This window comes from Sorangium sp. So ce1014 (assembly GCF_051521505.1).
Lineage (GTDB): Bacteria > Myxococcota_A > Polyangia > Polyangiales > Polyangiaceae > Sorangium.
Genome location: NZ_CP150356.1, coordinates 10,398,357 through 10,513,699, shown reverse-complemented (window position 1 = coordinate 10,513,699; position 115,343 = coordinate 10,398,357). Strand labels below are relative to the sequence as shown.

Below are 115,343 nucleotides of genomic sequence, written 5' to 3'. Positions count from 1 at the left end.
CGACCGTCAGGACGCTGGCGGCCACGGCGAGCAGCGTCCGCGACGACGAGGAGCGGCGGTCCACCTGCGGGGGCAGGGCGCCTCCCACGGCCTCCAGCGTGCCGCCCGCCGTCAGCGTGCCGCCCGGGCCTGGCACGCCGCCCGGGACCCGCATGCGGTCCGCGACCACCGTCCCTCCTCCCGCCACCACCGTGCCGCCGGGGACCACCGCGTCATCGAGGGCCACCGTGCCGCCCGAGCCCGGCGCGCCGCCCGAGCCCGGCGCGCCGCCGTGAGCCGGCGCGCCACCGTGAGCCGGCGCGCCGCCGGAGCCCGGCGCGCTGCCGTGAGCCGGTACGCTGCCATGAGCCGGCACGCTGCCATGAGCCGGCAGGCCACCCTGAGCCAGCAGGCCGCCCTGTGCCAGCGCCTCGGCGGAATCCAGCGCGTCGCGCGCTTCCGGGACCGCCGTGCGCTGCACGGCCGAGGCGAACGCACGGGCGAGCTCGTTCGCGTTCTGGAAGCGCTCTGCGGGCTCGCGCTTGAGCGCGCGCTCCAGGAAACGATCCAGCTCGGGCCAGAGCTCGGGCGCGAGCTGCGAGGCGACAGGGATGTCGCCCGTGCAGATCTCCACGAGCACGTCGCCGAGCTCCTCGCCGGGGAAGGGCAGCTGGCCCGTCAGGCATTGAAAGATAATCACGCCGAGCGACCAGAGATCGCTGCGAAAGTCGATCGTCTTGCTCCGGCGCACCTGCTCCGGGCTCATGTAATGCGGCGAGCCGATGAGCGTGCCAGTCTTCGTCGCGTCGGCGGCCACCCCGGTGCCGATCGCCTTGGCGACCCCGAAATCGAGGATCTTGACGATCTCCTCGCCCTGGCGCGCGAGGAAGATGTTCGCCGGCTTGAGATCGCGGTGGATGAGCCCCACCTCGTGCGCGCGGCGGAGGGCCTTGCACACCTGGCTCAGGATGCCGAGCGTCTCGGCCGGCGTGAGGCGCCCGCGGCGCCCGAGGTGCGCCGCGAGGTCCTCGCCCTCGAGGAGCTCCATCGCGAGATAGGGCGTGTCGCCCTCGAGCCCATAATCGTAGACGTGGACCACGTGGGGCGTCCGGAGCTGGGCAGACGCCTTCGCCTCACGCTCGAACCGCGCGCGCGCGACAGGGGAGTCGGCGTGCTGCGGCATCATGAACTTGATCGCGACCTCGACCTCGAGCTGGAGGTGCCGCGCCACCCAGAGCAGGCCCATGGCGCCGCCCGCCAGCGGCCGCTCCAGGCGATACTTCCCACCGACGACGCTCCCCGCTTCAAGCGACAGCATGCGTACGAGCCTTCCGCGTCCGAGTGTCCATGCGTCCGGGCCCCCGGGGTCTAGCAGAGGCGGGGCCGAGTGTCGCGATTCTTACAACGGCTGGCATCTCGCCCCATCATGCCACGGGCGCGGTGACGCGACGAAGACCGAGCGCGAGCGGTCCGCTGTCGCATGTTCTCCTCGGGGGCGCGCAAGCTCTCTCCGCCGCGCGCTCTCCGCCGGCGCGCACTCCCGGCCGGCGCGAGCTCTCCGCCGGTGTGCACGCTCCGCCGCCGCGCGCTCTCCGGCACCGCCGCCCACGGCAGAGCCCGTCCATCCGAAAGGCCGCCGCGCGCGCCCCCTCGCCGCCGCAGGGGAATCTTTGCGGCGTCCGGTACTAAGCTGCGCGTGGCATGGTGGACGCTTCCCCGATCACCGCGGTCCTCGGCCCGACCAACACCGGCAAGACCCACCGCGCCATCGAGCGCATGCTCGCGCACGACTCGGGCATGATCGGCCTGCCGCTGCGGCTGCTCGCGCGCGAGGTCTACGATCGGGTGACCACCCGGGTCGGCGAGGCCCGCGTCGCGCTCGTGACCGGCGAGGAGAAGCGCGTGCCGAGGCGGCCGGATTACTGGGTGTGCACCGTCGAGGCGATGCCGACGGATCTGGAGGTCGACTTCCTCGCCATCGACGAGATCCAGCTCGCCGCGCACGACCAGCGCGGCCACGTGTTCACCGAGCGGCTGCTCCTCTCGCGCGGCCGGCGCGAGACGTGGTTCCTCGGCGCCGACACGATGCGGCCCCTCATGACCGAGCTCGTGCCCACCGCCAGGGTCGTCCAGCACCCGCGGCTCTCGCGGCTCGCGAGCGCCGGCGCCGGCAAGCTCTCGCGGCTGCCGCCGCGCAGCGCCGTCGTCGCGTTCTCGACCGCCCAGGTCTACGAGATCGCCGAGCGGCTGCGCGCGCAGCGAGGCGGCGCCGCGATCGTGCTCGGCGCGCTCTCGCCGCGCACGCGCAACGCGCAGGTCGCGCTGTTCCAGTCGGGCGAGGTCGACTACCTCGTCGCGACCGACGCGATCGGCATGGGGCTCAACCTCGACGTGCGCCACGTGGCGTTCGCGGCGCTGCGCAAGTTCGACGGGCGCGACGTGCGCGACCTCGACCCCGCCGAGCTCGCGCAGATCGCCGGCCGCGCGGGCAGGCACCTCGCGGACGGGACCTTCGGCACGGTCGCGCCGCTGTCGCTCCCCGACGGCGTCGCGGCCGCCATCGAGGCGCACCGCTTCCCGCCGCTGCGGCGGCTGCTCTGGCGCAGCAGCGAGCTCGATCCGAGCTCGATCGACGCGCTCCTCGCGTCGCTCCGGCAGCGGCCGCGCGCCCGCAGCCTGAAGCTCGTCGACGACGCCGAGGACACGGCCGCCCTGACGCGGCTCGCCGGGGACCCGGCGGTTCGAGCCCGCGCGCGCGGCAGCGAGGCGGTGGGGCTGCTCTGGGAGGTCTGCCGCATCCCCGATTTCCGCAAGCTCCTGTTCGAGTCGCACGTCGCGCTCCTCGCCGAGATCTACGGGCAGCTCTCGGGCCCGAGCGCGGCGCTCGACACCGACTGGATGGCGGCGCGGGTGGCCGAGATCGACGACGCGGGCGGCGACATCGACACGCTGATCACGCGGATCGCGTCGATCAGGACGTGGACCTACATCTCGAACCACGGCCGCTGGGTCCGCGACGCGGCGGCGTGGCAGGAGCGCACGCGGGCGATCGAGGACCGCCTGAGCGACGCGCTCCACGAGCGGCTCGTGCAGCGGTTCGTCGAGCGGGGCGGCGGCGCGGCGCGGGGCGCGCGGGCGCGGGCGCCCTCGGGCGCGCGCCGGGCCGAGGCGGAGCCGCCGCCGGCGGTGGAGGCGGGGCACCCGTTCGCGCGGATCGCGGCGCTGCGGGCGCTGCTCGCGCCGGGGCCGGCGGCGACGGCGCCCGAGGACGACCGGGCGCGCTGGGTCGAGGCGATCGTGGGGGCGCCGCACGAGCGCTTCTCCGTGGACGCGGGCGGGCGGATCGCCGACGGCGAGCAGCCGCTCGGGCAGCTCGCGCGCGGCCCGACGCTGCTCCTGCCCGACGTGCGGCTCGCGGAGCTCGAGGACCTCGGCGCGGGGGCGCGATCGCGCGTGCTCCGGCGGCTCGTGGCGTTCGCGCGCGATCTCGTCGAGGAGCTCCTCGGGCCGCTGCGATCGCCCGAGGTGCGCGCGCTCCCCGGCGCGGCGCGCGGGATCGTCTACCAGCTGGAGCAGGGGCTCGGGACGGCGGCGGCGCGCGACGCGGAGGAGCAGATCGCGGAGCTCGCGCCGGAGGACCTCGCGCTGCTGAAGGCGCGCGGCATCGAGGTGGGCGAGCGCGTGATCTACGTGCAGCAACTGCTCCGGCGCGGCGCGCTGGAGCGCCGCCTCGCGCTGTGCGCGGCCTGGTTCGGCCGGGGCTGCGTGCCCGCGTGCCCGGCCCCCGGCGCCGTGTCGGTGCCCGTCGCGCGGGGCGTGGATCCCAGGGCGTACGCGGCGATCGGCTACCCGGTGTTCGGGACGCGGGCGCTCCGCGCGGACGTGGCCGAGCGGGTGCACCGCGCGCTCGCGAGCGGCGAGCCGGCGGAGCGGCTCTCGGGCTGGATGGGGTGCCGGGCGCGGGAGGCGGTGGGGGTCGCGGCGTCGCTGCTGGGGTAGGAGAGGGGGCCGCGCTCACTCCACAGCCTGCGGGAGGCACGAGGATCGCCGTGCAGACGTCCCCTTTTCGGCATCACTGGCGCTCGGATCGAGGAACCTCTCGACGTCGCGAGGGGAGACGCGACGCGCGCGTTCGTCTAGAATCCCTTCTTCCGGAGGACGAACTGTCCGCCATCGGTCGGCGGAGCGTAGCTCTTTCCTGAAAAATCGAAGGCCGTTTCCCAGGCCCCGCTGACCCAGACGCCGCCTTTCGTATCGACCGCGACGTGCGTCAGACCGTTCGGGTTACCGGTCGCGAGCTCGACGCTCTCACCCTTCGTTCCGTCTGCCGCAAAGCGCGTGAGGCGCCCTCCTTTTGCATCTTCCTCCGTGCCGAGCCAGCCGAAGCGACCGGCCACGTAGCTTTGACCATCGCCGCCGAGGGCCAGCGCGTTGCCGAAATAGTCTGGTCCGCCGAGCCGGCTCGCCCAGTGCACAGTCTCACTGTCCTCGAAATCATAGAGGACAGACTCCGACCTTTCCTCGTCGAAGGTGTCCGTATGATCGAGGAAGGTCGATGTCGACGTCTGTGAGGCGAGGAGGAGGAGGCGTCCAGAGGCGGTCGACTTCAGGTCCTTCACATAGTCGAAGGTCGCCCCGCCAAAGCGGAGCGCGCGCAGAGGATCGCCGCTCTCCGGGTCGAGCCAGGCGAGCCAGCCGTTGTAGACAGCTGGGTCGTCCTGCCCTCCAGCCTTTTCGAGCTCTGTCTCTCCGATCGTGAGTATTCCAGTAAACGCGCCACCAGCCAGGATCTCACCGCCACGATTGAACGTGAGGGCAATCGTGTATCCCTGGCTGATGTCGTGCTCGAACGTCGTGCGCCAGATCTCTCCGAGGGTCGACCCAGAGAATTTCATGATCCGAGGTTTTTGTACGGATGCGTCGTCGTTGTACACGCCGAGGCCAACGACGACGTCGCCATTCGCGTCAACCGCCATCGTGCTCAGAGGAGAGCTGCCTTCGAGAGTGACTCTGGCCGCAAGGGCGATCGAGAAGTCGGGGTTCACCTTGACCAGATAAAACCCTTCCTCGACGGTCGTGAGAGTGAACTCGCCGAAGGTCATGTCCATGTAGAGCTGACCGGCGAGGAAGATCGAGCCCTGACGCCGTTTCACCTGCGCCCGCGCCTCCGGTGGACGCATCTCCGCCGGACGCGTTCTCCGCATTCGCCGCCGATCCGCCCGCTCGCCTCCAGCAGGTGGATCTCGCTTTCCCTTGCGTCCCTTGCGCTCTTGCGGTGTCCTCTCCAGGGATCACGTCGTTTGTGGCGGGGGATCGCATCGGAGGACGAGCATGGAGAGCTTCTCGCGGTGGACGATGGGGGTGTCTGGGCTCGGGCTGATCGTGGCCCTGACGGGAGCCGCCGGCTGCCTCGGCACGGTTGAGGGGGAGGACGCAGCGCTGGCCGAGCCGATCGCGGCGGGGGCGCAAGCGCTGACCGGGTGGCAGTGCGCGGCGTGCGTCAGCGGTGAATACACGCACTCGGTGTCGCTGAGCCAGGGCAGCGCGCTCGGCTGCGCGAACGGCGAGGCCTACCGCTGCGAGCTCATCCCCTGGGCCACGCGGGCGTCCTTCGCGCATTGCGGCGCCCCCGTCGCCTGTCCGCCCGGCTGGTACGTGAGCGGCTCGCAGAGCGGGCCGAGCTACTGCGCCGGGATCTACGATCGGATCTCGTGTGGTGCGGTGCCGTACCCGAGCGGGGCTTACGCGACGTGCGACCCGATCTGCTATCCTGGCTTTGCCGAGACGGTGGTGAATGCCGGCGTGCCGAGCTGTGATTACCAGGACAAGCGCACCTGCGTGAAGTGAGCGGCGCGAGGCGCGTGCGTCGCGTCTACGGTCGGTCCGCGGGGCTCGCCGCCCGCGTCGGTCCTGCGGCGAGCGTGAGGTAGCCGAGGAGCGCGTCGGAGATCGCCCGCCGGAGAGCGCCGTCCTCGACGCCCGGGGGCGGATCGAGGGCCGCCGCGTGGACGAGCTCCTCGAACATGCGCAGGACCACGTAGGTGGCGAGATCGAGATCCGGCTGGACGATCTCCGCGCTGTGGCGCGCCAGCAGCTGCCGGGTGCGGTCGAGGACCGCCCGGCTGGCCTCGCTCAGCGCGCGTTGTTGCTCCAGCGTCGGGAGATCGGCGTGGAGGAGCCGCTGCAGGCGCGGCTCTGTCCGGTGGACCTCGAGGCTCCTCGCGACGAGCCTCTCCGTCGCCTCCCGCAGCGAGAGGGCGCCGGCCGCCGCGCCGACCTGGTCGAGGATTCGCACCATGTGGCGCACGTGGCGCTCGTGGAGCGCGGTGACGAGGGCGTCCTTGTTCGGGAAGTACTGGTAAACCGACCCGACGCTCACCCCCGCGACCCTGGCGACCTCGTTCGTGTTCGCCCCGTCGTAGCCGTGCGCGTCGAAAACGCGAGCTGCGGCCTCGACGATGGTCTCGACGAGGAAGCGTGAGCGCGCCTGGCGAGGCTCTTTGCGCGGCTTCTGCGGGCTCTTCATCGTCGCTCTTCCCAACGCGAGTCACCGCGATCCTGCGGATCGCTAGACTGGCCGTTCATGATCACCTCGAACGCATTCCCGCGCAATCTGCTCCCGCCGGTCCTCCTCCTCGTCGTGGTGGCGGTCATGTGGCTGACGCACGCCCTCCTGCCGCGCGCGTCGGTGCTCCCGGCGCCGGTTCGACTGTCGGGCCTCCTGCCGCTCGCGGCCGGCGTCGCCGTGGCGATCGCGGCGCGCGCGCAGTTCGCGCGGGCCGCGACGGAGATCAACACCTTTGCCGAGCCGACGCGGCTCGTGACCGATGGGCTCTTCCGGTGGTCCAGGAATCCGATGTACCTCGGGATGGGCCTCGCCGCCGTGGGCATGTCGATGCTGAGCGGCGCGGCGACGTCTTTCCTGCTCGCGGCCGTCTTCGTCGCGGTCGTCGACCGCTGGTACATCGCGTTCGAGGAGCGGCGAATGCGCGCCCGGTTCGGCGTTGCGTACGAGACCTACGCTCGGTCGACGCGGCGCTGGGTCTGACGGGGCGCGCCGCCCGAGGGGCCGTCCCTCGCAGCGCGCGTGGATGCGGGCCCGGATTTGGGTGCAGCGGCCGAGCGAAAGGAAGTAGAAGAGGCTGCAGGGCGTAAGGGGTGAGAGAGGGAAGAGAGGGGCGCTGGATGACAGGCATGCTTCGCGAGGTGCTGCGGCTCGGTTGCGCGGCGACCGTGGTGTTCATGGCGGCGCAGGCGGCCGCCATGCAGCCGGCGCCCGGCGCCCCGCCGCCGGCCGACGTCTCGCCGCCCGGACCTCCCCCGCCGCCCCCGGCGTGGTCGAGGAGCCCGGCCCCCTACCCGTGGCAGCCCGGGAGCGCTCCCGCGCTCGAGCAGCCCAGGTCGGAGCGCGTCTGGTACGGCTGGCAGCACCTCATCGTGCTCGGCGGGACCCTCGCGCTCTTGCCCATCGCCGTCGCCACGGAGAGCGAGCCGCTCGCGTGGCTGACCGCCGGCTCCTTCGTGCTCGGCGGTCCGGTCATCCACTGGGCCAACGGCCACCTCGGCAAGGGCTTCGCCAGCCTCGGCCTCAGCGCCGGCGGCACGGTCGGCGGTGGCATGGTCGGCCTGCTCATCGGCAGCACTTCGGACTCCCGCGGCGGGTGGGACGCGTTCTTTGGCCTGCTCATCGGCAGCAGCCTCGGGCTGCTCACGGCCAACATCGTCGACATCGCCGTCCTCCAGTACGAGGAGCCCACGACGACCGAGAGCTACGATTACATCCGCCTCCGCTCGCCGCGACTCCGGCTCGCGCCGCACGTCGGCCTCGCGCCGGACCGTGCCACCTTCGGCCTCGGCGGCGCCTTCTGAGGGGGCAGCGGCGCCGGGCGTGCGCCGCCGGCGCGGCGCCGTGAGCGCCTGCGGGGGGAGGCGCGTGGGCCCCGGAGCGGCGCTTCGACCTGGCTCGGCCGCGGCGGCGGTGTAGCATCCGCGCGTGTTCATTCCGAGATCAGGTGCACGACGGCTCGCGCTCGCCGCGCTCGTCGCGCTCGTCGCGTGCGGCGGCGCGGAGCGGCAGGATCCCCAGTTCGCGGACGCTTCCTCGGTCCCGCTCCCCGGCCCGCCCGGCGCCGCCCCGCTCGACGGTCCCGGCGGCGAGCCGGGTGAGCTGCCCGGCGTGAACACGACCGAGCTCGTCCGCCGCGAGCGTCACACGTGGTGGCAGCTCGTCTCGCAGCTCTACGCGCCTTGCTCCGATCAGGCGGTGTCGCTCGCGCAGTGCGTCCGCGAGTCGCGCCCCTGCGCGGCCTGCGTGCCGGCCGCGCAGCTCGTCGCCGACAAGATCCGCGGCGGGGCGAGCGCCGCCGAGGCGCAGGCCGCGTACGGTGTGCGGTTCGGTCCGAACGTGAAGAAGATCGACCTCGCCGACTCACCGTCCCGGGGGCCGGAGCGCGCGCCGGTCCAGATCGTTGTGTGGTCGGACTTCGAGTGCCCCTCCTGCGGCCGCGCGGTCCCGCTCCTCGACGAGGTGCTCGAGCGCCACGCGCCGAACGTCCGGCTTGTCCACAAGGTGTACCCGCTGCGGTCGCACGCGCACGCCGAGCCCGCGGCGCGCGCCGCCATCGCGGCGCACGCGCAGGGCCGCTACTGGCAGATGGAGCGCCTCCTGTTCGAGAACCAGCAGCGGCTCGAGGAGAAGGACCTGCTCGGCTATGCGCAGAAGGTCGGCCTCGACATGGCCCGCTTCCGCGCCGACATGGCCGGCGAGGCCGCCGCCCGGGTGATCGCGCGCGACAAGGCCGAGGCCGACCGCGCCGGGCTCTCGGGGACGCCGTTCATCGTCGTCAATGGGCGGGAGTTCGATCTGGCGCTGTTCAGCCTGCAGGGAGAGCTCGATCGGTGGATCGAGACGGAGCTCGCGATCCTCCGCGGGGGCGGCGCTCCGTGAGCTCCGCCGGCCCCGCCGCCGGCGTCACCTCCTCGATCCCCTTTGCCCGGCACACAGGCCCGTTCAGCTGGGCCGATTCGCCTTCTCGGGCGCCGTCTGGCCGCCGCCCGCGCTCGTCGCCTGTCCGCCGGCCATCTGCGCCGTGGACCCGCCGCCGGTCTTGATCTCCACCGTGCGGCCGCGCTGCTGCTGTTGCGGCAGCTTGAGGCAGACCTCGAGGACGCCGTTCTCGAACCTGGCGTCCACGTCGTCGGGCTGCACGCCCTCGGGCAGCGGGATGGAGCGCATGAACGAGCCATAGCTGCGCTCGCTGTAGCTCACGCCCTCGCGCTGCTCCTGCTGCTCCTGCCGGCGCTCCCCCTGGATGATCAGGGCGTCGTCCTGGAGCTCCACCCGGATGTCCTCCTTCGTCACGCCCGGGAGATCGGCCTTCACGAGGAGCTGCCCGCCGCGCTCGCCCACCTCGATGCGCGGCGCCCAGAGTCCGCCACCGAAGGACGAGAGACCCCGCTCGCCGCCCTGCTCGATCGCACGGGACTGCCTGAACGGCGACAGAATCCCACCGATGCCGAAGTCCTCGAACATGCGATCCATGTCCTCCATCACCCGGCGCATCATCGTGAACGGGCTGAAGACCCCGCCCGCCGTGCCGTACTGTCCCAGCTGACCACCCCCTTGCTGGCGCTGCAGCCCGGTGGACTGACCACCGGCCCCCTGAGACGATGTCTGGCTCGTCGCCTGGCTGCCAGCCTTGCCCTGCTGCGACCTGGCCACAGGAACGTCTTGACCCGCCTGCTGACGCTGCTGTTCCGCCATGGGAACCTCCTTTCAATCAGGAACCATCCAGTATCCAGTAACCATCACAAATGTAATGCCGCCATCACCCTCGCGAAAGGGCACGATGTTCAGATCCGGCCACCGCCGCGCCCGGGAGCCCGGCTATCGCCACCGCAGGACGATCTCGACGAAACGGTTGAGGCTGTACGGCTTCTGCAGCACCGGACGGCCGAGATCGGACTCGCGCAGCCCCGCCTTCCCGTACCCGGTCATGAAGACGTACGGGATGCCTCGCTCCCTCAGGATGTCGGCCACGGCATAGACCTTCTCGCCGGCGATGTTGATGTCCAGGCTCGCCCCATCCATCTCCGCCTCGCGGGCCAGGCGGAGCGCGTCCCGCATGGTCAACGCCGGGCCGATCACCACGCAGCCGAGATCGGTCAAGACATCTTCCAGCGATGAGGCGATCATGGGCTCGTCCTCGACGATGAGGATACGCAGCCCCTGCAGCTCGTTCGGGCTCTCCGGATCCGGGGTCATCCTGCGATCACGCGCTCCAGCGGCAGGTACATCACGCAGCGCACGCCCTCGGGCAGGAAGTCGAGGTGCACTTCCGTGGCGAGCTGGCGCTGCAGGTCCCGTTCGATCAGGCGCGAGCCGAAGCCCCTGCGGCGCGGCGGCCGGACAGGCGGTCCGTTCGTCTCCTGCCATTCCAGGCGGAGCAGCGGCTCGTGCCCCTGTGCGCTCACGTTCCATGTGACCGCCACGCAGCCGGACGGCTGCGACAGCGCCCCGTACTTGGCCGCGTTGGTCGCCAGCTCGTGGAAGGCCATGCCGAGCGTCACCGCCGCCTCCGGCCGGAGGCGCAGGTCCTCGCCGGCCACGCGAACGCGATCGGCCTCGCAACAGGCGTGCGGCGCCAGCTCCGCGCACACGATGTCGCGGAGGCCGGCGCCCTGCCAGGAGGTCTCATTCAGCACGTTGTGGGTCTGGGACAGGGCCAGGAGCCGGGCCAGGAACGCGTCCGTGAACGCCCCGGGCGAGTCCGCCATGCGGAGCGTCTGCACGGCGATCGCCTGCACGATCGCCAGCGTGTTCTTCACCCGATGGTTCAGCTCGTTCAGCAGGAGCCTCTGGCGCTCCTCCGCCTGCTTGCGCTCGCTGACGTCGAGGATGAACGCCACCCCCTGGGCTTCCGACCCCTCGAATCGCGCCCCGCCGAGCAGCACCGGGACGCGGCTGCCGTCCTTCCGGAAGAACTCCTTCTCGAAAGGCTGGAACTGACCCGTCGAGCGGATCTCGTCGAGCGCCCGCTGGGTTACCGCATGAAACTCCGGTGGCGTGCTCGCTGACCACTGGATCGTCTCCGAGACCAGCTCCTGCCGGCCGTAGCCGAGCATGGCCAGAAACGCGTCGTTCGCGTCGGTGATCCTGCCGTCGAGGTCCCAGAAGGCGATCCCGATGATGTTGGAGTCCACAAGGCGCCGGATCCGCGCTTCCCTCTCTCGCAGCGCCTGCTCCGCCCGCTTTCGCTCGCTGTTCTCTCGCTGGAGCTGGGTATAGAGACGAGCGTTCTCCAGCGAGATGGCGGACTGGGAGGCCAGGTGCTCCAGCATCGCGATGCTATCGGCGGTGAAGGCGCGCGGGGTCAGGTTGTTCTCCAGATAAAGCACGCCCACGAGCGTGCCCTGCTTCACCATGGCGAGGCAGAGCACCGAGCGGGGGCGCCGCTCGCGCACGTAGGCGTCGTCCGAGAACTGGTTGGGCACGGCGGCGTCGTCCAGGATCACGCTCTCGCGCGTGCGAATCACATAGTGGAGGATGGCGAGCGGGAGATCGGCCGGCGCGATGGGCGCCTGCCGGAGGGCGACCTCGACCCGGCCGCGCCGGGTGACGACCTCGGCCTCGATCTCGTGCTCGGCGTCGCGGGGGCGGATCAGCAGGCCTCGCTCGGCGCCCGCGTGCTCGACAACGATCGTCAGCAGCGTCTCGATGAGCCGGTCGAGGATCAGCTCGCCCGAGACCGCCTGCGAGGCCTTGAGCACGGTGGTGACGTCGAGCTCCGGGTGCGAGGTGTGCGGGACGTGCGGGGCGTCGAACCGAGGGGCAGGCCCCGAAGCGGCCTGCCTGCGCATCGCCTCCGGCCGGAGCGCGTGCGGGAAGTCCCTCTCGAGGCGACGCATCGGCCGCGCGGCGCCCCAGCGCCCGTAGAGCCTGTGCGCCTCGGCCATGTAGGCACACGCGACGAAGGTCCTGCCCAGATCGAGGTAATGGCGGGCGCAGAGCTCGTTGGCCAGCGCCGCGTCGTGCAGGAATCGACCCTCCAGCGCGGCCGTGATCCCCAGATCGTACAGGGCGCCCGCGCCCTCGCGCTGCTCGCTTCGGGCGAGCTCGGCCTCCAGGAGCAAGGCGCGGTGACGGTGGCTCTCCGGGCCGAGGGCTGCCCAGGACCCCACCTTGCGCACGCACTCCCTGAGCCGCGCGAGGTACACCTCCCGGAGCGCGGGGGCGGCGGTCTCGGCGGCCCGGGAGAAGGCCAGGCCGCCGTAGAAATAATAGCAAGGGCTCGCGTGCCACGCGGCGAGCATTCCGAGGCTGCCCGGATCGGTCGAGCCCCAGAGCCCGGCCACCTCCTCGTACGCGCCATCGAAGACGCCGGCGAGGACCTTGAAGATGTTCAGGAAGTAGAGGGACGCGCGGTTGTCGATGCGCCGGGCCTCCTCGGCGACGGCGTCGATGTCGACCCATGCGCCGCGCGTCCAGTCGCCCCCGGACGGCGCGCCGAGGTGCTCGCAGAGCTGCGCGACCGCCCCGACCATCCACGTGATCGTGTTGAACTTGTCGAGCTTGCAGAGCGGCACGTACAGCCTCGCCTCCTCGACGACGTCGTGGAGGTGCGCCCCGCGAAGCAGGCCGTTCATGCTCGCGTTGCACGCATTGTAGAAGGCCCAGATGTATTGCCCCGTCTCGATGCCGGCGTGGATGCCCTTGCGCAGGGAGGCCTTCGAGCGCTCGTACGGGTCCATCCAGTGCTGGACCCACGCCCCCCACATGTTGCACAGCATCGACTCGGTCTTCGCGTCCGGGTGGCGCTCGTTCAGGCGGATCGCCGCCCGCCCGAACTCGTAGCCCTTCTCGATGTCGAGCCCGGCGCAGAGGAGCGTCCCGAAATTCACGTAGGCGTAGGTCGAGCTCTTCGAGATGCCGTGGCTCAGCGAGCTCTGGAGCGCCTTCATCACCGTGATGCCGAAGTTGTTCGTGCCGAGCTGGTAGGTCGGCGAGAACATCTCCTGAAGGAGGTCCCGGAAGGCGGCGATCTCGGGGTCGTCCAGCGCGGGCAAATCGACGAGAGAGGCGATGGGCCGGTCGCCGATCATCGCGAGGGTCCGAGCGAGCTCGGCGGCGAGCGCGCCGTCGTCCGGATAGGGCGGCAGGTGGATGTCGTACGCGCGGAGCGCGACGAGCCCCTCGTCCATGGCGGCAGGCAGATCGTTCTTCAGGATCTCCACCTTCATCTTCAGGCGCCGCACCTCCGTCTTGTGACGGCGCCCCGCCGCCCTGTCGAAGGTGCCCGTGAGGGTCGCGAGCGCGTCGTCGTGCCGCCCGCACAGCGACTCCAGCAATCCCTTCTTCGTGTGATAGACGAACGCCAGATCGTAATCGGAGATCCACGCGTCGTCAGGCAGCATGGCCATGCCGTGCTCCAGGTACTTCAGGGCCGCGGTGAAGGCCGCCGACTCCTCGGCTCGCCCGGCGGCCTTCAGGTTGAGCCTGGCCGACTCGACGCGCTCCTCCGGGGCGTGGATCAGCTCGCCCGCGCTGTTCAGGTGATTGACGACGTCGAACAGGTCGTGCCCCGTGCCGGAGCGCAGCTTGCCGAGCAGGAGCCTCCCGATCCGGTAGTGGAACGCCGGCCTGTCGCGCTCCGGGATCAGCGCGTATGCGGCCTCCTGGATCTTGTCGTGCGCGAAGCGAAACTGCTCGTTCACGCTCACGATCAAGCCCTCGCCGAGGGCGTGGTCGAGGCTCGCGTACGTCTCCTCGGGGGCGCGCTCGCTGACGGTGTTCAGGACGTCCAGCTCGAACGTGTTGCCGATCGCCGAGGCCAGCCGGAGCACCCGCTGCGTCGCCTGCGGCAGGCGCCGGAGGGTCTCCGCCATGAGGCTCAGCACGTTGTCTGTGCACTCCAGCCGCTCGATGTGCCGCAGATCCCAGCCCCAGCCGCTCGCCGGATCGAAGACAAGCACCTTCGCGTCGTGAAGGTGCCTCATGAACTGCTTCACGAAGAACGGATTGCCTCCGGTCTTCTTCAGGACCGCGCCCGCGAGGGGGCCTCCGTCGCCGATCTGGAGGCTGTCGTCGACGAGCTCGATCAGGTGGGCGAGGCCGAGGGGCTCGAGGACGATGCTCCGCGCCCCGAGGCCGCTCCTCTCGAGCTCCTCCAGCGCGACGAGGAAGGGGTGGGTAGGGCTCACCTCGTTGTCGCGGTACGCGCCGCAGAAGAAGAGCGACTCCACGCTCTCCTTCGCGAGGATGCTCGCGATCAGGCTGAGGCTGGCCGAGTCCACCCATTGCAGATCGTCGAGGAACAGGGCCAGCGGGTGGGCGTGCCGCGCGAACACGGAGACGAAGTTCTGGAAGTAGAGGATGAAGCGATTCTGGGCCTCGACGGGGCCGAGCGCGGCGACGGGCGGCTGCTCGCCGATGATGTGCTTCAAGGACGGGAGGACATCGCAGAGGACCTGCCCGTTGCTCCCCAGCGCGTCCAGGATGGCGCCGCGCCACGTCGTGATCCGCTCCTCGCTCTCGGAGAGGAGCTGCTTGATGAGCGCGTCGAACGCCTGGACGATGGCGCTGTACGGCGTGTCGCGGTTGTACTGATCGTATTTCCCGCTGATGTAATAGCCCTTCTCGCGGGCCAGCGGCTTCAGGATCTCCTGCACGAGCGACGACTTGCCGATGCCCGAATAGCCCGAGACGAGGACGATCGTGCGCTTTCCCCGGAGCACGTCGTCGAACGAATCGATGAGCGCCTGGATGTCCCCTTCGCGACCGTAGAGCTTCTGGTGGAGCCGGAAGAGGTCTCTCCTGTCGCACCGACCGGGGCTGAACGCCCCCACCTCGCCGCCGCTTCGCCACCGCGACCGGAGCTCTTCCAGATCGGCCCTCAGCGCCTCGGCGCACTGGTAGCGGTCTTCAGCGTTCTTGCTGAGGAGCTTCATCGTGATGGCGGAGAGCGCGCCGGGCACCTCCGGGTTGATCTCCGACGGCGGGACGGGCTCCACGGCGATGTGGGCGTGCATCAGCTCGAGCGGGTCCATCGCCTCGAATGGCCTCCGCCCGGTGAGCATCTCGAAGAGCACGACGCCGAGCGAGTACATGTCGGTGCGGTAGTCGACGCCGCGGTTCATGCGGCCTGTCTGCTCGGGCGACGCGTAAGGGAGCACCTCCGAGAGGACGCGGTGGGAATAGATCGCCTCCTTCTCGCGCGTCACGAGGGAATCCACCCCGAAGCCGGTGAGCTTCACCTGACCGTCGTCTCCGAGCAGGATGTTCGGAGGCCTCACGTCGCCGTGGATGAGGCCGAGCCGGTGGATGTCGGCCAGGGCCTCGGCCACCGGGATCACGGTGTCGAGCGCCGCGCAGGCGTCGAGCTCGCCTGTCGCCGCCGCGGAGATCGTCGCGGACAGCGGGGCGCCCGGGAAATACTCGGTGAGGAGCATCAGGCCATCTCCGTGCTCCTCGACGGCGTGCACCTTGAGGACCCTCGCCGAGTCGATGCGCGCGATGAGGCGGTAGGCGTGCTTGAAGCGCAGGATGTCGCCGATCCGCGTGTAATCGGCGTAGAGCATCTTCATCGCCACCTCGAGCCCGTCGGCGTCGCGGCGGGCCCGGTACGTGGCGGAGCCCGCGCCCTCGCCGGTCTTCGCCGTGATGTGATGCCCTTTGATGTGCGTTGTCCTCGGCTGGATCGGAGCGTGTGTCATCGGGCTGTCCTCGCGCTCGCCGCCCCGGTCCCGCCTGGACAGCTCCGCGCCGGGAGCCTTGCGCTGCAGCCGCTACGGTCCGCCATGGCGCACGGGCAGCACCGGCCGCGCTCGTCGCTGTCCCGGCGAGATCTCGGCCAACGTCGCTCGCCAGCCGGCCGCCAGCGGCCGCGGTCCGCCGTCCGCATGGCGCCCCCCCAGGCGCAACGCGGCGAGCGTCCTGAACAGCAGACCGATTCCGTGCCTGGGACGTGCCCCCACATTGCTTGCGTATGAGCCTTCCGCACGCCCTGTCAACCTGGCGATCGATGCCAGCGGTGGTGAGTCATCGAATCTGCTGCTCGATTTGTTGAGCCGTCGTTCGTCGAGACGGTCGTGCCCCCATCCGGCTCCTCGCGCCGCCGGACGCGGCCGAACGCGTCGCGCGTCGTGCCCGTGACCGCGCCGCCCGGCGCGGTGACCGTGTACAGCGCGCCGCCCGGCGCCGTACTCGGAGCGCGTGACCCCGAGCGCCGCGTCGGTGACGGCCACCAGTCGTCCCGGCGCATCCTTCTCGACCACAGTCACGTAATCCAGGGCCTCGGTGACCTCGACGCAAGCGTCTATGTATCGTATGTTGTGCAAAACGTATGCTTTCCGGTGGCGCGGCTTCCGAGTCCTTGGATGAACTCAGTGTGTCCACCAGGTCTCGTGCAGATGGCACTGGTGGTCACGCTTCATCGGAGCTCATTTTCTACAGCCCGTACCAGATCACCTGGATCCTCGAGCGCCACGATGGCCTCATAAATGGCCTCGTGAAGTTGTCCTGGCTCATCAGTCAAGGCGAACACCAAGGCTGACACTGCACAGTTCTTCGAGAAGAGCTGTAGGGCTTCCGACTTCTTGGATTCGTCCCCCTCTTCGTCCGCCTCGTCCCAGAGCCGGAGATATTCGTCATCGAAACGGGCTGCCAACTTTTCGAGCTGTTCACGAACGACAGCCATTGCGGGCGTCCCACTACGAAGCGTTTCGAGAGCACTAATGATCTCTTGGCCTGTAAGACCCGCCGACGAAGCGGCAAGCTCGCAGGCAACCAGGGCTGCTCGGCGGCACTTGATCGGTGATGCTTTGCGGAAGCTCTCGGCTAACGCTGGAGATACGGAATCGAGTCTAAAGATCGGCATCATGGCACCTTCAGGGGAGTCACCGGTCGCGCTCCGGCTCCTTCGATTAGGGCCGCACAAGCAGGACAGATCGGACGAGTCGCCCCGACTTCTACGAGACGCAAGCCGTTCTGCTGCGCGAAGCTCACGATGTCCGCCTCCGCATGACCGAGTCCCCGTGCAAGCGCCTCGCCCGGCATGAGGGTCACACCCGGCCTGAGCCGGCCACGAGGTTCGCTGGTCCCGATAAGCACGCGCTGTACGCCGCTAGCATCTTCCGCCAGCCCGACGCCCATCGTGATTCGTCCCTGTTGAGCCGATGGTATCGCACTCCGAAGCTCACTGACCCTCGCGACCGTTCCACCCCTTACGGCCCCTGCCGCAGCAACCGACTCCTCCGCGAGCGCCCCCAACCCCCTCCCCATCCCGAAGACGGTGGCCGCCGCGAGGATCACCGACCTCGTCCCCGCCGCGCCCGCTGCCCGGTAGTCGCCTCGGTCGATCGCGAGCGCCGTGTCCGCGGCGCCCTGCCCGATGTGGAAGAGCGGGTTCACGGCGTTGAGCGCGCCGAGGATCCCGTCCTGCTCGTAGCCCTGCCAGAGCGCGCCGGCGAGCTCGTATCCGCCGTAGATCCCGAACGTCAGCGCATTGAGCACCAGCGACCGTGCGATGCCGAAGCCGAGGTCGCCCGTGCCCTCCGCGGCGCCCAGCAAGGTGTCGCCCACGATGGTGCCCGGGCCGCCGGCGCCGGCGTGCTCCGGCGAGACGGTCACCGGCTGCGACACGTAGCCCGACGAGGTGCCGGTCGTGCCCACGTCGACAGGCGCCGTCGTGGCGCCGACCTCCAAGGGCTCGCGACTGGGGCTCGCGGCGATGACCGTCACGGACTCGCGATTGGGTCTCGCAGGCCGAACTCCTTGGATCGTTACCGAACACCCTCGCACACAAGGGGTGACGACTCCGTCGCTCCCGTGGACCGCTGAAATTGGCAATCCCCCGGCGGCCTGGGGCTCCTCCTGAAACCCGCTCGGATCCACGTAGTTGAGCGCGCTGTTGCGCACGTAGCTGTACGGGTTCCAGCTCTGGCCCGACAGCGGCGCCTGCACGATCGGATCGGTCGTCAAGAACCGACCGATCCTCGGGTCAAACATCCTCCCCTTCATGTTGACGAGCCCGAACTCGTCATCGCCCTCGTGCCCTGTGAACCCCCGCGTCGTCTCGCTGGAGAACGACGCCGGCACGGGCTCCCCCCACACCGGGTCTCTCCGCTGGCCGAACGGATCGTAGCTCCGCCGCTCGACCACGTCGCCGTCTTCGTCGGTGAGCGCATCGACCGAGCCGAGGTGGTCGACATGGACGTAGCGCGTGCCGGCCGCGGCGCCCCCTCGGGTCACGATCGCCACCAGCCGCTCCGGCGAGTGGACGTGGTACCGATGCTCCACCGTCCCCGTCGCCGCGTCGGTGATCCGCTCGTACAGATCGCCGAAGTACAGCGTCTCCTTGTCCGGCGTGGTCTTGCGGATCCGCTGCTGGTCGCCGTCGTAGGCGAACGAGACGGTGCTCGCGCCCTGCGTGATGGTCTCCGGCAGGTCGAACGGCGTGTAACGCACCGTCACGCCGTCCGGGCGCGCGATCTGGTGGCCGACGGCGTCGTAGCTGAAGCGGTCCGTGCCCGCGCCGGTGACGGCGTGCGGGTGCAGCGGGTCGTCGTAGGCGAGCGTGCCGACGTCGGACTTGAAGGTGAGATTGCCGTCGGGCGCGACCTCGTAGCGGAGCGCGCACGGCACCGACGCGCTCTCGGTCTCGCTGAAGTACGCGCAGGTCAGCCGCTCCAGCGCGTCATGGCGGAAGCGCTCGGTCCGGTGCTGTGGCTGGAGCGCGTCGGTCCGGAGCGTGAGGCTCCGCCGCGCGTCATAGTCGTACGACAGGTCTTGCACCTCGGCCGTGCCGCGCCGGGTGACGAGGCTCTCCAGGCGTTGCTTGTCGGCGAAGTAGCTCCGCTCCGTGACGGTGCCGTTGCCGAACGCCTCCTCTCGGTAGCGGCCTGCGCTGTCGACGTCGGTCAGGCGCCAGTAGGCAGAGCGCGTCGCGGCGTCGCGCACCGCGAGCACGTGGCCGTGGGCGTCGTGGTCGTGGGCCACGACGAACGGCGCCGCGCCGGCCGGGGCGGGGTAGGTGATCGTCGCGACGCGACCCAGGTCGTCATAGTCGAGCCTGCTCGTCAGGGCCGCGCGCTCCCCCTCGATGCGGAGCGTCACCGTCTCGAGCTTGCTCTCCGCGTTGTAGGTGTACGTCTTCTGCCCATCGGGGCTCGCGAGCGCCTCGAGCTTGCCGATGCCGTTCCCCGCCGTATCCCACGTCCACGTCGTTGTCCGCCGCTCTGCGCCGTGCTCGTCCAGGCGCGATCGGGCGCGCCCGAGAGGATCGTACTCGAACGTCGTGACTCGCCCGAGCGCGTCGGTCGAGGTGACGAGCTCCCCGAAGCCATCGTTCGTGGACACCGTCGTGCCCCGATCCGGATCCTCGCGCCGCCGGACGCGGCCGAATGCGTCGTGGGTCGTGGTCGTAACCGCGCCGCCCGGAGCGGTGACCGTCGTCAGCACCCCGAACGGGCCGTAGCCATAACGCGTGACGCCCAGCGCCGCGTCGGTGACGGCCACCGGCCGTCCCAGCGGGTCCTTCTCGACCGCGGTCACGTGACCGAGCGCATCGGTGACCTCGACGCGCAAGGCGTCGTAGTCGGTCTCCACGACCGCGTTCCACGGCGTCGTGTGCTGCACCTCGCGCCCCACCGCGTCGTGCTCGTAGACGTCGTGCAGGATCTCGTCTTCGGGCGTGCCCTCGCGAGCCGGCACCGAGCGCCGCGCGATGTGCTCGCCGAGTGCGTCGTACGCGATCTCTTGCATCAAGCGCGGAAGCTCGTCCCTGGCGCCCTCCACGGAAGGTCCGTGCCACAACCACCGGATCGGACGGCCCAGGCTGTCGTATTCGACCGTATCGTCGGCGCCGCCGGGCGTCGTGGTCCGCTGCGTCACGCGCCAACCGTCCTGGTCCGGTCCGCCGTCCCTGGTGCGCGACAGCTCGATCGTCGTCTGCGTCCCATCGGGCCGAATCTCGAGCCCGAGGCGGCCGAAGCCGTCGTATCTCCACTCGGTCACGAGCCCGTTCGGATCGACCCGCTCGACGAGCACGCCGAGCCCCTCATCGAGCTCCACGCGCGTGGTGTGGCCGGCCGCGTTGACGTGCGTCTCGGGGAAGATCCCCTCGGGGTCGTACGTCGTGCTCCACGCCCGGTGGTGGCCGAACGCGTCGTCCGCCGTCACCCCCGTGACGTTCCCGAAGTCGTCCCGCGTGTACACGACATCGAGCTTCGTATCCGGGATGCCTTCGTCGCTGTCCGTGGACTCGGTGTCAATTTCGCCATAATCCGTCGTCGTTCGCGTGAGCAGGCGACACTGCGAGCGCCCCGCTGCCGCGCTGCACGCCTGCTCCGTCGCCAGCTGGCCGAGCACCCAGCGCTCTGTGTCGTTTTTGTAGGTGCGCGTGATGTCGAGCGTCAGGTCGACATCGCGGGTCGACACCTCCTCGGTGATCACGTTGCCGAACGCGTCGAAGTCCGTCACCTCCGCCAGCGTGTCGCGCAGGATCGTCGCCCCGTCCCCGTCGCCCGACGCGACCTGCTCGACGTACGCCTCCACGGTGGGCGCCTCGCCGTTCTCCGGCGGAACCACCCCTTGCGCTCGCCGGGTCCGGCGCTCGGTCGGGAGCGTGAAATAGCTCGCGCCTCGTTCGTCAGAACGAGCGTCCGCTTCACGTCGAGGAATGAGAGTTCGATTTGGTCCGGCCTGGGCTGGCCCGACAGCCCCGGAGCCCAGCGCCGCTGCTGCTTCACCTGCCCCGTGAACGGGAAGACCTCGAGCTCCTCGTCGAACGTGACATTGTCGTACCGCTCGGCCGTCCCGGCGCGGGTGTCGAGATCGACAACGATTCGCTCCCCGAACCCCAGAAACCCCCGCCCGAGGCGGTGATAACGCCCATCGCGGTAGCGCACCTCGAAGCGCCGCAACCGGTCTGCGCCGTTGTTGACAGCGTAGCCGCTGACGACCCGCCGCGGCCCCACCGCGCAGCGGCGCGGGTAATCGCAGTCGTTCGCCGCGTCGTCGCGAGCGAGGTAGAGCATGCCCTCCCGCTCCGGATCTCCCACGGCGGTGTCGTTCGTGATCGAGGCGTCGGTGAGATGGCCGTACGCGACGCTCACGTTCGGCACGAAGCCCGGCTCGCCCGGCTCGTGCGCGTTCATCCCGTCGGACACGGCGACGAGGAGATCCTGATCGGCCGCGAGGTTCTGGAAGATCGTGAATACGCCGTCGATCGGCAAAATCACATCCTGTGCTCCGTCGCCGTTGATATCCCCGACCCTCGGCCCGTGCGGCTCGGCGAGCGTGACGGCCTCCCCGACCGCCGCCTCGAATGGGATCTTCGGGTCGACGAGCGCGAACGTCGGCCCGTCGCGTGCGCCCGTGGCCTGCAGGACGGCCCAGGAGGGCAGCGCGAGGGATGAGCCCGGCAGCATGCCCGGCGGCACCGGCATCAGCAAATCCTGCATTCCATCGTTGTTGTAGTCCAGGGGGGTCGCGAGCTGGAAGAACGTGTCCTGTGCGCCGAGCTCCGCCGGGTCAAGGGCGAGGCTGTCGTCGAGGTCCTCCGGGTCAAGGCTCACGATGAAGCCCACCGGGCCGAGGCTCTCGACCCCCGGCGTGGCGAACGTCGCCCCCGTGTTGAGGTACGTGCGGAGCCCGCGGTAGCTGAAGCCGGATTGCACGGCGTCGGGCAAGCCGTCCCCGTTCACGTCGAGAAATACGACGCGCCCCCCGATCTGAGGGAGCTTCGTGTCGAACACTTCCCAGCTGCCGTCGTGCCGGCGGGTGAGCGCGGCCCACGTCGACGCGGGGAACATCGCGCCATCGCTGAACGTCAGCACGGTCGCCACGACGAGATCGACCTTGCTGTCCGCGTTGAGGTCGAGCGTCTGGATCTCCATCTCGCAGGGAAACCCGTTGAGCGGCTCGAGCGACTCCCCCGCGCGGTCGAACCCCGCCGGCGTCCCGTCGCGCTCGGGCTTCCAGCGGTGGACGAGCCACGTCGCCTCCAATGGATTCAGGGTCAGCTCGCGGCTGTGATCGTCACACTGGATCAGGTCGGGCACGCCGTCGCCGTCCACGTCGGCGAGGTGCATCGCGCCCCCGGGCATGCTCAATCCGGGCGGCGTGGGGCGGACGCCGAGCGGGAACGGCCGGCGGATGCCGGTATCGTGGACCTCGAAGGTGCGGTCCGGCCGGGCCAGGAGCACATGCCAGGTGTCGGTCGCGTCGTGAACGTCGTGCAGCAAGACGTCCATCCGGTGATCTTGGTTGTAATCGATGGCCGTCCCGAGCTCGGGCTGAAGGAAAGCCGGATCGGCGGCCTCGAACGACGGGTCGACAACGGGCCAGTCCTCGAAGAGCGCCAGGGTCGCCGGCTCCGGGTACGGCACGACCGCGCCCGGCCCTCGATTGCGCGCGACGAGCCAGCCGGTGATCGGATTGCGGGGCGTGCTCAGCCCCGCGACCGTGTCCGGGAGCACGAGATCGTCGAGCCCGTCGCCGTCGATGTCGAGGAGCATCGGGCTCGCCTTCCTGGAGGTCGGCCTGGCGACGCTCGTCGCGATCCGCTGGAACCCCGCCTCGCCGCGGCTGTACTGAAATCGCGTGGGGGGCTTGCACACGCCGTCGCTCGCGCACTCCTCGACTTCGGTCAAGCGCGTCCGCCGCGTCGTCTCGCTCACCTCGTACGCGAACCCGTAGCGCCGCACAAGCGTGTTGTCCGGCCCGAGCATCTGGATCTCGTCGAGGCGCAGCGCGCTCTGGAGCGCCATGCCGCCGGCGTAATGACCCCGGACCTCGGCCGGCTCCTTCGTCGCATACACAAACCGCACTGCCCGCGAGGGCTCGACCTCCGGCGCCCCCTCGAAGCTCGTGTATCGGATCTCGTCGAGCGCGTACTCCGCAGTGAAGCCGTCCTCGGCGTCGGCGAGGCAGTAATCGTACGTCATGGCGTTGCCGCGCCCATCGCGGGCCTTGGTGGCGAGCCACGCGCGCGGGGCGCCGCCCAGCGCGAGCGGCTTGCCGCTGTCGCCGCTGCCGTACTCGATGACGAGCCCGGACGGCATCATCGCCTCGAAAAAGAGCGCCTCCGCGGGCGCGTCCCCTTCCGCAGCGTAGTGGCCAACCACCTTGATCCTCGTGTCGGGCAGCGTCCTGTACTCGATGGTCCCCGGCGCTCGCCCCACCGCGACAAGCCGCTTGTTGTCGAGGCAGAGCGCGTCCTCCGCATCGTACCGGACGCCGCGGATCTCCCCGTCCTGGGCCAGGGTCTTCGGACACCGCGTGATCGCCGACAGCCCGGCGATGGAGAACCCCGCCCCGAGGGCGCCCTCGCCGGCGGCGCTATCGAATTGGAGCGCGAGGCGGGGCTCCACCCCTGCGCGCCCCGGGACCGAGACGAGCGGCATGACGTATGTCGCCTCTCCCGTGCTCGTGATCGAAAACGTCCCCGCGATGGCGCCGGCAGCGACGGTCTTGACCCCCGGTGCGCGGCCGGCGCTCACGGGATCGCTCGGGTCGCGCGTCCGGCAGGCGATGGTGCTGTGAGGACGAACCGGCGGCAGCTCCGGCATGCACGTACACCCCGCCTGCGCGAGCACGCACACCATGAACATCGCGAGCGGGATCAGTGCCCGCACGACACCTCGCAGCAACAGCGCCATCGCGGCCTCCCTCGCGCACAGGAGCGCATGAATCGATCGCTGATGTCAACGCTGGCCGGGCACACGTGGCACTGAGTGGATGCGGCTCTTCGGGGATCGAATGTCTCGATCATCCCATGGGAGGCCTGACGACACCGGCGTCGAGGCGGCGGGAAGACAGAGGATCATCGCGTGACGTTCCTCCGTCCCGACTTCATGTTGGCGTGACAGCACCACCAGGATGCGAGGGATTCGGAGAGCGGGTGGCACCAGGTGCGGCGGTCGAGGCGAAGCGGTGTAAGTGCGCGTCCAGTGCTTGGTTTTTCAGGGTCGTCTCCGCCACCGGCGAGGTCGTCTCCGCCACCGGCGAGGTCGTCTCCGCCACCGGCGAGGTCGTCTCCGCCACCGGCGAGGTCGTCTCCGCCACCGGCGAGGTCGTCGCCGTCACCGTCAGCGTCAGCGTCGTCTCCGCCACCGGTAGAGCCGCCTTGGTCGGCGTCTCGGTCAGCTCCTCCGTCGTCAGAGCCGCCTGCGCCGGCACCTCGGTCAACCCAGCCGCTCGCAGTTCGCCCCCCGCGGCCGCCCTCACATCACATACCGCAAGATGAGCTCCGTCACCCCCGCCGCCAGCAGCAGCAAGAGCCCGCCCACGAAGCAGAACAGCGTGAACCGGTCGTCGCGCCACCGCGGCCTCAGCGGCACGATGTCGCGCTCCGGCAGCACCACCGCCCTCATGGTCGCGTGGATCGGCAGCCCCCCGGGCCGCGGCGCGACCGCCGCGTTCGGCGGCTGCGCCAGCCCCATGTTGATGAACCGCGTCGCCCCCGCGCGGAGCCGGTCCCCCATGCCGGGCAGCGCGCTGCCGATCGCCACCGCGCGCAGCCACGGCGCGCGCTCGAACGCGTTCGCCATCGCGAGCGCCCCGAACAGCTGCCGCAGCCGCGCCATCAGCGCCCGCACCTCGGCCAGGTGCTGGAACGCCCGCATCCGCGCGTCGGGCGGGTCCTCCGAGCTCACCCGCGCCAGGCAATACGACTCCAGCCGCGCGTTCAGCCCCTCGAGCTCCTGGAGGATCCGCGGGACCGCGTTGTCCGGGCTCGTCTCGAGCGGGAGCGTGAAGCCCCACGGCTCCTCGCGCCCGCGCTCGTGCGTCCACTGGAACACCTCGGCGAAGCCCCAGAGCGTGTCGTAGCGCGACAGCACCACGTAGGCCGGCACGTCGGCGCGCAGCGCGCGGCCGACCTCGATGAGGTACGCGCGCATGCGGTTCGCGTACGCCTCGATCCCCGGCTCGTCGAGCTCGATGAACTCCGCGATGCTCAGGACGAGGAGGATGCCGTCGATCGGCTCGCGCTTCCGCGAGCGGAGCAGCTCGTCGCAGAGCTGCGCGAGCTCGGCCGGCTCCCGCCGCGGGCCGAGCACCGACGCCTCGGGCTCGATGAAGAGCGCCTCCTTCGCGAGCCAGTACGAGCACCGCGCTCCGGGCACGCCGATCGGGAGCGGGGCGCCGCCCGGGGGCCAGGTGAGGTTCATCGAGCGGATCACCGTGGAGCGGCCCGAGCCGGGCTCGCCCAGCACGAGGTAGCAGGGGGCCGCGTAGATCCCCTGGTCGCTGTCCGGGTTCGCCTGCTGGACCAGCGCGTGGACGCTCGCCAGCTCGTAGACGAAGGAGCCGCTCATCCGACCCTCTGGGCGATCGTCCACGCGATCGCGGCCGCGCCGGCGACGGCGACGAGCGCCGCCACGGTCCGCCCGACCAGCGCGGACTGCCAGAGCGGCAGCTTGGGGAGGTGCTGGACCGCCACGCCCTCGACGCTCACCGGCCGGAGCACCCCGCCGCTCCAGTCCCGGTCCGGATCCACGCCGAGGCTCAGCGAGAGGTCGCGGCGGATCCGCAGCAGGTCGTCGGGGTTCTGCCCCGGCAGCCCGTAGCGGCCGCGGAAGCCGAGCCCGAGCACGCAGGCGTAGGTCGCCATCACCACGAGCGGGCCCTTGCGGACGCGCTCCAGCCGCTCGAAGAGCTCGACCCCCGCGTTGTTCGTCATCCACCGCGCCGCCTGGAGCGGGCGCTGGGACCAGACCGGCCGCAGGTCCGGCAGCGACATCCCGAGCTCGTCCGCGAACGCCGCGAGCGCGAACATGCCGTCGTCGACCGAGGCGATCGGCATCTCCCGCGCGAGCTTGGACCCCTTGAGCTCCTCGAGCAGCAGGTTCGCCTGCCGCAGCACGTGATCGGCCGGCGGCCGCCGCGGGGATTGGCGGAGCATGCAGAGCCAGAGGAGCATCTCCTCACCGAAGACGCCGATGGAGGTTTCCACGCGGCCGCGAGCTTACGCCAGGCGCGCACCGACCGTCGACCCGGGCGCGCGTGCGCACCTGCGCTCGCGCCCCGATCGACGGGGCGAGGGCCCCGCTCAGTCGCGTGTCGGCCCCGCGTCGACGGCGAGGCGCGCCCCGCGGCCCGGCGGCGCCGTGCGCCGCGGGTGCACCGGAGCGTCGACAACCGGGGGGGCGCGCGCCTATGCTCCCGCCGCTTCTCGAGCCCCCCTCGAGAGCTGCCGGGGTCGCGAGGAAGCGGTCCCTTGAGGAGAGGTCATGTCGGAGATCCAGAGCGTCATCGCGCGCGAAGTCATCGATTCGCGCGGCAACCCCACCGTCGAGGCCGAGGTCACCACGCTGAGCGGCACGGGCCGCGCGGCCGTGCCGAGCGGCGCGTCGACCGGCGAGCACGAGGCCGTCGAACTCAGGGACGGCGACAAGAAGCGCTTCCTCGGCAAGGGCGTGCTCACCGCGGTGAAGAACATCGAGACCGTGCTCGGTCCGGCCGTCCTCGGGATGGATGCGCTCGATCAGGCCGAGCTTGATCAGGTGCTCATCCAGGCCGACGGCTCCCCGAACAAGTCGAAGCTCGGCGCCAACGCGATCCTCGCCGTGTCGATGGCCGCCGCCCGCGCCGCCGCGGACACGGTCGACCTCCCGCTCTGGCGCTACCTCGGCGGCACCACGGCGCGCGTCCTGCCGACGCCGCTGATGAACATCCTGAACGGCGGCATGCACGCCGACAACGGCCTCGAGATCCAGGAGTTCATGATCGTCCCCTACGGCGCCCAGTCGTTCGCCGAGGCGCTGCGCACGGGCACCGAGATCTTCCACACCCTGAAGGGGCTGCTCAAGAAGGACGGCATGGTCACGGCCGTCGGCGACGAGGGCGGCTTCGCCCCGCGCCTCCCGTCGAACCGGGCGGCGCTCGAGTACGTCGTGCGCGCCATCGAGGCCGCCGGCCACCGCCCCGGCGAGGACGTCGGCGTCGCGCTCGACTCGGCGCTCAGCGAGTTCTACGACGCGAAGACCGAGCGGTACACCTTCGACAAGCAGCAGAAGACCCGCGAGGAGATCGTCGCCATCTACGACGAGCTCTGCAAGGCGTTCCCGATCGTGTCGATCGAGGACGGCATCGCCGAGAACGACGAGAAGGGCTGGCGGCTGCTCACGGAGCGGCTCGGCAAGAAGATCCAGCTCGTCGGCGACGACCTCTTCGTGACGAACCCGGCGCGCCTCGCGAAGGGCATCGAGGACGGCCTCGCGAACGCCATCCTCATCAAGCTGAACCAGATCGGCACGGTCACCGAGACGCTCGACTGCATCCGCCAGGCGGGCGAGGGCGGCTACCGGTCGATCATCTCGCACCGCTCGGGCGAGACCGAGGACACGTTCATCGCCGACCTCGCGGTCGCGACGAACGCGGGCCAGATCAAGACCGGCTCCGCGTCGCGCTCGGATCGCGTCGCGAAGTACAACCAGCTGCTCCGGATCGCGTACGCGCTCGGCGACGGCCAGGTCTTCGCCGGCCGCTCGCCGTTCCGCCGCCCCGCGGCGCAGCGCGCCAGCTAGCTCCGCCCGTCAGGGATCCCGCAAGGGATCCCCGACGCGCGGGCCCAGCGCGCACGACGGCCCGAAGAGGCAGCGCGCCGAGGCGCCGGGAGCGCGAGAGGTCCTCGCGTCTCCTGGCGTCCCCGGGGCGCCTCTCCGGCCTGGCCGTCCCCCGCGTCGTCGATGTTGCCGATGTAGAGGACGCAGTACGGGCCCCCGCGGTGCGCCGGGGGGCCCCTATCGCGCTGGGGTTACCAGCGGTCGCGCCCGCCGCCGCCGCCGCCGCCGCGGCCACCTCCTCGGCCGCCGCCGCCGCCACCACGGCCGCCACCTCCGCCGCCACCGCCACGGAAGCCGCCACCGCCACCGCCACCCCCGCCGCCGGGGCCGCCGGTGCGCTCGCGCGCCTCATTGACCGTCAGCGTGCGGCCGTCGAGGTCCTTGCCGTGCAGCGCGTTGATGGCCGCCTGCGCCTGGGCATCGCCCACCTCCACGAAGCCGAAACCGCGAGACTGCCCGGTCATCCGGTCCGTCATCAACTGAATCGACAGAACCTCGACACCTGCCGCCTCGAACGCGCTGCGAAGGCTGTCTTCCGTCGAATGGAACGCCAGGTTCCCCACATAAAGCCGCTTGCTCATGTCTGCCGCCAATCCCGTTGCACGATCCCCGCTTCCCTCGCAAACGGCCCGGATCGTGCCGCGGGCCGCACGCGAAAACACTCCCCGACGACCAGCCGTCACCCCACGTTCGGAAGAGGCAACCACGTTGCAGCAGGCGGCCGGATCAGAGGTCGAGGACGAACGAGCCTTGAGGCGCTTCGGAAGCTACCGGCCGGCGACGGGGTACGCAAGGTATTCCCCCAGGCTGGCCGCGTCTGCCTGACGATGATCGCGCTCGGGTGCGCGTCCGGCACCGGGAGTGCGCGCCCGAGGACGCGCGCGCCCGGCGCCTGCGGGGGCGCTCGATGAGGCGGCGCGCGGGCCTCGCGCCCGCGTTTGTGCCCCCACGAGGCGACCGCCGATGTGTTGTGGACGCACGATTCCGGGCCTCTTCGTGCCGTCGTCCGTGCTCGAGGGCTCCGCCGGGGTGCCGGCAGCCGGGCAAGGGTGGCCTGCCTTTCCGGCGCTCCACCTGGAGGAGCGGCGCGCGCTGCGGCCGGTGCCGGGCGGCCCCGCTCAGGCGGCGCGCGCCGCGGCGACGGCCGCGCGGGGTTGCACGACGCCCCAGCCTTGCCGCTCGAGCGGGATGCCGGGCAGCCCGCGCGCGGTCTTCATCAGGATGCGCCGGCACTGCTGCGGGGAGAGGCGCGGGTTCGCCTCCAGCATCTGCGCCACGACGCTGCTCACGATGGGCGCGGCGAAGCTCGTCCCGTCCACGTGCTTGTAGTGGCCGGAGATCACCTTCTGGTCGCGCAGCTTGGCCGCCGCGAGCTGGCGCACGAGGTACGGCTCGCGCCCGGCGACGGCGTCGAGGTCCGGATCGACGCTCGCGTGCTCGACGAGCAGCCCCGGCAACTCGTCGTCCGGCGCGCCGTCGAGCAGCGACAGGAGCTGCGCCTGCGCCGCGGTCGGCGTCCCGGGCAGGATGGGCGCCGCCAGCCAGATCGCCGGCGCGATGAGCTCCGGCTTCTGCAGCCCGTCGAGGGTGAGCCCGTACGACGAGTGGTAGTGCCACGTCCGGTCCCCGGCGCCCCCGTCGTCGAGCCCCCCGACCGCGATGACGCTCGGCGCGCTGGCCGGCGGGAGGACGCTGTGCGCCGCATCGTGCCCGGCGTTGCCGGCGGCCGCCACGACCACGATGCCGTCGCGGGTCGCGTCGTCGGCCGCGCGCGACAGGCTGCCGGTCAGGTACGACTCCTCGTAATCGCCCCCGCACGAGAGGTTGAGCACGCGGATCCCGTACTGCTCGCGGTGGGCGATCACCCACGCGATCCCCTTGCGGATGTCGTCGTGGACGATGCGGTGCGCGGAGCCGACCTTGACCAGCACGACGTTCGCCTCCCAGGCGAGCCCGCGGAAGCGCCCGTCCGAGAGCGCGCCGTTCCCCGCGGCGACCACCGAGGTCATCATGCCGTGCCACGACGAGACGTCAGGGCGCTCGAGCGCCGAGAGGTCCGCGTCGGGGGCGGAGATGTCGTGGTAGGCGAGGATGCGGCTGCGCGGCGTGACGAGGTCCGGGTGGGCGTAAAAGCCGGCGTCGATGAAGGCGATGGTCACATCCCGGCCTGCATAGCCGGGCTCCGCGTGGAGCCGGTCCGCGATGGGCAGGATGCGCCGGGGGTCGAGCGACATCGGCGCCATGGTAGAGCACCGATCGCGTCAAGATCCGAGCTACAACGTGGGCGGTGACGCGTCGCCGATGCGGCGCCGCTCGCTCGCGCGCTCGCCGGCGGCTGCAACATCGAGCCGGGCACGGGCGAGGGATCCCGCCGGGCGATCGCCTCCGCGCCGCCGCCGGGCTCCGCCGCAGGTCGGGCCGATCTCTCCTCGAAACCGATCGGGGTGTCGGCCGTTGATGGATCTGCCGGCTCGCTCGCTCGAACGAGGCCGCACGGGAGGTTTTCATGATCCGTTCCAAAGCAGGCCTGGCCTTCTCGCTGTCGACGCCGCGAGCAAGGCCGGGGTTCCGTTCGTCCTCGAGAATGTCCGCGACTCGGCGCGCTCGCGACTGCGTCCGTCGCGCACCCGCTCGCGCTCTCCGCTGCGAGCATCGCTCCCCAGGCACCTACCGCAGCTTCCTCGTCAACGGCTCCACGTGGTGGACCGTCCCCGGCACCTCGCAAGCGGCGACCATGGACCTGAGCTACGAGGTCGAGCTCCTCGCCTCGACCACGCCCAGCAACAAATCCATGATCGTCACCGGCGCGGGCGCAAATCCGGGGCGGTGACCTTCACCAACGAGAACAGCGGCCTCAACCTGGACGTCCCTGACTCGGACACAACGCCGATCACGCCGATCATCCAGTGGCCCGCGACCGGCAATCCCAACCAGAGCTTCGAGCTCATCCCGACGGGAGACGCCGATGGGAGCGTCTTCATCAAGCCGAAGCACAGCGGTCTTTGCTTCGATATCCCCAACTCGAGCCGTCGAGGACGGCGTCGAGCTCATTCAACTCACCTGCACGGGGAACCCCGATCAGAGGTTCATCCTGCGGCACGTGGGCGCTTACAGGTCGATCATGAACGTGAACAGCCAGAAGTGTTTGAGCGTCGAGGGGGCGAGCACCGCGGCCTACGCGGCCATCGTTCAGGAGCCCTGCAACACCGCGCTCGCGGAACAGCTCTTCCTCGCTCGCTGAGGCGCGCGGGCCAGCGCCCGTCTCCGGGCCAGCGCCTGCCTGCTGGACGGGCCGGCCTCGCTCCGGCAGGCTCGGGCGCATGAGGTCATTCATCGCGACCATGGTCTACGAGCTTCACCCGGACACCCCCGCGGACGCGCGGAAGCTCCTCCGGGCGCACCTCGTCGGCAGGCGCTGGCAGGACAGGCACGAGGGCGCGGCGATGCCGTCGACCGCGGTCTGGATCCGCCGCTCGGCGGAGGACCACGAGACGACCGACGACCTGCACGCCGCGTGCGCACGCGACCTCGACGCGGCGGCCGCCGCCGTGGCGCGGGCGGGGCGCCCCATCCAGGTGATGCGCGCGTGGATCCAGGTGAGCGGCGCAGGCACGTACGGGCTCGCCCCGATGGCGCGGCCCGCGCCGCCAGCAGACTGAGCGCGCGGCGCCGAAAGCCGCGCCTCACCGCGGCATTTCGGTTACGCTCGGGGAGCTCGAAGGGAGGTGACCATGGCTCGAAGGCTGGGTATTGGCACGGTGCTGCTCTCGCTCGTCACGCTCGCGTCCGGCTGCGGGGGGCTCTCGACGCAGGACTCGCAGCAGCGCTGCAATCAGCTGCGCGACGCGGTGCCGTCCTGCGCCACCGACGAGAGCCATGACGCGTGCGTGAGCTGCTACGAGGAGTGCGGCGACGCGTGCGAGCCGTCGGGGGCCTGCCCGCAGACATTCACCTGCGCAGAATGAGAGGGAGCATCATGAGCAAGAGCAGAGCCGATTCGTGGGTCGTCGCGGTCCTCGTCGCGGGCGCGCTCGGGGGCGCCGCGCTCGGCTGCGGCGGCGGCTACGACAAGGAAGAGGCGAGGGCGGCGTGCGACGCCCTGGTCGGCCAGGTCGCCACGTCCGACCAGGCCGCGTACGACGACTGCATGGACTGTCACATGGAGTGCGGCGAGGACTGCACCGTGCTCACAAGCTTCCCCCCGCAGTTCGCCTGCGAGGACTAGGCGGCGCCGGACGAGCTGCGGCGCGGCCGCGCCGGCCGGCCGAGCTCGCCCATCGGCGTCAGTTGACCACGACGCCGCAGTCGATGAACTCGATCGACGTGTCGATCCGGAAATGGGAGTCGGTCACGTGGCGCTCGGCGAAGAAGAAGTCGAGCTGATACTTCTGCCCGATCTCCAGCCCGAGCGTGTCGAGGTCGACGATCTCGGTCTGCTCGACGTGCACGCCCCCGAGATCGACGACCTTCTGCCCGTTGATGTACGTGAAGACGTCGTCGTCGCCGGCGAACGTGAACCGCTCGCCGCCCTTGTACTCGAAGCCCATGTGCATCTCGAAGGTGAAGTGGTAGTTGTGCTCCAGACCCTCGTTGCCGAACAGCGCATCGTCGATCGGGAAGAACGCCCGGTTGTTGTACGACCACACGCCGTCGTTGTCGGGGTCCTCGAACTGGAGCGTGATGTTCATCGGCATGTTCTCCCCCTCCATGTCGCGGAACCACATGTCGAAGGCCGCCTTGCCGGTCGTGCTCCTGGTGCCCTCGGTCCCGCCGGCGTAGACGGGCTTCTGGTCCTCTCCAAGGGCGTCGGTGACGATCTCGTGGTCGTCGCAGCCGACGCACTTGCCGGAGTCTTGCGGCTCCATGTCGGGGTGATCGACCTTGAAGTCGCGCACGCGGCCGGTGAACCTGCCGTCGCACGACTCGCCCTTTGTCTGATCCCCCTCGCCAGGGCCCCCGCCGCTGCCGGCGCCGGTGGTGGGATTGACCGAGCCGAAGCTCTCATCGAATCCACTGGTCCCCCCGGGATCGCCAGATCCCCCCGGGCCGCCGGAGCCGCCCGGGCCGCCGGAGCCGCCCGACGCCGTGTTGCCGCCGCTCGGCTCGCCGTCGTTCGTCGCTCCGCACGCACCCAGCAAGCCCACAAACGCACATGCCACCAAGCAACCAAGTGTCTTCTTCATCGCCAACCTCGCCTTAAGATGCCGTCCCGATGCCCCAGGCTGCAAAATAGCACGAGGGCACGCTGATTGTGTGCTGACGTAATGCGTCATCCGGTGGAATCTTACGCAGTAGAGGCGCATTTCCATGTGTTGAGGCTGGCATTTTCTGCCATTGCCGCTCGCTGAGCGATCCTCGCCAGAGGGCAGCGCGACCGAGGGTCAAAATTGTTTGGCCCCATACAGTTGTTCCTTCTCATGGCTCATGGCGACGAGGACCGGTGTTGAACCGGCTCTTGAACCGGCTCGGCGGCGCCCGGAGGGCCGTCGCGGCTGCCAGGGCCCGCTCGGCGCAGGCTGCCGGCGCGGGGCACGGACGACGCCGGTGGACAGCGCACGCTGCACAGCCGTGCTCGAAGAACCGGGCTCGAGCGCGCATGAACGGCTGTGTCCGGCGCCGCGAGCGCGCTTCGCCCGCAGGGAGCGCCCGCGGGCGTGGGTGCTAGATTGCTTGTCGAACGCGAGACGCGGAACGCGGAAGGAGGAAGCTACGATGAGTGATCAACAGCGGGACGCCGCGAAGCGGACGGCCGAGCAGACCGGGACGGGCGAGCGCGCCGCGCAGGACGTGCCGCCGGAGGACATCGGGCACGGCCCGGGGCTCGATCCGCCGAGCGCGCCGCCCGACGACGACGCCGAGCCCGGCGACGAGGCGTATGCGGACCGGCCCGCCGGCATCTCGCCGTCCGCGCCAAAGGACGGTCGCGAGCCCGTCGGGCAATCCGACTACACCGATGTTTCGGCGATCCAGCGGCCGCCGGCCGACTCCTGAGCTGGCGGCCACAGCCACGCTCGCCTGAGCCCCCCTGCAACCCTCGGCGCGCCGCGGGCCTTCCCGGCAACAGCGCGATTTCTCCACGATCGTCCTCCGTTCGCGGCGGCGGGCCCGCGCCGCCGCGCCGGCTGCGCCGCCACGAGGGACTCGACATCCGGGCACACTCGGAGTACGCGGGGGGACCGCTCGTCACGGAAGAGACGCAGGTGCGCAGTGGATCACGAGACGCGGAGCGATATCGAGCCTGGCTCCAGCGCCGCTGACGCGCAGGAGGCCTTCCACGCCGCCGAGGCGAGCCCGCTGCCCGCCCAGTGGCTCGATCGGCCGTCGCGACGGTCGACCGCCGCCGGCGCGGCGAGCTGTCCAGTCTGCCTCGAGCGCATCGCCGCCGGGGTCGTCCTCTGCCCCGAGTGCGGGGAGCCGACCGACGGGCCGAAGCCCTCGGTGCGGGCCCCCTCGATCCCCGACGCCGCCCCGGACGCGAGCTGGCTCTCCTTGCACTGGCGCCCGCTCGTCACGATCGGCGCCATCCTCGGGCTCATCAGCACCGGCGGGGCGCTGCGCTACCTGGCGCCCCACCGGTTCGCGCCGTCCCGGGCCGCGACGGCGGTCCCTCCTCCGACCCCCGTGTGCGAGGCGCCGTGCTGGAGCGGCGAGTCGTGCCAGCTCGGCCGCTGCGTCTGGCAGCGCCCGAACGACGTCGGCCACCTCGTCGACGCGCCCTCGATCGCCGGGCCCTTCTCGCTGCCCAAGGGCGCGTTCGACGCGCTCCTGCTCGACCGTGACCGCTTCGCCGTCGCGCTGTCCTCCGGCCTGGAGGTGCGCAGCGCGCGGACCGGCGAGGCGCTCAGCCTCGTCACCGAGGCGCCCAACGTGCGGCGCCTCCACCGCGTGGGCGAGGTCGTCTACGCGACGTCGCCCTCGCGCATCTACGTGATCGACGCCGCCACGACGCGGCTGCTCAAGACGATCGACCTCGGCGAGGCCGTGGGCGACATCCAGGTCGGCGCCTCGGGCCGGCGCGCCCTCGCCTCGCTGCCGGAGGCGCACGCGGTGGCGATCCTCGCGACCGAGTACCACGCGGAGATCGAGCGCATCCAGTTCGGCGACGACGCCGTGGGCCCCGTGGCCGTCGACGACAGCGGCACCCGGGCGATCACGACGACGGGCCAGCTCCCGCTGCACGGCCAGCGCGAGCCGTCGGGCGGCGTCGCCTATCCGTTCGACCCGAGCCGGCTCGGCTCGGAGCAGGATCGCGTGCGCACCTCGATGGTGGGCAACCCGGTCGGCGCGCTCATGGCCCCGGACGGCTCGGCGGCCTTCGTCGCCCTCCGCGCCGAGAACACCCTGGTGCCGCTCACCTGGCTCCCGTCGGGCGCGGTGCGGCAGGAGGCGCGCATCACGACGTGCCGCGAGCCGGAGCAGATCGAGCTCGTCCGGATCGACCGGCGCGCCGTCGTGCGGTGCAACGAGGGGCGCGCGCTCCAGATCTTCGACCTGTCGAAGCGCGAGCTGATCCGCGCCGTCACCTTCCCCGGCCGCGCGCTCGACATGGCGATCGCGCCGGACGGGACGCAGGCGGTCGTGGCGCTGAGCGGCGACGGCGGGGGCTCGGTGGCGCTCGTCGATCTGAAGAGCTACGCGGCGAAGGTCCACCCGCTCGGCGGCGAGCCGACGCGCATCCGGCTCGCCCCGGACGGCGGCTCGGCGCTCGCGCTCGGCGATCGCGCCAAGGTCGCGTGGGTGCTGCAATGAGCGAGCGTCGCGTCCCGTGCCCGAGCTGCGGCGCCCGCATCGTCGAGGGCGCGCGCAAGTGCCGCGCCTGCAAGGCGTGGCTCGGCGAGCGTCCCCGCGGGTCGTCCGCGTCGCTCTCCGGCCGCGAGCCGCGCCTGGCGCGGGCCGTCGTGTCGGTGGCGTGCGGCGTCGCGGCCGTGATCATCGCCACCCTGACCAGCCTGAAGTCGCCCGTCGGCGAGGCCCCGCCGCTGACCGCGCTCACGCCGGAGGGCGCCGGCGCGGTCGACGCGTCCGACCAGGCGCCGAACCCCGCGGCGTTCGGCCCGGACAGCCCGGAGCCGGCGCCGCCGCCGCCCCTCGATCCGAAGGGCCGCTGGCGCGCCCGCGAGATCCGGATCGGGGACGTGCACCCGCTCGACGTCGTCTTCAGCCCGAGCGGCACGTCGATCTACGTCAGCGCCGACGACGCCTCCCTGCGCGAGTACACGCTCCAGAGCGGCGAGATCGCCCACAAGGCGTCGATGCCGGCGCAGGGCGACCACATCCGGCTCCTGTTCGACCGCTACGTCGCGGTGCTGCGGCACGAGGACGCCGCGCGGATCCCGGTGATGGACACGACCGCGTGGGACCGCGATCCGGTGCTGCTCGACGTCGGCCGGACGCCGGGCGACATCGTGGCGTTGCCGGACGGCAGGACGGTGATCGCGGCGACGACGGACACGAAGCGCGTGATGAAGTTCGAGCTGCCGACGGGGGTGAGGCTCGCGAACATCACGCTCCCGCACGCGACGGGGCAGCTGTTCCTCGTGCAGGCCGAGGGGCGCCCCTACATCGCGGCGCTCGGCGCGCTGACGCACGCCGGCCGGCCGGCCGGCGCCTGGATCGACCTGTTCGACCCGAGCGAGTCGCCGTTCGGCGCGACGCGGCGGAGCATCGCGGTCGGCCGCGAGCCGCGCGAGGGCGACATCACCCGGGATGGAGGCGCCGTGTTCTTCCCGGATCGGCTGTCCAACACGGCGATCCTGCTGAGCGTCGCCGGGGTGACCGAGACGCGGAAGGCGCCCGTCGGCGTCGGGCCGACAGCGGGCTTCCTGCTCCACGACGACCGGTACGGCATCACGCTCAACGCCGAGGCGCGGACCGCGAGCGTCATCGAGCTCTCGACGATGACGGTGAAGAGCACGCTCCCGCTCGGCGGGGTCCCGCGGACGGGCGTGACGTCGCCCGATCGGAAGACGCTCTTCGTGGCGCTCGGCGGGACCCAGTGGCCGCCGGAAGGCAGCGGCGTGGCGGTCATCGCGGGCGATCCTCCGCAGGTCGTCGCGTCGCTGCCCACCGGCAAGGGCGCGTGCGCGGTGGCGGTCTCGAAGGACGGCGCGCGGGCGGCGGTCGCGTCGTACTGGGACCGGTCGATCACGGTGCTCGAGCAGTAGGCCCGGGCTGCGCCGGCAGGGCGCGCGCTCCGCGTGGAGCGCGCGGTGGACGGGAGCTCACGAAGAAGCGGACTCGGCGGATTGCCCGATGGATCCTGCGAACCCCGCGCCTCCCCTCGCCGCCTCCCTCGCCCCCTCCACATCCATCATCCGTTCCACAAGGTACGCCGTCAGCGCCTCTTCCGTCAGGCACGGCGCGAACTTCGACACCCTGCCTCTCCCTGCCGCGGCGTCGGCCCAGCGGCGCGCGTCGGCGTCGTTCGGCCTCCCTTCCGCCGCGAGCTTGCGCACGACCTGCCGAAGCGCCGCCTGGCTCTTCCCTGCCTCTTCCTTGCACGTGATCGAGGTGTTCCTCGAGACGCACTTCCCCCCGAGCTCCGCCTCGATCATGCGCGCCAGCAAGAGGTTCGCCCTCCCACCGGCGAAGGTCCACCAGATCACGGTGTCCCGGCCGTCGTCCACCATCGGCGAGGGGCCTTCACACTCGTCCGCTTCCCGGAGAAAAGCGTGCTCGACCCTCAAGCTGTCCATCAAGAGCCGCGCGCGCGCCGACCAGCCCGGATCATACCCCTCCTGAACGAGCACCTCGCGCATCGCCTGGCACAGCCGGTAGCCCAGGAAGGTCGGGCTGCCGCTCCATCGGGCGCTCGGCGCGGCGTCGGCCGGCTTCACGTGGCACAGGCCGCGGCCCCACGCGATATGGACCACCTGCCAGGCGCGGCCGCCGAGCGAGAAGGCGGCCCGACGGGCATCGCTGTCGAGGGCCTCGAGAAACGACGCGTCGACGGTGCCGACGTCGTGCGTGTCGTGCTGCACGCGGATGAGCCGCGGGGTGGAGAAGACCGCGTAGAGCTCGGCGAAATTACGACGTCCATACAGCTTCTCGCCCTCCGGACCGAGCCACAGGCGGCCTTCCTGGTCGGAGAGAATGCCTTTCTCGAGCATGTGATCCACGAGGGCGCTGCGCTCCTCGGGGCCGATATCCGCGAAGGAGGTCGCCCCGTCGAGCCAGGCGAACCAGTCGCCGCGACCGACGCCGCCGTGTTCGATGCAGAGCGCGAGGAGCTGATGCGCCAGGATATGCGCCGCGCGGCGCTCGGCGCGGACATCCTCCACGTAACCCTGGCGGTGCAGCCGCATCAGGGCGGCGGCCTGCAAGGCGGCAGCGGGTTTGACCGCCAGGAACGTGCAGTTGGCCTGGACGCCGGCGCGCCTCCCCGTGCGGCCGAGGCGCTGGAGGAAGCTCGCCACCGTGGAAGGGCTGTCGATCTGGATCACGTGGTCGAGATCGCCGATGTCGATCCCGAGCTCCAGGGCGCTCGTCGATACGATGACGCAATCGGTCCGCTCGGCGAAGGCACGCTCGGCGTCGCGGCGCTCTGGCGCAGAGAGGGAGCCGTGAACCATGTACACATCGACGCCGTCGCGGCGCAGGCGGGTGCCGATCTCCTCGACCCCACGCCGCGAGTCCACGAAGACCAGCCGCTTGCTCCCAGCGTGGAACCTGCGCACGATCGAGGCCGCGTTCTCCATCGTCTCGACCGAATCGAGCTCGAGCCGCGGGGCGCTCGCCTCCCTCGGCGGCGAGATCACCGTCCCGGGCCGACGCGACCGCCCCTGCAGCCAGGCCAGGATCTGCTCCGGGTTGCCCACGGTCGCGGACAGCCCGATCCGCTGCACGTCGTTGCCGCAAAAGCGGGACAGGCGCTCCAGCAAGGCTGCGAGATGCGCGCCCCGGTCATCGCCGGCGAAGGCGTGCACCTCATCGATGATCACCGCGCGCAGGCCTGCGAAGACCCGCTTCGCCGGGACCCGTGGGCTCATCATCATCGCCTCGAGCGACTCCGGCGTCGTGAGCAAGATGTCCGTCGAATCGCTCAAGAATGCCTTGCGCGCGCCCTGCCCGGTGTCGCCATGCCACTTGGCGACCCGCCGGCCAAGCGTGGTCGCGAACCGGGTCACCCGCTCTTCCTGGTTGTTCAGCAGCGCCCGGATCGGGGACAGGTAGATCACCGACGTAGGACGCCAGTCGGCGGCGTCCATCGCCGAGAGCAACGGAAAGAACGCCGCCTCCGTCTTGCCGCCGGCGGTCGGGGCGAGGACGACGCAGTTCTTCCCGTCGAGCACGGGACCGATCGTCAGCTCCTGCACCGGCCGCAGCCTGGCGTACCCCAGCGTATTGACGATCTGGTACTGGAGCGCCGGCGTGAGCCTGTCGAAGCTCGTCATGGTCAGCTCACTCGAGCTCGTGGCTCCCCGCGCCGCCCGACGAGCCGTCGCCCGTCTCCAGCGGCAGGTCGCCGACGGACGACTCGACGCCCGCCGCGGCGCGCTCCTCCGCGGTCATCTCGCGCGCGTCGACCACCAGCTTGAAGTGCTTCGTCGGGTCGTACTCCGGGTGCTCGTCGACCTTGTCCAGGAGCTCACCGATCAGCTTTCGCAGGTAGATTCGCGGCGCGACGCCGACCTTGCCGCCAAAGTAGCCGGTCACGCCCACGGCGAGGTCGCGGACCACCTCGTCCGTCACCCGCGTGGAGACCCGCTCGGGCGCCTGGGCCGGATAGAGGTCGCGCACCAGCCGCCCCACCTCCACGAGCCGGTCGACATCGAACGGGTGCAGCCGGATCTGCGTCGCTTTCGCGGACTCCCACCGCGGGTCGCCGGTGAAGTCGACGTGAAGCCGCTGCTCCAGCGGCGCCAGGCGCCTCACCCCCTGCGGGCCGTCATAGAAGGCAGGCGTCCCGGTGATCATCACGTAAAGCCCCGGGTAGCGGCCTCCGTCGAGCTCGTCGATGAGCTGGCGCAGCGCGTTCAGGCTCTTCTCGCGGGAGTCGGCGCGCATCCGCTGCACGGTCTCGACCTCGTCGAGCACCAGGAGCAGCCCCTTTCGCCCCGTCTCGCGGAGCACGACGAGCAACCCGCGGAGGAAACCCGAGGCGGCGAAGTGGTCGATCTCGCCCTTGATCCCCGCGACGCGCTTCGGCTCCGCGCCCACGTTGGGCTGGCCCATCAGCCAGCCGAGCAGCCCCTCGGACGTCGCGTGATCGCCTTCCACCCGCGCGCGATGGCAGGCCCGCAGGACCGAGGCGAACTGTGGGTGCGTCGCCTTGATCTCGGACAGCCTCGCTTCGAGGAGCTCGCCCACCGCTTCGGACATCCCGCCTTCGGCCTCCGGGTCGAAGCCGGGCCTCCCGGCGACCTCCTCCTCCAGCGTGAAGAACCACTTGTCGATCAGCGACCTGAACGCCCCGCTCTCCCATTCACGCGTCCGCAGGTTCTCGAGGGCGCGCCGATACAGGGTCTCCATCCGGTAGAGCGGCGTCTCCGTCTCGGAGATCTGCACATCCGACGTCGCGAAGCCCGCCTGCTGCGCCCGGTGCTGCACCCAGCGCGAGAAGAACGTCTTTCCCGTCCCGTATTCGCCCCGCACCGCCTTGAACACGCCCTCGCCGAGCGCGGCCCGCCCCAGCTCCTCCTCGATCGCCGCGTCGAACCGCCCGAGACCCACGGCGAAGAGCTCGAGCCCGCGGCGCGGGACCGTCCCGTTACGGAGGGCCGCGATGATCTCGCGGCGTCGGATCAGGCTCGGCGGCGCCATCAATCCGCTCCGAAGAGCCCCTGCAGCAGGTCCAGATCCAGCAGGACCTCCTGCGCCACGCGATCATAGGTCACCACCTGGTACGTATCGACGTTGAGCCACTCGCCCATCTCGGACACAGCTCCTCCGGCCTGGTGCGCGAGCAGGCCCACCTCGTGCGTGAAGCGCCTGGCCGCCATCCGGCCCTGGTGCGCCGCCAGGACATCGATCCACGCCATCATCACGGCGCGGGGCTCGGCGCCGCGCTCGCGCTGCCGCTCTTTCAAGAGCTTCGACCTCGCCAGCGCCGCGCTCGGGCCCGGCTGCCGCGCTGCGGCGGGCGCTCCGGAGGCAGCCGCCGCCGGCCTGGAGGCGTCTTTGCGCTCCTTGCTCGGCTTCGGCGCCGCCACGTCGACAAGTGGAATCGAGAGCTGCCTGGCCGGCGCTGGAGACGGCTCCACCACGACCACCGCGTCGACGGGCACCGTCCGTACGGCGGGCTTCCGGACGCGCAGGTCCCACCACGGCGGGCTCTGGAACGGCGTCACCTCGAGCGCTTCGTCGTCCTCTCCCTCTTCGAGCTGGATGCGCTGTCGCAGCCGGTCGGAGGCCACGAGGAACGCCGGGCTCACGACCTCTGCCAGCGACGCGCCCCCGTGCTCGCCCACGTGCGCGCTCCCGCCATAGGCCTCCGTCTCACGGTACAGCAGCGCCACCTTCGCCTTGCCTCGCGGGCGCCAGGTGCTGTCCGTGGACACGCAGACCTCGTTCGGCCCGGGCGCGTCGTTCACGCCGAGAGGCCGCCAGCGCTTGGGGCCGGCCTCGGGAGCGCTCACCGAGGCGAGCCGGGCGCCGAGCACGTGCCCGTGGTCCGCGACGAGGAGCACGGCGCGGCCGGCGTCGGTCGCCTCCTGCAGCAGCGGGCCGAGCGGCTTGATGTGCCCGAGATCGCACGGCACACGCATCTGCCGGCTGCCTTTGAGCTGGTCGTCGATGGCGTTGACCACCACGGCGACGACGCGGTCCTTCGACTGCACAAGCGCGGCCGCCTTCTTCGACAGCTCCCCCGTCGTCGTCTCCACGTCGGGGCGCAGGTAGAGCTGCGGCGCCTGATCGAGCAGCTTCGTCAGCCCCTTGTGCCCGGCGAAGCGCGCCGGATCCTTCCCCGTGTCCTCGGCCTCGCCCGGATCGAGGCGCTTGCCCTTGAACAGGGCCGCGCGGCTCACCGTCGTGACCGTCGGCAGCGCCGCCAGCACCGGCGGCAGCCTGCCGCGCTTCCACCGGATCGGCGCGACATGGGCCTCCTCGAGGCTCGTCAAGAGCTCCACGGCGTTCGCCCACGCCATGCCGTCGAGCAGCACCACGAGGAGCTTCCGATGCGGCTTCTCTCTCAGGAAGCCGACCCCGAACTCGTCGAGCGCCCGCTCGATCGGCACCACCCGCGACGAGCCCGGCGAGCCCGCCTGCACCCAGGAAGCGAGCCCGTTCGCGAACCGCTCATCGTCGAGGTCGCGGGCCGCGTCCACGGCCGTCAGCGCCGCCTGGATGCCCTGCGCGAGCGCGCCCGCCGTCTCCTCCCCGCGCGCGACGGCCCTGGCCGCGTCGACATGGGCTCCGTGCTCGGCGTAGTGCTCCGCGAGGGAGCGCATCCGATCGTGGTCGCCGAGCTCCCGGAGCTCGGCCTCGAGCTGCGGGCGCGTCCCGAGGTAGGCCACGAGCTTGAGCGCCATCTCGGCGCGCGCCGCGAGCCGCTTCTCGTTCGAGTCGTCCACCCGTGCGCGGCGGTGGTTCTGGAGCCGTTTGCTCGCCTCGTCCGCGCGCTCGATGGCGTCCGGCGTGGGGGTCGCCGTCGCCGCGACGAGGGCGTCGCCGAGCGCCTTCGCGGAGAGCTCGAACGCCCTGGGGAGCCAGCGGCTCTCGACGAGCACATCGGCCACCGGCTCGTCCTGGAGGATGGCATCCGCGTCCGCCAGCGCGCGGTCGAGCACCGGGGGCGCGAGCCGCCGGGCCATCACCGGGCCGAGCTCGCCCCAGCGCCCGAACAGCGGCGCGTCGGGCGACAGCTTCCGCAGCTCGGGATCCAGCCGGGCCATGGCGGTTCGCACCTGGCCGAGCAGGTAGGCGTGCCCGGACAGCTTCTTCGCGGCGACCTCGAGCACCAGCGCCAGCGCCGCCACGGCGCGCCCTTCGCCGCGCTCCCAGGCGCGCCAGGCGATCGCCGCCACCGGCCCGCTGGCCTCGTCGAGGTGCTGGAGCAGCGCCGCCCGGAGGGGGCCGTTGTCCGCGAGCGCCTTCACGAACGCCGGCACGACCGGGGACGACGCGCAGAAGTCGACGACGCGCTCCTCGGTGAGCGCGCCCTCGAACGGGATGCCCGCGTCCCGCGCGAGGAGCGCGCGCCACGCCGTCTCGAGATCGACGGTGCTGCCCTGGCTGCGCCACGACGGGACCGCCCGCGCGCGGAGCGCGTCGCAGAGCGGCCGGCACGCCTGCAGCTCGGAGCTGGTGGCCGCGGCGCCGAACATCCGCGCGAGCTGACGCCCGCGATCGACCGGGTGCACCTTGCCTCCGGCGAGGCGCCCCGCGAGATCCGCGGGTAGCCGCTGCTCGAAGTCCACGAGGAGGATCACCGGGTCCTCCCCGTCCTCGGCGAGCACCCGCCGCATCTGCAGCTCGGATCGCACCGGCTCGACGCGAAACAGGACCTTCTTGTCGTAGAGATCTACGCTGACCCAGCCCGGCTCACCCCGGCAGGCGACGGCGGCCGTAAACGAGCGGCGCGTGTGTCGATGGATCTGACGGAGCTCCTCCTGGAGGTCGCTCGTCGAGAGCGTCGGCAGATCGAGGCTCATACGCTGTTCCGCGCCGCAGCGCGGCCCCGTCGAAGGTGCAGAGGAGGGACTACCACTGGGCACCATATCGCTTTCGTGCCCACAGCCGGACGACGCTGCAGAGCTCGGGCAGCCTTCCTCCCGTCGGGGTCTCCAGCTCGGTCACCAGGGTTCGGATCGCGCTCTCTGGGATAGGCGATTTTCGGTACTTGATCAGAATCCGCTTGAGATCGCGATCGAGCATCACCTTGCGGTCTCCGACGAGGACGGGGTGATTCAAGCCCAGATGGTCATCGATATCCTTCTGAAACCGCGGATCCGTGGACTGAAGGCGCCCCGCGCTCGTGCAGCTCAGGGTCGAGACATGCGCGGGATCCAGAGGGTTGAGCAGGATCTCCTCCTCGCCCTTGCGGGTGTCGCAGGTCTGGTCCGCAGGTCGACGGCCCTCGTTGCCAAGGCAAGCCCCGAGCAGGTTCGTCCAGGCCAATTGAAGGGATGCGAAGGCCGTCTGTGATCGCCAGTGCTCGACCTTCATCTGGACAACCCGAGGTGCGTCGGGGTTCGTTGGATGCGGGCGTGCCTCGCTGGAGATCCTGCGCATGCAGTAGCAGCACAGCGCGAGCTGATCGCGGAGCAGCGCCGTCCGGATCCCGTCCTTGACAGGGGTGAAGTCCTTGCCGTCGTAGGTCGCGCCGGGCACCGCCCGGTACGCCTTCAGCTCAGGCGGTTCATGCCCCTTCGCGATCGCTCGCATCGATGCGCTCCACCAGGTCGAGCAGGCCCCGCAGACGGGCCACCTCCGGATCTCGTTCGGTCAGCGACTGGGCGAGACGGTCAAGCCGGTCGCGCGCCTCGTCGTGCCTGCCATCGTCGAGCAGGCCCGTGATCTCGTCGAGCTCTTTGACGAACGCCTGCGGGCGCGCTGCTACCCCCAGCACCTCCAAGAGGATCGAGTTCGTGTCGCGTCCTTGCGTCGGCGCCGCAGGGCGGAAGAACTGGAAGTCGTCCAGCAGCAGCACGGCGTCGTTCGGTACCTCACTCAGCACCTGCGGGGAGTGCGTCGTCACGATGAACTGGCAGTTCGGAAACGCTTGCAGGAGGGACTTCACGACGAGGCGCTGCCATGAGGGGTGAAGGTGCTGCTCGATCTCGTCGATCAGCACAAGCGCCGCTCCCTGGAGGGGATCGGGGAGCTCGCGATGCGCGATCGAGAGGCGGAACGCGAGGTCTCCGACCATCGCCAGGAGACCGCGCTCTCCGTCCGAGAGCTGATCGAGCTCGTACTCGGCGCCGTTCTTCAAGGCGACGAGCCGGAAGGGGAGGCGTTGCACCTGGAGCCGCGAGATCCCCGGCACAACGCGCTCCATCGCGTCGCGCACGGCCTTCAGCGGTCGGTCTTCGTACTCGGGTGCGCCCCGCGTGCGCTGCTCGTTCTCGAGGTCCTCGCGCAGCCGGAACCACTGGAAGAAGTTGTCGAAGCTCAAGTTCGCGCGGAGCGAGAGGCGGTCGAGCGACTCGATCGCGTCGAGGCCACCCTCGAAAAGCGACGACGGGGCCCCGTGCACCCGCAGGTAACGCTGGTCAGGTAACATGCGCGATGCGGGGTAGTAGGCAGCGGGAAGCGCCGTGGGCAGGCGCTCCCCGGAGTCTGCGTCGGCCTCACCGGCTCCGGCGCGCTTCGGCAACGTCGTGGTCACGACCTGCCTACCGCCCCGTACGAGCTGGATCTCAGTATGGAACGGCGCGCCGTTCGTCACCCCCACCATGTCAATTTCACACCCGGCAGCGTCGCGCCGGATGTCCGCGTCGACCAGCAGCCTCTTCGCGCTGCCGGGTACCCGGTTGGTGACCCCGAGGAGGCGAACGATGGCATCGAGCGTCGAGGTTTTTCCGGCCCCGTTGACCCCGACCAGCACGGTGAGCGGACGATCGAGCGACAGCGTGCATGCCGCGAATCCACGGAAGTTCTGGAGCTTGATGGAGCTTACCCGCATCGCGTCTCTTTCGGGCCGAGCGCCATGATAGCCAAGGTGCCCTCGGCGTCACCAGCCAGCGAAGCGCGCGGCAGCAAAGCGAGCCGCAGCAACCCGGCGCCGGTCGGCTCTCTCACGGCTCCTCCCTCACCACTTTCCACGAGCAGCTGAGCACCAGCCGCCCCCCGGGCCCGGCGCTCTTCAGTGCCTCGAGCATCCGCGCTCGCTCGGCCTCGAGCTCGTCGAGCGTCGTCGCCGAGCCGCTGCCCACCACCGCGCCGGCGGGCGGCGGGACCGACGAGGCCCGCCGCATCTTCCGCGCCCACTGCTGCGCCCTCAAGGCCAGCGCCCGCAGCGGGGCCGCCAGCGCCTTCTGGAGCTCGTCCTTCTCGAGCGTCTCCCGGACCTCGGCGAGCATCGCCAGCGCCTCCGCCTCCTCGTGCCCGCGCAACGCCTCCAGGCTCTGGAACACGAGGTCATCGGCGAGGCACTCCGCCGTCGCCCGCGCGGCCAGGAGGTGCCGCTGCATCGCCGTCTCCGACGTGGGCGCCACCTCCAGCGCGGCCAGCGCCGTCACCTGCTTCAACGGATCGCCTCCGAGCCCGCCGAGCAGCTCCGCCACCTTGCGCGCCGTCACGAGCCGCGGCGGCGGCCCGTGCGGCTCATCGAAGAAGGCCGCGGCCCGTCGCTCCAGGAGGCTCGCCACCTCGGTCGCGCGCTCCGCGATCGCCTTCGCCACCGCCGCGCCGAGCCTGTCGCCGAGCGCGCGCAGGTTCCGCGCGTGGAGCGCCCGGCCGCCCAGGCTCACGCCGAAGATCACCCCCGCGCGCTCGAGCGCCCTCTGGAAGCTCACCGGATCCGGCATCGGCGGCTTCGGCAGCTCCAGGTCCTCGCCGAGCTTGCCGAGCACCGGGTCCCGCACCGGCGTCCCCAGCCGCATGAGCTCGCGCCCCGTCGCGATCCCGTGGGCCAGGACAAGGAAGTCCTCCACCTCGCGCGTGAGGCCGAGCACCCCCTTCGTGTCGAACACCCGCTGCACCTGCGCCACGGTCGGCGCGTCGATCCCCTGCGCGCGGAGCGCGTTCTCCGCCTCCTGAAACCGCAGCGGCTGCAAGGTCGCCTGACCGTCGTTCACGTTCACGAGCCCGAGCTTCTCGGCGAAGTAGAGGACGTCGCGCTCGGTCTTCGCGAGCAGCAGGCGCTGCCCCTCCGCCTCGTAGAGCCGCTGGAGCTGCTCCAGGTTCGCCGTCAGCTTGCCCTTCGTGACCCGGACTTCGAAGTGCGGATGGCGCGGGTGGAGCTCGTGCTGGAGCTGGCTCACGACGTCGATCACGCCGTCCTTCATCGTCGCCGCGACGAGGGTCGGGATCCGGAAGCCCTGCATGAGCACGTGGAAGTGCTGGTCGACCGTCCGGCCCGCGTCGAGCATGCCCGGCTCGGCCCGGGCCAGGCCGTACGCCGCGTTGAGCGCGCGCTTCACCCGCTCGCGCTTCTGCGCCGCCAGGCTCGAGAGCTCCGCCCGGGCGCGCGACTGGTCGTCGGGCCGCAGGCTCTGGAGGTGCGTCTTCCAGTTGTCGCCCTCGAGGATCCGCTCGATCACCACGAGATCCGCGAGGTCCCGCTGCGGCGTCTCCGCGAAGAAGCTCGGCAGCCAGACGACCGTCGGCGTCTCCGGGTAGCGCTCCGTGTAGGCGCGCAGCCGCGCCTCGTCCTCGGCCGGCGTGCGCCCCGGATCGTCGAACGGGTAATCGATGATCAGCTTGAAATCGTGCCCCACCTCGGCGCGCAGCGTCCCGTCGTCCATCTCGCGCACGTTGCCGTAATGGACGGCGCCGATCCGGTCGGTCCCGCGCCACGGGACGGTGTGCACGATCGGCCCGGCGCCCATCTCGATCCCGATCGCCGTGAACAGGATCTCGCGGAGCTTCGCCCGCCGCGTCCCGCTGCTGTCGTAGCCGCGCGCGGCGTCGATGATCGGCTTCAGATCGACGCCCTCGAGCACGATGCTCACGGTCGGGTCCGTCGGTTGCTCGCCGATCCGGACCTTGCCGCACTCGGCCGCCCACGCCCGGATCCGCCCGAGCGCCTGCTGCGCCTCGGCGCCCGGCACCGGCGACTTCAGGGTCCCGTGGTTGAGCTGCACGAGGCGCGACGCCGTGAGGCCCCGGAAGACCGCGCTGTTCGGGACGAGGGCCGAGAGGAGCAGCGTCTTGGCGAGCCGGTTGTCGGCGCGGCAGCGGGCCTCGCGGCAGTTCGAGCAGCCGAGGGTGACGGGGTGGTCGCTCCGCTCCCGCTGGCAGCGCTCCTTGCTCCCGGTCTCGTTCGCGCGCTGGATCACCGGCAGGAGCTCGTTCAGGTAGAGCCGCTTCGCCGCCGCGAAGCGCTCCCGCATGGTGCCGTCCATCGGCTCCTCGCCCCCGGCGAGCACGTCGTAGAGGTCCCCGGCCGGCACGACCTTGCCGATCTCGAAGTCGTCGAGGTGCTCGACGAGCAGCTCCACGAGCACCTTGAGCGCGGTGCGCTCGCGCTGGAGGTAGTGGGACATCGCCACGAGCGCCTCGACGAGCGCGGGGCTGAACGGATAGACCCGCCGGAACCCCTTCTCGTCGCCGATCTCGCCGAGCAGCGTGCCCCAGGCGACGTTCCCGAGCGAGGCGCGGAGCCGGTCGAACGCGGTGTCGAGCGCGCGCTTCGCGGCGTCCGACTTCGCCCGGACCACGCGCTTCTCGACGATCGCGGGGAGGTTGCGGTCCTCGAGCTTGAGCACGTCGAAGCGCCCTTCCCACCACTTCAGCGCCGCCTTGACCGCCTCGGCGTCCGCCCCGGCATACTGCTCGCCCACCATCTCGCCGATGTCGCGCTGGCGGGCGGCGAAGGTCACGATCGGGATCTTCTGGTCGTCGCTCTGCCCCTCGACCATCTTCGCGAGCTTGCCGATCTCGAGGTTGAGCCACTCGCGGTTCGAGGCGCCGCTCGCGAGCCAGAGGATGAGCTCGTCGAGGAAGACGACCACCGCGTCGTAGCCGAGCGCCGCCGCGTGCTGGGCGAGGCGCGGCAGGCCGTTGTCGAAGCTCACGTACTGGGACTTCTGGGTCGCGAAGGCGGGGAAGAGCGTCTTCACGAGCGCCGAGAAGAGCCGCGCCCGCTCCTCGGGGTCGACGCTCTCGCGCGCGGCGTCGAACCGCGCCGCGTCCCAGGCGGCCGCCGCGCCCTTCTTCCCCCAGCGCGCGTCGGCGCCGGCGGCCGCGCCGAGCCGGTCGAAGAACGCCGCGTCGCCGAGCGTCTCGCGCACCCCCTGGGCGTTGTCGAAGAGCGCCTGGTCCTCGAAGAGCGGCGCGATCGGCGCGTCGGGGTGGAGCTCGCGGACGCGCACGAGGTACTCGGCGAAGACCTTCTCGTCCAGCGAGCGCGCGCCCATCAGGTTGAAGTGGAGGCGGAGGACCTTGCGGGTCTTCACCCACTCGTATTTGCCGAGGAGGTCGTGGAGCGCGGGCTCGGCCCAGGCGCGGGGGTCGTTCGCGAGCAGGAGGCTGAGGACGCCCATGAAGTGGCTCTTGCCGGACCCGAAGCTCCCGTGGACGAAGGCGGCGATGTTGCGCCGATCACGGAGCGCCGCGCCCACGAGCCCGAGCCCACGATCGAACGAGCCGTGCAGGTCGGGGGTGATCGCGTAGCTGTCGAGGAGCGCGTCGGGGTGCGAGACGCCCTCGACGAGACGGACGACGAAGGCGCTCTTTGTGACCTGCGCGGGGAGGTCGAGGAGGTCGTGGAGGACGGTCATGGAGTCTCGCCGGGAGTAGTATCAGGCGGGAGGGCGCGCCCGCGCGCGGAAGCGTCGTCCGAGCGGCGCGAGCGGCCCGAGCCGGGGCGGTCCTGGGAGGTTAACTTCTCGGAAGGGCCCGGGATCGGCCAGGATGGAGAGGTTAACTTCTCGTCGGAGCGTGGTCTTGGTCAGGATGGAGAGGTTAACTTCTCGGCGGCGGCTGTCAGCAGCCAGGATGGACGAGTCAACTTCGCGAGGGCGACCACCGCGACCCGTTCTTGAGAGATAAACTTCTCAAGCTGGCCGATTACCGGGCGAATCGGAGAGAAATTTTGTCAAGATTTGGGACCGGCGGCGGGTCGGAGCTCGTCGGGGCGCTCACGGCGCGGCTCGCTTCGCCTTGCCCTTGCGTCCCCTCGCCTCGGGGCGCCAGGCGCGGAGGGCGTCGAGGGAGAGGCCGAGGGCGCGGGCCTCGGTGTCGACGTAGCGCTCGTAGTAGTCGCCGAGGCGCTCGCCGAACTCCTCGTTCATCTCGTTGTGCCACTGCTTGAGCCAGGGGACGAGCTCGAGGAGGCCAGCGAGGAGGGGGGTGAGGCGATCGGCGCCCCAGCCGTCCTCGGTCTTGCGCTCCTGGTAGAGGCCGGCGAGGGCGGTGGCGCGCTCGAGGTGGTTCCACCCGGCCCAGCCGAAGAGCGGGCTCGGGTCGTCGTCCTTCTCGGCGCCGGGATAGGAGATGAAGCGCTCGTGGGGGACGTCCAGCTTGCCGCGGAGGCGGAAGTAGCTCGGATCGCGGAAGTCCTTGGGGTCGTATTTGGGCGGGACGGGGATGGGGTCGGCGAGCTTTTCGCCGACGTCCTCGCGGCGCTGGAGGGCCCAGGTGTGCTCCCAGGCGGCGCGGTTTTCCAGGCCCTCCGGGGTGTAGCGGAGGGCGGCGAGGTAGGGGATGGCGTCCGCGGCGGCGAGATTTGCAATGACGGCATCGACATCGACTGCGCCCGACCAGTATTCCGCCGCGATTCCGAATGCCACATCTGAGCGGACCCGTTCGACCAGCCGACGGAGAGGCAGCGGGGCTCCACTCCCGCGGAGTGCGACTTCGATGCAATCGGCCAGCCAGACGTGAACCCGATCGCGTACGCCATCTTCAAACGCAACGGCGCGACCCGCCATGTCTTTGGGCGTTATGACCCAGCGCCTCTTGTACTCAGGTGTTTCGATAAATCTGAGCTCCGGGCTGGCCTGAATGAGGGCCACCAGGTCTTCCCAAAGCATAGCAAGCTCGCTCGGACTAGTCGCAGGGAGCCTTGGAAGCAACGGCTGTCCGTCAATGCCAACACTATGATCGATTCGCGCCAGCGCGAGTTCAAATGGCCGAGCTCCGAGCGGAACAGAGCATTCAGCCGTGGCGCAAGAATCAAATCGATCCGAAATTTCGTGTGGGGCCAGCCCCATCGCAGCATAAACGGTCCAATCCAGCTGCTCTTGCAAGTAGATCTCGCGTGACAGCATCTGCGCGTCTTCATCAGCGGCGTCGCGGATACGACTACGGAAGTCGTGCACGTCGCGGTCACTGCTCAGTCCGGCTACCACCGTCTCTGCAAGTTGCATCCTGGAGCGGGCGAACTGCTCGATCGTTGACGCTAAATTTGCCACGGTGCGCCGATTGACAAAAGAGGCCACAGGCAACCCCAGCAAAGCTGTTCCGGCGAATTCATACCGGCTCTTTGCAGGATCTGGCTGCCGATTCCCTGTGTCACTACCGCCAGACCCCTTGTTGGAAAGAACCTGCTTCATCCAGAAGCACGCCGTCGAGCTGTTCAGGTACCCGAGCAGCGCCAGGTGGTCTTCCTCCGTGGCCCCTTCCGGCAGCTTGATGATGGGGGCCGTGCGGTTGAACACCTTCCCGCCCCGGTCGAGGACGAAGTGGTTGTGGGTTGCGACGAAGGCGAAGGTTATGGACAGTGGGATGCGAAATCTTCGCGAGAAGAACATCGAATACTCGGACCAGACGAGCCCGCGCTCCAACTGCGTCTGTCCGTATGCGACGCGGCGACTGAGCTGCGGCTTATATGGCCACAAGGCCTGCATTATCGGATGGTTTGAGCTTGGCACGAGAGGCTGCATCGTCGCCTGGTCATAAGGCCAAAGCGCCATGGTCTCGCCGGAGATGGTCCAGTCCCGAACGTCTTCCCCTGCTACGAGCGGTCGGGTTTGCTCATGGGCAATGCGAAGCCGACGAAGCACGCCTGTGCCGAGCAGGTAGAGATCGTCTTCGCGCGTAACTGCGCCAAATCCGATCTCATCAACAATGCTACCGAGAGTTGACTTTGCGCGGCCTTCGAGTTGCGTTTTGAGCTCGGCTGCTCCGCCGCCACCAAGGCTCCACGGATGCTTTGAGAAGCGCTTCCGATCCATGTCGACGACAGAGATAAAATCATCGTCATGCGACGGCTTGTCGTAGGCAGCAACGATCGAAGACCAAACCTTGCCGGCACTTGGATCGTCCGGCGTTTCGGGCTCTCCGCGCTTCCCCAGCACAGCGCGGATCGTCGTTCCGCTCGGGCGCTGGTTTCGCCCGAACATCAGAACCGTAGGCGTCCCATGCCCGGGAATGTACGCGCCAGACGTGTCCACCACCCGGGTCAGGTCGACGTGCGGTAGCACCTCTTCGATCAGCTTCTTGCCGAACTCGCGCTTCATAAAGCTGTTGGCGTTGATGAGGCCAACAAAGCCGCCGTCCCGCGCAAGCTGAAAGAACCTTTCGGTGAACGGCGCGGCGAGCGCGTACTCGCGATGGCAGGACGTATAGAACTCGCGGTACTTGTCCCGGCGCGCCTTGTCCCTGGGAACGATGTACGGTGGGTTCCCCACCACGGCTTGATACTTCCTGCTGAACAGTTTTCTGGCCGCCTCGGGATCCTCGAGCTCGTAGAGGGAATCCCCCCACGCCGCCTTCTCCTCCGTCAGGTCGGACAGCCGCAGCGTCGTCTCCTTCGCCCCATGGAGCAGCGAATCGGCCACCACCACCTCGATCGGCAGCCGCTTCGGCACCTGCGCCAGGCTCCCGAGCCCCGCCTTCGTCAGATACGCCAGCGTCAGCCGGAACCTCGCAATGGCCGCCGCATACGGGTTCAGGTCCACCCCGTGGACCTGCCCCAGCGCCGCGAGCGCATGCTCCTTCGGATCGAGCCCCGGCGCCGTCCGCATCCGGTGCTCGCAGATCCGCTCGAACGCCCCGAGAAGGAAGTGCCCCGATCCGCAGGTCGGATCGATCACATGCGTCTCCTCCAGCCCGAACGTCGCGATCGCCGGCTCGAGCGTCAGGTCGAGGATGAACTCCTCGACGAAGACCGGCGTCTGGAGCAGCGCATACCGCTCCCGCACGCTCGCCGACAGGTCCTGGTACAGATCCCCGAGGAACCGCGTGTCGCTCCCCGCGAAGCCCCAGCGCAGCCCCTTCCCGCCCTCGCCCGGCTGGCGGAAGAAGTCGAGCAGCGCCCGGGCGCCCTCGTTCGACGGCGAGAGCCGGAACGCCGGGTTCCGGCCGGGCCCGAGCAGGTCCTCGGCGCCCGCGTGGCGGGCGACCTCGCGGAACGCGGTGAGCAGGTAGTCGCGGGCGGTGAGCGACGGCGCGATCTCGAAGAAGAGCTGCTCCGCGTCCACCGCGCCCTCGCCCGCGATGCGCCGGTGGCGGACCAGGCCGCGGTCCTCCAGCGTCCGGAGGAACACGCACGACAGCACCCACGCCGCGCCGATCTGCTCGAGCCAGCGCGGCGTCCACTCGGCCAGCGGGTCGGCGGTGCGCGATTCGGCCTTCTCGCGGGCGTGCTGCTCGGCGAGCACCGCGGCCACCGCCGGGGTCTTCGCCCGGGCCGTGAGGTCCGGGAGGAGGGTCTTCTCGAGGAGCCGCGCGAGCGCCGTCGTGAGGCTCTCGTCTGCTCCCTTCTTGCGCTTGCCTGCCATCGTCTACCTCGCACCTCGCCCGCTTCGCCCGGATCGGCGCCGACCGTACCACGCGCGCGCGCGACGCCGATTTCCGATGCGCGGGCGCGCGCGCCGGGCCGGCGGCGCGGCGCGCGCGCGGCTCAGGGCGTCGCCCGGTGTCGGTTCCTGATCCACGACTCGGGCATGCGCAGCCGCTGCGCCGGCGAGCTCTGCGGGATCGGCATCGGCGTCGGAACGGCGTCGATCGGCGCCGGGCCGAGGTCGTCGTAGGCCGGGACCAGGAGGAAGACGGCGGGCCCGTCGTCCTTCTGCGTCGCCTCGATCAGCGTGGCCAGGACGCCGTCGAGGCGATAGCGGGCAAGGAGCCCGGGCTGGGTCAGGAGCACCGACGCGTTCTTCGCCACGAGGTCGCGCACGACGCGCTCGGCGCTCTCGCGCATCAGGTCGCGGAGGTTGGCCCAGTCCGGGCCGGTCGGGCCCGCGCGATCGGCGTCGTCGAGGACGTCGCGATCGGGGATCTCCCACTCCCGGGCCACGGCCTCGGCGGCGCGCAAGATGGCGCGATCGAGCGAGACAGGCTCGATCCCGAGGTCCCGCGAGAGCCAGCTCGCGGCGTCGTCGGCGAAGGCGCAGTTGACCTCGATGACGCGGAAGAGCTTGCGGCTCGCGGCGAGGCGCAGGCGCTCGTCGAACTCGCGCGCTTCCTGGACGAGCGGGTCGCGCGTGGGCCGACGGGACCCATGGTGGGTCGGCAGCCGGGGGGGCGGGAGCTGGGTCTGCACCGTGCTCGTCGGGAGCGCGCCGGGGCGGATGTAAGCGCCCTTTTCGTCGCTCCACTCCAGACCGAGCGGCAGGACCAGCGCATCGAGCGCCGGGCGGGGCGGCGGGCGCTCGGCCTCGGGGTACCGCGCGGCGACGGCCTTGACGATCTCGTCGGGCTGGAGCTCGAGGTGCGCCATCGCCCCGGCGGAGAGCTTGAGCGCACGCGCGGGCGACATCGCGCGCGGATAGAGCTCGAGCCTGGCGCTCTTCGCGGCGGTGCGGCTGGCCTCGGCGGCGAGGGAGACGAGCCGCTCGGGGGGCAGCGCCGCGAGCTCGGTGTCCTTCACGCGCGCCGCCAGCGCCGCGCGCGCCTCCTCCGAGGCCGGGAGCGGCTCGCGCGCCGCGAGGACGTCGGCCTCGTCGCCGAGCGCGCGCGCGACGCGCAGGTGCTCGTACGAAGGGGCGATCCACAGGCCGCGAACGGGCCCGACGACGAGCTGCTCGCTCGTCTCGACGACGACGCGGACCAGGGCCTCCGCGAGGCGCGCGGCCGCGTCGGGCGAGGCGTCCGCCGCCGCGGGCCCTGCGGGGACGGCGGCGGCGAGGGCCGCGCCGACGCTGGCCACCGAGGCGACGCCGCCGAGGCTCGCGAGCGCGCCGTGCACGAGGTCGTGGAGCACCTGGAGCCCGGGGAAGCCGCGCCAGTGCTCCCGGGCCTTGGAGAGCTGGAGGTAGACGGCCTGGGGAGAGATGCGGTGCTTCTTCGCGAGGAGCGAGGCCTCGATGATCCGCTCGCCCTCCACGGGATCGAGGCCGAACAGCTCGCGGACGTGCCTGAACGGGACCGCGGTCGCCGCGCCCCGGCCCGCAGCGACGCGCGCCCTGCCGGAGCCCGCCGCCTTGCCGGCGCTCGTCGCCTTGCCGGCGCCCGCCGCCTTGCCGGGCAGCAGCAGATCGAGCCATGCGGCGAGGGTCGCGGGCACGTCGTCGGCGGCGCCTTCGGCGAGCTTGGCGAGGGCCGCGCGCACCGCCTCGGCGGCGTCAGGCCGATCGCCGAGGACGTGGAGGATGCGCCCCGGCGAGGCCGCGGCCACGTGGGAGGCGCGGGCGAGGCCGGCGTCGGCGAGGGCGGTGGTGAGCTCGCCCGGCACCCCGGGGAGATAGGCGACGGCGGCGTCCTCGCCCTGAAAGCCCGGGTAGAACGGGGCGGGGAGCGGGGGGGCCGATCGCGGTCGAGCTGGCGCGCCGCCTTCGGGGACCGACGAGGCCACGCCTGCCGTGGCGCGCGCCGCGCGCCAGCGCTCGATGAAGCCCTGGATGGCGCGCGCCGTCTCCCGGCCGACGCCGCGGATCGCGGAGAGCTGGTTCTGCGGGAGGGCGAGGAGCTCGCGCACGGTGACGATGCCGGAGCGGTCGAGGGCGTTCTTCTCGCGCGCGCCGAGCGGGAGGGCCTCGACGGGCGTGGCCTCGGTGAAGATCGAGAGATCGGCCGCGACGGGAGGCGCGCCGCCCGCCTCGTCGGCGCTTGCCTCGCCGGGCGCGGCGGCGAAGCAGGCGATCCACTCGGTTCGCATCTGCTCCGCGGCTTCGTGACGCTGGCCCGCCTCCCGGGCGAACGCGCGACGGAAGAACGGCACGAGGCGCCCGCGCACGGCCGTATCGAAGCGCTCGGCGTCGAGCGACATCTCCTCCTGGCCGGCGGTGGCGGGCACGTCGCCTCGACCCCAGCGGGGCCGGGTGCCGGTGAGCAGCTCGTAGAGCGTGACCGCAGCGGAGAAGCGATCGGCGGCCTCGTCCCAGCGGCCGCGCAGCGGGACGAACGGATCGCGGTAGGCGGGGGTGCCGACGAGCGTCTGGGCGCCGTCGAGCATCGAGAGGGAGAAGTCGAACAGGTAGAGGTGCCGTTGCTTCTTCGACTGGCTCGGCAGGACGCCGACGTTCGCGGGCTTGATGTCGCGGTGCTGCACGCCCTCCTCTTCGAGGAACTCGAGCGCCCGGAGCAGGTCCTCGCCCCAGCGGCGCGCGTAATCGAGGCTCGGCGGGCCTTCCCGCGTGAGGAGGTCGGCGAGCGTCTCGCCGCCGTACGAGGTGAGCAGGCAGAAGCGGCCCCCCAGCGTCGGCGTGCCCTCGAGCCGGACGATGCGCTCGCTCCGGAGCGCGCCCAGCACCTCGGCCTCGGCGCGCAGGCGATCCTCGAACTCGGGGGCGAGCGGCACCTTGAGGGCGAGCAGCGACCCGTCGCGCTCGACGGCGAGCACGCGCGCGGTGGCCCCCGTGCCGAGGAGGCGCGCCACCGAGAGCTTCCCGCCGAGGAGATCGCCAGGGCGCGCCTCGAGCGGGTCGAGGCCGGCGACCGGCCCGGTCGCGGGCGCGGTGACCGCCTGGAGCAGCAGCGCGAGCCACTCGAGCGCGCCGTAGGCGCGCTCGACGGGGTTGGCCTTCGTGGCGAACCCGACGACTTCGTCGAGCGACTTGCGCTCGGTCTCGCCCAGCGGCGTGGCGCGGCCGGCGAGGTCGTCGCGCGCCGCCGCGATCGACAGCTGGCCTCCGCCCGCCTGCAAGAGCATCTCCCGCTCGAGGAGGGTCGCGCCGGGCGCGGTCCTCGTGAAGATCTTGTAGGCGATGGCGCCGAGCGAGAAGACGTCGCTCTCCGGCTTGGCCGCCGAGGGCTCCTCGATGACCTCGGGCGCGCGGTAGACGGCGGCGCGATCGGGCGCGAGCGCCGAGAGGTGGACGGTGCCAGAGCTGCCGTCGTCCCGACTGGCGAGCTGGAAGTTGTAGAGGCGAACCTCGGGAGGCTTGTTGTCCTGCCGCTCGCGGACGAGCACGGCGCCGGGGTGGAGCCCGCGGTGCAGGACCTTCTTCCGGTGGCAGTACTCGAGCGCCTCGGCGAGCTGCTGGACCAGGTGGAGCCGGTGGTCGAACGACAGATCCGGGTGCCGGCGGAGGTAGACGTCGAGGGGGAGCCCGCCCGCGAAGTCCTCGAAGACGATGCAGGGCCCGCCCATCGGGCCTTCGGCGATGTAGTCGGTGAAGCGCAGGATCGCGGGGTGATCGCTCAGGACCGAGAGCACCTCGGCCTCGCGGTCGGCGGCGCGCCGGAGCTGGTCCCGCCGCTCCTGACCGGGGCTCTGGGGGACGAGGTAGCTGCGGACGCGACGCCTCAACGTCGCCATGCGCTCGTGCTGGGCTTCGCGATCCTGGTAGCCCGGCCCCTCCTCGATGAGCTCGCCGAGCGCGAGCTCGCCGACCTTCATCGCGCCCTTGCTCTCGCGGAGCCCGAGCGCCTTGAGCGCCCCGTCGATCGCCTGCCCCATCGGCCGGTCGATCGGGGGGCCGAGCGGGCGCGTCTCGGAGCCCGGGTAGTCGCCGTGCTGCATGGCGGCGAGGAAGCCGCGCCGGGTGACGACGCGGGCCGCCGCGTTGCCCTCGAGCGTGACCTGGATGTTCGGGTCGGAGAGGAAGACGAGCGGCTCGACGTGGGGCCGCTTTTTCCCCATCTGCTTTTCGAGCAGGTTCTCGAGGACGCGGGCCTTGTGCGTGGTCAGCCGGAGAGGGTTCTCCTGGATGGAGACGTGCCCTTCGGGAGAACGAAAGCGCCAATCGACGACATCCCCCGAGACGGTGCCCGGGTGACTCTCGATCTCGACCAGATAGAGGGCGTGGTCGCCGAGCACGACGAGGTCGAGCTCGTACCGGCGCCCGCTCGAGTCGACGAGGTCGACGAGCGCCCAGATGCGGTAGGGGTCGGTGTCTGGCAGGGCCGATTTGACGAACTCGAGCGCCTCCTGCTCGTGGCGATGCGGCGTCGTGCCCTGGGCGAGGACCCTTCCACGCGAGAGCGCCACGGCTAGCTCCGGCGCCCCGCGTCGCCGCCGTACCGCAGCGCGAGCGCCGCGTCGCGCGCGCCGGCGTCGGCGTCGTCGGAGACGATCGCGGCGGTGAGGCGATCGAACCCGAGGGCACGCGCTCCGTCCGGGTGCGCGACAGCGGGGAGCGCGACGCGCGGCGCGGTGGCGCTGCCGAGCAGGGCGACGGCGAGCCCGAAGAGCTGCCGCTCGCCGGGCCGATCGGTGACGAAAAGCGCCTGGTCGCCGAGATCGAGATCCCGTCGGCTGGCGAAGTGCTCGGCGAGGATCAGGACAGCGCCGGCGCCGGAGGCGGCGACGCGCGAGGCCGGTCCGAGGCCTGCGAGCTCGGCGCCGCCGTCGCCCGCGAGCGTCGCGCCGGGGGTGAGGCCCCACGCGGAGGCGACCTCGGCGAGGACCGCGCGGGCGGGCCGCGGCGCGAGGTCGTCGGCGGCGTCGCGGAGGAGCGGTCTGGCGAGGCTGACGGGGAGACCGGGCCATTCGTGGCCGAACGGTTCATCGTCGGCGAGCCCGGCGAGCGCGAAGATCCGGCGCGGCGCGAAGGCCAGCGGGTAGGTGGCGGCGGCGTCGCGGAGGAGGAGGTCGAGGCGATCGCGATCGTCCAGCTCGCCGGGGTCGCCGCGGAAGGCGCGCCAGGTGGCGTCCGCTGCGGGTCCGAGGCGGCGGCCGCGCCCTTCGCGGGCCTCCAGCGCGCGGAGACCGAGGACGCCGGCGCGGTAGAAGCTCTCGACCTGGGAGGGGGTGGGCGTGGCCATGGGGGGACTCCGGGGCGCGGGCCGATGGGGCCGGACGTGCGGGGGCAAGGTAGGCTGCTCAGGACGGCGATCCAACGCCCATGCGGCGAAGCATCGAGAGCGAGCGTGCAGGCCGCGTGATTGAGCCCCGAAGGTGAGTTTGTGGGGGCAGCCTACGACGTCCAAATCGCGGAAGGCAATACCGAGGCGACCCACGGGGCGAGGCCTGACTGCCCCGTCGCCGCGGTCCCACCGGGGTCGGAGAGCAGGGCATGTCGTGGAGGGGGTGACCCTGGGTTGACGTTGCGGCACGTCCGCCGGATACCTCGGGCATGCGAATGGGGAACATCCAGACTCTCCCCGGAGTCCAGCCGCGCTTGTGAGCTGCTCGCGCCTCCGCGCCTGCGTGGCCACGCTGGCGGCGCTCGCCGCCTGCCGAGGCGATTCTGGTGTGCCCGACGCCGGCCCGGCGCCGGACTCGGGCGCTCCCGCGGCGGCCTCTTTCCCCGTCGCGCCCACCTCGCTCCCGGCGAGTGCGGCCGTGGTGGCCAGCGCGGCAGCGGCGGCCAGCGCGGCCCCGACGGCGAGCGCATCGGCGGCGCCGGACGCGGGGGTAGGTGCGAGCGCGGTCGCGGGCTGCAAGCTGCGCCGAGGGCCGCTCGCGCTCTCGCTCCGCGGGCCGGCGCTGCTGTGGACCCCGGACGAGGCGGCGCGCGCCGACTTCCGGGTGATCTTCAACCGCGACGGCGTGGCGCAGCACGTCGCGCCGGCGCTCGGCGGGCTCGCCGCGCCTTCGTTCGGGCTCGCCGCGGGGGCCTCGCCGCCCCGGGACGCCGCGCCGGCGCTCGGCGCGCTCGCTGCGCCGGCCTCGCCGCCCCGGCAGGCCGCGCCCGACGCCGGGGCCGCCGGCGGGGAGCCGGCGCGCGCCTCCTGGCCGGCGTGCACGGTGGCCTCTCGGTTCGTGTTCTGCATGGATCACGGCGGCACGATCCGCAGGACCCCGCTCTGGGGCGCGGAGGGGCCGCCCATCGGCGCCGGGCGTCGCGGCACGGAGATCTCCGCCGTCTCGCTGCCCGGTGGGCACACGCTCCTCGCCTTTCTCTCGGATCGGAAGACAAGCGAGGGGGTCGTGACCCAGGCCTTCGCGGTGCTGGACGACAGGCCCGCCGTGCCGCTCTCGGAGGAGGGCAGCGGCGCGACCTTCGTCGCGCTGTCGCCGTGGAAGGGCGGGGCGCTCGCGATGTACATCGACGCGCGCTCGGCGCTGACGCCGGTGCACGCCCGCACGCTCGGCCTCACGCCGGAGGGCAAGATCGAGCTCGGGACGGACGCGGTGCTGTTCGTCGGCGACGCGGGCGAGTCGCGGATGGGCGGCGCGCTCGCGGTCGGCGCCGGGGGCCCGGCGTACGTGCTGCTCCCGGCGGCCAGGGACCTGTCGGCGTTCGGCATGGCGGCGATCCGCATCGACGAGGCGCCGCGCGACGACATGCCGGCGGCCTGGTCGCTCTACCCCAACGGGCTGAGCCCCGCGCCCATCGCGGCCACGCGGGGCGTCTCCCCGATCCACGTGGCCCGGGTCCGGCCGATCGCGCGCGAGCCCGGGTCGCGGCACGCGCTCGAGCTCGGCCAGCTCGACGGCGAAGGGCGGTTTCAGCCGCGCTGCCTCGCCGTGGAGGGCACATCGTTCAACCACGTCGCGATCGAGGCGGATCGCGACGGCTCGCTGTGGATCGCGTACACGACGGGCGCCGGCACCTTCATCGAGCAGCGCGCCCTGGGGCCGTGACGCCCGCTGCCGCGTTTGAGCATGGCAGTCCGCCAGGCCACTGCCCCGCAGGTCGCGCGACGTGCGCCAGGGCCCTTTTCCCATCGGGCGGCGGCGCGCCGAGGCTGTTGCGCGGTTGGGCCTCCTGGCGTAAGCCAGTCGCGTCGACTCGCGGATCCATCCCTATCATAAATCTTAAGGAGCCGAGATGAAGCTGGATTGCGTGCCCACGGGCATTTTATGGCCGCTCCTGTCGCTGGTCGCGCTCGGCGCTGCGGGCTGCGGCGGCGACGGCGGTGGCGACGCCGGCGGTACGGAGAGCACCTCGACCGCGGCCGGCGGGGAGGGCGGCGCGGGCGCGGCCGGCGCAGGGGGCGCGAGCGGCGCCACGACGGGCGCGGGCGCTGGCCCGAGCAGCTCCGCGACGACCGGCGGCGCCTCGACGAGCAGCGGTGATCCCGGCGCCACGACCACCGCGACCACGACCGCCACCGCCACGACGGGTGCGGGCGGCCCGTCGGTGAGCTGCAACTATCCCGCGGAGACCGCGAACGGCTCCATCACCTTCTACACGCTCGACATGGGCTCGACCGAGGTGAACTGCAGCTACCAGATCACGGGGCGGAACCCGGACGTCGTCGCGCACGTCCCCTTCGGTGGAGGCCAGTACTTCGCCGCCATCAACACCACGGACTACGACAGCGCTGGGATGTGCGGCGCGTGCGTGGAGGTCTCCCGGGACAACGGGCGCAAGGTGCAGGCCATGGTCGTGGACCAGTGCCCGATCGCCACGAACCCGAAGTGCGTGAAGGGCCACATCGATCTCAGCAAGAACGCCTTTCTCCAGATCGGCGAGGAGCGCGAGGGATATCTGGGGACCACCAACGGCGGCGCCGCCGGGAAGATCTCCTGGCGGTACATCCCGTGCCCGGCGACGGATCCCGTCACCTTCCGGCTCAAGGACGCGACAAACAAGTACTGGAACGAGATCGTCGTCGAGGGCCACGCGCACCCGATCGACAAAGTGGAGGTGGAGATCAACGGCACGTGGCAGACGGCCACGCGACAGTCGTACAACTATTTCCTCGTCGGCGACGGGGACATGGGGCCTGCGCCGTACCATGTCCGCGCCACCGACATCAACGGCTCCACCGTGGAAGCGATGCTCGACCTCAAGGCTGGAGACCAGCCCGCGAGCGCTCAGCTCTCTGCTTGCGACTGACTGGACGCATCGCCGGGCTCTCCAGGAGATCGCCGTGCAAGACCCTCGCCCCGCCCCGTCGCTGCTGACCGTCGACGACTTCGAGCGCGCAGCGCGCGCGCGCCTGTCCAGGATGGCCTATGACTACTACCGATCCGGCGCCGACGAGGGCAGGACGCTCCGGGAGAACCGCGCCGCTTTCCGCCGCCTCGAGATTCATTATCGCGTCCTCGTCGACGTGGCCGAGCGGGACCTGAGCACGACCCTGCTCGGCACGACGGTGCCGTTCCCCATCCTCGTGGCGCCGACCGCTTATCAGCGCCTCGCCCACCCCGACGGCGAGCTCGCCTCGTCGCGGGCGGCCTCCGAGCTCGGCACCATCTTCACGCTCTCCACCCTCTCGACGACGAGCCTCGAGGGGGTCGCGGAGGCGTCTCCGGGGCCGAAGTGGTTCCAGCTCTACGTCCACAAGGACCGAGGCCTCACGCGCGCGCTCGTCGAGCGGGCGGAGTCGGCCGGCTACCGGGCGCTGATGCTCACCGTCGACACACCGCTCCTCGGCCGCCGGATAGCGGACGTGCGCAACCGCTTCGCGCTGCCCGAGGGGCTCGTGATGGCGAACCTCGTCGACGCCGTGGCGGCCGCGCCGGCCGCGGAGCAGGGCTCTCTGCTCGCGGCCTACGTCGCCTCGCGACACGACGCCTCGCTCACGTGGCGCGATGTCGAGTGGCTCGGCTCGATCACGAGGCTCCCTTTCCTGCTCAAGGGCATTGTCCGGCCCGACGACGCGGTCCGCGCGCTCGGCGCCGGCGCGGCCGGCGTCATCGTCTCCAACCACGGCGCGCGGCAGCTCGACGGCGCCCCCGCCACGATCGAGGTCCTCCCGGCCATCGCCGATGCGGTCGCCGGGCGGTGCCTGGTGCTGATGGATGGCGGTGTCCGGTGGGGTACGGACGTGCTGAAGGCGCTCGCGCTCGGCGCCCGCGCGGTGCTGGTCGGGCGGCCAGTCCTGTGGGGACTCGCCGCGCTCGGCGGCGAGGGGGTCGCGCGCGTGCTGGCGGGCCTGCGCGACGAGCTGTCGATCGCCATGGCGCTCGCGGGCTGTCCCACCCTGGCGTCCATCGATCGCGACCTGATCCGCCGAGCTCAGGCTCGATGAGGGAGGCCCGAGTCGCACGAGCGCGGAGTTTTCCAGGGTTGCCGCGGCCAGGCAGCCAGGCAGGTAGCAGGCAGGTAGCAGGCAGGTAGCAGGCAGGCAGACAGGCCGATTGCTGCGCTCCCCGGCATCAAGGCGTCTTCGACGAAAGAAAAGGTGGCGGCCACTCAACCTCACCCGTACACTCGGCGACGGTGAGCGACGCAGTACCTGCCAGAGATGCAAGGGAGCGGTGGCGGGGGCTCTTCAAGCGAGGCGCGGACGCCTCGGGTGGGGCGCCGGATGCCGGGGAAGCGGACCCGACTTTGGGGATTCGCCTCCGGCGCTTCGCGGGGCCGGCGGCTTACCTGGAGCAGCTGTCGTCGCTTCGCATTGCTCATCTGACGGACCAGCATGTCGGCCGGGTGACGTCGGTGCGGGTGCAGCGTGCGGCCGTGGCGCTGACGAACCAGCAGCGGCCGGATCTTGTCGTGCTCACGGGCGACTTCGTGTGTCACAGCCAGCTCTACCTCGATCAGCTGGAAGAGGTGGTGCGCGGCTTCGAGGCGCCGGTGATCGCGGTGCTGGGGAATCACGATCACTGGTCGGGCGCCGACGCGGTGAGGCGCGCGCTCGAGCGGGGCGGCGTCGCGGTGCTCTGCAACGCGAGCACGGTGATCACGCTGGGCCACGAGCGGCTCCAGGTGGTGGGGCTCGACGACGCCTATACCGGCCACGCGTCGCGCGAGAAGGCGGTGAAGGGGATGCGGCGCGACCTGCCGACGCTCGGCCTGTCGCACATCGCCGAGGAGGCGGACGGCCTCTGGCGTCACGGCATCCCGCTTGTGCTCTCGGGTCACACGCACGCGGGCCAGGTGACGGTCGCGCGCCTGCACGAGCTCTCGATCGGCAAGATCGCGGGGCACCGGTACATTCACGGCCTCTACGGTACGCGCCGGCGCGGGGAGCCCGGCCAGGGGGCGGTCTACGTGGGGGCGGGGATCGGCGCGGCGGTGATGCCGCTGCGGCTCGGCGAGCGCGGCCAGCGTGAGGTCGCGATCTTCGAGCTCGGCAGCGAGCCGGGGTCGTTCGACGAGCACCACGCCGAGCAGGAGCCGCACCGCGGGCGCAAGCCGTCGCCGGAGCTCCTGGCGAGCCGGGCGGCGCGTGTGGCGAAGAACCGGGAGCGGCGGGCGCGAGCGCACCGGCACGGCGAGGGGAGCGCCGGGGGAGAGCCCTAGCCCCTCCCTGATTGCGCGGCCCATGTCCACATCTGCCCAAGGTCCGAAGCCCGCCGAACCCCTCACCCCCGTGCGCTGGGGCGTGCTCGGGGTGAGCCACTTCGCGATGCATGTCAGCCTGCCCGGTATGAAGCGGGGGCCCCTGACCCAGCTCGCCGCGCTCGCATCGCGCGACCTCGGCAAGGCACGCGCCGCCGCGCAGTCGCTCGGGATCCCGAGAGCGTACGGCAGCTACGAAGAGCTGCTCGGCGACCCGGAGATCGATGCCATCTACAACCCGCTGCCCAACCACCTGCACGTGGAGTGGACGGCGCGCGCGGCCCGCGCCGGCAAGCACGTCCTGTGCGAAAAGCCGATCGCGCTCAGCGCCAAAGAGGCCGAGACGCTGGTCGCCGTCCAGCGCGAGACGGGCAAGCGGATCACCGAAGCGTTCATGATCCGCAACCACCCGCAGTGGCAGCAGGCCAGGGAGTGGGTGCGAAGCGGCCAGATCGGCGACCTTGTCAGCGTCCAGATGGCGCTCTCGTATTTCAACCGCGACGCCGCCAACATCCGCAACAGGAAGGAAGTCGGGGGCGGCGCGCTGTACGATATCGGCTGCTACGCGGTGAACACGTCGCGCTTCCTGTTCGGGCGCGAGCCCGCGCGGGCGATGGCGCTCATCGCCCGCGATCCCGACTTCGGCACCGATCGCTTGACCTCGGGCCTGCTCGACTACGACGGCGCGCACATGACGTTCACGTGCAGCACGCAGGCGGTGGCTTACCAGCGCGTGAACGCGTTCGGTATCAAGGGCCGCATCGAGATCGAGATTCCGGTCAACGCCCCCGCCGACCAGCCGTGCAAGCTCTTCCTCGATGATGGCTCAACGCTGAACTGCAGCTCGGCCCAGGTCACCTCGTTCCCCGCCGTCGACCAGTACCACCTGCAGAGCGAGGCGTTCTCACGCGCCATCCGCACGGGTGGCCCCGTCGAGAATTCGATCGAGGTCGCGGTCGGCAACATGCGGGTCATCGACGCGCTCTACCGCTCCGCCGAGAGCGGGCGCTGGGAGACGATCTAGCGGCGCTCTTCAGCGCCCGGCGCGCCCGGCGTCGTCGCGCTGGGCGCCCGGCATCGTTACGGCCAGGCGCCCGGAAGGGACGCGTGATCGGGCGCGGAGAGCGGCGCGCCGAGGTCGCTCACTCCACAGGTGCGCTGTCGCACGCGCTCCGCACATCGACGGACATGCCGCTCGCGGCCGCGATGCAGGCGTTGGAGTAGGTCTGGCCATCGCAGCCGCACACGGGCGCGAGCTCCTTCGTGCAGACCTCGGGCTTGTCCGCGCAGCTGCCGGCCGCGTCCGCGCGCCCGCAGATCGCGTCGGGCGCGTACTTGCAGTAAAGCCCCTCCCCGCACACGCGCAGCGCGCCGACGGTGAAGCCGCCGCAGCTCTCGCCGAGCCCCACCACCGTGGGGCCGCACTCCCCGAGGCTCCTCACCGAGACGCCGGCCGTCGCCGCGACACAGTCGTTGCCGTACGTCCGGCCATCGCAGCCGCAGACCGGATCGTAGTCCTCCCTGCACGCCTCGGGCACGAACTCGCACGTGCCGCTGCGGTCGTAAGCGCCGCAGTTCGCCTCGGGGGCGAAGTCGCAATACAGGCCCTCGGCGCAGCGGATGCCCGCGAGGCCGGCGCACATGTCGCCCGGCTGCGCCACGGGCGAGCAGACGTCGGCGCCGCAGGAGAGCCGGAGCTCCACCTCGACGAGCGTCCGCGGCGCGAGGATCTGCACGACATACGCCCCGGTGCCCCGGCTCTCCCACGTCGAGATCGCCTGCCCCCGGGGGCCCCTGGCCCGCCGGACGTGCCTCAGCCTCCCGTCGCGCGTGACCTCGTGGAGCTTGAAGTCGACCGCGGCGCTCCTGCCCCCGGCGATCGACTTCAGCTCGAGCGAGATCGTCCTGCCCGGGTGGCTCGTGAAGTGCGCATGGACCGATCGCTCGCGGTCCACCGTGAAGCGGTTCTCGTGATCGAAATACGCCGGGACGACCGCCACGTCGCTCAGCCTGATCGCGCCCTCGGCGGTCCCGGTCTCCTCTAGATCCTCGGCCTCGGCCTCGTCGTAAGATGCCGTGCAGCCAGCGAGCGTTACAGCGAGAACAGCACCCAGAACATCTGCCATCTTCATGATCGTGCAAACTCCTCGTGAAGAGACAGGCCCAGCGCTCCGGGCGTCTCCTCGGAAATGCGAATCGTGTGAGAGCAGGGCGACGTCAGCGCAGCCGCCGGGCGAGCTGCCTCGGCCTGCTATCCCGGGCAGGCGGTTGCTAGGACCCGGTCAAGGACCCGTCAATCGCCCCTGAGAGAGCGCGCCGACCGGTCCTCGCGCCACGGCTGCCCTGCGTCTCGCGTCTCTTTGCGATGTCGCCGTATCCTCCATGTCGTCGAGCCCACGCCCGACCTGGGGCGGTAGTGCGTCAATACGTCCGCACTCCAGCGCCTTGACGATCGCTCTCCTTCACTCCTCCACGTCGTCAGCTCTCATCGACTCAGCGTCTGGTCGCCTCCCGCGTGGGCCGTTTGCAATCAGCGTTCCCCGCGAGAAGAGATGAGCCCGCTCGTCGCTGAACTTTGCAACGTCACGGCAGCGCGGAGCGCGGCGATCGTCGGATCCGGACGGGTCGGACGGCGAGGACACCGCGCGCACACCCTGTTCCCACCTCACACGCGAGGATGAGGCGTTCCGCCACACGGGGGCGCTCATCGTACGATTCCTTCCCTTGTTGCGAGGCAGTTTGCTACGCGCGAGACCTGGAGGGGCGCCGCCGAGGCCGTGGTCGTTTCCGGGGTCACAACGCGTGTGGTGCTGACATAACTGCTCCGGCGATCCGCGGGTGCCCGGGGTGTGGAGCGCAGTGGTGCGCGGTGAGCGAGGAGGGAATCAACGGAAGCAAGCCGGTGGAGAAGGGTAGAGAACGACGCGGGGAGGCGAGGGCGACCGGGAGCGCTCGCGCGCGGCCTGGCTGATGATCTGGCTGGGCTGATGACGATGACCGGCGGGGCGCCGCGCGCGTTTCCTGGCCGCGCGGTGGTGACGCCCCTTGCTTTCACCGCGCGAGAACGGCTAAGTCTCGGTCTGCTCGATGGTCCGTGCGAACGACAAGACGGCTAGCAACCGCACCCCTCGGGAGCTGAACCGCTCCCTCGTCCTCGACCTCGTGCAGCAGCACGGCCCGATTTCCCGCACGAACCTCGCGCGGCTGAGCGGCCTCACCAAGCCGACGGTCTCGGCCATCATCGAGGAGCTGCTCGAGAGCGGCAGCGTCCGCGATGTCGGGGCCGAGTCGCGCGGCGGGCGCCCGGCGCGGCTCCTCGAGTTCAACGATGACAGCGCGGCGTTCCTCGGTATCGAGATCGGCGTCGAGCAGACGGCCGTGGCCGTGGCCGACGCGCGCGGGCGGATGCGGGCGCGCCTGGAGCAGCCCACCGTCCTGCGCGATCCGCACCGGACGGTCCGCGACGTCGTCGAGCTGTTGCCGAAGGTGCTGCAGCTGAGCGGGGTGCCGCGGAAGCGGCTGCGCGGCGCCTGCGCCATCATGCCCGGGCTCATCGAGCGGCCGAGCGGCCTCTGCGTGCTTGCGCCCAACCTGGGCTGGGAGCGGTTCCCCGTGCGCGCGGAGCTCAGCCGCGCGCTGCGCATGCAGGTCTCTGTGTACAACCTGCCTCAGGCGGCGGCGGTGGCGGAGGGGGAGCTCGGCGCCGCGCGGGGGCACGCCTCGTACGTGTGGCTGTACGTCGGGCTCGGGGTGGGCGCGGGCCTCGTCGTCGATGGGCGCCTGTTCTTCGGGATGCAGGGGTACAGCGGCGAGATCGGCCACTGCCGCATCGCCGACGACGGCCCGCGTTGCGGCTGCGGCCGTCGCGGCTGTCTGGAGACGTTCACCTCGGTCATGGCGCTCCGGCGCGCCTCGGAGGAAGCGTCGGCGCGCTCTCCCCACCTGGCCGCGCTCTCCCGGCCGCACGCGGTCGGCGACATCGCGAGCGCGGCGCTCGCCGGCGACGAGAGCGCCCGCGCGATCTTCCGCGAGGCGGGCGCGCAGCTCGCGCGCGGCATCGGGGTCCTGCTGAACCTGCTCAATCCCCAGCTCATCGTGCTGGGCGGCGAGATGCTCGCCGCGCCCGACATCCTGATCGACGGCCTGCGAGAGGAGCTGCCGCGCCACGCCGTCCGCGCCGGGGAAGTCCCGGTGGTCGCCTCTCCGCTCGGCAGCGAGGCCGGCCTGCTCGGCGCCGTCCTGCTCGCGCGCGAGGGCGCTGTGCGCTCGCTCCGCCTCGTGCCCGACGGCGTGCTCCAGGAAAGCCCGCCGTAGCGCGCCGCTGCGGCGCGAGCGCGCCCGCCCGGGAGAGACACGGAGGGAGAGAACAGGAGATATAAAATCTCCCTCTCTCCCTCTGTATCTCCGTGGTTGTTCGCTTCACTCCGGCGCGGGCTGCGCAAGCACGGCAGTCGCCGAGAGCCGCCAGGAGCACCTGAATCCGAAATGGAACGAGGCGCGCGCCCGTAACCACGTTGGCGCCTCCTGCCCGGCGGACCCGAGGTGGTGAAAACTGTCGTCAGGGCTGGCAGACCTGCGCCGGGTCCGAGTAGGATCCTCGCCCAGTTGGAAGCGACATCACGGCGGATTGGGGCCGCCGGGGTGTTGGCGCCATGGCCTCGTGCCGGAGGACTGGACGCATGGACAGGGTTCTTAAGCATTGCATTTTCGCCTCCATATTTCTCATCGCCGTGGCGATTTCTTCCTGCGAGCGGATGAGCCAGCTGGGAGGGAGGTGCGAGTCGACCGCCGATTGTGAATCGGACACCGAGTACGCGCCCGGCACGGAGTGCACGGACAATGAGTGTACCTGCGTCCAGGAGGGCCACACGCTGTGCTGCGGGCCCGAGGACACGTCGCCTGACTGCTTTCTTGCCTGCCGGCCGTGCAGCGAGTGCCAGGAGGGCTGGTTCAGCTGCGCGCCGGGGACGGCCGGGACGGCGTGCGACAACGACGCGAAGTGCGCCGGCCCGCCGGACTCCCGCTGCGGCGTCGGGCAGTGCGTGGACAGGGTGTGCCAGGTGGAGATCTACCCGGGCCCGCTGTTCTCCCAGCTGCGCGGCGACTGCGCGCAGCTGGAGTGCACGCAAGAAGGAGAGGTCGTCTCCAGGGCGGATCCAGCCGACGTCTACAACGACGGCAACCTGTGTACCTCGGATGTCTGCTCGGAGGAGAACAGGCCTGTCCACGTGCCTTTCGACAACGGGATCAGCCTCATGGATCTCTACAAGGTCGACCAGATCTGCTACGAGGCGCAGCCGTTCGACTGCATCGTCGAGGACGACCAGTGCGGGCCCCGCCGCATCTGCGTCCCGACCGTGGGCGCGCAGCAGGGCGGGGGCTTCTGCGCGCCGAGCCACTGCATCAACCTGCGGCGCGACCCGGACGAGGCCGACGTCGACTGCGGCGGCATCTGCAGGCGACCCTGCGAGAGCGGGTCGCTCTGCGCCGTCCCGCAGGACTGCATCTCCGGCGTGTGCCTCGGGAGCCCGAGGAGCTGCCAGAGCCCGTCGACCTCGGACGGCGTGCGGAACGGCTCCGAGACCGGCGTCGACTGCGGCGGTCCGTGGTCGCCCTGTCCGCCGGGCGAGGGCTGCGCGACCGGCGCGGACTGCGAGGCCGGCGTCTGCTGGGCGGCCGTGTGCGAGGAGCCGACGTGCATCGACGGCCTGCGGAACGGCGGCGAGCTCGGCGTGGACTGCGGCGGGCAGGCGTGCCCGGCGTGCCCGCGTTGACCGCGCAGCGCCCGCGTTGACGCTGCTGCGTCGCGCGGGCATAGGGGGGAGATGCGCAGACTCGCTATCGAAGGAATGACCTGCGGCCACTGCGTCCAGGCGGTCTCGAAGGCGCTCGCCAAGGTCCCCGGCGTGACGCGGGTGAACGAGGTGAGCCTCGAGCGTGGAGAGGCCGTCGTCGAGGGGAGCGCGGCGGCCGAAGCCCTGCTGGCGGCCGTGCGCGAGGCCGGCTACGAGGCGCGAGACGCTGGCTGACGTCGCGGTGCTCGGCCGCCTTTGGTAGGGTGGTGGCCACCATGACGCGAGCACAGAGCGAAGCGGGCTTTCCGGAAGGGTTCCTGTGGGGCGCCGCGGCGGCGTCGTACCAGATCGAGGGCGCCGCGCACGAGGACGGCAAGGGGCCGTCCGTGTGGGACATGTTCTGCAGGAAGCCGGACGCGGTCTGGAACGGCCACACCGGCGATGTCGCGTGCGACCACTACCACCGCTATCCGGAGGACGTCGCCCTCATGCGCGACATCGGCCTCCGCGCCTATCGACTCAGCATCTCGTGGCCGCGCGTCCTGCCGGAGGGCACGGGCGCCGTCAACGAGCGCGGGCTCGCGTTCTACGATCGGCTCGTGGACGCGCTGCTCGAGGCGGGCGTCGAGCCGCATGTCACGCTGTTCCACTGGGACTTCCCGCTCGCGCTCTACCACAAGGGCGGCTGGCTCAACCGCGACAGCGCCGAGTGGTTCGCCGAGTACACGAGCGTCGTGGTCAAGAAGCTCGGCGACCGGGTGAAGGACTGGATGACGCTCAACGAGCCGCAGGTGTTCGCCGGCGCCGGCCACTACGAGGGTCGCCACGCGCCCGGCGACCGGCTGCGCTTCGCCGAGGTCCTGCGCGTGTGCCACCACGTCCTGCTCGCGCACGGCAGGTCGGTGCAGGCCATCCGCGCGGCGAGCCCGGGGAAGTGCAATGTCTATTATGCGCCGGTCGCGCAGGTCAAATACCCCGCCAGCCCGTCACCCGAGGATCTGGAGGCCGCGCGCGCGGCCACGTGGGCGGTGAACGCCCGCACCACGTGGACCAACACGTGGTGGATGGATCCCGTGTTCCTCGGCAGGTACCCCGAGGACGGGCTCCGCCTGTTCGCGGAGGAGCTGCCCGAGGTCCGGAGCGGCGACATGGAGATCATCGCGCAGCCGGTCGATTTCTGCGGCGTGAACGTCTACTGGGGAGTCCCGGTGCGCGCCGGGGCGAGCGGCGCCGCCGAGGTCGTGCCGCACCCCGTGGGACATCCGATCACCGCCTTCGAGTGGTCAGTCACCCCGGAGTGCCTCTACTGGGGGCCGAGGTTCTTTTACGAGCGGTACAAGCGCCCCATCGTGATCACCGAGAACGGCCTGTCGACCCGGGACTGGATCTCGCTCGACGGCAAGGTGCACGACCCGCAGCGCATCGACTACATGGCGCGCCACCTGATCGAGCTCCGCCGGGCGATCGCCGAGGGCGCGGTCGTGAACGGCTATTTCCACTGGTCGATCCTCGACAACTTCGAGTGGGCCCACGGCTACAAGCACCGCTTCGGCCTCGTCTTCGTCGACTATCCGACGGGAAAGCGCGTGCTCAAGGACTCGGCGCACTGGTACCGCGAGGTCATCGCCTCGAACGGCGCGACCCTCGCGGGGTGAGCGGGCGGCGGCTCCGGTGCCTGCCCGGGAGCCGCCGCAGCGCGAGGGGAGGCCGCGGCCGTCGAGGCGCGGCTCAGGAGGCGATCGGCTCGTCGCCGTCTTCTTCTTCTTCGAGCGGCTCGTCGTCGTCCCCGCTCGCCAGGTCGTACCCGTGCGGATCGAACTCGTCGAACATGGCCTGCAGGCGCTCGGTCAGCGAGTCCCACGTGTCCGGCGGCTCGCCCGCGTGGCGGTCGCGCTCCGCGAGGGCGAACGCGGCGGCGACCGTCGCGGTCAGCGGGCGCGCGTCCTGGAGCACCGCGACCTTCGACGTGTCGCCGCTGCACGCATAGGCCAGCAGATAGGCCCTGTAGATCTCCTCATTCGTCTTGTCGCTCATTCCTCTTCCTTCGTCCTTGTCGTCCGCGCCGCGCGCCGTCCGCTGCCGTGCTCTGGCCTCCTGATGGGCGCTCGGGACCGGGGGCGCGAGCGTAGCCCATCTCGGCGGCCGCCGGGGAGGGTCCGCGTCCCGCCGGGGGCCCGGGCCGCGCGGGCGCAGCGGGAGCCGCGCGGGCGCGGCCGGGGTCAGTGGCGCAGCCGGTCGCGCAGCGCGCGCACCGCGCGCTCCAGCCCCACGTGGTGGTGGAAGCAGCATTGCCCGATGCGCGGCTGGCACTGCGACGAGCGGAGCATCTCCAGGAACACGAGCGCGCGCGCGTCCCCCTCGAGCGCCGCGCGCTCGAAGAGCGCCGGCTTGCGCCGGCAGGGGGCCTCGCGCAGCGCCACGGCGATGCGCAGCGGGACGCTCGCGCGCTCCAGCACCTCGGGGCGGCGGAGCAGCGCGGCCGCGCGCTTTCCGCCCTGCGTGCCGCCGTAGCCGCTCACGATCTCGTAGGCGATGTCGAGGCCGTCCTCGCCGAGGCGGCTCTCCAGCGCCTCGAAGATCGCGTCCGCGCGGCCGTCGGTCCGGTACGAGCTCTTCACCGCGACGGCGGCCGCGGCGGTCATCACGTCGCGCTGCTCGAAGGCGGAGCGATCCTTCTCGAGCAGCACGAAGAGCGCGCGCTCCGCGTCCTCCCACCGCTTCGCCTGAACCGCCCCCGCGAGGCGCTCCCGCTCGGCCGGCAGCTCCGCGCCGTCGAGCGGCCCCGGACCGGCGAGCGCCGCGCTCGCAACCGGCGCCGCCCCGGAGCCGGCCGGCCCGGGGGCCGATGCGCTCGCGGCCGGCATCACCGGGGGAGCTGGCGGAGGCGCGCCGAGGGCCGCTGGCACCGCGGCGGCCGGCGCTGCGGCGGCCGGCGCGTGCATCGCGGCGGTCGCTTCCCGGAGCTCCGGCGGGGCGACCGCCGGCGCCGGCGCGCCCGCCGGCAGGCGGCGGAGGAGCACCGCGCACGCCGCGCCGGCCGCCACCACCGCGGCCATCGCGACGAGCCAGCCCCGGGCGCCCCTCCGCGGCCGCGGCCGTCGCTCCGCCGCCCCGCGCGCCTCGTTCCCGGGCGCAGCGAGGCCCGCGCCCGCGGTCGCGCGCGGCGCGCCGAGCGCCCCGGTCGCGGCGCCGCCGGCTGCAGCGCCGCCAGCTGCGGGATCGCCGGCCGCCGCGCCTCCGGTCGCGGCGGCTCGGTCCTGCCGTGCCGGTAGCTCGGGCGGCGTGGCGGGCTGGAGCGCGCGCAGCGGATCGCCGAGCGGCCACGCCCCGCTCGAGAGCGGCTCTTTCCACGGGAGGAGGCCGAGCGCCTCGGACCTCGGCACGGCCGCGTCGAGCGCGGCGAGCAGCGCGCGCGCGGTCGCGGGGCGCTCCGCCGGGTCCTTGCGCAAGAGGCGCATCACGAGCGCCTCGAGCTCGCGCGGCACCGTCGTGCCGGGAGCGCGCAGGCGGAGCGGCGGCGGCGCCGTGTTGCACTGCTCGCGGAAGAGCTCGACGGGCAAGATCGCGTCGAACGGGTGCTTCCCGGCGAGCATCTCGTAGAGGATGAGCCCGAGCGCGTAGAGATCGGAGCGCTCGTCGACGGCCTCCATGCCCTGCGCCGCCTCCGGCGCCATGTACGCGAGCGTGCCGAAGACGATGCCGCTCAGCGTGATGCGGGCGGGCTCTGGGCGCGCGTCGCCGCTCTGCGCGTCGGTCGTGGAGAAGCGCTCCAGGGGCACCTTCGCCAGCCCGAAATCGATGAGCTTCACGGCGTCGGTGCCCTCCTCGACCAGGACGTTGCGCGGCTTCAGATCGCGGTGGATGACGCCGCGCTCGTGCGCCGCGGCGAGCGCCGCCGCGATCTGCCGCGCGATCTCGGCGGCGCGCGGGGCGGACAGGGGACCCTTCTTGATGATGCGATCGAGCGTGGTGCCGCGGACGTACTCCAGCACGAGGAACCGGGCGCCGTCGGGGAGGGTCCCGAAGTCGGTCGCCGAGGCGATGTTCGGGTGCTGGATGTGCGCGCCGGCGATCGCCTCGCGCTCGAAGCGCGCGGTGAGCTCCGGAGAGCCCTGCGCAGCGGGCAGGAGGAGCTTCACGGCCAGCCACTTGCGCAGGAGCAGGTGCTCGGCCTTGTAGACCGCGCCCATCCCGCCGGTCGCGACGAGCTCCACGATCCGGTACCGGTCCGAGAGGATCGCCCCGACCATCTGGGCCGCCGCGCTCTCCGCGGGCGCGTCGCTCGCGGCGGGGGGCGGATCGCCGGGGGCAGGGGGCGGGGAGGCGCTCACGGGAGGCGTGAACTGTCCGACCTCGCCCGATTTTTGTCAAAGGGGGATCGCCGCCGCGCGCGCGGCGGAATGCCCGCTTCCCTCGGCGGATCCGTCGATTGCCGCGCCGTCGACGCGCGTCGACGGCGTGAGGCTCGCGCGGTGGGTGATCGAGCGCTCGGCCGAGACGGTCGCGCCGGGGCTCGCGTCGCGCGCGCCGCTCCGCGGGGCGGCCGTGGAGCGCCGGCTTGCCTATTGAATTGGCCGCGTGCTCGGGCCAAGGATGCGCCATGGCCGATCCCGTCCACGCCCTTTCCCGCGCTTTCCAGGAGGCGATCACCGCCGTGTTCGGCGCCGAGCACGCCGCCACCGATCCCTCCCTGCGCCGCTCCAGCCACGCCGACTACCAGGCGAACGCCGCCATGGCGCTCGCCAAGCGCCTCGGCAGGCCGCCGCGCGAGGTCGCGGCGGCGATCGTGGGGGCGCTGCAGCTCGGCGGGATCTGCCGGAAGGTCGAGATCGCCGGCCCTGGGTTCGTGAACCTGACGCTCGAGGACGCTTACCTGACGCGCGAGCTCGCCGACACGGCGGGCGGCGGGCGGCTCGGGATCGCGCCCGCGGCGCAGCCCGAGACGGTGATCGTCGATTACTCGGGCCCCAACGCCGCGAAGGAGATGCACGTCGGTCACCTGCGCAGCACGATCATCGGCGACGCCCTCGCGCGCGTGCTCGAGGCGCTTGGCCACCGGGTGATCCGCCAGAACCACCTGGGCGACTGGGGCACGCCGTTCGGCATGCTGATCGAGCACATGCTCGATCTCGGCGAGGCCGCCGCCTCGCAGGAGCTCTCGGTCGGCGATCTCGACGCGTTTTACCGGCAGGCGCGCGCCAAATTCGACGGGGACCCGGCGTTCGCCGAGCGTTCGCGCCGGCGGGTCGTGCGGCTCCAGGGCGGCGACGAGCAGACCCTCGGGCTCTGGCGGCAGCTTGTCCGCGAGTCGACGCGCTACTTCGAGTCGGTCTACCGCCGCCTCGGCGTGACCCTGACCGAGGCCGATTTCGCGGGCGAGAGCTTCTACAACCCGATGCTCGTCGATGTGCTCGCGGAGCTCGGCCAGAAGGGGCTGGCGCGCGAGAGCGAGGGGGCGCTCTGCGTCTTCCCGGCGGGCTTCACGGGCAAGGGCGGCGAGCCGCTGCCGCTCATCGTGCGCAAGCAGGACGGGGGCTACGGCTATGCCACGACGGATCTCGCGGCGATCCGCCACCGCCTCACGACGGTCTCCGCGCAGCGGCTCATCTATGTCGTCGGCGCGCCGCAGAGCCAGCATTTCGCGATGGTCTTCGCGACGGCGCGGGAGGCGGGCTGGCTCAGGCCGCCGGCGCGGGCCGAGCACGTGGCCTTCGGGTCGGTGCTCGGGGCCGACAAGAAGATGTTCAAGACGCGGAGCGGCGACACGGTGAAGCTCTCGGATCTGCTCGACGAGGCCGTGGAGCGCGCGACGAAGGTGGTGCGGGAGAAGAACCCGGAGCTCGACGTCGAGGCCGCGGGCGCGGTGGCGCGGGCGGTCGGCGTGGGGGCGGTGAAGTACGCGGATCTGTCGAGCGATCGGATCAAGGACTACGTGTTCGACTGGGATCGCATGCTGGCGTTCGAGGGGAACACGGCGCCTTACCTGATGTATGCGCACGCCCGCATCCGGTCGATCTTCCGGAAGGCGGGCGTGGAGTCGCCGCGTGATGCCGGGATCGCGCTGGGCGAGCCGGCCGAGCGGGCGCTCGCGCTGGAGCTGCTCCGGTTCGGCGCGGTGCTCGAGGACGTGGCCGCCACGCTCGAGCCGCACCGGCTATGCGTCTATCTGTTCGAGCTCGCCGGTTCGTTCACGACCTTCTACGAGCGCTGTCCGGTGCTCCGGGCCGAGACCGACGAGGTGCGCCGCTCGCGCCTTGCGCTGTGCGATCTCACGGCGGAGGTGCTGGCGAAGGGCCTCGGCCTGCTCGGGATCGAGGCTCCGGAGCGGATGTAACGCGGCTAACCGGGGTTGAGGTCGCCCCGACCGGGGTTGAGGTCGCCCCGACCGAGGTTGAGGTCGCCCCGACCGGGGTTGAGGTCGCCCCGACCGAGGTTGAGGTCGCCCCGACCGGGGTTGAGGTCGCCCCGACCGGGGTTGCGCTCGGGCTCGAGGCCGACCTCGTGGCAAAGTGCAGCATGACTGAACGACGGCTCGCTCCCCCCGCTCCCGGCGTCGCCGCCCTGGCGGTGCTCCTCGTCACGCTCGGATGCTCGGCGGTCGGGGGCTCTGGCGGCGCAGGCGACGGGCGGGAGTCCCCGGGCATCGCCGGCGAGGACGACTCCGGCGGGCTCGATGAGCCTGGTGGGCCCGGTTCGGGCAGCGACGGCGCCGGCCCCGTCACCGACCCCAACGCGGACAGCGACGGAGACGGGTTTACGCCCGCGGGCGGTGATTGCAACGATGTCGATGGAAATGTGAACCCCGGCGCGATCGAGGTCGAGATCACCGAGCCCGACGCGAGCGGCCAGATCCCCGCGCCGGCGGACGAGGACTGCGACGGCGCGATCGACAACGTCGCACCTCCCTGCGACGACGGCCTCTCGCTCGAGGATTTCGATCCGGCGAACGGGGCCAGGGCGATCGACCTCTGCGCGTTCGCCTCCCGCGAGGACGTGCGCTGGGGCGTGCTCTCCGCGAGGTACGTCCGCGGGGACGGCTCGCCCGCGGCGCGGTCGCCCGCCGTCGGCCTCTTCGACGGGTTCGGGCCCAACGTGCGCGTGCAGGGCGGCGCGCGCCTGCTCGCGCTCTCGACGGGGCGCGCCCGCCTGCCCGACCACCCGGACGCCTGCTGGTCCGAGAGCTGCTCGAGCTACGGCGCCGGCGCCGCGCCGCCCGGGTTCCCCCAGGACAACCCCGACTGTCCTCCCTCCGACTTCATCAACGACGACATCGGCCTCGAGGTCGTCCTCCGCGCGCCGCGGAACGCGACCGGCTACGAGTTCCTCTTCAAGTTCTATACGTACGAATATCCGGAGTGGGTCTGCGAGGACTTCAACGATCAATTCGTCGCGCTGGCCACGCCGGCGCCTCCCGGATCGTACAGCGGCAATCTCTCGTTCGACGGGGAGGGCAGGCCGGTCAGCGTCAATATCGCCTTCTTCGATGTCTGCGACGGATGCCCGCTCGGCTCGGGCGAGCTCGAGGGGACGGGCTTCAGCCCGCGCCACGACGGCGGCACCCGGTGGCTCAAGACCCGGGCGCCGGTGCGCGGCGGCGAGGAGATCTCGCTCCGGTTCATCCTCTTCGACACCGGCGACGATCGCTTCGACTCCACCGCGCTCATCGACGGATTCCGCTGGATCGCGACCGGCGGCACGGTGAGCCTGGAGACCGCGCCCGCCGTCGAACCCCGCTGAAGCAGGAGGCGCTCCCCCGTCGCGTCGACCTCTCGCTGCGTCGCGAGCGCGGGGCCCGTTCGCCTCGCCGCGCTCCTCGCGCTACCGGCAGGCCCGACACGCCCCGCCGCAGTCCACGTCGAGCTCGCTTCCATTCAGGACCCCGTCGTCGCACGAGGGCTCCTGGCAGACACGCTCCCTGCACACGCCGGACCCGCAGTTTTCCCCGGCGAGGCACCCCTCGCCCGCGGGGCAGAGCGGGCACGAGCGCGTGCCGCAGTCGACGCCGGTCTCGAAGCCGTTCGCCACCCCGTCCACGCACGTCGGGGCCTGGCACGCCCCGAGGCGACAGACGCCCTCCTTGCAGTCGATCCCCGTCTCGCAGGAGTCCCCGAAGCGGCAAGCCCCGCACGAACCGCCGCAGTCGGTGTCGGTCTCGCCTTCATGATCATCCTGGAGGCCATTGCTGCAGTGAGGCGGGATACAGGTGTTCTCGGTGCAGGTCCAGCGCTCGGGGCATTCGTTGCAATTCCAGATCATGATGGCACCATCCTCCCCGCACGACAGGAAAAAAGGCGCCGTCAGCCCCAATGCAATGACGCGTCGAAGCATGGTGCTCGCTCTTCTCGTAGTTGATGGTCTGGTAACGACGACAGTACATCATGCACGGCCATCGAGGGCACCGATCTGGCCATTTGCGCGCGGATTTCTAGCATTCCGGATTGCTGGATCAGATTGCCAAATAATCGACATGAAGAGAGTCGCCGGCGGCGCGGAGTCTGGATCCGACGCGTGGAGATGGACATGCGGAGATGGGACGTGCAGAGTAAGGGGAGGGGAGCTCATCGGTGCGCAGGGGGCCACCGCACCGGCCGTTCTCTACGGATTCGACAGGAGCCGATCGTCCGGCGGAGCCGGTGGAGCGCGCGGCCGACAGGATCGCTCGGAGCGCCCTGGCTGGGGGGTGATGGGGGAGAGGGGCTCTGCGAGGGCGCCTGGGCTCCCGGCCCAGGCGGCGCTCTCGGGGGTGCGCGCCGCGCTCAGGGGCGGGCGGTGGCGCGGCGCGCCGTGACGAAGGAGCGCACGCACAGGGCGACGAAGCCCGCGGACAGGATGGCCATCAGCGACTGGGCGATGACGGCCGGCGGGCGCGCCACGTCGCCGCCGGAGAGCAGCGCCGGCAGCTGCGACAGGCCGCGGATGGAGCCGAGGAAGCCGAGGATGCCGACCAGCGCCGACGCGTGCATGGCGTGCATGCGGTACTTCTCCTGCCTCGCGAGCAGGCCGAGCCCGAGCGCGACAACCCCGAAGCCGGCCGGGATGAGCGCCGTCGGCGCGCTCGTCGCCGCGAAGCCGCCGACGCCGAGCGCTGTGAGCAGCGCTCCGTAGCCTATCGTCAAATTGGACATGCTCGACATGCAGAACCTCCTGGTTCGGAGCCCCCGAGATACCGCGCCCGGCGCGCGCCCGCCACCGCGGCCGTCCGTGCGCCCTCCCTGCGGCGAGGCGTGACCGGCGGCGCGGGCCTGTGCGGGCGGAGCGCGGCGGCGTGGTTAGAATCCGCCCTCATGCTCGGTCTCTCCCGCCTGCGGGACAGCTTTGCCTACACCCCGCGGACGCTCAAGCTCGTCTGGCGCTCGTCGAAGGCGGCGAGCCTCGCGCTCGGCGCGCTCACGCTCGCGGCGGCGGTGCTGCCCCTCGGGGTGGCCTACGTGGGCAAGATGATCATGGACGCCGTGGTCGCCCGCGATGAGCGCGCGACGCTCGTGTGGGTCTCGGTCGAGCTCGGCCTCGTGGCCGCGCTCGCGCTCGCGCAGCGCGGGCTCTCGCTGACGCGGCAGCTGCTCGGCGCCCGGCTCTCGAACGACATCCACGCGCTGATCCTCGAGAAGGCGCTCTCGCTGGAGCTCCGCCATTTCGAGGACTCCGAGTTCTACGACCAGCTCACCCGCGCGCGGCGCGAGGCCTCGTCGCGCCCCGCGTCCATCGTGACCGAGAGCTTCTCCCTCGTGCAGAACCTGATCACGCTCGCGGGGTACGCCGCGATGCTCGTCAGCTTCAGCGGCTTCGCGGTGCTCGCGCTCGTGCTCGCGGCCATCCCGGCCACGGTCGCCGAGGCGCGCTTCTCCGGCGCGGCGTTCCGCCTCCGGAACTGGCGCTCTCCCGAGGCCCGCCGCCTCAATTACCTCGAGTACGTGCTCGCCAACGACGGCCACGCCAAGGAGGTGAAGCTCTTCGGGCTCGGTCCGATGTTCCTCGAGCGGTACAGGGCGCTCGCCGCGTCGTTCTACCGGGAGGACAGCGCCCTCGCGGTCCGCCGCGCCGGCTGGTCCTATGGCCTGTCGCTCCTCGGGACCGCCGCGTTCTACGGCTGCTATGGCGCCATGGCCGTCTCCGCCGCGGCGGGGCAGCTCTCGCTCGGCGAGATGGTCCTTTACGTCGCCGCCTTCCGCCAGGGCCAGCAGGCGTTCCAGGCCGTCCTCGCCGGCGTCGGCGGCATGTACGAGCACAACCTCTATATGTCGAATCTCTTTCAGTATTTGAGCATCCCGACCGACGTGCCGCCCGCGTTGCCGAGCGGCGGCTCGCCCTCTGTGTTGCCCTCTGTGGTGCCCGCTGTTTTGAACGACGGCGCGCTCGAGCGGGGCGTGCGGTTCGAGGGCGTGGGCTACCGGTATGCCGGCCAGTCGCGCTGGGCGCTGCGGGGCATCGATCTCCATATCCCGAGCGGGCAGAGCCTGGCGCTCGTCGGGCACAACGGCGCTGGCAAGACGACGTTCATCAAGCTGCTCACGCGGCTTTACGAGCCCACCGAGGGGCGCATCCTGCTCGACGGCAAGGATCTCCGCGCCTGGGATCTCGACGAGCTCCGCCGGAGGATCGGCGTCGTGTTTCAGGACTTCAACCAATACCAGCTCACGCTGCGCGAGAACGTGGGGCTCGGCAGCCTCGATCACCTCGCCGACGAGCCGCGCATCGAGCGCGCGGTGTCCGAGGGCGGCGCGGAGGAGGTCGTGACCGCCGTGCCCGGGGGCCTCGACGCGCAGCTCGGGCGCTGGTTCAAGGACGGCGTCGAGCTGAGCGGCGGGCAGTGGCAGAAGATCGCGCTCGCGCGCGCCTTCATGCGCGAGCAGGCCGACATCCTCGTGCTCGACGAGCCGACCGCGGCGCTCGACGCCGAGGCCGAGCACGCCGTCTTCCAGCGGTTCCGGTCGCTGTCCAAGGGGCGGACGACGATCGTCATCTCGCACCGGTTCCCGACCGTGCGCATGGCCGACCGCATCCTCGTCCTCGACGGCGGGCGCATCGTCGAGGAGGGCACCCACGACGAGCTCGTCGCCCGCGGCCAGCGCTATGCGCGCATGTTCGCGCTGCAGGCCGAAGGGTACCTGTAGCGCCCCCGAGTCCTTCTCGCCGGCTCGGGCGAGCTCTGCCTGCTAGGCTCGCGCGCATGCGCGACACGCTCCCCAGGGAGGTCGGTCAGGCGATCCACATCCTCCGGAGGCTCCGCGGGCTCAGCATGCAAGAGTTCGCCGAGCGCGCGCAGCTCTCGGCCACGTACCTGCGGCAGGTGGAGCGAGGCGAGCGGGATCTCGGGATCGGCGCGCTCGGCCTCATCGCCCAGGGGCTCCAGTGCGAGCCGCGCCTCCTCCTGCCCGGCGACGGGCGCAGCCCGGTCGCGTCCGTCGTGGCAGAGCTCTTTGACCAGGCCCAGGAGACGCTCCAGAACGCGATCCTCTTTCTGCTCATGGAGCCTGACGATTCGACGAGAAAGCAAGCAATGCTCGCCCTGGCCGGCGAGGAGGCCGAGCGCTCTCGCCTGGCGGCTCCGCCCAGGTCGCGCCCGCCGGAGCGGGCCGCTTCCGGGCGTACTCCGTCGTCGAGCCGTCGTTCCGGAAAGTGAGCCCGCCGTCTCGCTCGCTTCGTGATCCTCGATCCGCGCTGGCGACGGCTTCCGCGCGCCGGTGACCTCTGTTACCCTCGCGCCAATCGATGTTCCCCGGGCCGTGTCCGGGGGTGTCATGGACTCGAACCTCGTGCCGGAGGTCCGACGCAGTGAGCAGAATTTCTTGGGTTGATCCAACATCGCAGGTCGCGCTTCGCTCTGCCGTCTTCCCGCGCGGAGGGCTGGAAACCGCTGTGTTCGAGGGGCTCGCGGCGGAGGGCCCATGGTGATCCTGGGCCAGGAGTTCGCGGGGTACACCATCGTCGCCAGCCTGGACTCACCGGCTCCGGCCGAGGCCTATCGCGCGCTCGACGCGGACGGCCGCGAGGTGACGCTTTATGTCCAGGAGGATGTCGGCCTCGACGCCGAGGCGTTCCGCGGCGAGCTCGATCGGCTCCTCTCGCTGCCTCCGGCGATGCACGGCATCGTGCCTGGGGTCGCGGGCGGCATGGAGGGCAATGCCGGGTGGATTGCCGCCCTGCCGAGCGACGATCCCTCGGTGGAGGATCTGCTGCCCCGGCTCCGCGCCGTCGTGTACGACATCGGCGTCGACGTCGCGCGGACGCTCGGCGCGGCGCACGTGCTGGGCCTCGCGCACGGGGATGTCGGCCCGCACACGGTGGGGATCACCAGCCAGGGAGCGGCCGTCCTCAGGGCTTTCGGGCTGCACCGGCTGTTCGGATCGCCCGCGGACCCCGTGGCGGATGCGGCGCGGTACCGGGCGCCGGAGCTCTTCGATGCACGCGCGATCGACAAGCGCACCGACGTCTACGGGCTCGGGATGCTGCTGTACTGCGTCCTCGGGGGCCGGCGCCCCTTCGAGGGGCGCGACGACCTGGAGGTGTGCGCGCTGGACGAGGTGCCGCCGCCGCTCCAGGGCGTGCCGGCCGCGGTGAGCGAGGCGCTGGCCCGAGCGCTCGCGAAGGACCCGGACGCGCGCTTCCAGACCGTCGAGGAGCTCATGACCGCCGTGCGACCGCTGCTCTTCGTCGACCCGGCGCCCCTCGCCGGAGGAGCCCCGGCGCCGCCGCCGCCGCCGCCGGACACCGAACGGAGCGTGCCCGCCCCGGCGTCGCGCAACACGCTGCCCACCGGCACCCTCCCGCCCGAGGCCATGCGGCACCCCGCGGTCCAGATCGCCGCTCCCCGCTGGCGCCGCCGCCTCCTGCGGCTCGGCGGGGCGCTCCTGATCGTCGCGCTGGCGAGCGCCGGCGTCGCGGTGACGCTGAGCTCGTACATCGCCCGCCGCGGGGCGCCGTCCCCGCAGCCGGCCGATCCGTCGGCTCATTCAGGTGATGTGGAGCACGTTTCCGCGCTGGTCCCGCCGGTGCACTGCGATCCCGGCGCTCCCGAGGCGATGAGCCCTGCCGTCGAGAAGCCAGCCCTCAGGTCCCGCGTGACACGCCGCGCCGGGCCCGCGTCCATGGCCGCGACCCCGGCCGTGGAGGTCAACCGCAGCGCCGGGCAGCGGTGGTACGGCGACCAGCTCTTCTGAGGCGAGCCGCAGCCCAGCTGGCAAACGACACCCCGGCGGATTGGGGCCGCCGGGGCGTCCGCGCCGCAGACCTCGTGCCGGAGGCCTGGACGCATGGCCACCCTACTAAAAGCATTCCCTCGATCGATCTAGTTTTCTCATGCCGCCGACATTTTTCTCCTCGTTGCCGTCCACACGGATGCGTCGGTCGCTGGGAGCAACCTCGGACGGTCAGGACATCGGACGGCAGGTGGAGCGCGCAGCTCGCCTCCCGGGTGGGCACGCGGGGGGCGCGTGCGGGGAGGCGAGCTCGGGGATGCGCTGCGAGGTCGGGAGGTCGGGGATGCGCTCGCGCTCGAGCGCATGGCGGGTCGCCGTGCCCGCTCAGCGGAGCTCGCCGCCCGGGAGCGGCTGGAACACGTTCGCCCGGTACCACCTGAGCTCCTCGATCGACTCGCGGATGTCGTCGAGCGCGCGGTGGATCTCGCGCTTCTTGGGCGCGGAGCGCGTCGGGTACCAGCGGCGCACGAGCTCCTTGAGGGTGGACACGTCCACGATGCGGTAGTGCAGGAAGGCGAGGAGCTCCGGCATGTAGCGCTGCAGAAAGGCGCGGTCCTTCCAGATGGAGTTGCCGCACAGCACGGCCGTGCCCTTGTCGCAGTGCGCCTCGAGGAACGCGCGCGTCTCGGCCTCGGCGTCGCCGACGGAGAGCGTGGCGGTGCGGATGCGCGCGAGGAGGCCCGAGCGCTCGTGGAGATCGCGGACGAAGTCGCTCATCCCCGCGAGGACGTCCTCGGGCTGGTGGATGACGAGGCACGGCCCCTCGGCGACCACGGTCAGGTCGGGCTCCGTGACGATGGTCGCGATCTCCACGATCGCACACGAGCTCTCGTCGAGCCCCGTCATCTCGAGGTCGACCCAAACCATGCGCTGCGAGCGGTCCGTCATCGGCGGCGAGCATAGCCGATCCGCGCCGGTTCAGGTCCACCGTGACCCGGCGCGAGCGGGCTGCCCCGGGAACGGGTCGTGTGCTAAGGACGGGCCGGACACCGAGCGCGGGAGGCCTGACATGCGAGACGTTTTCATCGTGGACGCCGTTCGCACGCCGCGGGGGCGCGGCAAGGCAGGCAAGGGAGCGCTCTCCGGCGTGCACCCCCAGGAGCTCCTCGCGCAGGCGCTGAATCGCCTCGCCGAGAAGACAGGGATCCGCAAGGACGACGTGGAGGACGTCGTCGTCGGGTGCGTGACCCAGGCGGGCGAGCAGGGGGCATGCCTCGCGCGCGCCGCCGTCCTCGCGGCCGGCTGGCCGGACGTCGTGACCGGCGTGACCGTCAACCGCTTCTGCGGCTCGGGCGCGCAGGCGGTCAACTTCGCGGCGATGGGGGTGATGTCCGGCCAGCAGGAGGTCGCCGTCGGCGGCGGCGTCGAGAGCATGTCGCGCGTGCCGATGGGCTCGGACGGCGCGCCCCTCGACGGGAACAACCTCGCCCTCCGCAAGAAGCTGGCGATGGTGCCGCAGGGCATCTCGGCGGACCTCATCGCGACGATCGAGGGCTTCTCGCGCGAGGACGTCGATCGCTTCGCGCTGGAGAGCCAGCACAAGGCCGAGCGGGCCGCGCGCGAGGGGCGGTTCGCGAAGAGCCTGTTCACGGTCGTCGATCTCGACGGCAAGCCGCTGCTCGACCGGGACGAGCACCCGCGGGCCGGGGCCACGATGGAGGCGCTCGCGAAGCTCGAGCCGGCGTTCGCCGGCCTCGGGGCGACCCCGATGGGCCCCGGCGGCGAGACCGTGGACGCGCTGGCGCTCGCGCGGTACCCGCAGGTGAGGTCGATCCAGCACGTCCACACGGCGGGCAACTCGAGCGGCATCGTGGACGGGGCGGCGGTGGTGCTGCTCGCGTCGGGCGACTACGTGAAGGCGCACGGCCTCAAGCCGCGGGCGCGGCTCCGCGCCGCGGCGACGGCCGGGGCGGAGCCGGTGATCATGCTGACGGCCCCCGCGCCCGCGTCGGAGCGGGCCCTCAGGAAGGCGGGCATGCAGGCGCGCGACATCGATCTCTGGGAGATCAACGAGGCGTTCGCGGCGGTGCCGCTGCAGACGGCGCGCAAGCTCGACATCGACCTCGACCGCGTCAACGTGAACGGCGGCGCGATCGCGCTCGGCCACCCGCTCGGCGCGACAGGGGCCTGCCTGATCGGGACGGCGCTCGACGAGCTCGAGCGCGCCGGCAAGGCGACCGCGCTGATCACGCTGTGCATCGGCGGAGGGATGGGCGTGGCGACCGTCATCGAGCGGGTGTGAGCCGCGCCGGCGCTGCGATGGAGGTGCCCGACGAGCACGAGGGCGTCGCCCACGAGCACGCGCACGGGCGCGGCGCTCGGCACGGCGACGGGCACGAGCACGGCCACCCCCGCGCGCCCGGTCACCACCCTGATCACGGTCACGACCACGGCGACCCGCGGCACCACGACCACGACCACCGGGGCGCGCCGCTCCGGCGGCTGATCGCGGCCTTCGCGCTCACGACGTCGTTCCTTGTCGTCGAGGCGACGGTCGGGTGGTGGTCGAAGAGCCTCGCCCTCCTGGCCGATGCGGGGCACATGCTCGCCGACGCCGCGGCGCTCGGGCTCGCCATCATCGCGCAGCGCATCGCCGCGCAGGCGCGGACGCGCGCGCGGACGTACGGCTTCCGGCGCGCCGAGGTGCTCGCGGCGTTCGCCAACGGCATCGCCCTGGCGCTGACGGCGATCTGGATCTTCTTCGAGGCGGTCCACCGGTGGCGCGAGCCGCAGGCGGTGCACGCCGAGGCGCTGGCGATCACCGCGGCGCTGGGGCTGCTCGTGAACGTTGTCGCGGCGGTGCTGCTCTCGACCGGCGAGGGCGGGCACAACATCAACACGCGGGCCGCGCTGGCGCACGTGCTGTCGGACGCGCTCGGCTCGGTCGGCGCCATGGCGGCCGGCGTGCTCATCCTCGCCTTCGGCTGGACGCGGGCCGACCCGGCGATCAGCGCGGGCATCGGCGCGCTCGTGCTCTGGGGCGGCTGGCGGCTCGTGCGCGACACGTCCCGCGTGCTGATGGAGGGCAGCCCGATCGAGATCGATCTCGCCCACGTCGAGGACACGATCCGGAGCGTGCCCGGCGTGCTCGACTTTCACGATCTGCACGTCTGGTCGATCTCGGACGGCTTCAACGTGCTCACGGTGCACGTGGTGCTCGCCAAGGGGCACCACGGGACGGACGTGGCCGCGGCCGTGAGCCGGCGGCTGCGCGAGCGGCACGCGCTCACCCACTGCACGATCCAGCCCGAGCCGCTCCAGGAAGAGCGCCTTGTGACGCTCAGGCGGCCGCGCGCCGGGGCGCCGGGCGGCGACGCGCCCGCGGGCGACCGGAGCGGCGGCTAGTTCCGTGCGTCAGAAATCCCGTCAGGGATTGCTGATGCACGGAACTAGGGCGGCCGCGAAGCGGACGCCGGGGGTTCGGGGCGGAGCCCCGAGGAGAACTAGCGGGGCGGGCTCGCGCCGGCCCGTCAGAGCCCCCGCAGCAGCGCCTCCGCCACCTCGGCGGGGGACTTCCCCTGCTCGTCGACGGCCACGTTGAGCTCCCGCATCCGCTCCGCGTCGATCTTGCCCTCGAGCCCCCGCAGCGCCTCGATCGCCTCCGGGTGCTCCCGCGCGAGCCGGGCGCTCGCGAGGACGACCGCGTCGTAGGGCGGTATCGCCCGCCGGTCGTCCTCGAGCACGCGCAGGTCGAACGACACGATGCGCCCGTCCGTCGAGAACGCGCTGATGACGTCCACCTCGCCCGCCCGCACGGCCTCGTACATGAGCGAGGGATCCATGCTGCGCTGCTTCGCGAACGCGATCCCGTAGCGCTGCTCGACCGTCTTCCACTCGGCGCGCTGGAAGAACTCGTAGTCTGCCCCGATCGACATCGATCGCGCCGCGGGCACGAGATCGCTCACGGTCCGCGCGCCGAGCCGCTCGGCGTGCTCGCGCCGCATCGCGAGCGCGTAGGTGTTCTCGAAGCCGAGCGCGGCGGCGACCACGATCCCGTGCTCCTCGAGCAGGTACTCCTTCACGCCGCGGAGCACCTCGGCCCGGTCGGCCGGGGCGTCGCTCCGCTTCATGACCGCCACCCAGAGCGTCCCGGAGTAGTCCACGTACGCGTCGATCTGGCCCGTCCTCAGCGCGTCGAACGCCACCATCGACCCGAGCGACTCCACCGCTTCGGTGGGCAGCCCCGTGTCCCGCTCGATCTTCCCCGCGAGGACGCGGCCCAGGATGTACTGCTCGGTGAAGGTCTTCGAGCCGACGGCGATCCGCCGCGCGCCGCCCCCGAGCGCCCCCCGCGCGAAGCCGACCGCCGCGATCGCGTAGAGCAGGGCGAGCGCGCCGATCGCCGCCGCCACGAGCCCCCGGCGACGCCGGCGGAGGCCGATCTCGAGCGCCCGCACCGTGCCGTCCAGCACCAGCGCCAGCGCCGCCGCCGCCACGCACCCGACGAGCACGTCCGTCGTGTTGCGCGTCTGCAGCCCGCTGAAGATGTAGTTGCCGAGGCTCTCGGCGCCGATGGGCGTCGAGAGCGTCGCGGTCCCCACCGTCCACACCGTGGCCGTCCTGATGCCGGCGACGATCACGGGCATGGCGAGCGGCAGCTCCACGCGGCGGAGCCGCTGGCCCGGCGTCATGCCGACGCCCTCGGCCGCCTCGATCAGGGCCGGATCGACGCTGGAGAGCCCCACCACCGTGTTCTGGAGGACCGGGAACACGCTGTAGAGCACGAGCCCGATGAGCGCCGGCAGGGTGCCGATGCTCGGAGCGCCGATCGCGGCGAGCGCGGGCACCATGAACGCGAGCAGCGCCAGGCTGGGCACGGTCTGGATGACGCCCGCGACGGCGAGCACCGGCTGCGCGAGCCGGCGCGTGCGCGAGATGAGCACGCCGAGCGGCACGCTGACGCCCGTCCCCACGAGGAGCGCGACGAGCGTGAGCTCGAGGTGCGCGAGGAGGCGCCCGGCGAGCAGGGCGAGCTGCTCGTTCACGGCCGCCGCTCCCCCTCCCGGAGCAGCGAATCGATGACCGCCGCCTGCCGCTTCGGCGTCCCGACGAGCTGCGCCACGTACTCGTCCGCGGGGGCGGTCATGAGCTCCCGCGGCGTCCCCACCTGCGCGAGCCGCCCGCCCTGCATCACGGCGATGCGGTCGCCGAGCAGGAGCGCCTCGACGAGGTCGTGGGTCACGAAGATCGCGGTCAGGCCGAGCCGCCGCCGGATCGCCAGGAACGACTGCTGGAGCCGGTCGCGCGTCAGCGGATCGAGCGCCCCGAACGGCTCGTCGAGGAGCATCACCCTGGGCTCGGCGGCGAGCGCCCGCGCGACCCCGACCCGCTGCTGCTGGCCGCCCGAGAGCTCCTCGGGGCGGCGATCGCGCACGGCCGCCGGATCGAGCTCGCAGAGCTCGAGGAGCGCGTCGACGCGCGCCCGGATGCGCGCCGCGTCCCAGCCGAGCAGCGACGGCGTGACGCCGATGTTCTCCGCCACGGTGAGGTGCGGAAACAGCCCGAGCCGCTGGAAGACGTAGCCGATGCGCCGGCGCAGCGCGTGCGGCGGCTCGCCGGTGATGTCCTTCCCGCCGATCCGGATCGCGCCCGACGTGGGCTCGATGAGGCGGTTCACCATCTTGAGCGTTGTCGTCTTGCCCGAGCCCGAGCCGCCCAGGAGGACGAGGAGCTCGCCCTCCTCGACGCGCAGCGAGACCCCGTCGACCGCGATCGTGCCGGCGTAGCGCTTCGTGAGCTTGTCGAGCTCGATCATGCGGTCAGCCCGGCTGCGCCGGAGCGGTTCGCCCGCGCCCCGGCGCGCGGCGCGCGTGATCTCCGCGTCACACCCCGCACCCGACGTTGGCGCGCTGGAGCCCCGCGAGGCGCGCGTCCTCGAGCGCCTCGGCCTCGGCGAGGAGCCACCGGAACATCGCGTTCGCGATCGCGCGCTCCTTGCGCGTGTTGAACAGCCAGACGGCCGCGTGGCAGACGTCGGCGTGCACCTTGGGGAACGCGAGGCGGCGGAGCTCCGTGCCGACGAGCACGGCCGCGCCCTCGTACTGCGCGCGCAGCGAGGTCCACTCGCGCCACTCCGAGAGCGCCGGGAGCTCGCGCCTCTCGTCGACGCGGCGGCGCAGGGCGTCGCACGCGAGCTCCACCTCGGACAGGAGCTCGTCGCGGAGGCGCCGGCGCGTGCGGCCGAGGGTCGCGCCGAGGTCGTCCCACGCCGTGTGCGGCACGCGCGCCGCGCGCAGCGCCGCCGCGAGGTCCTCCTCGACCGCGCGCGCGAGCGGGCCGAGCGCGGCCTGCGCGCCCGACGCGCCGAGCGACAGCGCGCGCTCGCCGAGCTCGGCCTGGGCGCGCTCGTCGTCGAGCGCCGCGTCCCACGCGCCGCCCAGCCGCCGGAGCTCGTCGCCCGAGACCTCGCCGCGCGGCCGGAGCAGCAGCGTCGCGTGGCGCAGCACCGCGCGGCTCCACAGGTCGCCCTCGGCCACCTTGGCGGCGCACGGCTCGGGCTCCTCCGGCTCCGGGCGCGCCGCGCCCTCGCCCGCGGCCAGGGCGCGGCGCAGGAGCGGGAGCGTGGCGCGGCGGCGGGGCGCGGCGAGCCAGCGGAGCCACAGCTCGAGCGCGCCCGGCGCGGGCGCCTCGCCGAGCACCCGCGCGGCGACGGCGCCGAGCAGCGACAGCGCCCGGCCGCGCCCCTCGCGCGCGCGATCGAGCACGGCCGTCCAGTCGCCGCGGGAGGCCGCGTCGGCGGCGAGCCAGCCCGCGGCGATGCGGCGGGCCTCGCGGGGGCAGGCGCGCTCATCGAAGCCGGCGACGCTGTCGAAGAGCGCCCGCGCGCCCTCCAGGTCGCCTCGGTGCGCCGCGAGCAGCGCGCCGGCGACGACGCCCGCCCCGCGGAGCGGCTCCGGGCGCGCCGCCGGCGGCGCGGGAGCCGCCCCGCCGCGCTCGGCGGCGCCCTCGATCCGCTCGCTGACCCAGGCCTCCGTTGCGGGGTCCGGCCTCCGCGCGCGGCAGAGCGACCACGCGGCCGCGAGCGCCGCGCCGCCGCTCCGGTCGGCGCGCCAGGTCCAGTCCGAGAGCAGCGTCACGTGGTAGGCGACGCGCGGCAATCCCAGCGGAATGAACGCGTATCGCGCGACGAGCCAGGGCGCGATGAAGGGCACGAGCGGCGCGAGCAGCAGCGCGCACCAGAGCTGACCCGCGGCGAGGCCGATCGCGAGGACGACGGCCGCGGGCGCGAGGACGAGCCGCACGGCGGCGTGCCAGGTGCCCGCGCCGAGCGCGCCGGGGCGCGGCGGCGCTCCGGGCGAGGCCTTCCGCGCGGCCGCCTCGCTGATCATCCGCACGGCGATCGCGAGGGCCAGGAGGAGGCCCCAGCTCATCGCGCCCTCCAGCCGAGCGCGGCCAGCGCCTCCGGCCACGGCGCGCGCGGATCCTCGCCGGGCGGCTCCGGCGGCGGCAGCTCGCCGAGGTCGTCGTCGAGGTCGTCCTCCGGCGGGGGCCTCGGATCGAGCCGCGCCCACACCTCGTGCGCGAGGCGCCGCTCCGGGTCGCGGAGGGCCGCCATGGCCTGGCGCACCTTGTCGGCCGTCCGCGCGCCGGGGCCGACCGGCGTCGGGTAGGTCGCGGCGCTCGCGAGCTTGAGCTCGAGCATCCCGAGCAGCTTCTGCCCCTCGCGCTCGACCTCCGCGCGGCTCGCGCTCGGCCGCAGGCCGAGCACGTAGAACGGGTTGTCGCGGATGCGCCCGAGCGCGCCGTCCATCACCGCACCCCCGACTCGTGGCCGAGCCTGCGCTTCTGCGCGTCGACCGGCAGCAGGCGCCAGATCTCCTCGGTGATCGCCCGCAGCGCGGCCGTGTCGCCGCGCTCCGCCGCGCCGCGCCCGTCGCGCACGAGCTTCTGCGCGCGGACAAGATCCGAGGCCTGGTGCGCCTCGGAGGCGGCGTCATCGAACATCCACACCCACGCCTTCGGGTGCCGCTGGAACGCCGCGCTGCTCAGGTTGCGGACGAGGCGGAGCTGCCGCTGGAGCTCGACCTGGTTCTTCTCGGCGCGCGCCCGCGCCACGCCCTGCGCGGCCTCCTCGAGGAGCGCCTTCTCGGTGCTCGACCCGAGCTGCGAGATCCACACCGACGCGTTCGCGACGGAGGCCTGGGCCTCGGCCTCCAGCTCCGGCCAGCGCTTGTCGGCCTCGGCCTGCTCGAGCAGGACGTCGAGCTCGAGCAGGGCGCGGCGCGCCTTCTGCCCGGCGTCGGCGTCGCCGCCGCGCGCCGCGGCCGCGTCGCGCTCCACCTCGACGAGCGCGCACTCGACGTAGGTGACCTTGCCGAGCGCGTGCGGCGCGTCCCTGCGCAGGGCGCTCTCGCGCACCGACGCGAGCCGCTCGCGCATGGCGGCGAGCGAGGCGTCGAGCACCTCGGGCGCCGCCTCGGGCACGAGCAGGTGCGCGACGCGCTCGAACACGAGCCCCTGCGACGGGATCAGCGCGCGCGCCGACAGGTGCCCGCCCCGATCGAGCTCGAGCGTGAGCTCGATCGCCGAGCCCGCCGGCAGGGCCTGGGTGAGCCCGCTCCCGTCGATCTCGAGGTTCCCGACCACGCGGCAGAGGTGGGCGACGTCGAGCTCGCCCTGCACGATCGGGATCTTCAGCACGCACGCGCCGGAGCCCTTCGGCACGCTCTCCACGCTGTGGTGCACGAACGTCCGCCGGGCCGGCAGCGGCGCGCCCCGCTCGAAGTAGACCCGCACGGAGTTGTCCGCGAGCGCGACCCCGACGGTGCGCGACAGCGGCGGATCGCTGATCGTGAGCCCCTGGACGATGGTGATCGCCTGCGGGTGCACCGGCACCGTCGCGCCGCCGGCCGCGATCGCCTCGACGCGGAACACGTTCGGCCGGCGCGGGAGCAGGTCGACGGTGACAACGAACGCCCCCTCGGCGTCGAGCGGCGCCTCGGCGCTCGTCCAGCCGTCGCCCTCGCGCGTGAGTCGGATCCGCTCGGGCGCGGCCCCCGGCCCCTCCATGACGCGGCCCACCACGTGGGGCGTCAGGTCGGACGACATGGCCGGGTACTGGAGCCAGAGCCGCCGGCCCTCCTCCTTGCCCTCGTTCGCCCCCGCGCGCGAGGCGGAACCCCGCGCGTCCAGCCCGGCGGTCGCCGCGTAGATGGCGGCCCCCTGCGCGACGAGGGTCATCGGGTCGAGCCCCTCGCCGAAGGGCGCGCCGAGCGCGTCCCTGACGCGCGCCCGCAGCGCCGGCATCACGGTCGGTCCGCCCACGAGCACGACGCGCGCGAGCTGCGACGCGTCGAGGCCGTGCGCCGCGATCAGCCGCCTGCAGACCTCGATCGAGCGGTCGATAATCGGCGCGCAGAGCGCGTCGAGCGTGGACCTTTGCAGGACCAGATCGACGTCGACGCGCGCGCCGTCCACCTCGAACGCCGCGGGGATCGCGAGCGCCGCGTCCTGGGCGCGGGTGAGCTCGATCTTGACGTCCTCGACCGCGAGCTTGAGCTTGCGGAGCGCGGCGGCGTGCCGCGGGTCGGCGCGGCTCACGGTGACGCCCTGGGCGCGCGCGATCTCGGCGAGCGCCCAGTCGACGATGGCCCAGTCGAAGTCGCGCCCGCCGAGGAAGTTGTCGCCGTCGTGCCCGACGACGCGGAGCAGCCCGTCGCGCGTCTCGAGCAGCGAGACGTCGAAGGTCCCGCCGCCGAGGTCGTAGACGAGCCAGCTGCCCGTGGGCTCCTCGACCGTCCAGCCGGCCGCGAGCGCCGAGGCGACCGGCTCCTGGATCAGCTCGACGCGCTCGAACCCCGCGAGCCGCGCCGCCTCCGAGGTCGCCGAGCTCTGGGGCAGCTCGAACAGCGCGGGCACCGAGATCACCGCCGACGAGGGCAGGGCCCCGAGGTGCTCGGCGACGTCGGCGCGCAGCGAGCGGAGCACCTCGGCGGCGAGCTCTTCGGGCTTCCTCGTCACCTTCGCCGCCGCGAACTCGATCGGCTGGGCGGTCCCCATCAGCCGCTTGAACTCCGCGCGGGTGTTCTGCGGATCGCTCTCGAGGAACCGGCGCGCGCGCGCGCCGACCGTGGTCGTCCCGCGCGCGTCGATCCGCACCACGCTCGGGGTGAGCGTCGCGCCCTGGGAGTTCCTGACGAGGGTGACCTTCTCGCCGTCGAAGGCGGCCGCGGTCGAGTTCGTGGTGCCGAGGTCGATACCGACGTAAAGCGGGCGTGCAGCCATCGCGTACAAGGATACACGCGCGGAACGGCGGCCGCCCGGGCGAGCCGACCGAAGGCCGGGCGAGGCCGCGGGCTGGCGGCTCCGGGCGCCTGCTCGCCGTGAAAGCCGTGGACGCCGTGAAAGCCGAGCGCCGGCTCGCGGAGGCGCCGGCGGCGCTCGGCCGGTTCCGTCGAGAGCATCGGCGGCGCCTGACCCGGCGCTGCCGCCGCCTGACGGCCGCGGTCACCCCGCGAACAGCTGCGTCACCCAGACCCGGCCGCTCGGGTCGCGCACGACGGCCACGCCGGTCCTTCCGTAGCGCCGCTCGAGCAGGTTGCCCCGGTGCGACGGGCTCGCCCAGATCGCGCGGTGCGCTCCCTCGGTCGTGCTCGAGCTGGCCACGTTCTCTCCCGCGATCGCGGCCTGGTAGCCGGCCGCCTTGAGGCGCACCGCCGGGTCGCCCGAGCCCACGTCGTGGCCCACCATCTTTGTCTTGATCATCTCCTCGGAGTGCGCCCGCGCCAGCGCGCTGAGCGCCGCGTCGCGCGCGAGCGCCGGCAGGCGCTCCGAGGCCCGCGCGGCGTTCATCATCCGCAGCATCGCGTGCTCGTCGCCCTGCGCGCCCTTCGCCGCCTCCTCGCCGGGCGCGGTCGCGCGGACGAAGCGGCCCGGCGGGGCGCTCCCCGCGAAGATCATCGCCTCCAGCACGGGCCTCGGCCCGGTCGACACCGTGGCCAGCACCTGCACGAGCCAGCTCCCCGGCTGGTCGACCGCGAAGCTCGAGCGGAGCCGCGCGCCCGACAGCGAGCTCAGCACCGTCTTGGGCGCGCCCCGCGGCCCCAGCAGCACCACCTTCGCCGCGGTCGCCGGCACGCGCATCGTCCCCTCGAGGGTCACCCACTGCCCCACCCGCGCCTTCGTCGGCAGCGGCGACAGATCCGCGAGCGCGTCCACCCCGACCGCGGCCACGATCACCGTCCCATCCGGCTTCTTCGCCTGGGCCACCCCGCATCGCCGCACCCCGAGCGCGGTCCAGCCCGCGATCCACCCGTCGAGCCGCGCGCCGATGTCCGCCGCCTCGAGCCCCCGGCCCGAGATGGACCAGCCCCGCGGCCAGGCGTGCGGCGCGCCCGCGGCGCGCAGGGTGAATGCGAGCTCATCGGGCGGCATGATCTCCCCTCCCTGGAGCTGCCGCTCGACGTTGCGCCGGGCGACGTCGGCGAGCGCCGTGTCCGCGCTCCCGCAGCGCGACGCGAGCGCGGCGATCTCCGGCGCGAGCGCCGCGGTCGGCTGCGGCGATCGCGTGGTCGCCGCCCACGTGAGCGCCGGCGGCTCCGCTGCCGCCGCCCCGGCGAAGGTGAGCGACGCGCCGAACACCCCTGCGGCCCACCACGACCTCATGCGCCTCGGCTAGCAGATCTCCCGACCCGGCGCCTCTTTCCTGCCGCCGCGCAGCGCGCCCCCGCGCCTTCCGCGCGCAGCGCGTCTATCGGACGCGCGCCTGTCGGACGCGCGCCTGCCCGATGCGCGCTTCCTCGCATCGATGGCGAGATCGAGACGAAAGCCGCGCGGTCTCGCGGTCAGCTCGTGCTACCGTGGCGTCGCGCAGGATGGCTGAGGTCTCCAAGGCCGCGAAGGTCGGCGTCATGACGATCGTGCTCGCAGGCGCAGCCTACGGCGGGTACCGCTTCGTCTCGCGCGATGTGGGCGGCGGGAACGGCTACCGGGTCTGGGCCACGCTGCCGGACGCCATCGGCGTGTCCCCGCAATCGCGGGTGATGATCTCGGGCATCCAGGTCGGCGTCGTCGACAAGATCTCGCTCTACAACGGCCAGGCGCGCATCGACATCAAGATGAGCCCCGACGTCCCGCTCTACGAGGACGCGGCCATCGGCAAGCGCGCCACGAGCCTCATCGGCGAGTCGTTCGTCGTGCTCTCGCCCGGCACCGAGGGCAAGCCGCGCATCCCCGACGAGGGGAAGATCCTGTTTTACATCGACGAGCCGACGATCCAGTCGATGCAGGGGCAGGTCGCCGAGATCCTGAAGGACGTCAAGACCGTCACCGAGACCCTGAGGAACACCGTCGGCTCCGAGAACGGACAGGAGCGGCTCGCGCAGATCCTCGACAACCTCGCGGACATCACCGAGCAGATGAACGCGACCGTGCGCGAGAACCGCGCGGGCGTCACGCAGACGATCAACAACATCAACCAGATCACGGGCGAGTCGGGCCCGCGCCTGCGCGAGATCCTGCGCAACGTCGAGCAGGTGAGCCGCGACATCCGCACGATGACGGCCGCGGCCGAGGTGCCCGGCCGCGACGGGAAGCCCGGCGAGCTCCGCAGCGCCGCGGAGCGGGTGGGCCGCGCGACCGAGAACCTCGAGTCGGCGCTGAAGCACGTGGACAGCATCGCCGCGCGCGTCGACCGCGGGGAGGGGACGCTCGGCCGCCTCACCAAGGACGAGACGCTGATCAACGAGGTCGAGACCGTCGTCCAGGACGTCGGCGAGCTCGTCGGCGGGATCAGCCGGTTCCAGACCGTCGTCGGGCTGCGGACCGACTACAACTTCCTGGCCAACACCATCAAGAGCTATGTCGAGCTCAGGCTCCAGCCGACCGAGGACAAGTACTACGTCGTCGAGCTGGTGAACGACCCGCGCGGCAAGACGGACTTCCAGCAGATCGACGTCGACACGACCAACCCGAACGACCCCGCGCACTACCGGGAAGTCCGCACGATCACGACGAACGCCTTCCGTTTCTCGTTCCAGTTCGCGAAGCGGATGGGCCCGTTCACGGGCCGGTTCGGCATCAAGGAGTCGACGGGCGGCCTCGGCCTCGATCTCCACCTGCTCGACGACCGGTTCGAGCTCCGCCAGGACCTCTTTGGCTTCGGCGAGGAGCTGTCGCCGCGCTGGCGGGTCGCGCTCGCCTACGAGTTCATCCGCAAGCTGTGGCTGCTCGGCGGCATGGACGACATCCTGAACACCGATCGCCGCGATTACTTCATCGGCCTGCAGCTCCGGTTCAACGACGCCGACCTGAAGACGGTCCTGCCCTTCGCGCCGACGAGCTTCTGAGCGCGTCGCCGACGTTCGGCGCGTCCGGCGCGGCCTCCGCCGGTGCGCCCGGGCCCGTGTGCTATAGCGCGGGCATGAAGCGCTCGCTTCTTCGCCGAGTGCGTCGTGGATACGCGCTCATGATTCCTTTCCTCGCGATCGCGGCGGCCGCCGGCGTGGCGGCCTGCCAGGGGTGCAAGCCCCCTGCGACGGGCGCCGCGAGCGCGGAGGCGGGCGCCGATGCGGACGCGACCCGGCCGACGGTGCGGCTCTACGTGCTCAGCACCGTGGCCGGCGCGCTGGAGCCGTGCGGCTGCACGAAGGACCAGCTCGGAGGCATCGACCACCTCGCCGCCCTGATCGAGAGCCAGCGCGACGAGGCGCCGGATCGCCTCGTGGTCGGCGCGGGGCCGATGCTCTTCATGGAGCCCGAGGTGAAGCCGGAGCGCCGCTCCCAGGACGCCTGGAAGGCCGAGGCGATGGCGCTGGCGGCGAAGGAGATCGGGCTCGCGGCGTGGGCGCCCGGCGAGAACGACTGGGCGCTCGGCGCCGAGGCGCTCGCGAAGTACAAGGCGCAGGCCGGGGCGGCCCTGCTCGCCAGGAACCTCGAAGGCGCGGGGGGCGTCCAGGGCGTCGTGGTGCGCGACGTCTCCGGCGTGAAGGTGGGCCTCATCGGCGTGAGCGACCCGAAGGGCCGCACCGGGGTCTATCCCGAGGGCGTCAAGGCCGGCCCGGCGATCGACGCGGTGAAGGCGGGCGTCGAGGAGGCGAAGAAGCAGGGCGCGACGGTGTTCGTGGGGCTCGCGGCCTTGCCGCGGGGCGAGGCGCTGCGGCTCGCGGACAACGCGCCTGAGCTGCACGTGCTCGTGCTGGGCAAGCCCAGCGAGCGCGGGGACATGAACGACGGCCCGAAGCCGCCGGTGCTCATCGGAACGACGCTGGTCGTGGAGACGCCGAACCACCTCCAGTCGGTGGCGGTCGTGGATCTCTTCGTTCGCGGCGAGGGTGACGGCCCGCTCGTGTTCGCCGACGCGGGCGGCGTCGCGAAGGCCGAGGAGCTCATCAGCCTGTCGGCGCGGATCCGGGAGCTCGAGATCCGCCTCAACGGCTGGGAGGGCAGCAAGACGGTCGCCGAGAAGGACGTCGCCGATCGGAAGGCCGATCTGGAGAAGCTCCGGGCCGAGAAGGCGAAGCTCGAGGCGGCGGAGACGAAGGTGACCGGCAGCTTCTTCCGCTACAGCTCGGTCGAGGTGCGCGAGAAGCTCGGCGCCGACAAGGAGGTCGCCGGGCAGCTGCTCGCCTATTACAAGCGGGTCAACGCTCACAACAAGGAGGCCTTCGCGGATCGCGTCCCCGAGCCTCCGGCGAAGGGCCAGGCCAGCTACATCGGCATCGACGCCTGCACGAACTGCCACGAGGAGGAGCGCAAGGTCTTCGACGGCACCGCGCACGCGCGGGCCTACGCGACGCTCCAGCAGGATTTCAAGGAGTACAACCTCGACTGCGTGAGCTGCCACGTGACCGGCTACGGCAAGCCGGGCGGCTCCACGGTGACGCACAACGCCTCCCTGCAGAACGTGCAGTGCGAGGAGTGTCACGGCCCGGGCTCGCTGCACGCGAAGGACCCCGAGACGAAGGGGCTCATCGTGCTCTCGCCCGCGCCCGAGAGCTGCGTCACGCAGTGTCACCACCCGCCGCACGTCGAGGGGTTCGAGCCCATGTCCAAGATGCAGCTCATCCTCGGGCCCGGGCACAGCCGGTACTGACGCAGGGGCGGCGCGCGCCGGTGCGCCCTGCGGGCTGCAGCATTTCCGCGCCGTATCGATCGCGCTACGGGGAGCGCCCGTGACGAATGTCCACGCCGTCGTCTCCCGCCTGGGCCCGGCCGAGAGCGCGATCCTCGCGGAGCTCGCCGCGGGCGAGCCGCCGTTCGCGGTGCACCGCCGCGCTGCGCTGAGCTCGGCGCTCCGCTACCTGGAGGGCGGCCGCGGCTCGCCGGTGGTCCTCCTGCACGGCCGCGGGAACGCCGCGACAACGTGGTTCCCGCTGCTCCCCGAGCTCGCGCGGCGCCACCGCGTCGTCGCCGTGGATCTGCCGGGGTTCGGCCACGCCTCGTCGCCCCCGTTCGAGGGCGGCGGCTTCGAGGAGGGCCTCCGCTTCTTCGTCGATCCGGTCGAGGAGCTCCTCCTCGAGCTGGGTCTCGGCGACGCCGCGCTCGTCGGTCACTCGCTCGGCGCGCTCGTCGCGGCGGAGCTCGCGCTCCGCAGGCGCGTGCGTCCGCGGAAGCTCGCGCTCCTCGGCGCGATGGGGGTCGGGCCGGTCATGACCGCCCGGAGCCGCGCCTACTTCCGCGCCCCGCCGGAGCGCCTCGCGCGGGTGCTCGGCGCCGCGCTCTTCCGCCGCATCCGCCCGCCGCGGCCCACGCCGCTCGGCGAGCGCCTCGCGGCCCTGCACGGCGAGCTCTACGCCGTGCCCGACGGCCGGGTCGCGCCCGTCGCCGCGTTCAACGCGCTGTTCCCCGCCGTCGGCCCCGTGCCCCATCGCCTCGCGCGGCTCGGCGAGATCGACGCGGAGACGCTTGTGCTCTGGGGCGAGCGCGACGACGTGTTCCCGGCGCCGCTCGGCATCGCCGCGGCCGCCGCGATCCCCCGCGCCACGCTGCGCATCGTGCCGCTCGGCCACGCGCCGCACCTGGAGGACCCGGCGCTCGTGCTTCCCGAGCTCATCGCGTTCCTCGCGCCCGGAGCAGCAGTCCCCTCCCCGTAGCCCTCGTGCGGCGCCATGACACAGCCGTGGCTGTCCAGGAACCGAGGGAGGCCGTCCAGGAACCGAGGGGCGCCGTCCAGGAACCGAGGGAGGCCGTCCAGGAACCGAGGGGCGCCGTCCAGGAACCGAGGGAGGCCGTCCAGGAACCGAGGGGCGCCGTCCAGGAACCGAGGGAGGCCGTCCAGGAACCGAGGGAGGCCGTCCAGGAACGAAGAAGGCGCTCGCCCCGGCCGCGGCGGCCCTCGGCCACCTCGATGCTGCTGGCGCATTCTCGATCCGCCCGTGAAATTTTGGGGAGGGTCCGCGCGAATTGTCTGGGGCCAGCATGATTCCAGCCACCACCACGCCGCCGTCTCCCCGAGCGTCCGACGGGCTGCCCGCGGCGTCGCTTGTGACGGTGGGGGCGTCTCTCGACGAGACCGCCGCCCTGCGGCCGGTGGTGCGCGCGGCGATCGCCTGCGTGCTCGGTGAGCGGGCCGACCACCCCGACGTCGAGGATTGCACCCACGAGGCGCTCGCCCGGGCCCTCGAGGGGCGCAGCCGCCTCCGCGACGGCGAGCCGCTGCGCCCCTGGGTGCTCGGGATCGCGCGTCACGTGGCGCTGGACGTGCTGCGCCGCCGCCGCCGCACGCGGCGCGTCGAGGCGCTCCCGGAGGCGAGCGCCGAGGAGCAAGGCGAGCTCCTCGATTCGGTGGCGGATCCGGCGCCCGGGCCGGAGGAGCGCGCCGCGCAGGCCGAGCGCGCCTGCCGGATCGAGCTGGCCCTGGAGAAGCTCGCCGAGCCCCAGCGCCGCGCGCTCCTGGCCTTCCATGTGGAAGGGCTCAACTACCAGCAGATATCGCGCCGGCTCGACATCCCGCTCGGGACGGTGGCCACGTGGATCGCGCGAGGCAGGCGCTGCCTGGCCGAGGCGCTCGGGGAGTGATGATGCAGAACGACGACAAGCTCGCGCCGGACCTCGTGTGGCAAGCCGACGGCCATCTGACCGAGATAGCGCTCACCGCGCTCGGCGACGGCGAGGAGGCCATCCTGCCCGAGGGCGCGCTCGCGCATGTCGCTCGCTGCCAGTGCTGCTCCGCGGAGCTCGGCCAGGCGGCGCTCCTGTCGCTCCGCGCGGGGGAGCTGCTGCGCGCCCAGGCGGCGCCCGGCGGCGCGAGGGAGCCCGCCGCGGCGCGCGCCCCGCTGCCGGTCCCCGCGCTCGCCTTCGCCCTGGCGATCTCGGCGCTCGGCGCGGCGCCGTCGCTCGTGGCCGGCGCGGGCGGCCTGCGGGAGGGCTGGGCGGGGCTCTGGCACGCCTGCTCGGTGGTGGTGAGCATCGGCTGCGCCTTCGCGGGGAGCGGGGCCCTGTCCGGGTGGCTCACGGCGCTGCCGTGGCTCTCGGCGGCGCTGCTCCTGATCGTGGGGGTCGGTGTCGCGTGGACCAGGGGAAACCAGCTCTCGCTGAACGGAGGGATGTGATGCGCATCGTCTCGACTCGTCTCTTTTCCTCCTCGCGCCTCGGCGCCGCTGCGCTGGGCGCCGCGCTGGGGGTCTCGACAGGCGGCGCGGCCACGGCGGAGATCCTCCGCAAGGGGTCCTGGCCAGACGTCGAGCCGAAGGTGAGCGTCGAGCTGAGCAACGAGCCGCGCAGCGAAGCGCTGAAGCGCGTCGCCCAGGCGGCCGGGTGGAGCCTCGTGCTCGACGTGCCGCCCGGCAACGCCGTCGATCTCCACGTGAAGGACCAGCCGGCGGACCGGGTGCTGGAGCTCCTGCTCGCCGACGGGAGCTACGTCGCGACCCGCGACGGCGACCTGATCGCGATCGCCCCGGCCCCGGCGACGCCGCAGCCGACGCTGGCGCCGGAGACGCCCGCGCCCGGGCCCCCGGCGGCGCTCGCGCCCTCGGCGTCGCCCGGCGACGCGGAGGACGAGGACGCGGAGGACGAGGACGCGGAGGACGCGCCGCCCTCCTCGCGCGGCCGGGATCGGTTCGTGACCGGGGGCAGCCTCCGGGTCGAGAAGGGCGAGGTGGTCAACGACGTGTCGGTGATCGGCGGCTCGCTCGACGTGTGGGGCACCGTCACCGGCGACATCGACGTGATGGGCGGCTCCACGCACCTCCACGAGGGCGCGCGCGTGCGCGGCGACGTGTCGACGGTGGGCGGCCCCCTCACCGTGGCCGACGGAGCCCGCATCGACGGCGACGTCGACGTCGTGGGCGGCCCGCTCCACCGGGGCGAGCGCGCGCGCATCCGGGGCGATGTGAACAACGACCTGAGCCCCGCGGCAGGCGACGGCGCGAGCGCGCAGGGGGCGTCCACGCTCGCGCGCAGGGCCGGCAACGCGGTGACGCGCACGGCGTTCCTGTTCGCGTTCGGCGCGGTGATGCTGGCGCTCTGGCCGAGGCGCATGGAGATGCTCAAGGTCGAGATCGCCGCCCGGCCCATGCGCTCGTTCGCGCTCGGCGTGGTGGGCGTCCTCGGCGCCCTCGCGATCGCCGTCGCCCTCTGCGTCACGCTGATCGGCGTGCCGTTCGCGGTGCTCGGCCTGCTGCTCGCCGTCGTCGCCGTGGTCGCGGGCGGCTGCGCCGTGCTCGAGACGGCGGGGGCCGGGCTCTTCGGTCACCGGACCAAGAACCCCTACGTTCACCTCGCGATCGGCTGCCTCGGCCTGCTGATCGTCAGCGCGATCCCGTACATCGGCGGCGCGCTCTGCGCGGCCGTCGCGCTGATCGGCGCCGGGGCGCTCGTGGCGACCCGGCTCACGGGGCTCCTCCGCCCGAAGGCGCGGAGCGAGGGGACGGGAGGCCCCTACCGCACGTCGCCTTGACGGGCCCGCGCGGCGACGGGCCCGCGCGGGGCGCCGGCCGCTTGACGGGCCCGCGCGGCGCGCCGGCCAGCGCCGGCACGGATCGGCCTGAAGCCGCGGTCGCTCAGTGCACGCCGCCGACGAGCCACGCCTGCGCCGGGACGAGCACCTCTTCCGGTGAGCCTCCGCCCTGCGACGCCGGGCCGGTCGCGCTGCCGTCTCCCATGGACGTCATGCGGAACCCGTGGTCGCCGAACACGAGCAGCAGGGTCCGCGGCGGCAGGCTGGCCATGAACCGCGCGACGACGTCGGCGACCTCCTCCGCGATGGCCTCGATCCGCTCGGCGAACGGCGGCCCCGCGGCGCGCAGGCGCGCCTCCACGAGGTCGAGCTTCATCAGCTCGCGCGACCCGACCCGCTCGCGCCGCAGCGTCGCCACGGCGCGCCCGCGGGCGATGGCGGGCTCCGCCTCGGTCGGGGGCATCGTCTCGCGGAGCCCGTCCGGCCCGCGGGCGAGCAGCGACATCTGCGCCGTCGTCGTGGGCGGCAGCGCCGCCCAGAGCAGCGAGCGCTCCACAAGGATGGCCCGATCCATCAAGATCTCCTTCAGGTGGGCGGCGACGCGCTCGCCGAGGTCGAAGCGCATCGCGTCCACGAGCAGGAGCTTCACCCCGCGCGCCCCGTTGAGCCGGCCGATGCGGGCGGCGATGTCCGGCGCATCGAACACCATGGGCGGCCGCTTGCCGGTCACGCGCAGCGCCGAGAACGCCTCCCGGTAGCTGTGCTCGAAGCTGGTCCTCCAGCTGTCGACCACGCCGCGCACGGCCGCGTCCGTCTCGCCCGCGAGCGTCGCGCCGAGCAGCGGCGTGTAGTGGGTGGCGAACAGCTGCTCGATGACCCGGACCGGCTTCGGGCCGCGGGCGTTGTCGAGCTCGACGGCGAGCGTTCGCCACTCGGCCGCGCTGAGGACCCGGTTGCGCGGCGCCTTCCGCTCCGTCCGCGCCGGCGGCATCGCGTCGGCGTCCGCCTGGACGGCGTCAAGGATCGGCGCGGCGTGCGCGCTCGGCGCGACGTCGTGCGGGGCGCGCGGCGGCCTGAGCGTCGTTGCCGCGCCGCGCTCCTCGGCCGGCGCGCCCGGATCGGCGGCCGGCGCGCCCGGATCGGCGCTGGCCAGGGCCATCGCGAGCGTCTCGTTCGCGGCGGGCGGCGAGCCCGCCCTCTGCGCCGGTGCGGCGCCTGGGGCTCTCCCGGGGGAGAAGACGGCCGCCGGTGCGTCCGGGCGGCGGATCCTCGACGAGCGGGGGGGCAGCACGCCGCGCGGCCTCGCCTCCGTCCGCCCCTCGGCGGTGGAGGGCGGCGCCGGCGCTCCGGGCGCTGCTGCCGGCTCGGCCGGGAGCGCCTCGTCCTGGGCGAGCGCTGCGGCGCCCGGCTGCGCCGGCCCGACGGGGCGCTCCGGCTCGCGCGCCGCGAGGCTGCGCTCCGGCTCGCGCGCCGCGAGGCTGCGCTCCGGCTCGCGCGCCGCGAGGCTGCGCGCCTGCGGGCGCAGGTGGGAAATGGCGCCGGGCCCTTCGAGCGCGTTCCTCGCGACGAGGTCCGCGAGGGGCACCGGCGCGAGCACCTGCGCGGACCTGTCGTCCTCGTCGAAGACGAGGGCGACAGGCGCCTCGCGCGTCGCGCCGAGCCAGGCGAGGAGCGTCGCGCTGTCCTCCGGAGGGAGCGCGCCCCGCGCGCCGCCCGCGAGCCGCGGCAGGGCGACGGCGAGCCCCGCGGCGCCGAGCGCCCTCGCCCGGAAGATCTGGTCGGCGATCACCGCCTCGATCGGCTCGCCTGCCTGGACCCGCGGCGGCAGCGCGCCGCGCATCGCCAGCGCGAGCTCGACGGCCTCGTCGAGCGCCGCGCGGAGCTGCCCGTCCGGCGCCGTCGGGGCGCTCACCCAGAGGAAGCGCCGCGCCCTGAGCTCACGCTCGGAGTCGGCGCCCTGCCCGCTCGGGGCAAAGCGGGTCATGCCGGACGGAGGCACAGGGAGGGACGGCGGTCGGCCCTCCTCGGAGGCGGCATCGAGGCGGGAGACAGGATCGAGGCGCATCGCGCGGCAACCTCGCAGAACTCGCCGAAAGGGGCCAAGTTTCGGCGATCGGGCGGGCGGAGGCCGCCGGGGGACGCCCGCGGGGGCGCGGGCTCAGCCGGACTCGCGCGCTGTCTCGGCCATGAGCGCGAGCAGGGCGCAGGCGATGGCGAACCGGGCGTCGACCCTCCCCTGGTTCATCGACAGGTCGAGCGTGAACTCCTTGACGAAGAACCGGAACACCTGGGTCACCTTCGCGACCTCCTGCTGGTGGAGCTCGATATGCCACTTGCCGGTGAGGAGCGGGAACATGCGGCGGAGCAGCGCGGCGCCGTCCTCCTGCATCAGCCCGACCGGCTGATCCGAGGGGTCGAGGATGTCCCAGGTGTCGCGGAGGAGCGACTTGAGGCCGCGCGAGCGGAGGGTCCCGACCCGCTCGCCGGTGCGCGCGTCGAGGACGTCCAGACACCGGTTGAGGGCGATGACCTGCCGCGATCGGATCGTGAGCAGCGGCTGCGACTCCGACTCATCGGCGAAGAGGGTGAACTCCTGGCGCAGCTTGAGCAGCGGGTGCTTGACGAAGCACACGAGGGAGCCATCGGGCGCATAGACGTGAAACTTGCGGCCGAGCAGCGACCAGAAGGGCCGCTTGATGGTGTAGGTGGGGTGCGCGAAAGGTTGAACCGCGAGGCCGCCGTACGCGACGGGGCCCATGGGGGTGGCAGGCTGCATCGGGGCCGAGTAGGCCGGAGCGGAGCGCCTCGGTCAAGCGACGTCTACCGCGCGCTCGGGGCCCTTCCGCCGGGCATGCCCGCCGCGATCGCCCTCGCGATCTCCGGTTTGACGACCTTGCCCATCGCGTTGCGCGGCAGGCTCGGTACGACGATCGACTCGCGCGGCACCTTGTAGGGCGCGAGCCGCTCCTTCGCCCAGGCGCGGAGCGGTCCTGTCGCGCACTCCGCCTCTCGCCCCGGCGCGGCGACGACGACCGCCACGACGCGCTCGCCCCACGCTTCGTCCGGGACGCCGATCACCGCGACCTCGGCGATCGCGCCGTGCTCGCGCAGCGCCTCCTCGATCTCGAGGGCGGACAGCTTGTACCCGCCGCTCTTGAGGATATCGACCGAGGTCCGCCCGAGGAGGCGGAAGCACCCGTCGCCGGAGCGCTCCGCGACGTCGCCCGTGCGGAACCAGCCGTCCTGGAAGGCCGCGGCGGTGGCGTCCTCGCGCCCGAGATAGCCCTTGAAGACGCTCGGCCCCCGGATCCAGAGCTCGCCCCGCGCGACCGAGGCGTCGCCGCGTTGCGCCACCGCCTCGCCCGACGCCACGCCCGGCGCCCCTTCCGACGCGAAGCCCGCGTCGTCCGTGATGCGGGCCTCGACGGTCGGCAGCGGAGAGCCGACCCAGCCAGCCCGCCGGCCGCCCGGATCGAGCGGGTTGCTCATGCCGACGCCGATCTCGGTCATCCCGAAGCGCTCGAGCGGGATCGTGCCGGTGAGGTCGCGCCAGCGCTCGGCCAGCGTCACCGGCAGCGCCGCGGAGCCGCTCGTCGCCAGCCGGAGGGCCCGCGCCCCCGCGGCGAAGCCGGGCGCGTCGCCGCGGTCGAGCTGCCCGAGCAGCCGCTGGTACATGGTCGGCACCGCCATGAACGCCGTGGCGGAGCGGCGCGCGATCTCGGCGGCGACGCGCTGGGCGTCGAAGCGCGGCAGCATCCTCGTCGCGCTGCCCGCGAGCAGCGACGTCGTGAGCGCGATGGCGACGCCGTGGAGGTGGTGCAGCGGCAGCGCGTGCAGCAGCACGTCGTGCTCGGAGAAGCCCCAGGCCGCGCGCAGGAGCTCTGCCTGCGTGGCCAGGTTGCGGTGCGTGAGGAGCGCCCCCTTCGGCTTGCCGGTCGTGCCGCTCGTGTAGAGCAGGAGCGCCGGATCGTCGGCGGCGATGTCCGAGATCGCCCCCTCCGGCCCCGGGGCGGCGCGCTCGAGGTCCTCCACGCGGAGCACGGCGCGGCCCTGCGCGATCGGGGCGACCACGGCGGCGAGCTCGTCTCCGGCGATGATCCGCCGCACGCCGGCGTCGCTCGCGAGCCACTCGAGCTCTGCCGGCGGATAGAGGGGCGACAGCGGCAGCGCGATCCCGCCGGCGAGGATGACGCCGAGGAACGCCGAGATCCACGCCGCGCCCGGCGGCACGAGGAGCAGGATCCGCTCCCCGTCCAGGGAGGCGAGGGAGCTCGGGCTCGCGCGCCCGTCCACGCCGCGCCGTCCGCTGTCGGCGAGCAGCGCGCCGCGCACGCGGAGGGCTCGCTCCGTGAGCGCCGCGAAGGTCGTCGGCCCCCGGTCGTCCTCGACGGCGATTCGAGCGGACGATCCGAGCTGAGCCAGCCGTTCGACGAGCGGTGAAGCCATCGCGCGAACTCTCGCACAGCGGAGGTGCGCGGAGCCAGGCCGGTTGGTTACACTGCTGCGCCATGCGAGCCTCCTGCCTCCGTTCCGGCGCCTTGCCCCGCCTCGCGGCCGTCGCCGGCTTGATCCTGGCCGCGGCGGCGTGCGAGAGCGCGCCGAAGCCGTCCGAGCCCGGCGCCGCCGCCACGACGGCCCCGGTCGTCGAGGCGCCCGCCGAGCCGCCGAAGCCGAGGGGCATGCCCGAGCTGCTCGTCGATTCCATGGGCCCCTACCTCGGCCAGCGCGTGGATCTGGCGCAGAAGGACGGGGCCGAGAAGCTCGCGAAGGTGGTCCGCGCGCTGCCGATCGACGGCAAGCCCGTCACGTTGCTGGCCGACAAGAAGGCGAAGCCGAGCGCGGTCGCCGCCGTCGTGACGGAGCTCGGCGCGGCCGGCGCGCCGAAGGTCATCATCAAGACCGACGGCCGCGACGACCTCCCGAAGGAGATCACGGTGGTGCCGGAGGGGCGCGTGTCGAAGCCCCCCGCCTGCGCCGTCAGCGCGATGGTGCTGAAGGACCTCGCGACGGCGATCTGGCCGTTCGGCGGCGGCACGGGCAAGCGCCAGCGGAAGGGGCTCGCCGGCCCGGATCTGTCGCACACCGGCGAGCAGCTCACGAAGGACATCGCCGCGTGCAGCGCGACGGTGGCCTTCTTCTCGGCGGATGACGGTGTGTCCTGGGAGATGGCGCACAACCTGGCGGGCACGATCATCGGCTCCGACGCCAAGAAGAAGCTCGACACGCTCGTCCTGCTCCGCGCTGCCCCGGTCGCGGGGCGGCCGGTGCAGCTTGGTGGAGGCTGACGTGCGCGGCGCCGGGGGCTCCGTCACCCTGGATCGCCTCACCCTCAGGGGCGCGCCCGCCGGAAGGAACGTCCGGTGCGCCCGGCGCCCGGCGCGCGCCGTCGAGAGAAGACTGTCAATTTCTTGTGGGGAGAGGCTCCCTGGGGTCTCGTCGCGCGCGGGCATGGCGGGGCAGGGCAGGGCAGCGCGGCACGATCCGGCACACGGGGTGGTGCTGCGAGCGCACGGAAACCGCGGGCGGGCGCTCGCCGTTGGGGCCGGCCTGGATCATGAATAGGGCGAGTCGCCGGTCCCCTGCGCCATCGGGGGCGTGACGATCACGGGAGGATGGTTCGGACATGTCGAAGCGACTTCTTGCATCGGCCCGCGCGAACAGGGGCCGCAGCCTCCGTCCCCGGGCTTCTCAGCCCCGCATGTCGGCGGCGCCTGAGGGGCCGGCGTTCGCGACCCAGGATGCGGCGCAGCCGGTGGCGAGCGGCCAGGACGTCGGCGCCGGGGCGGTGGAGGCGCTCTCCGCTGCTCCTGCGCCGGCAGCCGAGGTCGGTGCGACCGCTGCGCCACCGGCCGTCGAGGCGCTCGCTGCCCCGTCGGTGGCGCCGGCGCCCGCTGCCCCGTCGGTGGCGCCGGCGCCCGCTGCCCCGTCGGTGGCGCCGGCGCCCGCTGCTCGGTTGGCTGAAGAGGCGCCCGCTGTTTCGAGGATCTCCGAGGCGCCCGCCGCGCCGTCGGCCGCTTCACGCAGCACGAGCGACGCGGCGCCTCTCAAGGCGCTGGATTCCGACCCGTCGACCGCGTCTGAACGAGCCGGCGCCTCCGAGCCGCCGGCAGGCTCGGCGTCCTCACCCGACGAGCCGCCGCCCGACTCGGACGCGCTCGATCTGATGGACCCTTCCTCGCCGACGGCGGCGTTCTTCCGGCGCGAGGAGGAGTCGTTCCCGCCGCTCACCGAGGTGGCCAGCCATCCCGACGAGCACGCTGACGAGCGCCTCGTGGTGGTGCATCAGCTGTCGCCCGAGACCCTCGCCCGCCGGGCGCGCCTTCGCCGGATCGTCGCGGCGGTCGCGGGGCTCGCTGGGGTGATCTCCGTCGCGGTGGTCGCCAAGTCGGTGCTCTCGGGCAAGCCGTCCTCGCCTGCGCCGGTCGCGATGACAGCGCCTGCTTCGAAGCCGGCGCACATGGAGGCGAAGCTCTTGGCCGTGACAGGCAATCCTGCTCCCGCACGGGAGAAGGCGCCTGCGCAGACCGAGCCGGCGCGGACGGAGGCCGCGGCAAAGGGGGCGGAGGCCGCTCCCGATCCGCACAAGGCGACCGCGGAGGCGGAGAAGGCAGCCGCGGAGAAGGCCGAGGCGGAGAAGGCAGCCGCGGAGAAGGCCGAGGCGGAGAAGGCAGCCGCGGAGAAGGCCGAGGCCGAGGCGGCCGCGGCAGCCGAGGCCGCGAAGACCGCAGCGCCCGCGGGCAGCCCTGAGGACGCAGGCAAGCTGAAGAAGGAAGCGCTGAGCTTCCTCAACCGCGGCAGGTACAAGGACGCGATCGAGGCGTCTCGCGCGGCCATCGCGGCCGATCCGACCGACGCGCTGCCCTATCTCTACCTGGGCTCGGCGCTCCAGGACACGGGCAAGTGGAAGGATGGCGTCGCGGCGTACAGCGAGTGTGTTCGCCATGCCACGAAGGGCCCCGTGCACGAATGCAGGGCCATGGGTGGCCGCAAATAGCGCTCGGTCGGGGCGCCAGGCGAGCTGCGTTCAGCCAGGGCGGCGAGCGAGCCGCGTGAGGAACGCCGCGGCCACGGCGTAGCCGAAGGCCAGGCCTGTGGCGAGGCGGGTGGCATGCCAGACCGGGCGCAACCCGAGATCCTGGGTCGCCACGTCGAGCACCATCAACGCGCTGAGGCCGATGAGGATCGGGCGCCACGTCGCCATCGCCAGGCGAGGCCGCGCGATCGCGGCGCCCGCCGCGACGCCGGCGAAGATGCCAGCGCAGCGGCTGCAGAGCGGCATCACGACGCCCTCGAGCGCGAGGGACCGCCCGGGCATGCGGTGGCATATCGGCACGAAGAGGCGATCGAGCGCGACGCCGAGCTCTCCGAGCGGCAGGTGGCTCCGCGCCAGGGCGATGCACCAGGGCAGGACGCCGAGGAGCGCCAGCGCGCAGCGCACGGCCGAGAGCCGCGATGACGGCTCGGCCGGATGCGCCGCCGGAGTCTCGCGCCCGGAGGCGCACGCGGTCACGTCAGCCTCGGTCGGGCGCGCTCTTGCCGAGGTGGCGCATCACCTCTTTCAGGTCGCTCCAGACCTCTCGCTTCGCGCTCGGCTGGCGCAGCAGGTAGGCCGGATGGAACGTGGGCATGATCGGGATCGTGCCCTTGTAGAGCTTCCATGTCCCGCGGAGCTTCGTGATCCCCTCGGTCGTGCCGATCAGCCCCTGCACCGCGGTGGCGCCGAGCGCCACGATCACCTTCGGCTTGATCAGCGCGAGCTGAGACGCGAGGTAGGGGCTGCAGGTCGCCATCTCGGCCGGCTCGGGCTTGCGGTTCTGCGGCGGCCGGCACTTCACGATGTTGCAGATGTAGACCCCGTCGCGCGGGTACCCCATCGCCGCGATCATCTTGTCGAGCAGCTGCCCGGCCGGGCCGACGAACGGCTCCCCCTGCAGGTCCTCTTCCGCCCCGGGCCCCTCGCCGACGAACACGATCTCGGAGAGCGGGCTGCCGCGCGAGAACACCGCGTGGGTGCGGCCCTCGTGGAGCGGACATTTCTGACAGGTGCGGACCTCTTCCGCGAGGAGCGCGAGCCGCGTCACGCGCTCCTCCGGCGTGACCGGCTGCGCTGCGGTCGCGCGCGGCGCCGAGGCGGCGCTCACGGCAGGGCGGGGGGACGGCTCGGGACTCCGCTGCGCCTGCACCGGAGGCCGCGCCGCCTGGGCCTCGGCGGAGCGCTGCTCCGGCTGCGGCGGGGAGGCGGCGGCAGAGCGCCGCTCCGGCTGCGGCGGGGAGGCGCCGCCGGCGTCGCTGCGCTGCGCCGGCGGCGCGAAGGCCGCGTCGCTGCCCCCGCGCGATGCCGGCGGTGAAGGCGCATCCAGCCCGGCGAAACCCCGCTCCGCGCGGCGAGGGGCCGGCGGACCGCCGTCCGGAGACGACGCGCCCAGCGCCTCGTGGAGCGCTGAAGGATGGCCCGGCAGCCCGTCCGCGCCGGTCGCAGCGTGCCATTCCAGGAACGCCCGGACCGAGGCGGTCAGGTCGGCGAGCTCTTCGCGCAGCGCTTCAACCATCGCCGTCCCTCAGTGGCCGCCCTGCTGCGCGAGCCAGCGCTCCGCGTCGAGCGCGGCCATGCAGCCCGTGCCGGCGGCCGTCACGGCCTGGCGGTAGTTCCAGTCCTGCACGTCGCCCGCGGCGAAGACGCCGGGGATGTTCGTGCGCGTCGAGCCCGGCACCGTCTTCAGGTAGCCGTTCGGGTGCGTCTCGAGCTGCCCCACGAAGAGATCCGTCATCGGCGTGTGGCCGATCGCGACGAACATGGCCGCCGCGGGCACGAGGTGGCTGTCGCCCGTCTTCGTGCTCTTGACGCGGACGCCCGTCACCATGTCGGCCTTCACGTCGAGCACCTCCTCCACGACGTGGCTGTAGAGGATCTTGATCTTCGGGTTGTCGGTCACGCGCTGGATCATCGCCTTCGACGCCCGGAACTCGTCGCGGCGGTGCACGAGCGTGACGCTGCTGCAGAGCCCGGACAGGTAGGAGGCCTCCTCCATCGCCGTGTCGCCGCCGCCGACGACCACGACGTCCTGGCCGCGGAAGAGCGCGCCGTCGCAGACCGCGCAGGCGCTGACGCCCTTGTTCTTGAGCTTCTCTTCGCTCTCGAGGCCGAGGTAGTTGGCGCGCGCGCCCGTCGCGATCACCACCGATTTCGTCAGGTAGAGCGTGTCATCCACCCACACCTTGAACGGGTGGCCCGTGAGCTCGACCCGGGTCACGTCCGCCGTCACGATCTCCGTGCCCTGATGCGCGGCCTGGTCGCGAAAGCGCTGCATCAGCTCCTGGCCGGTGATCTTCTCGGGAAAGCCGGGGTAGTTCTCGACATCGGTCGTGAACATGAGCTGGCCCCCCGGGATCAGGCCGCCGGCGCTGAAGCCCTCGATGAGGAGCGGCTTCAGGTTGGCGCGCGCCGCGTAGATGGCGGCGGTGAGCCCGGCAGGACCGGAGCCGATGATGACCAGGTTACGGACGTTCGATTCGCTCATGGTGGAGCCATCTTATAGGCGCGACCGCCTTCCGCGTCGACCGCCCCGGCGCTCCGCCGCGCTCCAGCGCCGCGCTCCAGCGCCGCGCGTTCTGCCGCCTCCGCGCCGAGCGGCCGCCCGCTCAGAAGCGCATGGTTCCGCTCAGACCGAACTCGTCCAGGCTGCTCTCGAAGCGGCCGCCGTTCACGCTCTGGATGCTGCGGTAGCCGCTCGGGACAGCGCCGGATACGGCCTTGAGGCGCCCCTTCCCGCCGTTGTCCAGCGGGCCGAAGAACGTGTGCTGAAACGCCGCCGAAATGTCGACCGGGCCGACGCGCGTGGTCACGCCGGCCCCGACGCCGACCCGATAGCCGAGGTGGAAATCGAGGTTCAGATCGGCGTCCTCCTGCCCCTTCGTCTCGAAGAAGCCGCCGGCCCTCAGCGCGAGCAGATCGGGGAGCACGACGAAATCGCCGCCGAGCCGGACTCCCAAGACGTCGCGCCAGCGGTGCGGGACGTCGGCGTTGGGCGGCACGGTGCCCACGACCGTGCCGCGCACCGGGATGCCCTCGCGGAACCGGACCTCGATCGCATCGACCGCGCTGTTGTTGGCCCAGGTGAAGTCGAGCTCCACATCGAACAGGTCGTCGACCATCGGGTCGCGGACGCGGGGCTCGGCGGCGGAGGACCGCGCGGCCCGCGGGGCGCCGGCGCGCGGCCTGTGGTACCGGAGGCCGAGCTTCGCCTCCATGGGGATCGGCATCGTGAGAGAGCCCGCGCTCCGCTCCTCGGTGACGTTGCACCCCGGCGGCTCGCCCCTGCAGGGGTCCGCGTTCTTGACCCCGGCGGGCGTCCAGTAGCGGGACTCGATGGTGAGGTCGGTCTCCGCGCGCACCGCGTCCTGCCACTTGAACCACGCGCCCAGGTCGAGGTGCGCCGTCGCCGCCCAGCGCGCGCCGAGGACGAAGCCCGGGATGAAGAGATCGTCCGCCTTCGCGCGCGTGCGCAGATCGCCGCGCGCGTTGAAGTCGTCGCCGCCTGGGGCCGAGGTCGCCTCGGCGAAGTTGACGAAATCGAGGACCGCCATGCCCCAGATGAAGCCGGCGCCGATCGAGACCCCCTCCGCGGGGGTGAAGCCGACCGAGAGCGTCGGCATCAGCATCAGGGCGTCGAGCGACGTGAGCAGGTACCGCTGGGGCGACGGCTGCGTCATCTCGCCGAAGCTCGGGTGCGTGTACGGGAGCGACTCGGGCCAGGACCGCTCACCGACGCCGTGCGGGCCGAGCACCGCGACGCCGACGGCGAGCGCGTCGCTCACGCGGAGGGTCGCGGCGAGCTGTGGGTTCGGGAACAGGCCGCCCTCGGCGCACACCTCGGGGTCGGGGCCGCCCTCGCTGCCGGGCGCCGGGATCGCCGTCGTGTAGCTCGGCGGGACGGGCTGTCCATCGGGGCCGAGGCGCGTGAAGCACTGCGCGAGCTGGATGAAGTGGACGCCGCCGTGCGCGCTGCTCCTCTGCGCGGCGAGCCCCGCCGGGTTGAAGTAGGCCGCGAGCGGATCGTCGGCCCGCGCGACCCAGGCGCCGCCGCGACCGAGCTGGAGCACCCCGATGTCCGGCGAGTCGAGCCCCGACGACGCGCGCGCCGCGCCGGCGGCCACCATCGCAGCGAACGCGGCGCCCGCGGCTCCTCGTTTCATGGGCCTCCGTCTCCGCGCGGCGATCCCCGCGGCTACTTCACCGGCGACGCCTTGAGCGCCGCCTTGCCGTCCTTCACGTAGACCGTGAAGCGCACGCGCGAGCAGTTGTGGCGCGCCACGAGCGCGTCCTTGTTGCGCTGCAGCGTCCCCTTGAACTTGTCGAAGGTGAGGGCGTTCGTGGGCTCCCCGCACTGCTGCTTGACCGACAGGAACTCCTCGTAGACGGCGTTCCATTCGGTGAGCTCGTCCGGATCTCCCGCGCTGTCCTGCCGCGCGGCCGGCGCTTCCGGCGCGCTCGTCGCCTCGGGGAGCGTGGTCGCCAGGGCGGGCGCGGCCGGCGCCCTGGGCGGCGGCGGCGGCGGCGGGCGCCGCGGCGGCGGGCGCCCCGGAGCGCCCGGGGGGCCATGGGAGGGGAGCGCGATGTTCGCGTCCGAGATCTCCTCGATCGCCTCGACCTGCTCCTCGGCCTCGCGGGCCGGCGGCGGGCCGCTGAGCGGGTGCGAGCCGGGCCGCCGCGTCGGGCCGCGGGGGCTCACCATGGGCTTCGGGTACGACGGGCGCGAATCGGGGCGCGGCTCGCCGGGGCCGAGCGGCACCGAGAACGCGCTCATCGCCGGCTGCGCCGGGATCGGGCCGAGCACCTGCTCGAGGTCGGCGGCCTTCCTGGGCGCGCCGCCCTTCGCGGCCACCTTCTCGACGCCGTCGTTGATGTCGGCCGCGATCTTCCGGTAGGCGCCGCGGAACCGGCTCGGCGCCAGCACGTCGACCTCGCCCTTGGCGAAGCGCGTCGCCTCGTTGCGGAAGACATGGAGCGGCCGCGTGTGCTCCAGGAACGAGAACACAAGCCCGATCGCGGCCAGGGCGAGGATGCCCGCCAGGATCAGCGCCGTGGGCACCTGGCTCTTGTCGTCGTTGTTCGCCTTGTCGAGGAAGTTGAGCGGCGAGTCGACCGACGCCGCGAGGCGGCCGACCGCGTAGCCGGCGCCGAGCTCCCACGCCTCGCCGGGCAGCCGCGCGTACACCACGCCGAGGTGCTTGCCGATGACGCGGACCTCGGAGCGCCCCTTCTCGACGTAGTCCTTGTTGTCGTCGAGCAGCTTCAGATCCTGCGTGATCTGGTCGAGGTTCGCCTTGTCGAACCCCTCGGGCGCGCCGGAGGCGACGCGCGCCCCCTCGGCGTAGAAGCCGACGGCGGTGCCGGTGCGCTTCGTGACCGCGCGGGCGAAGGTGTCGTCGATGATCTTGGCGCCGATCACGGCCCCGACCGGCTCACCGTTGACGTCCTGCTCGACGGGGCGCGCCACGACGCGCAGGATGCGGCCCTTCCAGACCCAGGCGTCGTCGCGGATCCAGCCGTGGAGGGCGTCGGCGACGACCGGGTAGCCGCCGAGCTCCCAGTCCTCACGGTGCTCGAAGTCCACCGACGCGACCACCCGGCCGGCCGCGTCGACGGCCCACACGTGATCGAACTTGAGCTCCGGCGGCACCTCGGCGACCGCGCTGCGCAGCGCGGCGCGGGCCTTCTCGCGCAGGTCGGCGCCCGGCTTGGCCTCGGCCGACGACTTGGCGAGCGCCGTCCGCAGGGCCGGGGTCAGCGCGACGCGGATGAGCGCGCTCGATCGCTTCCGGGCGTCGTCGTTGAGGAACCACTCGACGGCGCTGGAGTCGGCGCTGAGCGACTCGCTCATCGCGCGGTGGCTCGAGCGGTTGTAGAGCTGGGCGGCGACGAAGAGGACGAAGACCGCGGCGCCGAGCGCGAGTGCGAGCACCCCGTACCAGAAACGCGACAGCAGCATGGTCTACTTTCCTGCCTCCGCGCTCGGTCCACCGGCCTCGCCCACGACGACCGGCTCCCTGAGGAGCTGCTGCTCCGGCCCGGGCTTCACGACGGCCTCGACGGTCTTTCCGACCGGCTCGCCGTTGAAGTAGCCCTGCAGCGTGTACGTGCCGGCCTCGACCTCGATGGCGAAGTTCCCCTGACGATCCGGGTAGGCGCTCGCCACGGCCTTCGGCTCGACGACGATCCACGACCGGACGCTCGGGGCGAGCTGATCGCGGATCTCGTACTTGCCTGGCCCCGGCGGCGTCCAGGCGCGGGTCTTTGCGGCGGCGATCTCGATCGGCGGGAGCGCCTTGTTGCCGACGTCGTGGATCTTGTGCGGGAACGGATCGTGGTTCTCGAACTGGATCCGCTGTCCCGGGGCGACGACGACGGTCACGGGCGTGGTGCGGCCGCCCGAGATGACGACCGTTCGCGGCGTCTGCTGCGGCTCGCCCTTCTCGCCGAGCGCGACGACGCACAGCTCCTTCGGGACGTAGCCGACGAGCGCCCGGACATCCGCGCGGACGGTCGGGGAGGGCTCGCGGAAGGTGTACCGGTTCGCCTTCGGGTCCTTGGCCTCGTTCCAGACCGGGTTCAGGAGCTTGGGCATGCCCGTGGTCCTGCCCTTGATCGTCACCGCAGCCAGGGCCGCCCCGGGCACCGTGAGGATCGCGAGCGTCAGGGCAAGACGCCGCACGAAGCGCGAGCGGCCGGGGGTGTTGCGCCCGCGGTGGCTCGACGACCCAAACCGTGCTGCGCCGGCGAGCGGGCGCTGCTCGTCGTGCTGCGCTCCTGCAGATCGAGGGGATCTCGTGTCCATCGCGGGCCCGAAGCTACCGGAAGGGGGATGAGAACGGAAACAAAAGCCGGGCCGTGGTCCGCACGCCGGCGCCGCGCCCCCCCGGCGACGCCGCGGTGCGGCGACCGCTGGACCCCTGTCGAGGGCACAGCGCG

General features: G+C 72.2%; 81 protein-coding genes and 2 pseudogenes (1 of these 83 only partly in view). 39 read left to right on the top strand and 44 right to left on the bottom strand.

Annotated elements, in window-relative coordinates; all coding sequences use genetic code 11:
• Positions 1-1,297: the 5' portion of a protein kinase domain-containing protein gene (locus WME75_RS39880; RefSeq protein ID WP_437481852.1), read on the bottom strand. The gene continues 422 nt to the left of window position 1, outside the view; 1,297 of the gene's 1,719 nt are visible here — the first part of the coding sequence; its start codon is at positions 1,295-1,297; the stop codon falls past the left edge of the window.
• A 383-nt stretch (positions 1,298-1,680) separates the two neighbouring features.
• On the opposite strand from WME75_RS39880, the gene WME75_RS39875 reads away from it, so the two are divergent.
• Complete coding sequence (locus WME75_RS39875; protein WP_437481850.1) at positions 1,681-3,978, top strand: helicase-related protein; 2,298 nt, start codon at positions 1,681-1,683, stop codon at positions 3,976-3,978.
• 137 nt (positions 3,979-4,115) lie between these two features.
• Here the strand turns inward: WME75_RS39875 and WME75_RS39870 are convergent, their stop codons facing one another.
• Entirely contained in the window at positions 4,116-5,159 is a 1,044-nt protein-coding gene (locus WME75_RS39870) for a hypothetical protein (protein ID WP_437481848.1), read from the bottom strand.
• Positions 5,160-5,310: 151 nt separating this feature from the next.
• Here WME75_RS39870 and WME75_RS39865 point away from each other — a divergent pair, with 151 nt between their 5' ends.
• The gene (locus WME75_RS39865; protein ID WP_437481847.1) at positions 5,311-5,826 is read left to right on the top strand and encodes a hypothetical protein; all 516 of its coding nucleotides are present in this window, start codon (positions 5,311-5,313) and stop codon (positions 5,824-5,826) included.
• Positions 5,827-5,851: 25 nt separating this feature from the next.
• Here the strand turns inward: WME75_RS39865 and WME75_RS39860 are convergent, their stop codons facing one another.
• A complete protein-coding gene (locus WME75_RS39860) occupies positions 5,852-6,505 on the bottom strand; it encodes a TetR/AcrR family transcriptional regulator (protein ID WP_437481846.1) in 654 nt (217 codons plus the stop codon).
• Between the two features lie 57 nt (positions 6,506-6,562).
• Here WME75_RS39860 and WME75_RS39855 point away from each other — a divergent pair, with 57 nt between their 5' ends.
• From WME75_RS39855 to WME75_RS39845, 3 genes are all read left to right on the top strand, one after another.
• Positions 6,563-7,027, top strand: coding sequence for a methyltransferase family protein (locus tag WME75_RS39855; RefSeq protein ID WP_437481845.1), 465 nt, complete (start codon positions 6,563-6,565; stop codon positions 7,025-7,027).
• Between the two features lie 137 nt (positions 7,028-7,164).
• A complete protein-coding gene (locus WME75_RS39850; protein WP_437481844.1) occupies positions 7,165-7,848 on the top strand; it encodes a hypothetical protein in 684 nt (227 codons plus the stop codon).
• Between the two features lie 124 nt (positions 7,849-7,972).
• Positions 7,973-8,926 carry a DsbA family protein gene (locus tag WME75_RS39845; protein ID WP_437481843.1) on the top strand — a complete coding sequence of 318 codons (954 nt, stop codon included), beginning with the start codon at positions 7,973-7,975 and terminating at the stop codon, positions 8,924-8,926.
• A 63-nt stretch (positions 8,927-8,989) separates the two neighbouring features.
• On the opposite strand, the gene WME75_RS39840 is transcribed toward WME75_RS39845, so the two are convergent.
• From WME75_RS39840 to WME75_RS39805, 8 genes and pseudogenes are all read right to left on the bottom strand, one after another.
• Positions 8,990-9,742, bottom strand: a complete 753-nt coding sequence (locus tag WME75_RS39840; protein WP_437481842.1) for an Hsp20/alpha crystallin family protein — start codon at positions 9,740-9,742, stop codon at positions 8,990-8,992.
• A 123-nt stretch (positions 9,743-9,865) separates the two neighbouring features.
• A complete protein-coding gene (locus WME75_RS39835; RefSeq protein WP_437481841.1) occupies positions 9,866-10,243 on the bottom strand; it encodes a response regulator in 378 nt (125 codons plus the stop codon).
• Positions 10,240-15,690, bottom strand: coding sequence for an AAA family ATPase (locus WME75_RS39830; protein ID WP_437481840.1), 5,451 nt, complete (start codon positions 15,688-15,690; stop codon positions 10,240-10,242). Before WME75_RS39830 ends, WME75_RS39835 begins: the two co-directional genes overlap by 4 nt.
• Before the next feature lie 716 nt (positions 15,691-16,406).
• Positions 16,407-16,856 (bottom strand): hypothetical protein, encoded by a 450-nt coding sequence (locus tag WME75_RS39825; RefSeq protein ID WP_437481839.1) that lies wholly within the window; start codon positions 16,854-16,856, stop codon positions 16,407-16,409.
• A 734-nt stretch (positions 16,857-17,590) separates the two neighbouring features.
• Positions 17,591-23,637: pseudogene (locus WME75_RS39820) on the bottom strand (RHS repeat domain-containing protein); the annotation flags it as partial.
• 193 nt (positions 23,638-23,830) lie between these two features.
• Entirely contained in the window at positions 23,831-24,166 is a 336-nt protein-coding gene (locus WME75_RS39815) for a hypothetical protein (protein WP_437481838.1), read from the bottom strand.
• A gap of 35 nt (positions 24,167-24,201) precedes the next feature.
• Positions 24,202-25,296, bottom strand: coding sequence for a type VI secretion system protein (locus tag WME75_RS39810; protein ID WP_437481837.1), 1,095 nt, complete (start codon positions 25,294-25,296; stop codon positions 24,202-24,204).
• Positions 25,293-25,934, bottom strand: a complete 642-nt coding sequence (locus WME75_RS39805) for a DotU family type IV/VI secretion system protein (protein ID WP_437481836.1) — start codon at positions 25,932-25,934, stop codon at positions 25,293-25,295. Before WME75_RS39805 ends, WME75_RS39810 begins: the two co-directional genes overlap by 4 nt.
• A 277-nt stretch (positions 25,935-26,211) precedes the next feature.
• Between WME75_RS39805 and eno the strand changes: the two genes are divergently transcribed.
• A complete protein-coding gene (gene eno, locus WME75_RS39800) occupies positions 26,212-27,507 on the top strand; it encodes a phosphopyruvate hydratase (protein ID WP_437481835.1) in 1,296 nt (431 codons plus the stop codon).
• Positions 27,508-27,737: 230 nt separating this feature from the next.
• Here eno and WME75_RS39795 read toward each other — a convergent pair whose 3' ends face one another.
• Entirely contained in the window at positions 27,738-28,127 is a 390-nt protein-coding gene (locus WME75_RS39795) for an RNA recognition motif domain-containing protein (RefSeq protein WP_437481834.1), read from the bottom strand.
• A 537-nt stretch (positions 28,128-28,664) separates the two neighbouring features.
• Positions 28,665-29,780, bottom strand: coding sequence for a S8 family serine peptidase (locus tag WME75_RS39790; RefSeq protein WP_437481833.1), 1,116 nt, complete (start codon positions 29,778-29,780; stop codon positions 28,665-28,667).
• Positions 29,781-30,372: 592 nt separating this feature from the next.
• Here WME75_RS39790 and WME75_RS39785 point away from each other — a divergent pair.
• From WME75_RS39785 to WME75_RS39765, 5 genes and pseudogenes are all read left to right on the top strand, one after another.
• Positions 30,373-30,516, top strand: a pseudogene (locus tag WME75_RS39785) (RICIN domain-containing protein); the annotation flags it as partial.
• Entirely contained in the window at positions 30,512-30,787 is a 276-nt protein-coding gene (locus WME75_RS39780) for an RICIN domain-containing protein (protein ID WP_437481832.1), read from the top strand. The pseudogene WME75_RS39785 and the gene WME75_RS39780, both read left to right, overlap by 5 nt.
• 79 nt (positions 30,788-30,866) lie before the next feature.
• Complete coding sequence (locus tag WME75_RS39775) at positions 30,867-31,205, top strand: hypothetical protein (protein ID WP_437481831.1); 339 nt, start codon at positions 30,867-30,869, stop codon at positions 31,203-31,205.
• Positions 31,206-31,277: 72 nt separating this feature from the next.
• Positions 31,278-31,511, top strand: coding sequence for a hypothetical protein (locus tag WME75_RS39770; RefSeq protein WP_437481830.1), 234 nt, complete (start codon positions 31,278-31,280; stop codon positions 31,509-31,511).
• An 11-nt stretch (positions 31,512-31,522) separates the two neighbouring features.
• Positions 31,523-31,771, top strand: coding sequence for a hypothetical protein (locus WME75_RS39765; RefSeq protein WP_437481829.1), 249 nt, complete (start codon positions 31,523-31,525; stop codon positions 31,769-31,771).
• Positions 31,772-31,829: 58 nt separating this feature from the next.
• Here WME75_RS39765 and WME75_RS39760 read toward each other — a convergent pair whose 3' ends face one another.
• Positions 31,830-32,690 (bottom strand): fibro-slime domain-containing protein, encoded by an 861-nt coding sequence (locus WME75_RS39760; protein WP_437481828.1) that lies wholly within the window; start codon positions 32,688-32,690, stop codon positions 31,830-31,832.
• A 568-nt stretch (positions 32,691-33,258) separates the two neighbouring features.
• Between WME75_RS39760 and WME75_RS39755 the strand changes: the two genes are divergently transcribed.
• The 3 genes from WME75_RS39755 (at position 33,259) to WME75_RS39745 (ending at position 36,710) form a co-directional block, all read left to right on the top strand.
• Positions 33,259-33,537: a hypothetical protein gene (locus WME75_RS39755; protein ID WP_437481827.1), complete on the top strand. Its 279-nt coding sequence runs from the start codon at positions 33,259-33,261 to the stop codon at positions 33,535-33,537.
• A 216-nt stretch (positions 33,538-33,753) separates the two neighbouring features.
• Positions 33,754-35,295 (top strand): YncE family protein, encoded by a 1,542-nt coding sequence (locus WME75_RS39750; protein WP_437481826.1) that lies wholly within the window; start codon positions 33,754-33,756, stop codon positions 35,293-35,295.
• The gene (locus tag WME75_RS39745; protein ID WP_437481825.1) at positions 35,292-36,710 is read left to right on the top strand and encodes a hypothetical protein; all 1,419 of its coding nucleotides are present in this window, start codon (positions 35,292-35,294) and stop codon (positions 36,708-36,710) included. Before WME75_RS39750 ends, WME75_RS39745 begins: the two co-directional genes overlap by 4 nt.
• A gap of 57 nt (positions 36,711-36,767) precedes the next feature.
• Here the strand turns inward: WME75_RS39745 and WME75_RS39740 are convergent, their stop codons facing one another.
• The 9 genes from WME75_RS39740 to WME75_RS39700 all read right to left on the bottom strand — a co-directional run bounded on the left by WME75_RS39740 (position 36,768) and on the right by WME75_RS39700 (position 58,185).
• The gene (locus tag WME75_RS39740; RefSeq protein ID WP_437481824.1) at positions 36,768-38,939 is read right to left on the bottom strand and encodes a DEAD/DEAH box helicase; all 2,172 of its coding nucleotides are present in this window, start codon (positions 38,937-38,939) and stop codon (positions 36,768-36,770) included.
• A gap of 7 nt (positions 38,940-38,946) precedes the next feature.
• On the bottom strand, positions 38,947-40,308 hold the full coding sequence (brxD, locus tag WME75_RS39735; protein ID WP_437481823.1) for a BREX system ATP-binding protein BrxD: 1,362 nt from the start codon (positions 40,306-40,308) through the stop codon (positions 38,947-38,949).
• Complete coding sequence (pglZ, locus tag WME75_RS39730) at positions 40,308-43,139, bottom strand: BREX-2 system phosphatase PglZ (RefSeq protein ID WP_437481822.1); 2,832 nt, start codon at positions 43,137-43,139, stop codon at positions 40,308-40,310. The genes brxD and pglZ overlap by 1 nt, the downstream gene beginning before the upstream one ends.
• Before the next feature lie 49 nt (positions 43,140-43,188).
• The gene (locus tag WME75_RS39725; protein ID WP_437481821.1) at positions 43,189-43,872 is read right to left on the bottom strand and encodes a hypothetical protein; all 684 of its coding nucleotides are present in this window, start codon (positions 43,870-43,872) and stop codon (positions 43,189-43,191) included.
• Positions 43,847-45,112, bottom strand: a complete 1,266-nt coding sequence (locus WME75_RS39720; RefSeq protein WP_437481820.1) for an AAA family ATPase — start codon at positions 45,110-45,112, stop codon at positions 43,847-43,849. The genes WME75_RS39725 and WME75_RS39720 overlap by 26 nt, the downstream gene beginning before the upstream one ends.
• 112 nt (positions 45,113-45,224) lie before the next feature.
• Positions 45,225-48,872 (bottom strand): hypothetical protein, encoded by a 3,648-nt coding sequence (locus tag WME75_RS39715; protein WP_437481819.1) that lies wholly within the window; start codon positions 48,870-48,872, stop codon positions 45,225-45,227.
• Positions 48,873-49,232: 360 nt separating this feature from the next.
• Positions 49,233-52,817 carry a BREX-2 system adenine-specific DNA-methyltransferase PglX gene (gene pglX, locus WME75_RS39710; protein WP_437481818.1) on the bottom strand — a complete coding sequence of 1,195 codons (3,585 nt, stop codon included), beginning with the start codon at positions 52,815-52,817 and terminating at the stop codon, positions 49,233-49,235.
• A 122-nt stretch (positions 52,818-52,939) separates the two neighbouring features.
• Positions 52,940-57,409, bottom strand: a complete 4,470-nt coding sequence (locus tag WME75_RS39705) for a protein kinase domain-containing protein (protein WP_437481817.1) — start codon at positions 57,407-57,409, stop codon at positions 52,940-52,942.
• A gap of 2 nt (positions 57,410-57,411) precedes the next feature.
• Positions 57,412-58,185: a hypothetical protein gene (locus WME75_RS39700; protein WP_437481816.1), complete on the bottom strand. Its 774-nt coding sequence runs from the start codon at positions 58,183-58,185 to the stop codon at positions 57,412-57,414.
• A gap of 358 nt (positions 58,186-58,543) precedes the next feature.
• Here WME75_RS39700 and WME75_RS39695 point away from each other — a divergent pair, with 358 nt between their 5' ends.
• From WME75_RS39695 to WME75_RS39675, 5 genes are all read left to right on the top strand, one after another.
• Positions 58,544-59,950: a hypothetical protein gene (locus tag WME75_RS39695; RefSeq protein WP_437481815.1), complete on the top strand. Its 1,407-nt coding sequence runs from the start codon at positions 58,544-58,546 to the stop codon at positions 59,948-59,950.
• Positions 59,951-60,137: 187 nt separating this feature from the next.
• On the top strand, positions 60,138-61,151 hold the full coding sequence (locus WME75_RS39690; protein WP_437481814.1) for an expansin EXLX1 family cellulose-binding protein: 1,014 nt from the start codon (positions 60,138-60,140) through the stop codon (positions 61,149-61,151).
• A 34-nt stretch (positions 61,152-61,185) separates the two neighbouring features.
• A complete protein-coding gene (locus tag WME75_RS39685) occupies positions 61,186-62,289 on the top strand; it encodes an alpha-hydroxy acid oxidase (RefSeq protein ID WP_437481813.1) in 1,104 nt (367 codons plus the stop codon).
• Positions 62,290-62,591: 302 nt separating this feature from the next.
• A complete protein-coding gene (locus WME75_RS39680; RefSeq protein ID WP_437481812.1) occupies positions 62,592-63,506 on the top strand; it encodes a metallophosphoesterase in 915 nt (304 codons plus the stop codon).
• Positions 63,507-63,528: 22 nt separating this feature from the next.
• On the top strand, positions 63,529-64,569 hold the full coding sequence (locus tag WME75_RS39675) for a Gfo/Idh/MocA family protein (protein ID WP_437481811.1): 1,041 nt from the start codon (positions 63,529-63,531) through the stop codon (positions 64,567-64,569).
• 118 nt (positions 64,570-64,687) lie between these two features.
• Here WME75_RS39675 and WME75_RS39670 read toward each other — a convergent pair whose 3' ends face one another.
• The gene (locus WME75_RS39670) at positions 64,688-65,677 is read right to left on the bottom strand and encodes a Kazal-type serine protease inhibitor family protein (protein WP_437481810.1); all 990 of its coding nucleotides are present in this window, start codon (positions 65,675-65,677) and stop codon (positions 64,688-64,690) included.
• Positions 65,678-66,632: 955 nt separating this feature from the next.
• Between WME75_RS39670 and WME75_RS39665 the strand changes: the two genes are divergently transcribed.
• From WME75_RS39665 to WME75_RS39650, 4 genes are all read left to right on the top strand, one after another.
• A complete protein-coding gene (locus WME75_RS39665; protein ID WP_437481809.1) occupies positions 66,633-67,859 on the top strand; it encodes an ROK family protein in 1,227 nt (408 codons plus the stop codon).
• A 440-nt stretch (positions 67,860-68,299) separates the two neighbouring features.
• Positions 68,300-69,319: a hypothetical protein gene (locus WME75_RS39660; protein WP_437481808.1), complete on the top strand. Its 1,020-nt coding sequence runs from the start codon at positions 68,300-68,302 to the stop codon at positions 69,317-69,319.
• 51 nt (positions 69,320-69,370) lie between these two features.
• The gene (locus WME75_RS39655; protein ID WP_437481807.1) at positions 69,371-69,574 is read left to right on the top strand and encodes a CopZ family metallochaperone; all 204 of its coding nucleotides are present in this window, start codon (positions 69,371-69,373) and stop codon (positions 69,572-69,574) included.
• A gap of 41 nt (positions 69,575-69,615) precedes the next feature.
• A complete protein-coding gene (locus WME75_RS39650) occupies positions 69,616-70,995 on the top strand; it encodes a GH1 family beta-glucosidase (RefSeq protein ID WP_437481806.1) in 1,380 nt (459 codons plus the stop codon).
• A gap of 73 nt (positions 70,996-71,068) precedes the next feature.
• On the opposite strand, the gene WME75_RS39645 is transcribed toward WME75_RS39650, so the two are convergent.
• Together WME75_RS39645 and WME75_RS39640 are read right to left on the bottom strand one after the other, a co-directional pair.
• A complete protein-coding gene (locus WME75_RS39645; RefSeq protein WP_437481805.1) occupies positions 71,069-71,374 on the bottom strand; it encodes a hypothetical protein in 306 nt (101 codons plus the stop codon).
• Positions 71,375-71,559: 185 nt separating this feature from the next.
• Positions 71,560-73,671, bottom strand: coding sequence for a protein kinase domain-containing protein (locus tag WME75_RS39640; RefSeq protein WP_437481804.1), 2,112 nt, complete (start codon positions 73,669-73,671; stop codon positions 71,560-71,562).
• Between the two features lie 7 nt (positions 73,672-73,678).
• Here WME75_RS39640 and WME75_RS39635 point away from each other — a divergent pair, with 7 nt between their 5' ends.
• From WME75_RS39635 to WME75_RS39625, 3 genes are all read left to right on the top strand, one after another.
• A complete protein-coding gene (locus tag WME75_RS39635; protein ID WP_437481803.1) occupies positions 73,679-73,909 on the top strand; it encodes a hypothetical protein in 231 nt (76 codons plus the stop codon).
• 31 nt (positions 73,910-73,940) lie between these two features.
• Complete coding sequence (argS, locus tag WME75_RS39630) at positions 73,941-75,674, top strand: arginine--tRNA ligase (RefSeq protein ID WP_437481802.1); 1,734 nt, start codon at positions 73,941-73,943, stop codon at positions 75,672-75,674.
• A 182-nt stretch (positions 75,675-75,856) separates the two neighbouring features.
• Positions 75,857-77,077 carry a choice-of-anchor L domain-containing protein gene (locus tag WME75_RS39625; RefSeq protein ID WP_437481801.1) on the top strand — a complete coding sequence of 407 codons (1,221 nt, stop codon included), beginning with the start codon at positions 75,857-75,859 and terminating at the stop codon, positions 77,075-77,077.
• An 81-nt stretch (positions 77,078-77,158) separates the two neighbouring features.
• Here the strand turns inward: WME75_RS39625 and WME75_RS39620 are convergent, their stop codons facing one another.
• Together WME75_RS39620 and WME75_RS39615 are read right to left on the bottom strand one after the other, a co-directional pair.
• On the bottom strand, positions 77,159-77,596 hold the full coding sequence (locus WME75_RS39620; protein ID WP_437481800.1) for a hypothetical protein: 438 nt from the start codon (positions 77,594-77,596) through the stop codon (positions 77,159-77,161).
• A gap of 500 nt (positions 77,597-78,096) precedes the next feature.
• Entirely contained in the window at positions 78,097-78,474 is a 378-nt protein-coding gene (locus tag WME75_RS39615; RefSeq protein ID WP_437481799.1) for a hypothetical protein, read from the bottom strand.
• A gap of 150 nt (positions 78,475-78,624) precedes the next feature.
• Here WME75_RS39615 and WME75_RS39610 point away from each other — a divergent pair, with 150 nt between their 5' ends.
• The 3 genes from WME75_RS39610 to WME75_RS39600 all read left to right on the top strand — a co-directional run bounded on the left by WME75_RS39610 (position 78,625) and on the right by WME75_RS39600 (position 82,497).
• Positions 78,625-80,451 (top strand): ABC transporter ATP-binding protein, encoded by a 1,827-nt coding sequence (locus tag WME75_RS39610; protein ID WP_437481798.1) that lies wholly within the window; start codon positions 78,625-78,627, stop codon positions 80,449-80,451.
• A gap of 56 nt (positions 80,452-80,507) precedes the next feature.
• A complete protein-coding gene (locus WME75_RS39605; protein WP_437481797.1) occupies positions 80,508-80,960 on the top strand; it encodes a helix-turn-helix domain-containing protein in 453 nt (150 codons plus the stop codon).
• A 265-nt stretch (positions 80,961-81,225) separates the two neighbouring features.
• Entirely contained in the window at positions 81,226-82,497 is a 1,272-nt protein-coding gene (locus WME75_RS39600) for a serine/threonine protein kinase (protein WP_437481796.1), read from the top strand.
• A gap of 363 nt (positions 82,498-82,860) precedes the next feature.
• On the opposite strand, the gene orn is transcribed toward WME75_RS39600, so the two are convergent.
• On the bottom strand, positions 82,861-83,424 hold the full coding sequence (gene orn, locus WME75_RS39595; RefSeq protein ID WP_437481795.1) for an oligoribonuclease: 564 nt from the start codon (positions 83,422-83,424) through the stop codon (positions 82,861-82,863).
• Between the two features lie 121 nt (positions 83,425-83,545).
• Between orn and WME75_RS39590 the strand changes: the two genes are divergently transcribed.
• Positions 83,546-84,778 (top strand): acetyl-CoA C-acetyltransferase, encoded by a 1,233-nt coding sequence (locus WME75_RS39590; protein WP_437481794.1) that lies wholly within the window; start codon positions 83,546-83,548, stop codon positions 84,776-84,778.
• A complete protein-coding gene (locus WME75_RS39585) occupies positions 84,775-85,881 on the top strand; it encodes a cation diffusion facilitator family transporter (RefSeq protein WP_437481793.1) in 1,107 nt (368 codons plus the stop codon). The genes WME75_RS39590 and WME75_RS39585 overlap by 4 nt, the downstream gene beginning before the upstream one ends.
• 125 nt (positions 85,882-86,006) lie before the next feature.
• Here WME75_RS39585 and WME75_RS39580 read toward each other — a convergent pair whose 3' ends face one another.
• From WME75_RS39580 to WME75_RS39555, 6 genes are all read right to left on the bottom strand, one after another.
• Complete coding sequence (locus tag WME75_RS39580) at positions 86,007-87,521, bottom strand: glycine betaine ABC transporter substrate-binding protein (protein WP_437481792.1); 1,515 nt, start codon at positions 87,519-87,521, stop codon at positions 86,007-86,009.
• Positions 87,518-88,291: an ABC transporter ATP-binding protein gene (locus WME75_RS39575; RefSeq protein ID WP_437481791.1), complete on the bottom strand. Its 774-nt coding sequence runs from the start codon at positions 88,289-88,291 to the stop codon at positions 87,518-87,520. Before WME75_RS39575 ends, WME75_RS39580 begins: the two co-directional genes overlap by 4 nt.
• Positions 88,292-88,358: 67 nt before the next feature.
• Complete coding sequence (locus tag WME75_RS39570; protein WP_437481790.1) at positions 88,359-89,906, bottom strand: hypothetical protein; 1,548 nt, start codon at positions 89,904-89,906, stop codon at positions 88,359-88,361.
• On the bottom strand, positions 89,903-90,286 hold the full coding sequence (locus WME75_RS39565; protein WP_437481789.1) for a hypothetical protein: 384 nt from the start codon (positions 90,284-90,286) through the stop codon (positions 89,903-89,905). The genes WME75_RS39570 and WME75_RS39565 overlap by 4 nt, the downstream gene beginning before the upstream one ends.
• Positions 90,286-92,760: an Hsp70 family protein gene (locus WME75_RS39560; protein ID WP_437481788.1), complete on the bottom strand. Its 2,475-nt coding sequence runs from the start codon at positions 92,758-92,760 to the stop codon at positions 90,286-90,288. The genes WME75_RS39565 and WME75_RS39560 overlap by 1 nt, the downstream gene beginning before the upstream one ends.
• A gap of 222 nt (positions 92,761-92,982) precedes the next feature.
• The gene (locus tag WME75_RS39555) at positions 92,983-94,140 is read right to left on the bottom strand and encodes a CAP domain-containing protein (RefSeq protein ID WP_437481787.1); all 1,158 of its coding nucleotides are present in this window, start codon (positions 94,138-94,140) and stop codon (positions 92,983-92,985) included.
• Between the two features lie 209 nt (positions 94,141-94,349).
• On the opposite strand from WME75_RS39555, the gene WME75_RS39550 reads away from it, so the two are divergent.
• From WME75_RS39550 to WME75_RS39525, 6 genes are all read left to right on the top strand, one after another.
• Positions 94,350-95,822 carry an MlaD family protein gene (locus WME75_RS39550; RefSeq protein ID WP_437481786.1) on the top strand — a complete coding sequence of 491 codons (1,473 nt, stop codon included), beginning with the start codon at positions 94,350-94,352 and terminating at the stop codon, positions 95,820-95,822.
• 119 nt (positions 95,823-95,941) lie between these two features.
• Complete coding sequence (locus tag WME75_RS39545; protein ID WP_437481785.1) at positions 95,942-97,567, top strand: multiheme c-type cytochrome; 1,626 nt, start codon at positions 95,942-95,944, stop codon at positions 97,565-97,567.
• Between the two features lie 79 nt (positions 97,568-97,646).
• Entirely contained in the window at positions 97,647-98,567 is a 921-nt protein-coding gene (locus tag WME75_RS39540; RefSeq protein ID WP_437481784.1) for an alpha/beta fold hydrolase, read from the top strand.
• Between the two features lie 325 nt (positions 98,568-98,892).
• Entirely contained in the window at positions 98,893-99,492 is a 600-nt protein-coding gene (locus WME75_RS39535) for an RNA polymerase sigma factor (protein ID WP_437481783.1), read from the top strand.
• The gene (locus WME75_RS39530) at positions 99,492-100,025 is read left to right on the top strand and encodes a hypothetical protein (protein WP_437481782.1); all 534 of its coding nucleotides are present in this window, start codon (positions 99,492-99,494) and stop codon (positions 100,023-100,025) included. Before WME75_RS39535 ends, WME75_RS39530 begins: the two co-directional genes overlap by 1 nt.
• Positions 100,025-101,374: a hypothetical protein gene (locus tag WME75_RS39525; RefSeq protein WP_437481781.1), complete on the top strand. Its 1,350-nt coding sequence runs from the start codon at positions 100,025-100,027 to the stop codon at positions 101,372-101,374. Before WME75_RS39530 ends, WME75_RS39525 begins: the two co-directional genes overlap by 1 nt.
• A gap of 103 nt (positions 101,375-101,477) precedes the next feature.
• Here the strand turns inward: WME75_RS39525 and WME75_RS39520 are convergent, their stop codons facing one another.
• The 3 genes from WME75_RS39520 to WME75_RS39510 all read right to left on the bottom strand — a co-directional run bounded on the left by WME75_RS39520 (position 101,478) and on the right by WME75_RS39510 (position 105,820).
• Positions 101,478-103,358, bottom strand: coding sequence for a hypothetical protein (locus WME75_RS39520; RefSeq protein ID WP_437481780.1), 1,881 nt, complete (start codon positions 103,356-103,358; stop codon positions 101,478-101,480).
• Positions 103,359-103,532: 174 nt separating this feature from the next.
• On the bottom strand, positions 103,533-104,150 hold the full coding sequence (locus WME75_RS39515; RefSeq protein ID WP_437481779.1) for a hypothetical protein: 618 nt from the start codon (positions 104,148-104,150) through the stop codon (positions 103,533-103,535).
• Positions 104,151-104,194: 44 nt separating this feature from the next.
• Complete coding sequence (locus WME75_RS39510; protein WP_437481778.1) at positions 104,195-105,820, bottom strand: AMP-binding protein; 1,626 nt, start codon at positions 105,818-105,820, stop codon at positions 104,195-104,197.
• Positions 105,821-105,882: 62 nt separating this feature from the next.
• Between WME75_RS39510 and WME75_RS39505 the strand changes: the two genes are divergently transcribed.
• Positions 105,883-106,659, top strand: coding sequence for a biopolymer transporter ExbD (locus WME75_RS39505; RefSeq protein ID WP_437481777.1), 777 nt, complete (start codon positions 105,883-105,885; stop codon positions 106,657-106,659).
• Between the two features lie 413 nt (positions 106,660-107,072).
• Positions 107,073-108,368, top strand: coding sequence for a tetratricopeptide repeat protein (locus WME75_RS39500; RefSeq protein ID WP_437481776.1), 1,296 nt, complete (start codon positions 107,073-107,075; stop codon positions 108,366-108,368).
• 30 nt (positions 108,369-108,398) lie between these two features.
• Here the strand turns inward: WME75_RS39500 and WME75_RS39495 are convergent, their stop codons facing one another.
• The 6 genes from WME75_RS39495 to WME75_RS39470 form a co-directional block, all read right to left on the bottom strand.
• Complete coding sequence (locus tag WME75_RS39495) at positions 108,399-108,884, bottom strand: DUF2085 domain-containing protein (RefSeq protein ID WP_437481775.1); 486 nt, start codon at positions 108,882-108,884, stop codon at positions 108,399-108,401.
• 1 nt (position 108,885) lies between these two features.
• Positions 108,886-109,923 carry a uracil-DNA glycosylase family protein gene (locus WME75_RS39490; protein WP_437481774.1) on the bottom strand — a complete coding sequence of 346 codons (1,038 nt, stop codon included), beginning with the start codon at positions 109,921-109,923 and terminating at the stop codon, positions 108,886-108,888.
• A 9-nt stretch (positions 109,924-109,932) separates the two neighbouring features.
• Positions 109,933-110,892 carry a thioredoxin-disulfide reductase gene (gene trxB / locus WME75_RS39485; RefSeq protein WP_437481773.1) on the bottom strand — a complete coding sequence of 320 codons (960 nt, stop codon included), beginning with the start codon at positions 110,890-110,892 and terminating at the stop codon, positions 109,933-109,935.
• Between the two features lie 121 nt (positions 110,893-111,013).
• Complete coding sequence (locus tag WME75_RS39480) at positions 111,014-112,567, bottom strand: OmpP1/FadL family transporter (RefSeq protein ID WP_437481772.1); 1,554 nt, start codon at positions 112,565-112,567, stop codon at positions 111,014-111,016.
• Between the two features lie 32 nt (positions 112,568-112,599).
• Positions 112,600-114,363 carry an MXAN_5187 family protein gene (locus WME75_RS39475; RefSeq protein ID WP_437481771.1) on the bottom strand — a complete coding sequence of 588 codons (1,764 nt, stop codon included), beginning with the start codon at positions 114,361-114,363 and terminating at the stop codon, positions 112,600-112,602.
• A 3-nt stretch (positions 114,364-114,366) separates the two neighbouring features.
• Entirely contained in the window at positions 114,367-115,209 is an 843-nt protein-coding gene (locus WME75_RS39470) for a hypothetical protein (RefSeq protein ID WP_437481770.1), read from the bottom strand.
• Positions 115,210-115,343 lie beyond the last annotated feature (134 nt).

Bases quoted from the DNA above. Each gene is read 5' to 3' on its own strand.
- WME75_RS39875 (WP_437481850.1), top strand. From the start codon at position 1,681: ATGGTGGACGCTTCCCCGATCACCGCGGTCCTCGGCCCGACCAACACC.
- WME75_RS39870 (WP_437481848.1), bottom strand. From the start codon at position 5,159: ATGCGTCCACCGGAGGCGCGGGCGCAGGTGAAACGGCGTCAGGGCTCG.
- WME75_RS39865 (WP_437481847.1), top strand. From the start codon at position 5,311: ATGGAGAGCTTCTCGCGGTGGACGATGGGGGTGTCTGGGCTCGGGCTG.
- WME75_RS39860 (WP_437481846.1), bottom strand. From the start codon at position 6,505: ATGAAGAGCCCGCAGAAGCCGCGCAAAGAGCCTCGCCAGGCGCGCTCA.
- WME75_RS39855 (WP_437481845.1), top strand. From the start codon at position 6,563: ATGATCACCTCGAACGCATTCCCGCGCAATCTGCTCCCGCCGGTCCTC.
- WME75_RS39850 (WP_437481844.1), top strand. From the start codon at position 7,165: ATGACAGGCATGCTTCGCGAGGTGCTGCGGCTCGGTTGCGCGGCGACC.
- WME75_RS39840 (WP_437481842.1), bottom strand. From the start codon at position 9,742: ATGGCGGAACAGCAGCGTCAGCAGGCGGGTCAAGACGTTCCTGTGGCC.
- WME75_RS39835 (WP_437481841.1), bottom strand. From the start codon at position 10,243: ATGACCCCGGATCCGGAGAGCCCGAACGAGCTGCAGGGGCTGCGTATC.
- WME75_RS39830 (WP_437481840.1), bottom strand. From the start codon at position 15,690: ATGACACACGCTCCGATCCAGCCGAGGACAACGCACATCAAAGGGCAT.
- WME75_RS39825 (WP_437481839.1), bottom strand. From the start codon at position 16,856: ATGATGCCGATCTTTAGACTCGATTCCGTATCTCCAGCGTTAGCCGAG.
- WME75_RS39810 (WP_437481837.1), bottom strand. From the start codon at position 25,296: ATGAGCGGCTCCTTCGTCTACGAGCTGGCGAGCGTCCACGCGCTGGTC.
- eno (WP_437481835.1), top strand. From the start codon at position 26,212: ATGTCGGAGATCCAGAGCGTCATCGCGCGCGAAGTCATCGATTCGCGC.
- WME75_RS39795 (WP_437481834.1), bottom strand. From the start codon at position 28,127: ATGAGCAAGCGGCTTTATGTGGGGAACCTGGCGTTCCATTCGACGGAA.
- WME75_RS39790 (WP_437481833.1), bottom strand. From the start codon at position 29,780: ATGTCGCTCGACCCCCGGCGCATCCTGCCCATCGCGGACCGGCTCCAC.
- WME75_RS39780 (WP_437481832.1), top strand. From the start codon at position 30,512: ATGGGAGCGTCTTCATCAAGCCGAAGCACAGCGGTCTTTGCTTCGATA.
- WME75_RS39775 (WP_437481831.1), top strand. From the start codon at position 30,867: ATGAGGTCATTCATCGCGACCATGGTCTACGAGCTTCACCCGGACACC.
- WME75_RS39770 (WP_437481830.1), top strand. From the start codon at position 31,278: ATGGCTCGAAGGCTGGGTATTGGCACGGTGCTGCTCTCGCTCGTCACG.
- WME75_RS39765 (WP_437481829.1), top strand. From the start codon at position 31,523: ATGAGCAAGAGCAGAGCCGATTCGTGGGTCGTCGCGGTCCTCGTCGCG.
- WME75_RS39755 (WP_437481827.1), top strand. From the start codon at position 33,259: ATGAGTGATCAACAGCGGGACGCCGCGAAGCGGACGGCCGAGCAGACC.
- WME75_RS39745 (WP_437481825.1), top strand. From the start codon at position 35,292: ATGAGCGAGCGTCGCGTCCCGTGCCCGAGCTGCGGCGCCCGCATCGTC.
- WME75_RS39740 (WP_437481824.1), bottom strand. From the start codon at position 38,939: ATGACGAGCTTCGACAGGCTCACGCCGGCGCTCCAGTACCAGATCGTC.
- brxD (WP_437481823.1), bottom strand. From the start codon at position 40,308: ATGGCGCCGCCGAGCCTGATCCGACGCCGCGAGATCATCGCGGCCCTC.
- pglZ (WP_437481822.1), bottom strand. From the start codon at position 43,139: ATGAGCCTCGATCTGCCGACGCTCTCGACGAGCGACCTCCAGGAGGAG.
- WME75_RS39725 (WP_437481821.1), bottom strand. From the start codon at position 43,872: ATGCGAGCGATCGCGAAGGGGCATGAACCGCCTGAGCTGAAGGCGTAC.
- WME75_RS39720 (WP_437481820.1), bottom strand. From the start codon at position 45,112: ATGCGGGTAAGCTCCATCAAGCTCCAGAACTTCCGTGGATTCGCGGCA.
- WME75_RS39715 (WP_437481819.1), bottom strand. From the start codon at position 48,872: ATGACCGTCCTCCACGACCTCCTCGACCTCCCCGCGCAGGTCACAAAG.
- pglX (WP_437481818.1), bottom strand. From the start codon at position 52,817: ATGGCAGGCAAGCGCAAGAAGGGAGCAGACGAGAGCCTCACGACGGCG.
- WME75_RS39700 (WP_437481816.1), bottom strand. From the start codon at position 58,185: ATGGCCACGCCCACCCCCTCCCAGGTCGAGAGCTTCTACCGCGCCGGC.
- WME75_RS39690 (WP_437481814.1), top strand. From the start codon at position 60,138: ATGAAGCTGGATTGCGTGCCCACGGGCATTTTATGGCCGCTCCTGTCG.
- WME75_RS39675 (WP_437481811.1), top strand. From the start codon at position 63,529: ATGTCCACATCTGCCCAAGGTCCGAAGCCCGCCGAACCCCTCACCCCC.
- WME75_RS39670 (WP_437481810.1), bottom strand. From the start codon at position 65,677: ATGAAGATGGCAGATGTTCTGGGTGCTGTTCTCGCTGTAACGCTCGCT.
- WME75_RS39665 (WP_437481809.1), top strand. From the start codon at position 66,633: ATGGTCCGTGCGAACGACAAGACGGCTAGCAACCGCACCCCTCGGGAG.
- WME75_RS39660 (WP_437481808.1), top strand. From the start codon at position 68,300: ATGAGCCAGCTGGGAGGGAGGTGCGAGTCGACCGCCGATTGTGAATCG.
- WME75_RS39655 (WP_437481807.1), top strand. From the start codon at position 69,371: ATGCGCAGACTCGCTATCGAAGGAATGACCTGCGGCCACTGCGTCCAG.
- WME75_RS39650 (WP_437481806.1), top strand. From the start codon at position 69,616: ATGACGCGAGCACAGAGCGAAGCGGGCTTTCCGGAAGGGTTCCTGTGG.
- WME75_RS39645 (WP_437481805.1), bottom strand. From the start codon at position 71,374: ATGAGCGACAAGACGAATGAGGAGATCTACAGGGCCTATCTGCTGGCC.
- argS (WP_437481802.1), top strand. From the start codon at position 73,941: ATGGCCGATCCCGTCCACGCCCTTTCCCGCGCTTTCCAGGAGGCGATC.
- WME75_RS39625 (WP_437481801.1), top strand. From the start codon at position 75,857: ATGACTGAACGACGGCTCGCTCCCCCCGCTCCCGGCGTCGCCGCCCTG.
- WME75_RS39620 (WP_437481800.1), bottom strand. From the start codon at position 77,596: ATGATCTGGAATTGCAACGAATGCCCCGAGCGCTGGACCTGCACCGAG.
- WME75_RS39615 (WP_437481799.1), bottom strand. From the start codon at position 78,474: ATGTCGAGCATGTCCAATTTGACGATAGGCTACGGAGCGCTGCTCACA.
- WME75_RS39610 (WP_437481798.1), top strand. From the start codon at position 78,625: ATGCTCGGTCTCTCCCGCCTGCGGGACAGCTTTGCCTACACCCCGCGG.
- WME75_RS39605 (WP_437481797.1), top strand. From the start codon at position 80,508: ATGCGCGACACGCTCCCCAGGGAGGTCGGTCAGGCGATCCACATCCTC.
- WME75_RS39600 (WP_437481796.1), top strand. From the start codon at position 81,226: ATGGTGATCCTGGGCCAGGAGTTCGCGGGGTACACCATCGTCGCCAGC.
- orn (WP_437481795.1), bottom strand. From the start codon at position 83,424: ATGACGGACCGCTCGCAGCGCATGGTTTGGGTCGACCTCGAGATGACG.
- WME75_RS39590 (WP_437481794.1), top strand. From the start codon at position 83,546: ATGCGAGACGTTTTCATCGTGGACGCCGTTCGCACGCCGCGGGGGCGC.
- WME75_RS39575 (WP_437481791.1), bottom strand. From the start codon at position 88,291: ATGATCGAGCTCGACAAGCTCACGAAGCGCTACGCCGGCACGATCGCG.
- WME75_RS39570 (WP_437481790.1), bottom strand. From the start codon at position 89,906: ATGAGCTGGGGCCTCCTCCTGGCCCTCGCGATCGCCGTGCGGATGATC.
- WME75_RS39565 (WP_437481789.1), bottom strand. From the start codon at position 90,286: ATGGACGGCGCGCTCGGGCGCATCCGCGACAACCCGTTCTACGTGCTC.
- WME75_RS39560 (WP_437481788.1), bottom strand. From the start codon at position 92,760: ATGGCTGCACGCCCGCTTTACGTCGGTATCGACCTCGGCACCACGAAC.
- WME75_RS39555 (WP_437481787.1), bottom strand. From the start codon at position 94,140: ATGAGGTCGTGGTGGGCCGCAGGGGTGTTCGGCGCGTCGCTCACCTTC.
- WME75_RS39550 (WP_437481786.1), top strand. From the start codon at position 94,350: ATGGCTGAGGTCTCCAAGGCCGCGAAGGTCGGCGTCATGACGATCGTG.
- WME75_RS39545 (WP_437481785.1), top strand. From the start codon at position 95,942: ATGATTCCTTTCCTCGCGATCGCGGCGGCCGCCGGCGTGGCGGCCTGC.
- WME75_RS39535 (WP_437481783.1), top strand. From the start codon at position 98,893: ATGATTCCAGCCACCACCACGCCGCCGTCTCCCCGAGCGTCCGACGGG.
- WME75_RS39530 (WP_437481782.1), top strand. From the start codon at position 99,492: ATGATGCAGAACGACGACAAGCTCGCGCCGGACCTCGTGTGGCAAGCC.
- WME75_RS39525 (WP_437481781.1), top strand. From the start codon at position 100,025: ATGCGCATCGTCTCGACTCGTCTCTTTTCCTCCTCGCGCCTCGGCGCC.
- WME75_RS39520 (WP_437481780.1), bottom strand. From the start codon at position 103,358: ATGACCCGCTTTGCCCCGAGCGGGCAGGGCGCCGACTCCGAGCGTGAG.
- WME75_RS39515 (WP_437481779.1), bottom strand. From the start codon at position 104,150: ATGCAGCCTGCCACCCCCATGGGCCCCGTCGCGTACGGCGGCCTCGCG.
- WME75_RS39510 (WP_437481778.1), bottom strand. From the start codon at position 105,820: ATGGCTTCACCGCTCGTCGAACGGCTGGCTCAGCTCGGATCGTCCGCT.
- WME75_RS39505 (WP_437481777.1), top strand. From the start codon at position 105,883: ATGCGAGCCTCCTGCCTCCGTTCCGGCGCCTTGCCCCGCCTCGCGGCC.
- WME75_RS39500 (WP_437481776.1), top strand. From the start codon at position 107,073: ATGTCGGCGGCGCCTGAGGGGCCGGCGTTCGCGACCCAGGATGCGGCG.
- WME75_RS39490 (WP_437481774.1), bottom strand. From the start codon at position 109,923: ATGGTTGAAGCGCTGCGCGAAGAGCTCGCCGACCTGACCGCCTCGGTC.
- trxB (WP_437481773.1), bottom strand. From the start codon at position 110,892: ATGAGCGAATCGAACGTCCGTAACCTGGTCATCATCGGCTCCGGTCCT.
- WME75_RS39480 (WP_437481772.1), bottom strand. From the start codon at position 112,567: ATGAAACGAGGAGCCGCGGGCGCCGCGTTCGCTGCGATGGTGGCCGCC.
- WME75_RS39475 (WP_437481771.1), bottom strand. From the start codon at position 114,363: ATGCTGCTGTCGCGTTTCTGGTACGGGGTGCTCGCACTCGCGCTCGGC.
- WME75_RS39470 (WP_437481770.1), bottom strand. From the start codon at position 115,209: ATGGACACGAGATCCCCTCGATCTGCAGGAGCGCAGCACGACGAGCAG.